The organism is Nocardia sp. NRRL WC-3656 (assembly GCF_000720265.1).
Lineage (GTDB): Bacteria > Actinomycetota > Actinomycetes > Mycobacteriales > Mycobacteriaceae > Nocardia > Nocardia nova.
The window spans coordinates 57,672-173,014 of the sequence record NZ_JOJF01000018.1 but is presented as its reverse complement, the minus strand read 5'-3'; the positions used below and the strand labels follow the sequence as shown (position 1 = coordinate 173,014).

General features: G+C 69.5%; 87 protein-coding genes and 3 pseudogenes (2 of these 90 cut by a window edge). 52 read left to right on the top strand and 38 right to left on the bottom strand.

Translation table 11 applies throughout. From position 1 onward, the window contains the following. The 7 genes from IG65_RS0122995 to IG65_RS0122965 all read left to right on the top strand — a co-directional run. Nucleotides 1-577, top strand: partial view of a response regulator transcription factor gene (locus IG65_RS0122995; RefSeq protein ID WP_030517025.1) — the 3' portion only. Its footprint begins 83 nt before the window's first position; the window shows 577 of its 660 coding nt (coding positions 84-660); the start codon falls outside the window, past its left edge; the stop codon is at nucleotides 575-577. An 85-nt stretch (nucleotides 578-662) separates the two neighbouring features. Next, entirely contained in the window at nucleotides 663-1,145 is a 483-nt protein-coding gene (locus tag IG65_RS0122990; RefSeq protein ID WP_030517024.1) for an FxsA family protein, read from the top strand. Between the two features lie 50 nt (nucleotides 1,146-1,195). After that, nucleotides 1,196-2,791, top strand: a complete 1,596-nt coding sequence (locus IG65_RS0122985; RefSeq protein ID WP_030517023.1) for an amidohydrolase — start codon at nucleotides 1,196-1,198, stop codon at nucleotides 2,789-2,791. Nucleotides 2,792-2,898: 107 nt separating this feature from the next. Then, on the top strand, nucleotides 2,899-4,488 hold the full coding sequence (gene lnt, locus IG65_RS0122980) for an apolipoprotein N-acyltransferase (protein WP_081879700.1): 1,590 nt from the start codon (nucleotides 2,899-2,901) through the stop codon (nucleotides 4,486-4,488). A 370-nt stretch (nucleotides 4,489-4,858) separates the two neighbouring features. Continuing rightward, on the top strand, nucleotides 4,859-18,502 hold the full coding sequence (locus IG65_RS0122975) for a non-ribosomal peptide synthetase (RefSeq protein ID WP_081879688.1): 13,644 nt from the start codon (nucleotides 4,859-4,861) through the stop codon (nucleotides 18,500-18,502). Beyond that, on the top strand, nucleotides 18,499-19,488 hold the full coding sequence (locus tag IG65_RS0122970) for a daunorubicin resistance protein DrrA family ABC transporter ATP-binding protein (RefSeq protein WP_030517020.1): 990 nt from the start codon (nucleotides 18,499-18,501) through the stop codon (nucleotides 19,486-19,488). Before IG65_RS0122975 ends, IG65_RS0122970 begins: the two co-directional genes overlap by 4 nt. A 119-nt stretch (nucleotides 19,489-19,607) precedes the next feature. Further along, nucleotides 19,608-20,390, top strand: a complete 783-nt coding sequence (locus tag IG65_RS0122965) for an ABC transporter permease (protein WP_030517019.1) — start codon at nucleotides 19,608-19,610, stop codon at nucleotides 20,388-20,390. A gap of 64 nt (nucleotides 20,391-20,454) precedes the next feature. Here the strand turns inward: IG65_RS0122965 and IG65_RS0122960 are convergent, their stop codons facing one another. Continuing rightward, on the bottom strand, nucleotides 20,455-20,790 hold the full coding sequence (locus IG65_RS0122960) for an RNA polymerase-binding protein RbpA (protein WP_030517018.1): 336 nt from the start codon (nucleotides 20,788-20,790) through the stop codon (nucleotides 20,455-20,457). A 205-nt stretch (nucleotides 20,791-20,995) separates the two neighbouring features. On the opposite strand from IG65_RS0122960, the gene IG65_RS39240 reads away from it, so the two are divergent. The 3 genes from IG65_RS39240 to IG65_RS0122945 all read left to right on the top strand — a co-directional run bounded on the left by IG65_RS39240 (nucleotide 20,996) and on the right by IG65_RS0122945 (nucleotide 24,901). Beyond that, on the top strand, nucleotides 20,996-21,322 hold the full coding sequence (locus IG65_RS39240) for a hypothetical protein (RefSeq protein WP_081879687.1): 327 nt from the start codon (nucleotides 20,996-20,998) through the stop codon (nucleotides 21,320-21,322). 1,403 nt (nucleotides 21,323-22,725) lie between these two features. After that, nucleotides 22,726-24,039: a hypothetical protein gene (locus tag IG65_RS0122950; RefSeq protein WP_030517016.1), complete on the top strand. Its 1,314-nt coding sequence runs from the start codon at nucleotides 22,726-22,728 to the stop codon at nucleotides 24,037-24,039. A gap of 4 nt (nucleotides 24,040-24,043) precedes the next feature. Beyond that, nucleotides 24,044-24,901: a DMT family transporter gene (locus IG65_RS0122945; protein WP_030517015.1), complete on the top strand. Its 858-nt coding sequence runs from the start codon at nucleotides 24,044-24,046 to the stop codon at nucleotides 24,899-24,901. Here IG65_RS0122945 and IG65_RS0122940 read toward each other — a convergent pair. Together IG65_RS0122940 and IG65_RS0122935 are read right to left on the bottom strand one after the other, a co-directional pair. Continuing rightward, nucleotides 24,840-25,538, bottom strand: coding sequence for a phosphoribosylanthranilate isomerase (locus IG65_RS0122940; protein ID WP_036525461.1), 699 nt, complete (start codon nucleotides 25,536-25,538; stop codon nucleotides 24,840-24,842). The genes IG65_RS0122945 and IG65_RS0122940 overlap by 62 nt on opposite strands. A gap of 80 nt (nucleotides 25,539-25,618) precedes the next feature. Beyond that, complete coding sequence (locus IG65_RS0122935; RefSeq protein ID WP_030517013.1) at nucleotides 25,619-26,599, bottom strand: glycosyltransferase family 9 protein; 981 nt, start codon at nucleotides 26,597-26,599, stop codon at nucleotides 25,619-25,621. Nucleotides 26,600-26,820: 221 nt separating this feature from the next. Between IG65_RS0122935 and IG65_RS0122930 the strand changes: the two genes are divergently transcribed. Together IG65_RS0122930 and IG65_RS0122925 are read left to right on the top strand one after the other, a co-directional pair. Continuing rightward, nucleotides 26,821-27,111, top strand: a complete 291-nt coding sequence (locus tag IG65_RS0122930; RefSeq protein ID WP_030517012.1) for a hypothetical protein — start codon at nucleotides 26,821-26,823, stop codon at nucleotides 27,109-27,111. Between the two features lie 193 nt (nucleotides 27,112-27,304). Continuing rightward, nucleotides 27,305-27,655, top strand: coding sequence for a hypothetical protein (locus tag IG65_RS0122925; RefSeq protein WP_030517011.1), 351 nt, complete (start codon nucleotides 27,305-27,307; stop codon nucleotides 27,653-27,655). Between the two features lie 58 nt (nucleotides 27,656-27,713). On the opposite strand, the gene IG65_RS0122920 is transcribed toward IG65_RS0122925, so the two are convergent. From IG65_RS0122920 to IG65_RS0122905, 4 genes are all read right to left on the bottom strand, one after another. After that, nucleotides 27,714-28,907, bottom strand: a complete 1,194-nt coding sequence (locus IG65_RS0122920; protein ID WP_030517010.1) for a Dyp-type peroxidase — start codon at nucleotides 28,905-28,907, stop codon at nucleotides 27,714-27,716. Continuing rightward, complete coding sequence (locus tag IG65_RS0122915) at nucleotides 28,900-29,388, bottom strand: copper chaperone PCu(A)C (protein WP_030517009.1); 489 nt, start codon at nucleotides 29,386-29,388, stop codon at nucleotides 28,900-28,902. Before IG65_RS0122915 ends, IG65_RS0122920 begins: the two co-directional genes overlap by 8 nt. Before the next feature lie 878 nt (nucleotides 29,389-30,266). Next, complete coding sequence (locus IG65_RS0122910; RefSeq protein ID WP_063833726.1) at nucleotides 30,267-30,824, bottom strand: hypothetical protein; 558 nt, start codon at nucleotides 30,822-30,824, stop codon at nucleotides 30,267-30,269. A gap of 111 nt (nucleotides 30,825-30,935) precedes the next feature. Beyond that, nucleotides 30,936-31,445 (bottom strand): GtrA family protein, encoded by a 510-nt coding sequence (locus IG65_RS0122905; protein WP_030517007.1) that lies wholly within the window; start codon nucleotides 31,443-31,445, stop codon nucleotides 30,936-30,938. A gap of 101 nt (nucleotides 31,446-31,546) precedes the next feature. On the opposite strand from IG65_RS0122905, the gene IG65_RS0122900 reads away from it, so the two are divergent. Then, nucleotides 31,547-32,347, top strand: a complete 801-nt coding sequence (locus tag IG65_RS0122900; RefSeq protein WP_030517006.1) for a helix-turn-helix domain-containing protein — start codon at nucleotides 31,547-31,549, stop codon at nucleotides 32,345-32,347. Here the strand turns inward: IG65_RS0122900 and IG65_RS0122895 are convergent. Together IG65_RS0122895 and IG65_RS35005 are read right to left on the bottom strand one after the other, a co-directional pair. Beyond that, the gene (locus tag IG65_RS0122895) at nucleotides 32,333-34,105 is read right to left on the bottom strand and encodes an FAD-dependent oxidoreductase (RefSeq protein ID WP_030517005.1); all 1,773 of its coding nucleotides are present in this window, start codon (nucleotides 34,103-34,105) and stop codon (nucleotides 32,333-32,335) included. The genes IG65_RS0122900 and IG65_RS0122895 overlap by 15 nt on opposite strands. Before the next feature lie 124 nt (nucleotides 34,106-34,229). Beyond that, nucleotides 34,230-35,690 (bottom strand): NAD(P)/FAD-dependent oxidoreductase, encoded by a 1,461-nt coding sequence (locus IG65_RS35005; RefSeq protein ID WP_081879684.1) that lies wholly within the window; start codon nucleotides 35,688-35,690, stop codon nucleotides 34,230-34,232. Nucleotides 35,691-35,925: 235 nt separating this feature from the next. Here IG65_RS35005 and IG65_RS0122885 point away from each other — a divergent pair, with 235 nt between their 5' ends. Then, nucleotides 35,926-37,278 (top strand): wax ester/triacylglycerol synthase family O-acyltransferase, encoded by a 1,353-nt coding sequence (locus IG65_RS0122885; RefSeq protein WP_030517003.1) that lies wholly within the window; start codon nucleotides 35,926-35,928, stop codon nucleotides 37,276-37,278. A 68-nt stretch (nucleotides 37,279-37,346) separates the two neighbouring features. On the opposite strand, the gene IG65_RS0122880 is transcribed toward IG65_RS0122885, so the two are convergent. The 4 genes from IG65_RS0122880 to IG65_RS0122865 form a co-directional block, all read right to left on the bottom strand. After that, nucleotides 37,347-38,414, bottom strand: a complete 1,068-nt coding sequence (locus tag IG65_RS0122880; protein ID WP_030517002.1) for a B12-binding domain-containing protein — start codon at nucleotides 38,412-38,414, stop codon at nucleotides 37,347-37,349. A gap of 26 nt (nucleotides 38,415-38,440) precedes the next feature. Beyond that, entirely contained in the window at nucleotides 38,441-40,048 is a 1,608-nt protein-coding gene (locus tag IG65_RS0122875) for a PP2C family protein-serine/threonine phosphatase (protein WP_030517001.1), read from the bottom strand. A gap of 61 nt (nucleotides 40,049-40,109) precedes the next feature. Beyond that, the gene (locus tag IG65_RS0122870) at nucleotides 40,110-40,625 is read right to left on the bottom strand and encodes an ATP-binding protein (RefSeq protein WP_030517000.1); all 516 of its coding nucleotides are present in this window, start codon (nucleotides 40,623-40,625) and stop codon (nucleotides 40,110-40,112) included. A gap of 24 nt (nucleotides 40,626-40,649) precedes the next feature. Beyond that, nucleotides 40,650-41,009 carry an STAS domain-containing protein gene (locus IG65_RS0122865; RefSeq protein WP_030516999.1) on the bottom strand — a complete coding sequence of 120 codons (360 nt, stop codon included), beginning with the start codon at nucleotides 41,007-41,009 and terminating at the stop codon, nucleotides 40,650-40,652. Between the two features lie 434 nt (nucleotides 41,010-41,443). On the opposite strand from IG65_RS0122865, the gene IG65_RS0122860 reads away from it, so the two are divergent. Next, nucleotides 41,444-41,830 carry a DUF1304 domain-containing protein gene (locus tag IG65_RS0122860; RefSeq protein WP_030516998.1) on the top strand — a complete coding sequence of 129 codons (387 nt, stop codon included), beginning with the start codon at nucleotides 41,444-41,446 and terminating at the stop codon, nucleotides 41,828-41,830. Between the two features lie 18 nt (nucleotides 41,831-41,848). Here the strand turns inward: IG65_RS0122860 and IG65_RS0122855 are convergent, their stop codons facing one another. Beyond that, on the bottom strand, nucleotides 41,849-42,685 hold the full coding sequence (locus IG65_RS0122855) for a glycosyltransferase family 2 protein (RefSeq protein WP_030516997.1): 837 nt from the start codon (nucleotides 42,683-42,685) through the stop codon (nucleotides 41,849-41,851). 410 nt (nucleotides 42,686-43,095) lie between these two features. Here IG65_RS0122855 and IG65_RS0122850 point away from each other — a divergent pair, with 410 nt between their 5' ends. Next, nucleotides 43,096-43,596, top strand: coding sequence for a TspO/MBR family protein (locus IG65_RS0122850; protein ID WP_051756677.1), 501 nt, complete (start codon nucleotides 43,096-43,098; stop codon nucleotides 43,594-43,596). A gap of 22 nt (nucleotides 43,597-43,618) precedes the next feature. Here the strand turns inward: IG65_RS0122850 and IG65_RS0122845 are convergent, their stop codons facing one another. Beyond that, on the bottom strand, nucleotides 43,619-45,172 hold the full coding sequence (locus IG65_RS0122845; protein ID WP_051756715.1) for an AMP-binding protein: 1,554 nt from the start codon (nucleotides 45,170-45,172) through the stop codon (nucleotides 43,619-43,621). 163 nt (nucleotides 45,173-45,335) lie between these two features. Here IG65_RS0122845 and IG65_RS0122840 point away from each other — a divergent pair, with 163 nt between their 5' ends. After that, the gene (locus IG65_RS0122840; protein ID WP_081879681.1) at nucleotides 45,336-45,974 is read left to right on the top strand and encodes a TetR/AcrR family transcriptional regulator; all 639 of its coding nucleotides are present in this window, start codon (nucleotides 45,336-45,338) and stop codon (nucleotides 45,972-45,974) included. 77 nt (nucleotides 45,975-46,051) lie between these two features. Here the strand turns inward: IG65_RS0122840 and IG65_RS0122835 are convergent, their stop codons facing one another. From IG65_RS0122835 to IG65_RS39815, 3 genes and pseudogenes are all read right to left on the bottom strand, one after another. Further along, nucleotides 46,052-46,972: an SDR family oxidoreductase gene (locus IG65_RS0122835; RefSeq protein WP_197039890.1), complete on the bottom strand. Its 921-nt coding sequence runs from the start codon at nucleotides 46,970-46,972 to the stop codon at nucleotides 46,052-46,054. A 158-nt stretch (nucleotides 46,973-47,130) separates the two neighbouring features. Beyond that, nucleotides 47,131-49,791 (bottom strand): excinuclease ABC subunit UvrA, encoded by a 2,661-nt coding sequence (locus tag IG65_RS0122830; protein ID WP_197039889.1) that lies wholly within the window; start codon nucleotides 49,789-49,791, stop codon nucleotides 47,131-47,133. Between the two features lie 209 nt (nucleotides 49,792-50,000). Next, nucleotides 50,001-50,366: pseudogene (locus tag IG65_RS39815) on the bottom strand (hypothetical protein); the annotation flags it as partial. Between the two features lie 425 nt (nucleotides 50,367-50,791). On the opposite strand from IG65_RS39815, the gene IG65_RS0122820 reads away from it, so the two are divergent. From IG65_RS0122820 to IG65_RS0122805, 4 genes are all read left to right on the top strand, one after another. Next, nucleotides 50,792-51,421, top strand: a complete 630-nt coding sequence (locus IG65_RS0122820; protein WP_030516990.1) for a TetR/AcrR family transcriptional regulator — start codon at nucleotides 50,792-50,794, stop codon at nucleotides 51,419-51,421. After that, nucleotides 51,418-52,287, top strand: coding sequence for a fructosamine kinase family protein (locus IG65_RS0122815; protein WP_036525458.1), 870 nt, complete (start codon nucleotides 51,418-51,420; stop codon nucleotides 52,285-52,287). The genes IG65_RS0122820 and IG65_RS0122815 overlap by 4 nt, the downstream gene beginning before the upstream one ends. 156 nt (nucleotides 52,288-52,443) lie before the next feature. Next, the gene (locus tag IG65_RS0122810) at nucleotides 52,444-52,872 is read left to right on the top strand and encodes a VOC family protein (RefSeq protein ID WP_231509360.1); all 429 of its coding nucleotides are present in this window, start codon (nucleotides 52,444-52,446) and stop codon (nucleotides 52,870-52,872) included. Between the two features lie 249 nt (nucleotides 52,873-53,121). Then, nucleotides 53,122-53,613 (top strand): peptidylprolyl isomerase, encoded by a 492-nt coding sequence (locus IG65_RS0122805; RefSeq protein ID WP_030516987.1) that lies wholly within the window; start codon nucleotides 53,122-53,124, stop codon nucleotides 53,611-53,613. Nucleotides 53,614-53,712: 99 nt separating this feature from the next. Here the strand turns inward: IG65_RS0122805 and IG65_RS0122800 are convergent, their stop codons facing one another. Then, on the bottom strand, nucleotides 53,713-54,432 hold the full coding sequence (locus IG65_RS0122800) for an SDR family oxidoreductase (RefSeq protein ID WP_030516986.1): 720 nt from the start codon (nucleotides 54,430-54,432) through the stop codon (nucleotides 53,713-53,715). A 101-nt stretch (nucleotides 54,433-54,533) separates the two neighbouring features. On the opposite strand from IG65_RS0122800, the gene IG65_RS0122795 reads away from it, so the two are divergent. Then, nucleotides 54,534-55,406, top strand: coding sequence for a helix-turn-helix domain-containing protein (locus tag IG65_RS0122795; protein ID WP_030516985.1), 873 nt, complete (start codon nucleotides 54,534-54,536; stop codon nucleotides 55,404-55,406). On the opposite strand, the gene IG65_RS0122790 is transcribed toward IG65_RS0122795, so the two are convergent. Further along, nucleotides 55,344-56,054 carry a metal-dependent hydrolase gene (locus tag IG65_RS0122790; RefSeq protein ID WP_030516984.1) on the bottom strand — a complete coding sequence of 237 codons (711 nt, stop codon included), beginning with the start codon at nucleotides 56,052-56,054 and terminating at the stop codon, nucleotides 55,344-55,346. The two genes, IG65_RS0122795 and IG65_RS0122790, sit on opposite strands and share 63 nt — an antisense overlap. Before the next feature lie 42 nt (nucleotides 56,055-56,096). Further along, a complete protein-coding gene (locus tag IG65_RS0122785) occupies nucleotides 56,097-58,367 on the bottom strand; it encodes a serine/threonine-protein kinase (protein ID WP_051756673.1) in 2,271 nt (756 codons plus the stop codon). Between the two features lie 384 nt (nucleotides 58,368-58,751). Between IG65_RS0122785 and IG65_RS0122780 the strand changes: the two genes are divergently transcribed. From IG65_RS0122780 to IG65_RS0122765, 4 genes are read left to right on the top strand one after another with little or no spacing between them, the layout of a single operon-like run. Beyond that, on the top strand, nucleotides 58,752-59,498 hold the full coding sequence (locus tag IG65_RS0122780) for a hypothetical protein (protein ID WP_030516982.1): 747 nt from the start codon (nucleotides 58,752-58,754) through the stop codon (nucleotides 59,496-59,498). A gap of 40 nt (nucleotides 59,499-59,538) precedes the next feature. Next, a complete protein-coding gene (locus tag IG65_RS0122775) occupies nucleotides 59,539-59,811 on the top strand; it encodes a hypothetical protein (protein ID WP_030516981.1) in 273 nt (90 codons plus the stop codon). Nucleotides 59,812-59,831: 20 nt separating this feature from the next. Next, nucleotides 59,832-60,215, top strand: a complete 384-nt coding sequence (locus tag IG65_RS0122770; RefSeq protein WP_156055729.1) for a hypothetical protein — start codon at nucleotides 59,832-59,834, stop codon at nucleotides 60,213-60,215. Between the two features lie 49 nt (nucleotides 60,216-60,264). After that, the gene (locus IG65_RS0122765) at nucleotides 60,265-60,807 is read left to right on the top strand and encodes a hypothetical protein (RefSeq protein WP_030516979.1); all 543 of its coding nucleotides are present in this window, start codon (nucleotides 60,265-60,267) and stop codon (nucleotides 60,805-60,807) included. 4 nt (nucleotides 60,808-60,811) lie between these two features. On the opposite strand, the gene IG65_RS0122760 is transcribed toward IG65_RS0122765, so the two are convergent. Further along, complete coding sequence (locus IG65_RS0122760) at nucleotides 60,812-61,753, bottom strand: LysR family transcriptional regulator (protein ID WP_036525455.1); 942 nt, start codon at nucleotides 61,751-61,753, stop codon at nucleotides 60,812-60,814. Nucleotides 61,754-61,853: 100 nt separating this feature from the next. On the opposite strand from IG65_RS0122760, the gene IG65_RS0122755 reads away from it, so the two are divergent. The 3 genes from IG65_RS0122755 to IG65_RS0122745 are packed head-to-tail and all read left to right on the top strand — an operon-like array spanning nucleotide 61,854 to nucleotide 63,598. After that, nucleotides 61,854-62,957, top strand: coding sequence for a zinc-binding alcohol dehydrogenase family protein (locus IG65_RS0122755; RefSeq protein WP_030516977.1), 1,104 nt, complete (start codon nucleotides 61,854-61,856; stop codon nucleotides 62,955-62,957). Between the two features lie 27 nt (nucleotides 62,958-62,984). Continuing rightward, a complete protein-coding gene (locus IG65_RS0122750; protein WP_051043657.1) occupies nucleotides 62,985-63,278 on the top strand; it encodes a hypothetical protein in 294 nt (97 codons plus the stop codon). Continuing rightward, nucleotides 63,275-63,598, top strand: a complete 324-nt coding sequence (locus IG65_RS0122745) for a CopG family transcriptional regulator (protein WP_104363836.1) — start codon at nucleotides 63,275-63,277, stop codon at nucleotides 63,596-63,598. The genes IG65_RS0122750 and IG65_RS0122745 overlap by 4 nt, the downstream gene beginning before the upstream one ends. 6 nt (nucleotides 63,599-63,604) lie before the next feature. Here IG65_RS0122745 and IG65_RS0122740 read toward each other — a convergent pair whose 3' ends face one another. Next, nucleotides 63,605-65,068, bottom strand: a complete 1,464-nt coding sequence (locus IG65_RS0122740) for a hypothetical protein (RefSeq protein WP_051756672.1) — start codon at nucleotides 65,066-65,068, stop codon at nucleotides 63,605-63,607. Further along, a complete protein-coding gene (locus tag IG65_RS0122735) occupies nucleotides 65,065-66,585 on the bottom strand; it encodes a hypothetical protein (protein ID WP_030516973.1) in 1,521 nt (506 codons plus the stop codon). The genes IG65_RS0122740 and IG65_RS0122735 overlap by 4 nt, the downstream gene beginning before the upstream one ends. A 178-nt stretch (nucleotides 66,586-66,763) precedes the next feature. On the opposite strand from IG65_RS0122735, the gene IG65_RS0122730 reads away from it, so the two are divergent. The 3 genes from IG65_RS0122730 (at nucleotide 66,764) to IG65_RS0122720 (ending at nucleotide 69,287) form a co-directional block, all read left to right on the top strand. After that, nucleotides 66,764-67,216: a MarR family winged helix-turn-helix transcriptional regulator gene (locus tag IG65_RS0122730; protein WP_030516972.1), complete on the top strand. Its 453-nt coding sequence runs from the start codon at nucleotides 66,764-66,766 to the stop codon at nucleotides 67,214-67,216. Between the two features lie 107 nt (nucleotides 67,217-67,323). Continuing rightward, on the top strand, nucleotides 67,324-67,887 hold the full coding sequence (locus IG65_RS0122725; RefSeq protein ID WP_030516971.1) for an isochorismatase family protein: 564 nt from the start codon (nucleotides 67,324-67,326) through the stop codon (nucleotides 67,885-67,887). Then, nucleotides 67,884-69,287: an MFS transporter gene (locus IG65_RS0122720; protein WP_030516970.1), complete on the top strand. Its 1,404-nt coding sequence runs from the start codon at nucleotides 67,884-67,886 to the stop codon at nucleotides 69,285-69,287. The genes IG65_RS0122725 and IG65_RS0122720 overlap by 4 nt, the downstream gene beginning before the upstream one ends. 1 nt (nucleotide 69,288) lies before the next feature. Here the strand turns inward: IG65_RS0122720 and IG65_RS0122715 are convergent, their stop codons facing one another. The 5 genes from IG65_RS0122715 to IG65_RS0122695 form a co-directional block, all read right to left on the bottom strand. Continuing rightward, complete coding sequence (locus IG65_RS0122715; RefSeq protein WP_030516969.1) at nucleotides 69,289-70,245, bottom strand: SRPBCC family protein; 957 nt, start codon at nucleotides 70,243-70,245, stop codon at nucleotides 69,289-69,291. Then, nucleotides 70,238-70,603, bottom strand: coding sequence for a helix-turn-helix transcriptional regulator (locus tag IG65_RS0122710; RefSeq protein WP_036525452.1), 366 nt, complete (start codon nucleotides 70,601-70,603; stop codon nucleotides 70,238-70,240). Before IG65_RS0122710 ends, IG65_RS0122715 begins: the two co-directional genes overlap by 8 nt. Before the next feature lie 47 nt (nucleotides 70,604-70,650). Further along, nucleotides 70,651-71,862 carry a TerC/Alx family metal homeostasis membrane protein gene (locus IG65_RS0122705; protein ID WP_030516967.1) on the bottom strand — a complete coding sequence of 404 codons (1,212 nt, stop codon included), beginning with the start codon at nucleotides 71,860-71,862 and terminating at the stop codon, nucleotides 70,651-70,653. A gap of 138 nt (nucleotides 71,863-72,000) precedes the next feature. Beyond that, complete coding sequence (gene katG / locus IG65_RS0122700) at nucleotides 72,001-74,226, bottom strand: catalase/peroxidase HPI (protein ID WP_030516966.1); 2,226 nt, start codon at nucleotides 74,224-74,226, stop codon at nucleotides 72,001-72,003. A 36-nt stretch (nucleotides 74,227-74,262) separates the two neighbouring features. Further along, on the bottom strand, nucleotides 74,263-74,676 hold the full coding sequence (locus IG65_RS0122695; RefSeq protein WP_036525450.1) for a Fur family transcriptional regulator: 414 nt from the start codon (nucleotides 74,674-74,676) through the stop codon (nucleotides 74,263-74,265). A gap of 488 nt (nucleotides 74,677-75,164) precedes the next feature. On the opposite strand from IG65_RS0122695, the gene IG65_RS0122685 reads away from it, so the two are divergent. The 3 genes from IG65_RS0122685 to IG65_RS0122675 all read left to right on the top strand — a co-directional run bounded on the left by IG65_RS0122685 (nucleotide 75,165) and on the right by IG65_RS0122675 (nucleotide 96,064). Beyond that, entirely contained in the window at nucleotides 75,165-75,347 is a 183-nt protein-coding gene (locus IG65_RS0122685) for a hypothetical protein (protein ID WP_156055728.1), read from the top strand. A gap of 246 nt (nucleotides 75,348-75,593) precedes the next feature. Next, a complete protein-coding gene (locus tag IG65_RS0122680) occupies nucleotides 75,594-93,833 on the top strand; it encodes an amino acid adenylation domain-containing protein (protein ID WP_051756670.1) in 18,240 nt (6,079 codons plus the stop codon). Between the two features lie 500 nt (nucleotides 93,834-94,333). Further along, nucleotides 94,334-96,064 carry an FAD-dependent oxidoreductase gene (locus IG65_RS0122675; protein ID WP_030516962.1) on the top strand — a complete coding sequence of 577 codons (1,731 nt, stop codon included), beginning with the start codon at nucleotides 94,334-94,336 and terminating at the stop codon, nucleotides 96,062-96,064. Between the two features lie 25 nt (nucleotides 96,065-96,089). Here IG65_RS0122675 and IG65_RS37005 read toward each other — a convergent pair whose 3' ends face one another. The 3 genes and pseudogenes from IG65_RS37005 to IG65_RS39810 form a co-directional block, all read right to left on the bottom strand. Continuing rightward, nucleotides 96,090-96,851, bottom strand: a complete 762-nt coding sequence (locus tag IG65_RS37005) for an ABC transporter permease (RefSeq protein ID WP_036525483.1) — start codon at nucleotides 96,849-96,851, stop codon at nucleotides 96,090-96,092. 20 nt (nucleotides 96,852-96,871) lie between these two features. Further along, a pseudogene (locus IG65_RS39235) lies at nucleotides 96,872-97,123 on the bottom strand (ATP-binding cassette domain-containing protein); the annotation flags it as partial. 250 nt (nucleotides 97,124-97,373) lie between these two features. Beyond that, a pseudogene (locus IG65_RS39810) lies at nucleotides 97,374-97,436 on the bottom strand (hypothetical protein); the annotation flags it as partial. Nucleotides 97,437-97,659: 223 nt separating this feature from the next. On the opposite strand from IG65_RS39810, the gene IG65_RS0122660 reads away from it, so the two are divergent. The 4 genes from IG65_RS0122660 (at nucleotide 97,660) to IG65_RS0122645 (ending at nucleotide 99,928) form a co-directional block, all read left to right on the top strand. Beyond that, nucleotides 97,660-98,361 (top strand): type 1 glutamine amidotransferase domain-containing protein, encoded by a 702-nt coding sequence (locus IG65_RS0122660; protein WP_197039888.1) that lies wholly within the window; start codon nucleotides 97,660-97,662, stop codon nucleotides 98,359-98,361. Next, complete coding sequence (locus IG65_RS0122655; protein ID WP_030516958.1) at nucleotides 98,358-98,708, top strand: UBP-type zinc finger domain-containing protein; 351 nt, start codon at nucleotides 98,358-98,360, stop codon at nucleotides 98,706-98,708. The genes IG65_RS0122660 and IG65_RS0122655 overlap by 4 nt, the downstream gene beginning before the upstream one ends. A gap of 119 nt (nucleotides 98,709-98,827) precedes the next feature. Beyond that, the gene (locus IG65_RS0122650) at nucleotides 98,828-99,382 is read left to right on the top strand and encodes a flavodoxin domain-containing protein (RefSeq protein WP_030516957.1); all 555 of its coding nucleotides are present in this window, start codon (nucleotides 98,828-98,830) and stop codon (nucleotides 99,380-99,382) included. A 33-nt stretch (nucleotides 99,383-99,415) separates the two neighbouring features. Beyond that, the gene (locus IG65_RS0122645; RefSeq protein ID WP_030516956.1) at nucleotides 99,416-99,928 is read left to right on the top strand and encodes a flavodoxin domain-containing protein; all 513 of its coding nucleotides are present in this window, start codon (nucleotides 99,416-99,418) and stop codon (nucleotides 99,926-99,928) included. Between the two features lie 31 nt (nucleotides 99,929-99,959). Here IG65_RS0122645 and IG65_RS0122640 read toward each other — a convergent pair whose 3' ends face one another. Then, nucleotides 99,960-100,361, bottom strand: a complete 402-nt coding sequence (locus IG65_RS0122640; protein ID WP_231509358.1) for a cupin domain-containing protein — start codon at nucleotides 100,359-100,361, stop codon at nucleotides 99,960-99,962. Nucleotides 100,362-100,495: 134 nt separating this feature from the next. Between IG65_RS0122640 and IG65_RS0122635 the strand changes: the two genes are divergently transcribed. Then, the gene (locus tag IG65_RS0122635; protein WP_030516954.1) at nucleotides 100,496-101,074 is read left to right on the top strand and encodes a TetR/AcrR family transcriptional regulator; all 579 of its coding nucleotides are present in this window, start codon (nucleotides 100,496-100,498) and stop codon (nucleotides 101,072-101,074) included. A 10-nt stretch (nucleotides 101,075-101,084) separates the two neighbouring features. Here the strand turns inward: IG65_RS0122635 and IG65_RS0122630 are convergent, their stop codons facing one another. Beyond that, on the bottom strand, nucleotides 101,085-101,987 hold the full coding sequence (locus IG65_RS0122630) for a LysR family transcriptional regulator (RefSeq protein ID WP_030516953.1): 903 nt from the start codon (nucleotides 101,985-101,987) through the stop codon (nucleotides 101,085-101,087). 79 nt (nucleotides 101,988-102,066) lie between these two features. Between IG65_RS0122630 and IG65_RS0122625 the strand changes: the two genes are divergently transcribed. From IG65_RS0122625 to IG65_RS0122610, 4 genes are all read left to right on the top strand, one after another. Continuing rightward, on the top strand, nucleotides 102,067-102,723 hold the full coding sequence (locus IG65_RS0122625) for an SDR family oxidoreductase (RefSeq protein WP_030516952.1): 657 nt from the start codon (nucleotides 102,067-102,069) through the stop codon (nucleotides 102,721-102,723). After that, nucleotides 102,720-103,277, top strand: coding sequence for an ester cyclase (locus IG65_RS0122620; protein WP_030516951.1), 558 nt, complete (start codon nucleotides 102,720-102,722; stop codon nucleotides 103,275-103,277). The genes IG65_RS0122625 and IG65_RS0122620 overlap by 4 nt, the downstream gene beginning before the upstream one ends. 169 nt (nucleotides 103,278-103,446) lie before the next feature. Continuing rightward, the gene (locus IG65_RS0122615; RefSeq protein WP_030516950.1) at nucleotides 103,447-104,673 is read left to right on the top strand and encodes a cytochrome P450; all 1,227 of its coding nucleotides are present in this window, start codon (nucleotides 103,447-103,449) and stop codon (nucleotides 104,671-104,673) included. Nucleotides 104,674-104,721: 48 nt separating this feature from the next. Further along, entirely contained in the window at nucleotides 104,722-105,858 is a 1,137-nt protein-coding gene (locus IG65_RS0122610; protein ID WP_030516949.1) for a phosphotransferase family protein, read from the top strand. A gap of 9 nt (nucleotides 105,859-105,867) precedes the next feature. Here the strand turns inward: IG65_RS0122610 and IG65_RS0122605 are convergent, their stop codons facing one another. Next, the gene (locus tag IG65_RS0122605; protein ID WP_051756668.1) at nucleotides 105,868-106,770 is read right to left on the bottom strand and encodes an alpha/beta fold hydrolase; all 903 of its coding nucleotides are present in this window, start codon (nucleotides 106,768-106,770) and stop codon (nucleotides 105,868-105,870) included. Between the two features lie 81 nt (nucleotides 106,771-106,851). On the opposite strand from IG65_RS0122605, the gene IG65_RS0122600 reads away from it, so the two are divergent. The 5 genes from IG65_RS0122600 to IG65_RS0122580 all read left to right on the top strand — a co-directional run bounded on the left by IG65_RS0122600 (nucleotide 106,852) and on the right by IG65_RS0122580 (nucleotide 110,814). After that, on the top strand, nucleotides 106,852-107,439 hold the full coding sequence (locus IG65_RS0122600) for a TetR/AcrR family transcriptional regulator (protein ID WP_030516947.1): 588 nt from the start codon (nucleotides 106,852-106,854) through the stop codon (nucleotides 107,437-107,439). A 223-nt stretch (nucleotides 107,440-107,662) separates the two neighbouring features. Further along, complete coding sequence (locus IG65_RS36045) at nucleotides 107,663-108,763, top strand: diguanylate cyclase (RefSeq protein ID WP_051756666.1); 1,101 nt, start codon at nucleotides 107,663-107,665, stop codon at nucleotides 108,761-108,763. Between the two features lie 81 nt (nucleotides 108,764-108,844). Then, the gene (gene sigJ / locus IG65_RS0122590; protein WP_030516945.1) at nucleotides 108,845-109,750 is read left to right on the top strand and encodes an RNA polymerase sigma factor SigJ; all 906 of its coding nucleotides are present in this window, start codon (nucleotides 108,845-108,847) and stop codon (nucleotides 109,748-109,750) included. An 81-nt stretch (nucleotides 109,751-109,831) separates the two neighbouring features. Then, complete coding sequence (locus IG65_RS0122585) at nucleotides 109,832-110,401, top strand: cupin domain-containing protein (protein ID WP_231509357.1); 570 nt, start codon at nucleotides 109,832-109,834, stop codon at nucleotides 110,399-110,401. Between the two features lie 113 nt (nucleotides 110,402-110,514). Beyond that, complete coding sequence (locus tag IG65_RS0122580) at nucleotides 110,515-110,814, top strand: hypothetical protein (protein ID WP_030516943.1); 300 nt, start codon at nucleotides 110,515-110,517, stop codon at nucleotides 110,812-110,814. Nucleotides 110,815-110,867: 53 nt separating this feature from the next. Here the strand turns inward: IG65_RS0122580 and IG65_RS0122575 are convergent, their stop codons facing one another. Further along, nucleotides 110,868-111,695, bottom strand: coding sequence for a bifunctional 2-polyprenyl-6-hydroxyphenol methylase/3-demethylubiquinol 3-O-methyltransferase UbiG (locus tag IG65_RS0122575; RefSeq protein ID WP_231509356.1), 828 nt, complete (start codon nucleotides 111,693-111,695; stop codon nucleotides 110,868-110,870). 55 nt (nucleotides 111,696-111,750) lie between these two features. Continuing rightward, entirely contained in the window at nucleotides 111,751-113,280 is a 1,530-nt protein-coding gene (locus IG65_RS0122570; RefSeq protein WP_030516941.1) for a CdaR family transcriptional regulator, read from the bottom strand. 199 nt (nucleotides 113,281-113,479) lie between these two features. Here IG65_RS0122570 and IG65_RS0122565 point away from each other — a divergent pair, with 199 nt between their 5' ends. Beyond that, the gene (locus tag IG65_RS0122565) at nucleotides 113,480-113,926 is read left to right on the top strand and encodes a GreA/GreB family elongation factor (protein WP_030516940.1); all 447 of its coding nucleotides are present in this window, start codon (nucleotides 113,480-113,482) and stop codon (nucleotides 113,924-113,926) included. A 45-nt stretch (nucleotides 113,927-113,971) separates the two neighbouring features. After that, nucleotides 113,972-114,223, top strand: coding sequence for a hypothetical protein (locus tag IG65_RS0122560; protein WP_030516939.1), 252 nt, complete (start codon nucleotides 113,972-113,974; stop codon nucleotides 114,221-114,223). A gap of 6 nt (nucleotides 114,224-114,229) precedes the next feature. On the opposite strand, the gene IG65_RS0122555 is transcribed toward IG65_RS0122560, so the two are convergent. Continuing rightward, nucleotides 114,230-114,472, bottom strand: a complete 243-nt coding sequence (locus IG65_RS0122555; protein WP_231509355.1) for a hypothetical protein — start codon at nucleotides 114,470-114,472, stop codon at nucleotides 114,230-114,232. A 238-nt stretch (nucleotides 114,473-114,710) separates the two neighbouring features. Here IG65_RS0122555 and IG65_RS0122550 point away from each other — a divergent pair, with 238 nt between their 5' ends. Continuing rightward, nucleotides 114,711-115,343, top strand: partial view of a class II glutamine amidotransferase gene (locus IG65_RS0122550; protein WP_030516937.1) — the 5' portion only. It continues 237 nt past the right edge of the window; the window shows 633 of its 870 coding nt (coding positions 1-633); the start codon lies at nucleotides 114,711-114,713; its stop codon lies beyond the right edge, outside the window.

Below are 115,343 nucleotides of genomic sequence, written 5' to 3'. Positions count from 1 at the left end.
CGACGTCGTCGCCGAGGCCGACAACGGCGCGACCGCCGTGCGCCTGGCCGGTGAGCTGGCCCCCGACGTGGTGCTGATGGATGTGCGGATGCCGGTGGTCGACGGCGTCGCCGCCACCGCTCAGATCCTCGAATCCGGGTGTGGCAGCCGGGTTCTGGTGATGACCACCTTCGATCTCGACGAACACGCGCTCGGCGCCCTGCGGGCCGGCGCCAGTGGTTTCTTGCTCAAGGACACCCCGCCGGAGGATCTGATCTCCGCCATCCGCAGCGTCGCGGCCGGTGACGCCGTGGTCTCGCCGAAGGTGACCAAGCGGCTGCTGCACCGGCTGATCGCCGCCGACCCCGCCCGCGTGCGCGACCCATCGGTGCTCGACGTGCTCACCGCGCGCGAACGCGAGGTGCTCGAACAGATCGCCGCCGGACGCTCCAACGCCGAGATCGCCGCCGAGCTGTATCTCTCGGAAGCCACGGTCAAGACTCACGTCGGCCGGGTGCTGACCAAACTGGGACTGCGCGACCGGGTGCAGGCGGTCGTGCTGGCTTATGAAACAGGGCTGGTCACGCCGGGTACCTGACCGGGATGAGCGGTGATATGCCCGAATCGGGAGAAAATCGGGATCGTCGCGCGTTGGGCAGGGTAGATCGTGGAAAGGATCGCCGATGCCCGCCCTGTTGTTCGCCCTCTATCTCGTCGTCGAGATCGCGGCGCTGGTCGTGGTCGGCCACCTCATCGGTGCCGTGCCGACCATTCTGCTGCTCATCGCCGGGTCCGCGCTCGGGCTGATCCTGGTGCGGTCCCAGGGCCGCCGGGTCTTCCAGCAGTTCCGTCGTGCCCGCCGCGGCGAGATCGCCCCGGGAACCGCCGTCGCCGACGGCGCGCTGGTCGGGGTGGGCGCGCTGCTGATGTTCGTTCCCGGCCTGGTCACCTCGGTATTCGGACTGCTACTGCTTCTTCCCACCCGCGCGCTGGTGCGACCGCTGGTCTCGGCCGCGGCGCTGCGGCGCATCGACCGGCTGACCATGGCCACCGGCTATCGCGGCGTGGTGGTGGAACCCTCCGGAGAGGTCGTGGACGGGGTGGTCGTCGAGCAGTTCTACGACGACGGGCAGGGGCACGCGCGGCGCATGATCGACCCCCGCTGACCGACCCGCACTGATCGCGGGCCGCCGGCCGTGCGGCACACTGGTCACCCGTGAGTACCCAGTTGCTGGTCGGCGGCCGAATCTACAGTTCCAGTTCCCCCGATGCCACCACGATGGCGGTCACCGACGGCACCGTGGTCTGGCTGGGCGCCGAACGCCCCGGCCGCGCTTTGCACCCCGACGCCGAAATCGTCGATCTGGACGGCGCTTTCGTCGCCCCGGCCTTCGTCGATCCGCACGTGCACGTCACCGCGCTCGGTCTGCAACTGACGGGTTTGGACCTGTCCCAGGCGAATTCGCTCGCGCGATGCCTGGAGCTGGTGCGCGAGTACGCCGCCACCCATACCGGGACGATCATCGGCGACGGCTGGGACGAAACCCGTTGGCCCGAGGGTCGCCCGCCCACCGTCGACGAGATCGATGCCGCCGCCGGGCCCGGCCGTCCGGCCTATCTGGCCCGCGTGGACGCCCATTCCGCGGTCGCCTCGACCGCGCTGCTCGACACGGTGAGCGGCGTTCGCGCGGCCGCGGGTTACACCGCCGGCGCACCGCTTCGCGCCGACGCGCATCACCTCGTTCGCGAGGCCGCACTCGACGGTCTCGACCGCGCTCAGCGCGACCGGGCTCGGACCACCGCACTCGATTACGCGGCCGCGCACGGTGTGGTCGCCGTCCACGAATGTGCGGGCCCCCAGATCGCCGGCCGCACCGATGTGTGCGAATTGCTGGAATTCGAGCACGGTGTGCAGGTGCGCGCGTACTGGGGTGAGGCCGTCACCTCGGCCGACGAGGCGCGGGCGCTGCTCGGCGAACTCGGTGTACACGGGCTGGCCGGCGACCTGTTCGTCGACGGCTCGTTCGGTTCCCACACCGCCTGGCTGCGCGAACCCTATGCCGACCGCGACACCACCGGTGTCTCCTACCTCGACGCCGCGGCGATCGCCGCCCATGTCCGGGCCTGCACCGAGGCCGGGATTCAGGCCGGATTCCACGCCATCGGCGACGCCGCCATCGATGCGGTGGTCGAGGGCTTCGCCCGGGTCGCCGGCGAACTCGGCGCACCGGCGGTGGCCACCCGCGGCCACCGGCTCGAACATGCCGAACTGCTCGATGCCGGGCAGATCGCGAAACTGGCCGAATTCGGCGTGATCGCCAGCGTGCAACCGGGATTCGACGCCGCGTGGGGTGGCGCCGAGGGGATGTACGCCACCCGGCTGGGCGCCGAACGCGCCGCGGCCACCAACCCGTTCGCGGCGATGGCCGCCGCCGGCATCTCGCTGGCGATCAGCTCCGATGCCCCGGTGACGGCGCTGAACCCGTGGGAGGCCATCCGCGCGGCCGCGAACCACCGCACCCCGGGCCACCACATCTCCCCGCGCGCCGCCTTCGCCGCCGCCACCCGCGGCGCATGGCGGGCCGGCGGTGTGCGCGACGGTGTCGCCGGAACCCTGGTTCCGGGCGCTCCCGCCAACTATGCGGTTTGGGACGCCGCGGAACTCGTCGTCGCCGCGGCATCGGACACGGTCCAGCGCTGGTCCACCGATCCGCGCTCCCGCGTCCCCGGCCTACCGTCCCTGGAAGAGGGCGCCGAACTCCCGCGCTGCCTGCGCACCGTCCGCGACGGAGTGACCATCTATACAGCCTGAGGAAACAACGCGACGGAGACCGACCGCGCTTTCCTCGAAAGTGTCGCCGCCGCCGCGGAGCCCCGGCCGGCGGGAACCGCGCACTATCCCAGTAGGCTGGCGCGGTGCTGGGCGTGACGTGGCGGGTATGGGGGAGGATCGGGGCCGCTGTCGTCGCCGGGCTGTTGGTGTTCGCGAGCTTTCCGCCGCGTACCTGCTGGTATCTCGCGCCGATCGGGATCGCGATCCTGACGCTGACGGTGCGGGACGCGGCGAGGTTGCGCGGTGGCTTCGGCTACGGACTGCTGGCGGGGCTCGCGTTCTTCCTGCCGTTGCTGCCGTGGACCGGCATCTACGTCGGCCCGGTGCCGTGGCTGGCGCTCTCGACAGCATGCGCGGTGTATGTCGGCTTGTTCGGGCTGCTGTCGCGGCTGGTGTGCCCCCTGCCGGGCTGGCCGGTGTGGGTCGCGCTGATGTGGACTCTCACCGAATGGGGACGCTCCAGCTTTCCGTTCGGCGGATTTCCGTGGGGCCGACTCGCTTTCGGGCAGGCCGACGGCTGGTACCTGCCGCTGGCCTGGCTCGGTGGGGCGCCGGTGGTGAGCTTCGCGGTGGCCCTGACCGGAACCGTTCTGGCGGCGCTTCTGCTTCGGTTGCGCCCGCAGGCATACCAACCGCGTGCGGTCGTAATTATCACTCTCGCAACGGTTGTGGCTATTATCCCGATTACCGGAGTGATCCTCCGGACCGCGCTGCCCGCCCCGGACGACGGAGACCGGTCGATCACGGTCGCCGCTATCCAGGGCAGCGTGCCGCGGCTGGGCCTGGACTTCAACGCCCAGCGCCGGGCCGTGCTGGACAATCACATTCGCCGTACCGAGGAGCTGGCCCGCGCGGTCGCCGCCGGGACCGCCGCCCAGCCGGACGTGGTGATCTGGCCGGAGAATTCCTCCGATATCGACCCGCTGCGCAATTCCGACGCCTACGACGAGATCACCGCCGCCTCCCGCGACATCCACGCCCCGATCCTGGTGGGCGCCGTCCTCGTCAACGACGACCGCACCACAACCAATTCGGTGATCGTGTGGGACGCCGACGGGCCGGGGGAGCGCCACGACAAGAAGATCATCCAGCCTTTCGGCGAATACCTGCCCTACCGTGGCTTCTTCCGACACTTCTCCGACTACGCCGACCGCGCCGGCTACTTCGTCCCGGGCCACGGCGACGGGGTCGTGCACGCCCGCCCGGCCGGCGGTGGGCCGATGGTCGCGATCGGCGTGGCGACCTGCTACGAGGTCGCCTTCGACCGGGCGTTCGAGGATTCGCTGCGCGCCGGCGCGCAGTTGCTCACCGTGCCGACGAACAACGCCACCTTCGGCGACAGCGATATGACCTATCAGCAGCTGGCCATGTCACGGGTGCGGGCAGTCGAACACGGCCGGGCGCTCGTGGTCGCCGCGACCACCGGTGTCAGCGCGGTCGTCACCGCCGACGGCGTGGTGCGGCAGCACACCCAGAAATTCGTGCCCGCCGCACTCGAGGCGACGCTGCCGTTGCGCAGCGAAACGACACCCGCGACCGCGATGGGACCCCTTCCGGAACGGATGTTGTGTATTCTTGCTGCGGCCGTCGCCCTGGTCGCGGCTACTCGGTGGCGAACGACGCGTTCGACTCGTCGTGCCGATGAGGACGTCACCGGCGATCCGGCATTCGATTGACGGCCGCCGCAGCTGTTCCGGACAATCACACATCGCGGGTACCCGCGAATCGGCATTTCTCACAACCTCGATTCCGCGGGCCGTCCAATCGCATTCGCCGGCCGGTTGCGTCACCGGAAACGGCGCCCCGTCGCTCCGGCCGTTGACGGGCACGCTGAGCTGCTAGGCCGTTGTTTGCGGTGAAATAGCTGTCCAATTGCTTTATCTGCCTGTGGTGTTCGCGGCCGAAGATCACGACATCGTTACCAGTCCGGCCGCAACAGGGCTCCGAATCATAGGGCGTGGATCACGTCCTCCCGCTGGCGCGCGCTTTTCCGCTCGCGGACGGGGACCGGGGAGTTGCGTATACAGCGGCAGAACGGAGTGATTGATGGGTTCATTGGCCACCGATCGTGTCGACCAATGTGCTTCCGGCGAATTTTCAGCACAACCCTTCGCTCTGTCACCGGCGCAAACCGCCCTGTGGTACGCGCAGCGGATTCGACCCGATGTGCCACTGACCATCGCGCAATACGTGGAAATTCACGGTGATCTCGACGTGGGCCGGCTGCTCTACTCCATCGAGCGGTTCGGCGCGGAATCCCAGGTGGGCCAGCTGCGCGTCGTGGAAATCGACGGCGTGCCGCAGCAGGTGGTGGATTCGGCGCATCGGCCCGGGTGGGCCCGGATAGACCTGCGCCAGGAACCCGATCCGCGCGCGGCGGCGCTGCGGTGGATGAACGAGCACGCCAGCAGCCCGATCGATATCGAACACGAGCCGTTGACCATCAACGTCGTCCTTCGCCTCGGCGACCAGGACTACATCTGGTACTGCCGCGCTCACCACATCGTCATCGACGGCTATGGCGCCATGAACGCGCTCACCCGCACCGCCGAGATCTACACCGCCCTGGAGAAACATACCGAGCCCTCGGTCTCGCGGGCCGCTTCGCTGGCCGAGATCTACGCCGGGGAGTCGCAGTACCGGGAGTCGAGCCGCTACCGCGCCGACCGGGAGTACTGGCGGGAGCAGCTCGCAGGGGTGGGCGAGCCGCTGACACTGTCGTCGTCGGGGATCGCCTCGTCCACGCCGGATGCCGGCCGGCGCATCGCCGCGGCCGTGCTCGACGCCGAGACCGAAGCCGAACTCGATACCGCCGCAACCACTTTCGCTACGCAGAACTCCGCACTGGTGGTCGCGGCGCTGGCCGGGTACGTGCGCGCGGTGACCGGCACCTCCGATGTGGTGCTGAGCCTGCCGATGTCCGCGCGGACCACGGTCGCGCTGCGCCGCTCCGCGGGTGTGGTGTCGAACGTGGTGCCCATCCGGGTGCGATTCGATGCCGGCACCACGGTCGCCGACGTGGTCAAGGCCACCGAACTGCAGATCACCGGCGCCCTGCGGCACCAGCGTTACCGCCACGACGACATCAGACGTGACTGCGGTTATTCGCGCGATGCCCGCGGCTTCTTCGGGCCGATGGTCAACATCATGCTGTTCCACAGCGAACTGAACTTCGGCAGCTTCGTCGGCTCGTTGAACGTGCTGTCGACCGGACCGGTCGAGGATCTGTCGATCAACCTCTACAACGGCGAGGGTGGGCGCATCCACGTCGATTTCGAGGCCAACCCGCAGCTCTACGGCACGGCCGAACTGGCGCGCCACCACGAGCGGTTTCTCGGCTACCTGAACCGATTTCTGACCGCCGATCCGGCCGATCCGGTCGCGGCGGTGCCGGTGATCACCGACGCCGAACGCGACGAGGTGCTGCGGCAGTGGAACGCGACCGCGGTGCCGGAGCAGCCGGGCACGCTCGCCGACCTGTTCGGCACGCAGGCGCGGGCCACGCCGGATGCGATCGCACTCGAATTCGACGGCGACACACTGACTTACGAACAACTACGGCAGCGTGCGGACCGGCTGGCCCGCATGCTGATCGCCCGCGGCGCCGGACCCGACACGGTCGTGGGCCTGGCCATGCGGCGCAGCCTCGACCTGGCGGTCGGCATGTACGCGATCGTGCGCGCGGGGGCGGCCTATCTGCCGATCGATCCCGATCATCCGGCCGAGCGCACCGCGCACATCCTCGAACAGGCCGCGCCCTTGTGCGTGCTGACCGCGGCCCGGGACGAGGTCGACTTCCCCGCAGAGGTCGCGGTGATCGACGTCCAGGAACTCGGCACCGACGAGTCCGGCGCCGAACCGCCGATCACCGACGCCGACCGGCGCGCACCGCTGCGCCGCGACCACCTGGCCTACGTGATCTTCACCTCCGGCTCCACCGGTAAACCCAAGGGCGTCGGCATCACCCACGCCGCCATCGTGAACCGCCTGGCGTGGATGCAGCACCGGTATCCACTCGACGACAGCGACACCGTCCTGCAGAAGACTCCCGCGACCTTCGATGTGTCGGTGTGGGAGTTCTTCTGGCCGTTGCAGATCGGCGCGCGGCTGGTGATCGCCGCGCCGGACGGCCACCGCGATCCCGCCTATCTCGCGCGGATCATCGCCGAAAAGAACGTGACCACAGCCCATTTCGTGCCGTCGATGCTGTCGGTCTTCGTCACCGATACCGATGTGCGCGGCTGCGGCGGACTGCGCCGGGTGTTCTGCAGCGGTGAGGCATTGCCGGCGGCGACCGTCCGCGATTTCCACGCCGTGGTTCCCGGTGCGCGACGGTCCGGATCGGCGGCATCGGCCGGTGGGGCGCAGCTGCACAACCTGTACGGGCCCACCGAGGCGGCCGTCGACGTCACGTACTGGGCGTGCGCGCCGGAGAACGACGTCATCCCGATCGGCGCGCCGGTCTGGAACACCCAGGTCTACGTCCTCGACGAGACCTTGCGGCCGGTCGCGCCCGGTGTGGTCGGCGAACTGTATCTGGCCGGCGTGCAGCTGGCCCGCGGCTATCTGGGCCGGCCCGGCCTGACCGCGGATCGCTTCGTGGCCAATCCGTTCACCCCCGGCACGCGCATGTATCGCACCGGCGACCTGGTGCGCTGGCGGATGGATCCGATCCCGCCCGCCAGCGGTGCCGACCGGTTGCCCGCGGCCCTGGAATACTTGGGGCGCAGTGACTTTCAGGTGAAGATCCGCGGGCAGCGGATCGAGCTGGGCGAGGTCGAGGCGGCGCTGCTGGCCGACGAGCGGATCGCCCGCGCGGTCTGCGTCGCCCACACCACCCCGGCCGGTGACGAGCTGGTCGGCTACGTGGTGGCCGCACCGGGACATACCGTCGACAGCGCTGCGCTGATCGCCGACCTGCGCGGCGTCCTGCCCGGGTACATGGTGCCGACGGTGGTCGTCGTGCTCGACGAATTGCCGTTGAGCGCCAACGGAAAGATCGACCGCAAGGCGCTGCCCGCACCGGAGGCGCCCGCGCGCCGCGGCGGCGACGGCATCGTCGAGCCGCGCACGGCCACCGAACGTCAGCTGGCCGCCCTCGTCACCGAGGTCCTCGGCTGTGAGAGTCTCGGCGTCGAGGACAGCTTCTTCGACCTCGGGGGCAATTCGCTGTCGGCCGCCCGGGCTGTGGCCCGGATCAACGCCGCCTTCGGTTCCGGACTGACCATCCGGGATCTGTTCGAGTCGCCGACGGTCGCCCAGCTCGCCGAACGGATCGGCGCGCACGGCGTCGACCGGTCCTCTCCGAAACTGGTGGCCGGCCCACGGCCGCAACGCATTCCGCTCTCGCTCGCTCAGCAGCGGCTGTGGATCCTCAACCGCTTCGCCGAACACGCCGGCGCCTACAACATGCCGCTGGCCGTCGAGCTGAGCGGACCGCTCGAGGTCGAGGTGCTGCGCGCCGCGCTGCTCGATGTGCTCGACCGGCACGAGAGCCTGCGCACCACCTTCCCCGATTCGCCGACCGGCCCGGTCCAGGTGATCCACCCGGCCGCCGAGATCCCGCTGAACCTCGAGCCGATCGACACCACCGGTGCCGACCCGCTGGCCCTGGCCACCGAATACGCCGGATACGGCTTCGATCTGCGCAGTCAGGCGCCGATCCGGGTGGCGCTGTATGCCACCGGACCCGACGAACACATCTTCCTGGTGGTCCTGCACCACATCTGCGGTGACGGCTGGTCGGTGGCGCCGCTGGCCCGCGACCTGATGGGTGCAGTCGCCGCGCGGACCACGGGGCGGGCCCCGCAGTGGGCGCCGCTGCCGGTGCAGTACGCCGATTTCGCCCTGTGGCAGCGCGAACTGCTGGGGGACGAGACCGACCCCACCAGCGCGCTGGCGCGGCAGCTGGCCTACTGGCGCACCGCCCTGGCCGACCTCCCCGATCAGCTGGACCTTCCGCTCGATCGCCCGCGCCCGCGGCAGCGCGACACCGCTGGTGGCCGAGTCGAATTCACGATTCCGGCCGAAACCCGCCGCGCGGTGGCCGCAGTGGCGGTCGAGCGCGGCGTCAGCACGTTCATGATCATGCATGCCGCCCTGGCGAGCCTGCTCTCACGCCTGTGCGGCACCGCCGATATCGCCATCGGCACCCCGATCGCGGGCCGCTCCGATCCCGCGCTCGACGACCTGGTCGGCATGTTCGTCAACACCCTGGTGCTGCGCACCGAGGTGGACCCCGCCACCGGATTCGATCGCATGCTCGACCGCGTCCGCGAAACCGACCTCGACGCCTTCGCCAACGCCGATGTGCCGTTCGAGCGGCTGGTCGAGGTCGTCAACCCGTCTCGCGACGCAGGCCGGCACCCGCTGTTCCAGGTGATGCTGTCCTACGAGAACAACCCCGAACTGCGGGTCGACCTGCCCGGTCTCAGCGCGCGGGTGCTGCCGATGGATGTCGGCGTCGCGAAATTCGATCTGCAACTGATCGTCCACGACAGCGATGCCGCCGACGCCGAGGACGGCCCGCTGACCGCCGAATTCGGTTACGCCGCCGACGTTTTCGACCACTCCACGGTCGAGTCGGTGGCGCGGCGTTTCGTCCGGCTGCTCGATGCCGCGGTCGGCGCGCCGGAGACCCCGGTCGGTGATCTGCCGATTCTCGACGCGCGGGAGGTCGGCAAACTGGTGCCGATCGCGGGCGCGCCCGGTGTGCCGCCGCTGAGCCTGGCGCGGCTGCTGCACGAAACCGCGGAACGGGTGCCGGAGCTGGTGGCGGTCCGATACCGGGGCCGCGACACCACCTACCGGGAGCTCGACGAGGCCTCCAACCGGCTGGCCCGGGTGCTGATCGAACACGGCGCCGGTCCCGAGGTGGTGGTCGCGATCGCGCTGCCGCGCAGCCTGGCCTCGATCACCGCGATCTGGGCGGTCGCCAAGACCGGTGCCGCCTATGTGCCGGTCGACCCCGGCTACCCCGCCGAACGCATCGAGCACATGCTCGCCGATTCCGGCGCGATGCTCGGCGTGACCGACGCCCGCAGCCACGCCGCCATGCCGGAGCGGCCGATGCACCGCGGGCGCCACCGCAAACAGGGCGCCGACTGGCTGCTGATGGATTCGGGCGTCCTCACCGACGCCCTCGCGCGGGTCTCGTCCGCGCCGATCACCGACCGGGATCGTCCACTGCCGCTGCGTATTTCGCATCCGGCGTATCTGATCTACACCTCCGGCTCGACCGGCCGGCCCAAGGCGGTCGTGGTCACCCACGGTGGTATCGCCTCGCTCGCGCACGAGCAGATGCACCTGTTCCGGGTCAACGACACGGCGCGCACGCTGCACTTCTCCTCGCCCTCGTTCGACGCCTCGGTGCTCGAACTGCTGCTGGGCTTCGCCGCGGGCGCCACCATCGTGGTCGCGCCGGCCGGACTCTACGGCGGCGCCGAGCTCGCGCGGCTGCTGCGCGACGAGCGGATCACCCACGCGTTCATCACCCCGGCCGCGCTGGCGACCGTATCCCCGGACGGCCTCGACGATCTCGAGGCCGTCATCGTCGGCGGTGACGCATGCCCCGAGGATCTGGTCCGCACCTGGACCGCCGGGCGGCGCATGCACAACATGTACGGCCCCTCCGAGGCCACCGTCGCCGCCACCGCCAGCGATCCGATGGTCGCGGGCCGTCCCGTCCCCATCGGCAAGCCGGTGCGTGGGATGCGATTGTTCATCCTGGACAACCGGTTGCGTCCGGTTCCGCCCGGCGTCGCGGGGGAGTTGTACATCTCCGGGCCCGGCCTGGCGCGCGGCTATCTGGGCCGCCACGGCCTGACCGCCGCCCGGTTCCCGGCGAATCCGCACGGGCGCCGCGGCGAGCGCATGTACCGCACCGGCGATCTGGTGACGACCGACGGCAACGGTGTGCTGCGCTTCCTGGGCCGCGCCGACGATCAGGTGAAGATCCGCGGCTTCCGCATCGAACTGCGCGAAATCGACCATGTGCTGCGCGCGCATCCGGGTGTGCGGTTCGCGATGACCGTCGTGCACACCGGTGAGCACGGTGCCGCCCGGCTGGCCTCCTATCTGGCCGCCGACACCGAGATCGATCCGGCCGAGGTGCTCGAGACCGCGCGCCGCCACCTGCCCGCCTATATGGTTCCGGCGGCGATCACGGTGCTGGACCGGGTGCCGGTGACTCCGGCGGGCAAGGTCGACCGTAAGGCGCTGCCCGCGCCGGTCTTCACCACCGCCGGACCGTCCCGGGCGCCGGAATCGGAACTGGAACAGCGGGTCGCGCAGGTCTTCGCCACGGTGCTCGGCCACGCCGTACCGGGCGCCGAGGACAGCTTCTTCGACGCCGGCGGCAACTCGCTGCTGGCGACGCGGCTCACCGCCGCACTGCACACCGAATTCGGCGTCGAACTGCCGGTCCGGGCCATTTTCGAAACGCCCACCGTAGCCGGTGTCGCGGCGCACCTGGAACACGCGCCGCGCACGAACCGGGTGGCGCTGACGCGGTACGACCCGCGCCCCGGCCGGATTCCGCTGTCGCTGCCGCAGCAGCGGATGTGGTTCCTGAACCGCTTCGACCCCGAATCCAGCGCCTACAACATCGCTTTCGCGTTGCGCATCGACGGCGATCCGGATCTGCCCGCCCTGCGCGCCGCGGTAGCCGATCTGGTCGACCGGCACGAGGTGCTGCGCACGATCTTCCCCGAGGATCAGGCCGGTCCGTACCAGTTGGTCCTCGACTCCGACCGCTGCCTGCCGGTGCTGGAACCCGAGGTGACCGACGACCACGGCGCCCGGCTGGCGCTGCGCGGCCTCGCCCAGCGCGGATTCGATCTCACCCGGGAGATTCCGTTGCGAATGACGGTGCTGCGCACCGGGATTCGCACCTATCAGCTGGGCATCGTGGTCCATCATATCGCCGCGGACGGCTGGTCGCTGGGACCGCTCACCACCGATCTGATGGTCGCCTACACCGCGCGCCGCGACGGGGCGGCTCCCGCCTGGGCGCCGCTGCCGGTGCAGTATGCCGATTTCAGTCTGTGGCAACGCGAATGCCTCGGCGACGAATCCGATCCGGCCAGCGCCGCGGCGGTGCAGCTGCGGTTCTGGCGCGAGACCCTCGAGGGCCTGCCGGAGGAGCTGCCGCTGCCCTACGACCGGCCGCGCCCGGCCCAGCCGACCAACAGCGCCGGCACCGTGCGGATCCGGATGCCGGAAGAGCTGCGGGAGCGGCTCGAGGAGCTGGCCCGCGCGCAGGGCGTGAGTCTGTTCATGGTGTTGCGCTCGGCGCTGGCGGTGGTGCTGCGCGTCGTCACCGGCGGCCGCGACATCGTCATCGGCACGCCGGTGGCCGGGCGGGGCGACACCCGCCTCGACGACCTGGTCGGCATGTTCGTCAACACCCTGATGCTGCGTTCGGATGTCGACCCCGACCACACCTTCGCCGATCAGCTGCGCGCCGACCGCGACGGTGAACTCTCCGCCATGTCGCATGCGGAACTGCCGTTCGAGCGCATCGTCGAGGAACTCGGCCGCGGCAACGGCGGGCGGCGGCCGCTGCTGCAGGTCGCGCTCACCGTGCAGGACACCACGCCGCCGGCCCTGGAATTGCCCGGCCTGCGGTTGCGCGCGGAAGAACTCGACATCGCGGTGGCCAAGTTCGATCTGGAACTGCGGGTGCCCGCCGATACCCGGGACCTCGAAATGGTCTACGCCGCGGAACTTTTCGACGAGGACACGGTGCGCACGCTGGCCGAGCGGCTGCTGCTGGTGCTGGAGTCCGTCAGCGCCGATGCGCGGATTCCGGTGCGCGACATCGACGCCCGCACCGACGTCGAACGCACGGACTTCACCCCGCGCCGCGGCCCGGCCGCCACCCCGCAGTGCAGCCTGGCGAACTACTTCACCGCCACCGCGCACCTGCATCCGCACCGCACCGCGATCCGCAGCGGCGACGACGAGCTCAGCTACGCCGAGTTGGAGCGCTGTTCGAATCGGCTCGCCCGCGCCCTCATCGCCCGCGGCGTCGGCAGCGGCGACCGGGTGGCCATCGGGCTGACCCGCTCGATCGAATCGGTGGCCGCCGCCCTGGCCGTCACCAAATCGGGTGCCGCGTTCGTCCCCGTCGATCCGAATTATCCGGCCGACCGCGTCCGGCACATGCTCACCGATTCCGGATGTGCGATCGGACTGTCGGTGACCGTCCACCGGGATCGGCTGACCCGCGCCACCGAGGGCAACGGCTCGGGGCCGGCCACCGAGTGGTTGCTACTCGACGACCCGGTGCTGTGCGCCGAACTCGACGCCCAGGACGAGCGCACGATCACCGGCGGCGAACGGCTGCGCACGGCGTGGACGACCGATCTGGCCTACCTGATCTACACCTCCGGTTCGACCGGAAAGCCCAAGGGCGTGGCCGTCACCCACGCCGGGCTGTCGAATTTCGCCGACGAGATCCGCGAACGGATGTGCGTCGACCGTGACGCCCGCACCCTGCACTTCGCGAGCCCGAGTTTCGATGCGGCGATGCTGGATCTGCTGCTGACGATCGGCGCGGGCGCCACCATGGTGATCTGCCCGCCCGATATCTACGGCGGCGACGAGCTGGCCGCCCTGATGGATCGCGAACGCATCAGCCACACCTTCATGACCACCTCCGCACTGGCCACCATCGACCACCGGCGCTGGCCGCTGCCACATCTGCGCTCGATCATGGTCGGCGGCGAGGCGCTCGGCACGGATCTGATCGAGCGGTGGGCGCCGGGCCGGATGCTGTTCAACGGGTACGGACCGACCGAGACGACCATCGTGGTCACGATCTCCGACCCGATCGCGGTCGGTGACCAGGTGACCATCGGCTCACTGGTGCGCGGGGTGCACGCGGTCGTACTCGACGAGCGGCTGCGGCCCGTCCCGGTCGGCGTCCCGGGCGAGTTGTATCTCGGTGGCCAGTCGGTCGCGCGCGGCTACTTCGAGCGCCCCGACCTCAGCGCGGCGCGATTCCTCGCCGACCCGTACGGACCCGACGGCGCGCGCATGTACCGCACCGGCGATGTGGTGCGCTGGCGCGCCGACGGCGAGATCGTCTACCTCGGCCGCAGCGATCACCAGGTGAAACTGCGTGGTTTCCGCATCGAACTCGGCGAGATCACCGAGGTGCTGGCCGCGCACCCGGCGCTGCGTTTCGCCCACACCGAGGTGCGCACGATCGCCGGCACACCGCGGATCGTGTCCTATGTGCAGCCCGCCGAGCCCGGCGCCGAACTCGATGTCGAGGCGTTGCGAGACCATGTGGCCGCGCACCTGCCGGCGCATATGGTGCCCAGCAGCGTCACCGTGCTGGAACGGATTCCGCTGACCCCGGTCGGCAAACTCGACCGGGACGCGCTGCCGGAACCGCAGCAGATCACCACCGCGGCGCGGGAACCGGGCACCGACACCGAACGCCTGGTCGCGCGGGTGATGGCCGAGCTGATCGGCGCCGAATCCGTCGGCGCCGACGACAACTTCTTCGAGATCGGCGGAAACTCGCTGCTGGCAACGCAATTGGTGGCCCGGCTCAGCGATGCCACCGGGGTGCGGGTGCAGGTGCGTTCGGTCTTCGGCGCCCCGACCGTCGCCGAACTCGCCGCCCTGCTCGACTGCGGCGCCCGCGACGGCGACCACGGCCCCGCTCTGACGCGGCGCGATCGCCCCGCCCGGGTGCCGCTCTCGGCGGCGCAGCGGCGGCTGTGGTTCCTCAACCGCTTCAACGCCACCTCGGCCGACGATCTGTCCGGCGTCTACAACGTGCCGGTCGCTTTGCGCATGCATGGCGCGTTGGATGTGGCGGCATTGCACGCGGCCCTGCATGCGGTGCAGCGACGTCACGAAACGCTGCGCACGGTCTTTCCGGAGGTCGACGGCGAGCCCCATCAGCGGGTGCTCGCACCCGGCGAGGCCGCGGTGGCGCTGCCGGTCGTCGACGTCGACGAGGGCGAAATCAGCGGTGCCGTACGGACTTTCGCGGCGGCCGGATTCGACCTCGCCTCCACCGCACCGCTGCGCGCGCAGCTGCTGCGGATCGCCGCCGACGATCACGTACTGGTGCTGGTGGTCCACCACATCGCGATGGACGGCTGGTCGCTGGAGCCGCTGGCCGCCGATATCGCCGGTGCGTACCGGTCGTACGCGTCCCGGTCGGCGCCGGAATGGGCCGAGTTGCCCGTCCAGTACGCCGATTACACGCTGTGGCTGCAGGACACGCTGGGCGCCGAGGACGATCCCGAATCGCCGATCAGCCGCCAGCTCGACTACTGGCGCGAGGCGCTGGACGGCATTCCCGAACTCCTGCCGCTGCCCACCGACCGGCGCCGCCCGGCGACGCCGAGCTATCGCGGTGGCACGGTGGACTGCGTCCTCGATGCCGTCACCCACAGCGAACTGCAGGCGGTCGCCGCCCGCCACGGCGTCACCATGTTCATGGTCCTGCATGCCGCGCTGGCCTCGCTTCTGCACCGGATCAGCGCCGAGCACGACATCACCGTCGGCACTCCGATCGCCGGACGCGGGCAGCAGGCCCTCGACGCGATGGTAGGCATGTTCGTCGGCACCCTGGTGCTGCGCACGCCGGTCAGCGGCGCGCAGACCTTCGCGGATCTGCTGCGCGCGGTTCGCGATACCGACCTCGAGGCGTTCGCGCATGCGGATGTGCCGTTCGAGCGGCTGGTCGAGGTGCTCAATCCGGCGCGCTCGCAGGCGCACCACCCGATGTTCCAGGTGATGCTGTCGGTGCGGAATCAGCCGGTGCGCAGCCTGGAGTTGCCGGAGCTGACGATCGAGGCGTGCGACGCCGATCCGGGGATCGCAAAATTCGATCTGCAGTTCACCCTCACCGAATCGTGGACCGAGCAGCGGGAACCGGCCGGGATCACCGTCTCGGTGAATTTCGCCCGCGACCTGTTCGACGACACCAGCGCCGCTCGCCTCGGCGCCCGCTTCGCCCGGCTGCTGCAGGCGGCGGCTGCGAATCCGGAACTGCCGGTGGGCGATCTGGAGCTGCTCGACCCCACCGAGTGGTCGACGCTGGCGCCCGTGCGAGGTGCGCTCGCCGGCCGTCCGGGGACGCTGCCCGAGGTCTTCGCCGCCGCGGTGGCCGCCGATCCGCGGGCGATCGCCCTGCGCACCGAAGACGCCGAGATCAGCTACGGTGCGCTGGACCGGTGGACCAACCGCCTGGCCCGGGTGCTGATCGCCCTCGGGGTCGGACCGGAAATGCTTGTCGCCGTGGGTATTCCGCGGTCGATGGAGTCGGTGGCGGCGACCCTGGCGGTGGCCAAGGCCGGTGCGGCGTTCGTGCCGGTGGACCCGAACTATCCCGAACACCGCATCGCCCACATGCTCACCGATTCAGGTGCCACCCTGGGCATTACGCTCGCCGCCCACCGCGAGCGGATGCCCGCGGGCGCCGAATGGATGGACCTGGACGGACCGGACCTGCAGGAGCACGTGCTGCGCGCCTCCGAGGCGCCGATCGCCCCGGCGGAGCGGCGGGGCCGGTTGCGGATCGAGAACCCGGCCTACGTCATCTACACCTCCGGTTCGACCGGCACCCCCAAGGGCGTGGTGGTCACCCACGGCGGTCTGTCGAACTTCGCCGCCGAAACCGCCGAACGGTTCGGCGTGCGGCCCGACAGCCGGGTGCTGCACTTCGCCACCCCGAGCTTCGACGCGGCGATGCTCGATCTGCTGTTCGCCCTGGGCGGGGCGGCGACACTGGTCATCGCCCCGACCGGGATCTACGGCGGTGCGGAGCTCGCACGACTGCTGGCCGAAGAGGACATCACCCACGCGTTCATCACCACCGCCGCTCTCGGCACGGTGGACCCGGCCGGACTCGACTCGTTCCGGCACGTGCTCGTCGGTGGCGAGGCGCTGCCGCCGGAGCTGGTGGCGCGGTGGGCGCCCGGCCGGAACCTGCACAACGTGTACGGCCCGACCGAAACGACCATCGTGACGCTGATGGCCCCGCCGATCACGCCGGGTGCGCCGATCACCATCGGCGAACCGATTCGCGGTGTGCACGCGGCGGTCCTGGATCAGCGGCTGCACCCGACCCCGGCCGGCGTCGTCGGCGAGCTGTACTTGTCGGGTCCGGCGCTGGCGCGCGGGTATCACAACCGCAGCGGGCTCAGCGCCGGGCGGTTCGTGGCCAATCCGTTCGGCAAGCCCGGCGAACGCATGTACCGCACCGGCGATCTGGTGCGCTGGGTGCAGCGCGGTGGCCGCTTCGAACTCGAATACGTGGGCCGCACCGACCACCAGGTCAAGATTCGCGGCTTCCGCATCGAACTCGGCGAGATCGACGCCGCACTGCACCGCCACGCACAGGTCGAATGGTCCACCACGATCGGTCACCGGACCGCCGCGGGCGCCACCGCGCTGGTGTCGTATGTGAAGCCGCGTACCGGCGCCGATCCGACGCCGGCGCAGTTGCGCGCCCATGTGGCCGGCCTGGTGCCGAGTTATATGGTGCCGCAATCGATCATGCTGCTGGAGTCGGTGCCGCTGAGCCCGGTGGGCAAGCTGGATCGCAAGGCGCTGCCCGAACCGGTCTTCGCCACCGAGCACGGCTACCGCGCGCCGTCGGGACCGATGGAAACGGCGGTCTGCGACGCGTTCGCCGAGGTGCTGGGAGTCGACAAGGTCGGCGCCGACGACGGATTCTTCGATCTGGGCGGCAACTCGCTGCTGGCGACGAAGGTGGTGGCGCACCTGCGTTCCGCGGGGATCGAGATGCCGGTGCAGCTGATGTTCGCCGAATCCACCCCGGCCGGCATCGCCCGGCAGCTGGCGGCCTCCGGCAAGGATGTGCTGGCGGTCGCGATGCAGCCGCTGCTGCCGATCCGCCCCGCCGCCGAGGCCACACTGCCGCCGCTGTTCTGCGTGCACCCGGCGATCGGCCTGTCGTGGTGCTACGCGGGCCTGCTGGCGCATCTGCCCGGCGACCGCCCGGTCTACGGGCTGCAGGCGCCGCACATCACCGGCGAGCAAGAGCACGACTCGATCCGGGCGGCCGCGAAAGACTATGTCGCGCATATGCGTTCGGTGCAGCCGGACGGGCCGTACCATCTGCTCGGCTGGTCGCTGGGTGGTTTGATCGCCCACGAGATCGCAGTGCAGCTGCAGGAGGCGGGCCAGCAGGTGGCGCTGCTGGCGATGATGGACAGCTACCAGCTCGGCGACCGCTGGCTCGACCAGGCGATGCCGGGCGTGGCCGACATCATCGGCGAATTCGGCAGCGATCTGCTCGGCGGCGACAACGGCGTGGATCCGGGGCTGACCCTGGAGGAGGCGGCCGAGTTGCTGCGCGGCCGCCCCGGCCCGTTCGCGGCGCTGACGATGGACCACCTGCAGCGGCTCTACACCGGATACGCCAACGGCACGGTGCAGGCCAACGGATTCCGGCCGCGCGTCTTCGACGGTGATCTGCTGTTCTTCACCGCCGCCGACGACGAGGTCAACCTCGCCGATCCGGAGCGCTGCGCCGCGGCCTGGGAACCGTTCGTGACGGGTGTGATCGACGACCGCAAACTGCGCTGCCGGCATTCCGGCATGACGACACCGGAAGCGCTGGCCGTCATCGGTCCGGTGCTGCGGCAACAACTCGAGGCCGCCGCCGGCGGCGACACGGAGGAGACGCTGTGAGTTTGGCAGTGGAAGTGACCGATCTGGTCAAGACCTACGGTAACGCGCGGGTACTCGACGGCATCGACCTGGAGATCCCATCGGGGACCGTGATGGGTCTGCTGGGTCCCAACGGCGCCGGTAAGACGACGACGGTCCGAATAGTCACCACCCTGTTGAAACCGACCTCCGGCAATGTCCGGGTCGCCGGGGTCGACGTGGTGCATCATCCGGCGCGGGTGCGCACCCGGATCGGCCTCTCGGGGCAGTACGCCGCGGTCGACGAGAACCTGTCCGGATTCGAGAACCTGCGCATGGTGGCCCGGCTGTACGGCATGGACCACAAGAAGTCCGCCGAGCGCGCGACCGAACTGCTCTCGGCGCTGGGGTTGGAATATGCGGCCGGGCGGCGCGCGGGTACCTACTCCGGTGGTATGGCCCGTCGCCTGGACCTCGCGGGGGCGCTGGTGGCCCGGCCCACGGTGGTGGTGCTCGACGAGCCGACCACCGGCCTGGACCCGCGCGGCCGGCTCGACATGTGGAAGGTGATCGGCGATCTGGTCGACGACGGCACCACCGTGTTGCTGACCACCCAGTATCTGGCGGAGGCCGATCAGCTGGCCGACCGGATCACGGTGATCGACAAGGGCCGCGTTATCGCGCGCGGCTCCGCCGACGAACTGAAGACCTCGATCGGTGGCGACCGGCTCACCGTGACTCTGGCCGAGGGGCAGGATCCGGGCCCAGCGAAGTCGGTGCTGGGCGAGGTCGGCCTCGGCGAGCCGATCCACGAACCGGGCGCCGATCACGTCTCGATCGTGGTCGGCGACGGCACCAGGACCATGGTCGAGGCCCTGCGCCGGCTCGACGACGCGGGAGTGTGTGTGGTGGATGCGGAGGTGACCCGGCCGAGCCTCGACGATGTGTTCCTGTCGCTGACCGGCACGCCCGCAGAGCCGATCGAGGAATCCGAAACCGAAGACGTAGCAGAGGAGATCATGTCGTGAGTACCGTCGAAGCGGCGGTCGCCGAATCGGAGACGGCGGCAGAGCCCACACAGACCGACGCGGCGGTGACGCGGCCCGATACCGACAGCGACGTCCATACCATCGCGGCGCCGGTGCGGGTGTTCCGCGACAGCGCGATCATCGCCTACCGCAACCTGCTGACCATCCTGCGGGTGCCGACCCTGCTGGTGACCGCCACGGTCCAGCCGTTGATGTTCGTCTTCCTGTTCGCCTACATCTTCGGGGCGTCGCTGGGCGGCGGCCACTATCGCGAATTCCTGCTGGCCGGCATCTTCACCCAGACGGTCGCGTTCAACGCGGCGTTCACGACGGTGGGCCTGGCCAACGACCTGCAGAAGGGCATCATCGACCGGATGCGCACGCTCCCGATGTCGCGGATGGCGGTGCTGATGGGCCGCACCCTGTCCGACACGATGGTCAACGTGGTGGCGCTGGCCGTCATGGTGGCCTGCGGCTATCTGGTCGGATGGCGGATCAACGGGTCGGTGGCCGATGCGGCGCTGGGGTTCGCGATCATTCTGCTGTTCGCGTTCGCGATGTCGTGGGTGGGCGCGCTGACCGGGCTGATCGCGCCGAATGTCGAGGTCGCGCAGAGCGCGGGACTGATCTGGCTGTTCCCGGTCACGTTCATCTCCTCGGCCTTCATCTCCGCCGAAACGCTGCCCGGCCCGCTGCGCTCGATCGCGGAGTGGAATCCGATCACCGCGGTCTCGGCGTCCGGGCGGAAACTGTTCGCCAACAGCTCACCGCCGACCTTCGCCGCCCCGCACGGCTGGCCGGTCGACCACTGCGTGGAATACGCGGTGGCCTGTTCGGTGGCGATTCTGGCCGTCGCGGTGCCGCTGGCGTTGCTGCAGTACCGCAAGGTGGCCAGTCACTGACGGTCCCGATACGCGAAAGTCCCCTCGCACCGACCGGTGCGAGGGGACTTTCGCTGTACTCGATCTACCGGCCGCGCCGGGTCTTGAGCAGTTCGAGGCGCTCCTGCAGCAGTTCCTCGAGCTCCTCCTTGGAGCGGCGTTCCAGCAGCATGTCCCAGTGGGTGCGCGGGGGCTTGACCTTCTTGGGTTCCTGGGTGGTGCCCTCGATCAGGATGCCCTCCTGGCCGTTACGGCACAGCCAGGTCGGCGGGATTTCGGCGTCGTCGGCGAACGGGACGTCGAACTCCTCGCCGTTGTCGGTCCGGTACCGCGCCACTCGACGTGGTGCCAGGTCGTGGTCGCGGTCCGTCTCGTAGCTCACCGCTCCGAGCCGGCTACCTCGGAGTACGCGATCTGCCATGGTGTGCGGTCCTCTCTGGCCTGTCGGCAACGTTCTACTTGAATATCAACGCGCCGGCGGCCCGATCGGTTCCCGCGACGGTCAACCGGTGTATTTTACGGTCTCGGCCGGGCCCGGCCGAGACCGGCCCGGGCGGTAGCGGCGATTCGCCGGTTGCGGCGTGGCCCGGGCGCGAGTGCCGGGCGGACCGCTAAGGTGTCGGGTCATGTCGCGCCGTGTGCTGTCTTCGTGTCTGTGGTGCGGTCGGGAAATCGCCGATTCCGAAATCGGCCGTCGCCGCCGATACTGCCGGCAATCCTGTCGCCAGCGCGCCTACGAACATCGCAAGGGTCTGGAGGGCACCGGCATTCCGGAGGATTCGGTGGTGCTGAGCGCTCAGGAGGCCGCCGATCTCGCCGACCGCTGGTTTGCCGCCCGCTGCGCGGCCGAGGATGTCGCCACCGCCGTCGCCGAGGGCGCCGGCCCGTCGGAGCTGGCCGCGTTGACCGCCGATCTGGTCGAACTCGCCAAGGACGCCGAGCGGCTGCGCTGAGCGTGCCGCACGACGGCCGCGCCCGCGCCCAGTGTCACCACACTCAGTGCGAGGAATGCGAGCACGGTGGCGCGGTCAGGGTGGATCAACGGCTGCGCTCGCAGCGCCTGCCACAACAGCAGCGCTACCAGCCCGGCGTAGCCGAGGCCCACGACACCGATCAACCGGGCGCGCACCCGTTCGTCCAGCCAAGGCCGCCGCCGCGCGAGCCAGGCCGTGATCGCGACCGCCGCGAGCAGGAATTGGATGCCGTGCAGCCCGGCGAAATGCGGGATCCGCAGATCGCCGCCGATCGTGCTCCAGTGCGTGATCGGCATATCGCCCACGCCGTCGCGCACGGGCAGGGCGGTATCGGTCACCGTGTGGCCGGCGGCCAGCCGCACCGGACGGCCGTGGGCGTCACGCGCCGTCTGCTCGCCGGTGAAGCCCATCAGATATCCGAGCGCCATCCCGGCGACGGCGATGGCGAGCCCGGCGTGCACGGCCCGGCTCGTGGGACGGTCCAGGACGCGCTGCCGGCACAGGATCACCGCGACGACGAGATTCGCGACGAACAGGCCCGGTACGCCGGAGGCGAACACCATCTGGCCGATCGAATTGACCGCATCGGTTTCGGTGTCGAAGTGGCTGAAGGTGCCGCGTGCCGCCTGCACCACGATGAAACCCACGTCCACGACGCCGGTGAGGGCGAAAACGGTTCCCGCCCACCAGGTCACGCGGGCACCGCGGTGCGGCACCGACAGCAGCCACGCGAGGGTCAGCGTGTACAGGCAGAACGCGATGCCGAACTTGCCGGGTTTGAGCCATACCGACTCACCGAGGATGCGGCGGTCGTCGAACGGCGCGGCGCACAGACAGCACAGCGCGAGTGCCGCCATCGCCGCCGCGGTCCACAACAACGGCCGGTGCCATCGTCGGGCGGGGGAGCTGATCGTGGTCATGACGCGAAGTGTGCGGGCGCTGCTACCCGTCGCGCGTCCCCCGGCCGTACTGTTCGGCACTCATACTCCGGTACCGGTTCGCCGTCGGCGGAAGGCGATCTCTGTCACGGGATTTGCGCAGCGCGGGTCGGTAGCGCAGGGTACCGGCGCGTCGTGGGTTGCAATTCGAAGTCGGGCCGGAAGCGTTCCGGCAACGGGTCGACTGCCCCGAGATAACGGGCCCCTCCGGGACGGTGAACACCCGCATCGCCGTCCCGCGAAACCTGCTCGCGGCCTTGGCCGTTGGTGAAAAACCTCGCGGAAACCGCCGGCGGCGGGGCTCGAGATGGAACCGAAATATGTTCGCTACCAGGCAATTCGGGCGCCGAATGGCGGCGCGGCTTGTCGGACCATCCGAGTAACTTGGCGGTTATCAGCCTCAACGAAAATCTACGGGGCTTCGTATCAAGGGGGCGGAGGGCCATGTCGAACATCGACGAGCGAATCCGGATGGCAGTGGAATGGCTGCGCGGCAGTCAGTTACCGCATCTCGACGGGGGTGCGGGGTGGGGCTGGATCCCCGATGTGCCGCCCAATCCGCAGAACACCGCCGAGGTGGTCTGCATCCTGCATCGGGCCGGGTGCGAAATCCCGCGCGCCGCAAAGGTCGCCATGCTGGTGCGGGCAACGGTCGTGCAACGGCCGATCGGCGACGAATGGTACTTCCGCACGCCGATCGACGTCGCGTGGCGGATCCGGGCCCTGCGCTGCCTCGAGATCGAGGAGTCCGACCCCGGACTGGCCGGTGCCGTGCGAAATCTGCTGGACCAGCAGGACTCCGAAACGGGCGGCTGGCGGATGTCGGGTTTCCTTGGCCCGGTGTCGATTACCGCGACCGCTGCCGCGGTCGAGGCGCTGATCGGCGGCGGGGCCTTCGACGGTGAACGCCACCAGGCCATCTCGCGTGGCATCGCCTATCTGGTGTCGTCGATGTATCAGGAGCCCCGGACGTTGCCGATGTACGCGGCGGCGCACATCGCGGCCGTGCTCGCCCGGCCGGAGATCGTCCGGATCGGTGACAAGCGCGCCGAGCGCGCGTGCGAGCTGGCGGTCAAGCGCCTGCTGACCGGACTGCGCCGCGGTGAGTGCGATATCGAGACCGAGATCTTCCGCCGTGACGATCTCGTCGACACCTGGCGTCACCTCACCTTGCACCTGGCGGTCGGGGCCGTGATCGCGGCCGACAGCCGCACCATCTTCGACCCGGCCGTGCGGGCGGCGATCGTCGCGCTGCTGGATATGCAGGAGATGGACGCACTGGCCATCTACCGGGGTGGATTCCGCATCTCCGACGAGGGACCGGTCACCTCCTATGCCACCACGCAGGCGCTGGAGGCGCTGTTGCAGGTGCGTCCGGCGATCAACGAGCGGGTGAATCCGGCCAAGGTGTACGACGAGATCTGCCGGGTCGACGGCGCCCATCGCACCGACCCGCAGGCGATCGCCACGCTGGGCCGTCATCGCATGTTGATGAATTCGACTGCCGGACAGGCGTTGCTGGTGCTGGCGGCCTCCGCCGGTGCGACGGTGTTCGCGCTGGCGGTGGGTTTCGACACCGTATTCGGCACGGTCGGCAGCCGCGCGCTGGTGGTCTGGGGAACGGCACTCGTCGCGGTGGGTACGTATTGCGGTCTGGCGACGCGCTTTCCGCGACTACCCAAGCGGCACGTGGCGAGCGCGGTCTTCGCCGCGTTCACCGCGTTGGTCATGCCGGTGGTCACCTATCTGCTCGCCTGAGCCGATGAACGGGCCGCTGGTCCTCATGGTCGCGGTGACCTGTCTGTGGGGTACCTCCAGTGCCCTGCTGGCAACGCTGGCCGCTCCCACCACCGCGGGCCTGGTGGCCCTCGGTGGCGCGGTGCCGCTGCTGGTGTGGGCGCGGCTGCGCGGGCAGCACCCGTGGACGACGCTGACCGCCCATCCGGCGCTGTACTTCCGGCTGGGCGGGCTCGAGGCCGCCAATCTGGCGCTGTACGTGGCGGCGCTGCGGATGGGGCCGTTGCCGGTGGTGGTCGCCCTGCACCTGACCGCGCCGGTCCTCATCATCGCCGCCGCACTGGTCCGCGGGCGGCGGGCGCCCACGCTGCCGGTACTGGTCGAACTGCTGCTGGTCGGGGCGGCGATCTGGCTGGTCGCCTGGCGGCACCCGGGCGGCGACGCGCAGATCGCCGCCCTGACCGGATGCGCCCTGGCGCTGGGCAGTGCGGCCTGCGTGGCGATGCTGGTCAGTGTGGTCGCCCGGCACTCGGGACCGGACCACACGGCCACCTCGGCGGCGTTGCAGTTGCTGCTCGGCGGCATCGCGAGCAGCCCGCTGCTGGTGCTCGATCCACCGTCCGGGCGGGTGGCGGCCGAGCTGGCCGCGATCGGCGCCACCCTCCTCGGACCCGGATTCGCGCTCTACTGGCTGGCGCTGCGGCGATTGAGCGCGGCCACGGCCAGCGTCATCGGGCTCAACGAGGCCGTCGTGGCCACGCTGGTGGGAGCGGTGGCCACCCGGAGCCTGCCCACCGCGGCGACCGCCGCGGCGGGGTTGCTCATTCTGATCGCGGCCGGGCTAGAGCAGCGATCGGCGCCGCGACATCGCGTGCCGCCCTGACGAATTCGGTACAGGTCGCGGGGTCCTTGTCGCCCCGGCCGTCGTCGACGCCGGAGTTGACATCGACCCAGGCCGGCCGCACGGCGTCGATCGCGGCCGTGACGTTGTGCGGGTTGAGTCCACCGGCGAGCATCACCGGAAATGCCGAGTCGTCCAACAGTTCGACGATGCGAGCGCTGATCGACCAGTCGTGGGTGCGCCCGGTGCCGCCCAGCCGGTCGGTGGAGCGCGAATCCAGCACGAGCCCATCGCAATCGGGGGCAGCGCGCTCGGCGGCGGCGACCGCCTCCGGGCCGGTGACGTGGACCGCGCGGATCACCCGCCGCCGGCCCGCACCACGCCGGACCGCGCGCGCGGTGTCGTGGGAGATCAGGCCGTGCAGCTGAATGCAGTCGACGCCGATCCGGTCGGCGAGGCGCAACACCTCGCCCGCGTCGGTGAGATGGGTGACCAGTACGCGCTCCATCGAGGAGGGCACCAGCCGTGACAACCGGTGGGCCGATTCCGGGTCGAGCTCGTCTTCGCTGAAATGCGTCGTGCCCGAAATGAATCCGGCCGCGTCCGCATCAGCGGCGACGACGGCCCGGAGATCGGACTCGCTACGGATACCGCAGATTTTCGTTCGGACGGTGATCATCGGCACACGATACTGCCCGAACGTGTCCGGCCCGGCGGTTCGTGTCGATTGCCACGCTGCCCGCCGCCGCGGCGGGGCGCTCAGCCGACGCGGCGATAGGCGGTTCCGCGCCGGTCGGCCTCGGCCCACCGGCGGCGGTCCAGTTGCGTGTCGACGGCCTCCACGACGTCCGGAACGGTGATCTGCAGCAGACCTGGATCGGGGGTGTCGCCGTCGCGCTCGCCGGTGTGGCCCGCCCACAGCGCGATGTGGCGGCCGGACAGATGCGGCGGCGGCCCGCTGCGGCCGGGGGCGGTGGGGCCGAACAGCGCGACGGTACGGGTGCCGAATGCCGTCGCCAGATGTGCGACACCGGTATCGCCACACACCACCAGCGCCGCCTCGGCGACGGTGGCCGCCAGTTCGATGAGGTTCTGCTGCCCGGCCAGTACCTGGTCGTGCGACAGCCCCGCGCGTGCGGCGATGCCGAGGGCGAGGTCGCGTTCGAATTCGTCGCCGGTCACCACGACCTCGCGACCCTGTACGAGCAGATGCCGGATCACCGCGGCGAATCGTTCACCGGGCCAGCGGCGGGCGGGCGCTCCGGCGCCCACGTGCACGACCACGCAGTCGCGGTGACTGGTGGTGGCCACCGGCGGCACCAAGCCGAGATTGCGGCGGTCGGCGTTGATTCCGGCCGATTCCAGCAGATGACACCAGCGGTCGATGTCGTGCATATCCGCTTGCCATTCGGGGCCGTCGAGATCGGGAAAGGCGGCATTGCGGTAGCTGAGCAGCCGGGCGGGTTCGGTGCGGGAGAGTTCGACGATGCCGTCGGCGCCGGGGCCCTGCAGATTGACCGCCAGGGCGGGGGCCGCGCCGTCCCACCGCATGGTGTGCGGGTCGGCGGCGGCGACCATCTCGTCGACCGAGGTGATCAGGTCGACGATGGGTTTGAGCCGGTGCGGTGCGGCCAGCACGATGTGATCGCGCGGCCTCGCCCGGCGTAGCGCGCGAAGAGCGGGGACCGCGGTGAGAAGATCACCCAGTCCACGTGCGCGCAGCACGAGTACAACCGCCACCCTCTTCTCCTAGCCATCACCAAGCGACCCAGCAGTCCCGACCCACTCGATTCCGCGCCGTTGCCGCGGCACGACCGAAGAGAGCCACCTGAGGATGACTACCCGACGCGATCCGGCGTGAAACGCGCGTATTTCCGCCGGGTCCGCGTCGGTGCTGTAGCCGGGGGCGGCGGAACCGGTAACCTGAGCGACGGTCGGGCCGAAACAAACTGGAGGATTTCATGATTCGCACCGCTGGACTCATCACCGCCGTCGCGGCGGCGGGCGCGTTCGCAGTGCTCGGCGCCGGTGCCGCGCAGGCCGCGCAGGGCACTGTCACCGTCAACGGGCAGATCTACAACAACCCGACCGGTTGCATCGAACCGCACGCCTACCAGCTCACCGTCGGCAACAGCACCGACAAGGTGATCGAGGTCCACGCCGGGCGGGGATGCACCGGACCGGTGATCGGCAAGGTCGACCCCGCCGGCATCACCATGGTGCCGCGCGGCAGCCTGCTGATCGTCGAATAATTCTCCCCGTTCCGCCCCGCGTCCGAGGATCGGCGCGGGGCGGAGCCGTGCCTGCGCACGGCAGGACAACGGCACCGTGCAGAGCGAGCCCGCGAGAATGCCTGCGGCGGTGCGGATATCCGGGTCCCGGCGGGGATGTAAGCCCTACTACGCCGTGTCGTTGAATCGGCGCCGATGATCTACGCTGTGAGCCATGACAGTGGTCTACAACCTGGTGGTCGTCACCCACCTGCTCGGACTCGCCGCGGTGATCGGCGGATACGCCGCCGGCCGGCCGGCGGTGTCGCAGGTGATGCTCTGGGGTGCGCGGGCGCAGATCGTCACGGGTCTGATTCTGGTCGGCATGGCCGACGGCATCGATTCGCTCGACAAGAATCTCGACATGGCCAAGATCGTGGTGAAACTGGTCATCGCGGTCGCCGTGGCCGGGCTGGCCGAGATCGCGCACGCGGATGCCAAGCGTGGCAAGACCATTGCCTGGATGGTCGACGCCGCCGGACTGCTGGCCATCGCCAACGTGTTCGTGGCCGTGCTGTGGCACTGACATCCGATGCGGTTCGGCACCGGCTGCCGAACCGCATCGAGTGCCTGCGGTGGCCGGTTCAGCCCTCCAGCAGGGTCTGGCCGATATAGCCCTGCGCGTCGGTGATTCCCGGTGGAATCACGAACACCGCGGACCCGACGGGACTGGTCCAGGTGTTGAGGGCGTCGAATTCGGCGAGACGACGCTGCACCGGCAGATACTGCGCCGCGATATCGCGCTGGTAGGCGGCGAACAACAGCCCTGAATTCGAGGTGGTCCCGGGTGCGGGGGCATCGTCGTAGTTGTAGCCGCGGCGCAGGAAACGCTCGCCGTCGCTGGTGTGATGCGCCCGTGCTATATGCGCCGAGGGCGGAATGACCGGGATGCCGTGGGCGTCCACGGCCGCGAAATCCGGATTGTCGCTTTCCCGGGTTCCGGTCAACGGCGCCCCGCTCGCGATGCGCCGGCCCACGGTCAGTTCTCGCCCCTCGGGGTCGAGTTCGTCCCAGGTGTCCAGATTCATCGCGATCCGGCGCAGCACCATCGACGTTCCACCCCGCAGCCACGGCAGGGTCGCGCCGTCGTCCCACACGAGCCGATCGAAATCGGCCCCGGGGGCGATGTTGACCGTGCCGTCGACCTGACCCATCAGGTTGCGCATCGTCTGCCCGGCAGCGGCGTTGCGGAATCCGCGCTGGGTCCAGCGCACGGTCACCAGCGAGGTCACGCTGCGCGAGAGCGCCCGCACCGCATGCGCCACCGTCGTCGCCTCGTCCGCGCAGACCTGCAGCAGCAGATCCCCGTCACAGAATGCGGAGTCGAGCCGGTCGATGGTGAAGCCGGGCAGTTGCGTGAGCCAGTGCGGCCGCGCGGATTCCAGTCCCGCCACGGTGAACAGCCGCGGGCCGAATCCGATGGTCACGGTCAACCGCGCCGGCCGGTGAGCCAGCTCCGGCTCGGTATCGGCCAGCGTCGGCTCACCGGCCGCGAGCCGCGCCGCGTCCCCGGACCAGATGCGCAGCAATCCCACGAGGTCGGCGCGGGCGGTGCCGGGCCGCAGATCGAAGGCCACGAACGCCGCGTGCTGCTGCGGCGCGGTCGCGACCCCGCCCTGGTGCGGTCCGTAGAACGGTTCGCGTGCGGTGCCCGGATCGGCGGTCTCGGTATGGCGGGTCCAGCGTTCGGCGCCGAGGGTGAGCCCCGCGACCCCCGCCGCACCCGCCGCGGCAGCACTGCCGCCGAGCAACCGGCGCCGCGACAGCCGCTCAGCCACCGTGGGCGGCCGTAGTCGGTGCGTAATTCTCCTGGTTGCCCGCGAAGTCCCGCACCTGAGCCGTGAACGTGATGCTGGTGCCGTCGGCGAACTTCACCGTGATCGGCGTCTGCGTTCCGGTGCGCAGCGGGGCCTTCAGGTCGATGAACATCAGATGGTCGCCACCCGGCGCCAGTTTCGCGCTGCCGTGGGCGGGAATCGCCAGCCCGCCGGCCTTGGGACGCATCATGGACGCGCCGTTCGACTGGACCACCTCGTGAATCTCCACGCGCGCCGACGCCGGGCTGGTCGCATCGACGATGCGGATCTCGTGGTCGCCGGTGTTGGTGAAATTCGCGAACGCCGCCGACATCCCCGCGTTGGCGGCCTTGATCCACTGATCACCCACGGTGACCGAATCGGCGTCTGCGGCGGTGGATGTGTTGCCGGACGAACAGCCGGCCAGCAGCAGTGGGATCGAGGCCGCGGCGGTGATCAGCAGGCCCGCCGACCGACGCCGGCGGGTGGAACCTGCCGTGTGGCGGGACGGCCGTGTCGCACTGTGGTGCCGGGCCTGAGTGGATGCCGCACGGCGAGGGCCGCGGTCGCTCGAGGGGAGGGGGGAACGCCCGGTGTGTGGGAGAGAGGACATTGGTGAACTCCATTGCATGAGAAGGGGTTTCATCGAGCAGGCGGCACGTCGTTGCGGATTCTCACCGCGCCCGGGCGCTCGTCACACCGTCGAACCACGCGTTGCGCGGCGTAGGGGTGAGTGCGCGGCCTATACCGCCACCGGTGTTCGTTCGTTGCTGCGTGCCCAGCGGCGAGCGATGCGACCTCGGCGGTCACACGCGAATCAGCCACCCGCAAGCCCGTCCGGCGTATCCGATCGACCAGGTCGTCGTCGGAAACCGACGACGACCGACAGAACAGCCCCGCGTGCGATCAGCGGTCACGGCCGACCGCCACAGCGATGCGATGACCCGTGACCGAGCATGCAGGCGCCGACGTCGACTGATACGCCGACAGCTCGAGCGACCGCTTCGGAAAAGCGTCGGTAGCCGTCCAGGTGTCGTGCGATAACGGTCGATTCGGGTTAGCCGCAGCCTCGATTGCCGATTGCCGATTGCCGATTGCCGATTGCCGATTGCCGATTGCCGATTGCCGATTGCCGATTGCCGATTGCCGGCTGCCGCTCGGCAGTGTGCCGTCACTGGCTCACGGACATTGCCTCACGGGCGCGGCTAGCGCGTGCTGTGCGATCCGATGTGACGCTCTCGAGAGCTATCCGTACATCGGGTGGCTCAGCCGTTGGTCGTCATCCGTGGTCCGGCCGCACTGCGGCACGCCAGTGGACGCGTCCACCGATGTGCCGGTAAATCACGCCCACGCGGGTACGCGGTGCAAGGCAGCGAACGAACCGGTGAGCCTCGGCGGCCCGCGCCGCCCGGTGCCGGAGGCCAGCACGAGCCGCCGCGGCGCGGTCACCGTATGCGGTACCGAGACGACGACCGGAGCGCCGGAGATGCCGAGGTTGTGCGCGACCGCGCCGACCACGCGGCGAATCAGCGAAACGGCGCGTCGCAGTGTGGTTTCCGCGCCGCGGACGAGGACCGCCCCGACCACTGTCGCCGCGATGTGCGCCATCAGCATGGGCGCGGTGATCAGAACCTCATGGCAGTGCGGGGACGTCGACAGCGCCAGATGGCCGATCGCCTGGCCGACCGCGAGCAGGCCCATCAGCCGGAACAATCCGGTGCGGGTGTGTGCGGCGAGGCAGCCGATCGCGGTGCTGGCGGCGATCAGCATCATGATCGCCGTGGAGCCGGGTGCCACCGCGCCACCACCGAGGGCGTGGGCGGCGATACTCACCGTGCCCGCGGCGGCGCCGACGCATCCACCACGCAGCTGCGTGGAAGGGTCGGCCGTTGCTCGCACGAGACCATGGTATCGGGGCTCGCCGGCGGGCCGGGCCGCCAGGTCCACCTGTCCGTGCCGGCCGTGATGCCCGTCACCACCTGCGGTTTCGGCGCCTCGCGGTTGCGGCGGTCAGAGGATCTCCAGTTCGGCCTCGCGCAGATCCTGGGGGAAGACGAATCGCCGCAACGCCCAGAATCGGAAGGCCATCGCCAGCAGGACACCGAGAATCTGGCCGGTGATGAAGTTGGAGACCGCCTGGGTGAACGCGCTCACGTGCGGCACCCGGATATCGAAGACGTACAGCGCGACCGCCTGCGGAATGACGGTCACGCCGACGGCGAGCGCGCTGACGGCGAAGAACAGCGCCGCCTCGTGACTGCGCTGGCGCCCGCCGCGGGTGTTGAACGACCATTCCCGGTTCAGGATGTAGGAGGCGATCGTCGCGATCAGCACGCCGAACGCGCGCGCGGTCAGCGGCTTGTCCGGCAATACGGTCAGCTTGAGCGCGTACACCACTCCGGTGTCCACGAACCAGGTGATCGCGCCGACGACGGCGAATTTCATCAGCTCCCGATGGGCGAGCAACAGTGCGCGCCAGCGTTCGGGCAGCCGGTCCAGTCCAGCCTGCACCAACGACACGCAATCCACCCTAACCGTGAGCCGCGCACCGGGCATCCGGACAGCGATCATGACCCGCGAGGTAATCGTCACGCCCACCCGTGCCGCATACGATCGAGCAGGTGCCGACCCATACTGCCGGGGATCTGCTGCGCCACTGGCGTCGCACCCGCCGCCTCAGCCAGCTGGAACTGGCCGGGCGCGCCGAAACCTCGACCCGTCACCTCAGCTTCGTCGAAACCGGCCGGTCCACGCCGAGCCGCCAGCTGATCCTGCACCTCAGCGAGGAGCTCGACATCCCACTGCGCGAACGCAATCGGATGTTGCTGGCCGCCGGTTACGCCCCGGTCTACGCCGAACCCGGATTGGATACTCCCACCATGGCCCCCGTCCGCACCGCGATGCGGCAGATCCTCACCGGCTACGAGCCGTATCCGGCATTGGCCGTGGACGCGCAGTGGAATATGGTCGACGCCAATTCCGGTGTCGCCCTGTTCCTCGACGGCGTTCGCGCCGATCTGCTGACTCCGCCGGTCAACGCGCTGCGGCTGAGCCTGCACCCCGAGGGTCTGGCGCCGCGCATCCTGAATCTCGCGCAGTGGCGCGGACATCTGTTCGAACGCGTCGATCGCCAGATCGAGGCCACCGGCTCGGCCGATCTGGCCGCGCTGCGCGCCGAATTGCTCGAATATCCCGGTGGCCGCGACGATCCCGGCCTGCCCGAACCGGATCAGGCCGTCGTCCCGCTGCGGCTGCGCCACCACGACGCCGAACGCGGGGATATCGACCTGGATTTCATCAGCACCATGACCATCTTCGGCAGTCCGATGAATGTCACGGTCGCCGAACTCGCGATCGAGTCGTTCCTGCCCGCGAGCCCGGCGACCGCCGAATTCCTGCGCAGCCGTTCACATATCGAGTAGATGCGGCAGCCCGGCCCGATAGCGGTCGGCGTCGATGCGTTTGAACGGTTCGAGCTCGGGCGGCGCGTACATCGGGAACACCGCCGCCCGCGGCGCCGCGTCACCGGCCGCGTCGAGCACCGCGTTGGCCGCCTTGCGTCCCGCCTGGCACGCACCCTCCATGGTCGCCAGGTCGATACCGGTCCGCACGTGGTCGCCGCAGAAGAACACGTTGCCGATCGCCGAATGCGCCTCCGGCCGGTGGTCCCACGAGCCGACGGTGTTCACCAGCAGCGGGGTGTCGTTGCGGTTGCCACCCTCCTCGAAATGCACGCCGGGATCGACGAACCACGAGTGCAGGTCGTCGTCGCGCAACCAGCCGGTGCCGGTGTTGAGCCAGCGTTTCAGCTGTGCCCAGACTTCCTGCACCACTTCGTCTTTCGAGCACTGCTTGGCCGGTTTGCCGAACAGGATGCCGGGCGAGTCCCAGTCCGACACGTCCACGGACAGGCATTCCACCACCGTCCCGTCGCCGTAGCGGGCCGCGAAATCGCCGCGCCACATGGGCGCCTGCCGCAGTGCGGTGATCGCCCACGGCGAGCCGAGTGCCGCGATATGTCCTTCCGGCACGCCGGTGGGCCGGCGCAGATAGAACTGCACCCCGACCATCCAGTCCAGCACCAGCTCCCGCATCCCGGCCAGTGCTGGGTCCGCGGCCAGAATGTCGTCGTCGAGGATCGTGGCCGCGCGGTCGGCAGGCATCGCGCACACGTACCAATCCGCCTGCACCGGACGTCCGCCCACGTTCGCACCGCTGATCCGGTCACCGGACAGGCGCAGGCTCGTCAGTCCCGCGCCGGCGACGAACCGGACTCCCTGTCCGGACAGATGCGCCACCCACGGATCGATCCATGCCTCGTTGGTGGGGCCGTTCAGGATCCGGTCCACCCCACCGCGATACTGCGGCGCGATGCCGGCGCCCGCGAAAACCAATGCCTCTCCGATGGTTCCGATGGTGCGCGCGGAGCTGGTCTCCGACTTGGCCGCCACCGTGATCCGGGTCAGCGCCCGCGCCAGATAGTCCCGATAGGCCTGCGACTTCCCGTTCGCCCCGACCGCGTCCACCCATGATCGGTACTCCCATTCGCCGAAGCGGCGTTCGGGGGAGCTGGTGAACCACATCATCATCCGATCGCCGAAGAACGCCAGCTCCTGCGGCGGCAGCTGCGGCACGAAGCCGAATCCGGCGACGAGCGAGTTGCGGATGCGCTCGGGGTTCAGCTCGCGCAGCCCCGCGATCTCGGTCGGCACCGTCACCGGCGGCAGATCCGGAAATCCGGCCACCGTCGATTCCACCCGGATCAGATTTCCGGCCACACCGTTCGCGTTGCCCGGGAACGGAATTCGAGCCATCGTGTCCGGCACGTGCTGGTAGCAACCCGGGAAGAAGCGGAAGCCGTGTTCGCCCGGCAGATCGGCGCGACCGCCCGCCCCGGTGCCGGGCACGCTCATACTGCGCGCCTTCCCGCCCAGCGCGGTCGGCTCGTACACCGTGACCGCGTAGCCGCGTTCGGCCAGTTCGTGCGCCGCGGTCAACCCGGAGACCCCACCACCGAACACCGCCACCGCCCGTCCCGGGCCGACCTGGCGGCGGCCCGGATTCGTCCGCGCTGCCGCCGTGGCCCAGGTGCCGCTCGTCGCCAGAGCCGCGCCCGCGACCGCCGCGCCTCGCAGCAACTGCCGCCTGCCGAATCCACCCGCATTGTCCCGACCGATCATGTCCACTCCTCGAATCAGCGAGCGGGACCGGCCCTGCGTCGATCCCGAAGCCCGAATATCTGCGCCTGCGAAGCCTTTTCACCGAGGTCCGGCAGTATCGAGGGCCCGCCGGCCGGCCCGTCCCTCACTTCGGCGCCGCCGCGGGCCACCGCGACCACGCCGAACCCCACCGCGCCGCCTGACGTTCCCGCCAGTCCTGCGCGTTGTCGCACACCTCGCGAATCACGGTGTCCACCACCGCGGCCGCCGGCGCGTGCGCCAATGCCTGTATCGCGAACTTCGCCGCCCGCGCCGGGGTCAGCAGTTCGTCGGGGGTTCGCGCCCGGGTCATCACATCCAGCGCGAGGCCGGCCAGGTGCGGGTCGGCCGCGCCGGCGCGGTACAGCTGCACTTCGAGCGGTGTCATCTCGGTGCCGCGGGCGAGCCGGTTGGTCCACTGGTACATGGGCAGGCAGTCCTGTTCGCGCTGGTGCTCCCATCGGGTCAGTGCCCGGTCCAGCGCGGCCGCGTCGTCGAGTACCGGGGCCGCGTATTCGCCGAGCAGCCGCCCGTAGCGCATCGCATCGCGCATGCCTTGCGCGGTGACCGGATCCTTGAAGTGGCCGGCGTCGCCGGGCAGCGCCCAGCCGGGACCGCTGGAGCGGCGGAAGTAGGAGACGATGTCGGTGGCCGAGCGCACCCGCCCGAGCGGTTCGCAATCGGCCAGTCGCGCAGCGAGTTCCGGGATCGCGGCCACCATGTCCCGGTAACGCTGCTCGGTCTGCCCGGCGGTGCGCGGCCCGTGCGTAACCGGCGGCTGGATCAGTGACAGCACCGCGCCGTCCTCGCACGGGAAGGCGGTTCCCAGCAGCTGCCCCGCCCGCCACTGCGCCGCCGTCGACCGCCATTCCGGGCGGTTGTCGTGCCAGTAGGCGAAGTAGCACGCCCGCCCACTGGGTTTGCTGCGGTATGGGTCCAGCGCTCCGGTCAGCCGCGCGACGGTGGAGCGCCGCCCGTCCGCGCCGACCACCAGGCGCGCCCGGATCTCGTGGGTGGTCCCCGTGCGATCGACCGCGCGCACGCCGGCGACCCGGCCGCCGTCGCGGATCAGTTCGGTGACCCGCATCGATTCGTGGATCGTGGCGCCGGCCGCGCGGGCGGTGGCGACCAGAGCGGCGTCGAATCCGGTGCGCCGCACGCACATCGCGTAGTCGATGCCGTTCACGGCGGTGAACGGCGCCCGCACCACCTGGCCCGCGCCGCCGGCGTAGGCGACCCGCAGTTGTGGCGCGCCGAGCGCCAGCACCTTCTCCAGCGCGCCCAGCGCCGCCACCTCGGCGATGCCGGCGGGCCAGAGCAGATGGGTCGAGAGCGTGTCGGAGGGAAATCGGGCCGCGTCCACGACGACGACGCGCCGCCCCGCACGGGCGAAGGCGATCGCCGCGGCCGAACCCGCGCAGCGCGCTCCGACAACCACTACGTCCGCGAATTCGCCTTCCGGGCAATCGTTTTCGTCAAGCCCTCGATCGCGTACCGGAAGGTCTCGGACGGTCGCGGCGGTACCCGAATCGGTCGGCGAGGAGTCGGCAGTTTCGTCGGTAGGCATCGGCGCCGCCTTCCGGGTCACTATGTTCGGACACTGTGTCCTAATGAGAGAATGAAGTGACTCCTCTCACATTGTCAATATGTTTGATTCGATCGTTCCCGGCAATTACCGACGCCTGAGCCGCCCGGGCACGGTGAGACTCCGGATCACGCACCTGATCCGACCGCGTCCGCGATGATCACCGGAAGGTGTGGCCACCCGGCCCGATCGGAAACGACCGTGATGAGGTACCGCGATGGCGTTGATGTCACCCCTGGACTCGGCATTCCTGCTGCTGGAATCCCGCGAACATCCCATGCACGTCGGCGGGCTCTCCCTGTTCCGTCCCTCGGGCACCGAGCCGCGATCGGCGCGGCAATTGCACGAGGAATTGGTCTCGGGCACTAACCAACTCACGTCCTTGTTCCGGCGCCGCCCCGCCCGGTCGCTGGCGAGTTTCTCCGCGCTCCAGTGGGATCTCGACGACGACGTCGATATCGACTATCACGTGCGGTTGCTTTCGCTGCCCACGCCCGGACGGGTGCGTGAACTACTGGAACTGGTGTCGATGCTGCACGGATCGCTGCTGGACCGGCATCGCCCGCTGTGGGAGGTCTACGTCATCGACGGTCTCGCCGACGGCCGAATGGCTCTCTACACCAAGACGCATCACGCGCTGATGGACGGTGTCTCGGCAGTGCGTACCTGGCAGCGGGTCCTCTCGGCCGACCCCGATGCCCGCGACTGCGTGCCGCCGTGGCGCTCGCCCCGCCGTCGTCCGGACGCCGGCCCGACTACGTTGTTGCGCCGCTCGGCCGAGGCGGTGCGCATGGCCGGGCGGATCGGCACCGCCGTCCCCGAATTGCTTTCCGGCGCTTACGAGATCGCGCGGGACTATCCCGAACCGCGCCCGTTCCGGGCCCCGCGCACGATGTTCAATGTCGCCATCACCGGTGCCCGGCGATTCGCCGCGCAGTCGTGGCCGTTGCCGCGGTTGCGCGCGGTCGGCGCGCGCACGGGGGCGACCGTGAACGACGTGGTGCTGGCGATGTGCGCGGGCGCGCTGCGCCGGTATCTGCTCGCCGAACAGGCGCTGCCGGACGAGCCGTTGATCGCGATGGTGCCGGTCTCGCTGCGCGGCACCTCCGAAACCGCTGTGGGAGAGGGCAATTCGGTGGGTGCGGCGCTGTGTGATCTGGCCACCGACGAACCGGATCCGGCCGAGCGACTCGCGCGCATCCACTCGTCGATGGCGCGGACCAAGAACACCATGTCGCGGCTGACGCCATTACAGATCCTGGGGCTGTCGGCGGTGAATGTGGCGGGGCTGGCTTCGGCGGCGCTACCGGTCCGGTTGCCGGCCGCCGCGCCGCCGTTCAACATCGTCATCTCCAACGTCCCCGGCGCCACCGAACCCCGCTACTGGAACGGCCTGCGCCTGGAAGCCGCCTATCCGGCCTCGATTCCCCTCGACGGCCAAGCGGTCAACATCACGACGATCAGTTCCGGTGGCGCCATGCATTTCGGCATCGTCGGCTGTCGCCGCAGTGTTCCGCATCTGCAGCGGCTGCTGACCGGACTCGACGAATCCCTCGCCGAACTGGAGTAACCGGACTCCGCGGCCGGAAGGCGGCGAGGATTCGGGCGCGCCGCGCGGTCGTCGGCCGGCGTCGATGGTCAGGCGATTCGCGCGGTGTCGGTGAGGGCGTCGGTGGCGGCGGTGAGAATCCGTCGCGCCCGCGGGAAGTCCTGCAGCTGCCCGCTCAGCAGGTCGAGCACGGGAAACAGCGATTGCGCGGGGACCGCACGCGCGCTGAGCACACCCGCGGTCCACGTGACGAACGTGGTGAACAACTCGTCGTCGTCCAGATACAGTGCGGTGGCGAGGAATTCGAGAATCTGCGCAATATCTTCGGCGGTGCGTTCCAGCTGGGATTCGGAGTACTCCCGCATCGCGGGGAAGCGATGCTCCAGCTCCGCCATGGTGGTCGCCAGCAACTGCGGTGTGCTGCGGGCGATCATGGTGAATTCCTGATCGGTCAGATGCGGCAGCGTCCGGTGCGGTCGGTCCGGCTGCTGCTCCCGCCGCAGCCCCCGGGCGAGCAACTCGGCCGCGGTAGCGGCGTCCGGCGCCCAGGCGTCCGCACCGAGCAGGTTCGCGTAGCGGCCGTCCGGCCCGAATGCCGCCCCGCCGACGAGCACCGGCACTCCGGCCGCCTGGCATGCGGTGATGGTGCCGTGCGCCGACGGCAGGCGGGTCGGCAGCGACGACGACAGCAACACGGCGTCGGGGCCGGTGTTGTGCAGGTGCGCGATCAGGTGGCGGGTGGGCACCTGGGCACCCAGGAAATCGACCTGCCAGCCGCGCAGCCGCAGCACTTCGGTCACCAGCCGCGCGGGAAGGGCGTGCCATTCGCCGTCCACGCATGCGACGGTGACCCGCCCGGCAGAGGCGGGGTGCGAGGCGGCCGCATGCAGTGCCAGCGCCGTCACGGCCCGGTCGTTGATCGCGGTGGCGGTGTGCTCGTCGGCGACACTGAGGGTGTTGGCGGCCCATTCCGCACCCACCCGGCGCTGGACCGCGGCGATGACGTCGAGCAGAACCGCTTCCGGTTCGAGCCCCGAATCCACCGCCGCGAGCACGATGCCGATCGCCGCCCGTTCGTCGCGGCCGGTGACCGCCGTCCACAATTGCTCGCGAAAATCCGGCGCGTCCCGGGAGTTTCGGCGATGCGGCTCGGACATGAACGGCGGCTCCTTGACGGTAGCGGTCAGCGGAGGACGGTATCCGAGGTTCGCGCCGCGGTGATCGCGACGACCGCGATGTCGTCGTGCTCGTTGCGGCCGACCCACTGGGTGGTGAGCATGTGAGTACGCTCGACCACCGCCTCCGCGGGCATATTCGCGCACTGTGCCAGCGCGGCGGTCAGACGCTCCTCACCGAACATGCGCCGGCCCAGCGGTCCGCCGCGAGCCTCGGTCACACCGTCGGTGTAGAGCAGGCAGGTTTCCCCAGGCGCGAGCGAGGTCCGGAACGTCGTGGCGCTGATCTCGGGCAGCGCGCCGACCAACTGTCCCCGCGTCTCGGCCATGTCGACGCTCCCGTCGGCCCGGACGATCAACGGCGGCGGATGCCCGGCGGAGGTCAGCCGCAGCTGCACCCGTCCTTCCCGATGCACCGCCGATGCCAGCACCAGCGTGGCGAACCGGTCGTGCCGCGAGGACATCAGCGCATTGTTCAGCAGGGTGAGCATGCGCTGGTGATCGTCGGCCATCGGCACCAGTGCGTGCACCGTGTTGCGGATCTTGCCGGTCAGGACGGCGGCCTCGAGACCCTTCCCGCAGACGTCGCCGAGGACGACGAGGGTTTCCCCGTCCGGTGCCGCCGCGCGATGTACGTCGTAGAAGTCGCCGCCGATGATTTCGTGATTCTCCGAAGCCCGGTAGGCGCCGGCCAGTTCGATGCCGTGGACGCGGTGCAGTTGCGGTGGCAGCAGCTCGCGCATCAGGATCGCGGTGATGCTGGTCTGCTCGGCATACAGCCGTGCCGCCGACAACGCGATTCCGGCGCGACCGGCGAACAACTGGGCGAAGATCTCGTCGCGCTCGTCGAAGGTCCGCTCGCCGGAACGCCGCAACAGGACCAGCGCACCCGCCGAAACCCCGTGGCCGGGAAGCGGAGTCACGATCACCGAGCCCGTGCGGCGCTCGAAACCGGGCGGCAGCAACCACACCGGCACCGCCGCGGGGTCCAGCCACTGCGAGGGAATGGGCGGGAAGCCGCGCAGCGCCTCGCTCAGCCCGGCCACCGCGTCGGGGTCCTCCTCGACGACGTTCACCCGCACCACACCGTGCTCGTCACAGGAGACGACCGACAGCGCCCGCCCGGCCGGGGGAGTGACGACCACCGCGCCGTCGGCGAGGTGGCGGGCGGCCAGCCGGACGGTCGTCTCCAGGCATCGGTCCACGTTCAGCGAGGCCAGCAGCCGCTCGGAGGCCTGCGACAGGAATGCGGTGCGTTCGCGTTCCTGCTCCAGTTCCGAGCGGCTCTCCTGCAGCGAGCGCGCGGTGTCGCCGAGCAGCCACCAGACGACAGTCCCGTCGGCGCCGGGGGAGGCGACCGCGTGCAGTTCGCACCCGCCCACGCGCCCGGACACCGAGGCGGGCGACGGCGCGATGCCCGAGGCGGCCGTCTCCTCGTGTGCGGTGGACAACCAGGGCGGCACGGCACGGTGCAGCGGTTCGCCCACGACCGCGTCGGGAAACAGGGCGGCCGCTTGCCCGGTCAGCGCGACCACCGTGCCCGCGCCATCGACCACCACGGCCGGATGCGGTACCGCCGACCATCGGTCGACGTCACTCACCACAGATTCGGGCACGGCGAGCTCCTCACATCCGATCGGGCGAGTGAAACCCGCTGCGCCGCAGCCGAAACCGATGTCACGGCTGGTCCGCGGAGCTGCGCCGGGGCCATTGCCCGGTGTCGGAGTCCGAACGGGATTCGGCGGCGGGCGAGACCACGAATTCCACCGTCGTCCCGTCGGCGCCCGAGACGACGCGGGTGCCGGGCATGAGGGCGTTCATCATCGGCAGGCCGCGACCGCGATCGATTTCCTCGTCCGCCCGCGGCGCGCGCCAGGTCCCGCTGTCGGAGACGGCGATGCGGATCGAATGGGCGGCCGACGCGTGCAGCACGACGGTCCGGCCGTCACCGCGATGCCCGTGCTCGACCGAATTCGAACAGGCCTCGTTGACGGCCAGCAGAAGGTCGTAGGCGCGATCCGGTCCGAGGCTCGTCCCCGCGAGCCAGGCGCGCAGCAGGGCCCGCACCCGCTGCAGTTCCTCGGACCGGGCCCGGAATTCGATGTGCAGGTCCTCGAGCGACCGCTGTCCGCCGGCGGTCGCGGCCTTGCGAGCTGCGCCTTCGGGACGACGTGGGCTTTCGGGGTGACGCATACCTTCGGGGTGACGCATGGGATATCAGCCGTTCGTGTGGGAGACAGCGCTCGCGACGGCGGCATCGACGTCGTCGAAGAGTGCGAATACCGTCGACAGGCCGGTGACCTCCACGACGCGCCGCACCGGCCGCGGCGCCACCACCAGCACCCGGCCCGCCTGTCGCAGCGCGCGTACCAGCACATTCATCCCGGAGGAGTCGAAGAACTCGACCGCGGACAGATCGACGATCAGCTGTTCCGGTTGACGAGTCACGGCCTCCTGAACGGCGGTGTCCAGCCGCGGCGCGGTATGCGAATCGACCTCACCGGCGGCGACCACCACCCAGAGGCCGCCGACCGAGATCACCTCGGCGGTGCAGCCGCTGTGGCCTTCGTATCCCACGTGTTCACCCTTCCCTACACTCGCGGCATCCGGGTCCGCCCCTACGAGTATGAATCGTGACGGCGCAGCGGATATGTGCAGGCACATTCGCGCATGACGAACACCGCGATACTCGGCGTAGTTCGCGGTGCCGCGCGCGGCTGTGGTCTCAACCTCGCAAGGTCACCGAGTGTAACGGCCGCTGCGACTCGCCGGGACACGCGTCGGCCGGGCGCACCGGGCTCCCGCTACGGCGCCGCCGCGGCACCCGTCGTCCGGTGCGCGAAATCGCATGCGCTGAGCGGTGTTCGTCAGGTGAGGGCACGTCGAGGTCGGCGTTGCGGCGCATTCGCAGGTCGGGCCCGGGGGTGTCCACCGCAACATTCCGACGTGTCGCCGACACGTTCCGTCCGCCGCGTGGTTATATCGCGCGACGACGTTCACGGAGGTGTTCGGTGACGACAGCAGGTCTCATCCTCGCGTGCCTCGCGGCCGTGATTCACATCTACATCTTCTATCTCGAATCGGTGGCGTGGACGAGTCCGAAGACACGAGCCATCTTCGGAGTCTCCTCGGCGGCCGAGGCGGAGACGACCAGAATGCTGGCGTTCAATCAGGGCTTCTACAACCTGTTCCTGGCCGTCTGCGTGATCGCCGGCACCGTCTTCTTCGCGGTGGGCGAGAAGACGATCGGCGCCACCCTGGTGTTCACCGGCGCCGGTTCGATGACCGCCGCCGGCCTGGTCCTGCTTCTGTCCAGCCCCGACAAGGCGAGTGCGGCCCTCAAACAACTCGTGCCGCCGCTGCTCGCCGTGATCGTTCTGGCGATCGGCCTGGTGTAACGCGACACCCGGCCCGGATCAGTCGGTGGCTCCCGTGGCGGAGATGCGCGCGGCGCCCGGACGCAGAGTGAACCGGCGGGCGTGGAAATCCCAGAAGCGGTAGATCGGCCACTGCAGGGTGTGAGAGATGCAGGCGCCCACGATGATGAGGCGATGCCGCAGTGGGACGCGCAGGCCGTGGTGTTCGAGGGTGCGAACCCCGATGTGGTGGAACTTCCAGTGGTGGTGCGGAGTGGTGCGCCGTCGGCGCGACGATGTCCGGGCACGCATGGTGGGCAGCTGGTGGATGCGCAGACCGTGCGTCATCAGGCACAGCGCCAGGTCGAGATCCTCGGCGATATCCGCGCGGGTCTGCACATCGGGCCGGATCCGGAGCCACGCCGTACGCCGCAGGGCCATGTTCGGTCCGTACATGTTCGCCACCTGCCCGCCGACCTTGCCCAGCCGCAGCAGCAGTCGCTGCCCGAATTCGAGGAAGAAGCCGATCGGGGAGTCGTGGTAGGTGCACAGGCCGGTCAGCGCCGCGGTATCCGGATGGGCGGCGAGGTGGTCGCGAATGGTGGCCGCCCAGTCGTCGGCGACGAGCGTGTCGGCGTCGGTGCGGGCGATGACATCGCCGCGCGCCTTGTCGAATCCGGCGTTGCGAGCCGCCGGTATGCCGCGGGCCGGTTCGTGGATCAGGTGCACCTTCGGGTGGGTGGCGGCGAATTGTTCGACGATGTGCGGGGTGCCGTCGTCGCTGCCGTTGTCCACGACGATCACTTCGTCGACCGCGTCCTGGGCGACGAGTCGCGACAGCGTTTCCTCGATGACAGGGGCTTCGTTGAGAGCGGGAACTACAACCGACAAGATCATCAATCATCTCCGTGCTGTGAGGGATGTTGAAAGAACCTGCGAGAAGTGCGCTAGCGTCGGGCAAACCCTAAGGGATAAGACGTTGGCCCACTTGCTTTTCGGTCGTCCAGCGCGGGAATGCCGGATAGGTGCGGTTTCACCTCGAAAGGTCCGATCGCCGAGAGAAGAATCGGCGCGCTCCGGTGGCGCGATTCGGCTCGTGTCGAATCGGTACCCGATATATGGGCGAATCTTCCGTCAACGCCGGTTTTCCGTTATCGGCAGCGAAGTATGGGTAGGCCGAGCACAGGACCGACCGCGCTGCCGGCTCGCCGTGGGCGCGGAGCCCTCGCGTGACAGTTCTCCAGGCCTTGCCGGCCGATCGCTGCCCGGCCCGCAGCACCCGGCACCCGCGACGAAAGGAGTCTCCCGTGATCGGAACGCGCACGCGGCGTACGGATTCGAGCCGGTGGAAACAATCGTGGTGGACGTTCCCGGCCACCGCCGCCGCCGCGACGGCCGGCGCGGCGGCGACCACGACCGGCTCGCAGTGGTATCAGCGCCTGGAGAAGCCGCCCTTCCAGCCGCCGCCCGCGGTCTTCCCGGTCGCGTGGACAACCCTCTACGTCGATATCGCCGCCACGACGGCCCGAGCGCTCACCCGCGCCGATCCGGCCCAGCAGCGACGCCTCCGCACCGCCCTGCTGCTCAACCTGACCCTCAATGCGAGCTGGAGCTGGGTGTTCTTCCGCGCACACCGTCTCGGCGCGGCCACGGCCGTGGCGGCCGCCCTGACGCTGAGCAGTGCCGATCTCACCCGCCGCACGGCCGAGGTGGACCGCGTCGGCCTCCTGCTGGCCGCCTATCCGGCGTGGTGCGGCTTCGCCACCGTGCTGAGCGGTGCCCTCTGGCGCCGCAACCGCGCCGGGTGAGACGCGGCGAGAGCTCAGGGCCTCAGATCTTTCGATCGTGATCGGCCCAGTAGGGCGCTCGCAGTTCGCGTTTGAGGATTTTGCCGCTGGCATTGCGAGGCAGCGCGTCGACGAAACGGAATTGCTTGGGGCATTTGTATCCGGCCAGATGTTCGCGGCAGAACCGCTGGATATCGTCGGCGTCGCCGTCGGAGACGAGGATCGCGAGCACCGATTCGCCCCAGACCTCGTCGGGTACCCCGATGATCGCCGCGTCGGTGACGGAGGGATGTGCCAGCAGGACCCGCTCGACCTCGGGTCCGTACACGTTCTCGCCGCCGGTGATGATCATGTCCTTGAGCCGGTCCTCCACGTAGAGGTAGCCGTCGGCGTCGACCCGGCCGATATCGCCGGTGCGGATCCAGCCGTCCACGATCGTCTCCGCGGTGGCGTCGGGGCGGTTCAGATATCCGGTCATGCGCTGGTCGGTGTGCAACCAGATTTCACCCTCCTCGCCGACGGGAACCTCGGCGCCGGTAGTGATGTCGGCGATGCGGACAGTGACGCCGGGTACCGGCCGTCCTGCCGACAGCAGCCGCCGGTCCGCATTCGGCCCGCGATGGTCGCCGGGGTCCAGCGTGGTGGCCACGCCGGACACCTCGGTTTGTCCGTAGACCTGGACGAAGCGCACATCGGGGAGGGCGTCGAGGGCTCGGCGCAGGAGGGGGAGCGGCATGGGCGCGGCGCCGTAGCCGAGGTAGCGCAGCTGCGACAACGCGTCGACGGCCGCATCGCCAGCGGCGAGGAATCCGGCGATCACCGGCGGCACGAAGAACGTGTGCGTCGCCCCGGCCTGCAGTGCGGTGATCAGCGCGGCGGGCGTGGGTTCGCGCGTCATGATGCTGTGTACGCCCGCGCGGATGCCGAACAGTGCGTAGCAGACACCGCCGACGTGGAACATCGGCATCGCGACCAGATTCCGGTCGCCGTCGGTGAACGGGAACTTGGTTCCGACGCAGACGGTATGGGCGACGAGTGCGCGCTGGCTCAGCAGGACGCCTTTGGGCCGGCCGGTGGTGCCGGAACTGTAGATCACCAGCGCGACATCCGATTCCGTTGCCGCCGTGCCGAGTTCGGCATCACCGGTCGCGGCGGCGAGGAAGTCCTCGTACTCGTCGTCGATGGTGATGATGCGTTCCAGCCGGTGCGCCGCGCCACGTGCCTGCTCGGCAGTCGTGCGGAATTCGCTGCCCGAGAACAGAATTCGTGCCTCGCTGTCGTCGAGGACGTACGCCAGTTCGTCGCCCGCCAGGCGCCAGTTGAAGATGGCGAGCCCGGCGCCCAGTGTGGCCGCCGCGAACAGCAACTCGAGCCCGGCCGGATGGTTCTTGTCCAGGAAACCGATGCGCTCACCACGGCCGATTCCGGCGGCGGCCAGACTGCGGGCGGCGCGGTCGATGCGGTCGTTCCACTGTGCCCAGGTCCAGCGCTGGTCGCTGTAGTCGATCGCGATCCCTTCGGGCCGTTCGGCCGCCCATCCGGTGACGAAGTCTCGGAGCAATTCCGGTGTGCCGGTGCCGGTTCGGCTGATGTGCATATGCGCCTCGGTGCTGGTGGCCAACTGATCGCCCTTTCGCTTCCCGGGTCTCGTCACGTTGACGGAAGTAGCCCGTTCGACAGAACTAGTCCACTTGGACTAGTAGCATGATGGGTGATTCAGTTCACACCTGTCAATGCCCCGAATTCGATAGGAAGCGACCGTGCCGGACCGAACACGAGGAGAACGCGCTCGCGCGGCGGTGATCGACGCGGCGATCACGCTGCTGACGACCGGCGGATACACCGCCCTGACCACCCGTGCCGTGCAGGAGACCAGCGGGCTGTCTCGCGGATCGATGCTGCACCAGTTCCGGACCCGGGAGGATCTGCTGGCCGCGACGGTCGAGGAACTCGTCGCCCGGCGCGCCGCGCGGGCCGAGGAGATGATCGCGAAGTTTCGCGCCGAACCGCCCGGGGATCGCTTGACCGCCGCCATCGTCGCGGTGCGAGAACTGTTCTCGGGACCGGATTTTCTGGCCGAGATGGAGTTGTGGGCGGCGGCCCGCACCAATCCCACGCTGCACGAGACCCTGGTTCCGGTCGTGGAGCGCATCGGCGGCCGGCTGCGTGAGCAACTGGCCGAATTGTTCGGCGCGGAATTGGCCGCCCATCCCGACTATCCCAAGGTGTCGATGCTGACGGTCGAGGTCGCCCGCGGCCTGGCCTTCAGCGCCCCGATTCGCCGCGGCCACGGCGACCCGATACTGCTCGAGTACTGGTGCGCCGCTGCCGCCACCATGCTCGGCCGCCCCGCTCCCGGCACCCCGCATCGCGATCACGAATACCGGGTTGTCGTCTGAAATGTGCGGCGCCCGAAGTGGCCGGCGGGGTCGAACCTATTGTGCCGCCGTATGTTTCGAGATTCGCTGGCGAGCAGTTATCCGAAGAGCCGGCGATGGTCGCGAACGAACTGCTCGAAGGTTCTCGGCGCGTCACCGGTCAGGTCGGTGACGGTCGACAGCACCGAATCGGCTCCGCCGTCGCCGTAGACGGTGCTCACCCGGACCAAGGCTTCTGCCATGAATGCCGGAACGCCGGCGGCGAGCAGGCCGTCACGTGCTTCCGTCGCGGTCTGTGCGTGGTAGCGCACGGCCTTGCGCAGAACATCCGAGAAGACGTCGGCCACCTCGTCGTAGGTGAGAGCGCGGGGACCGGTGAGGGCATAGATCCGGCCGTCGTGGCCGCCGGTGGTGAGGACATGTGCGGCGACACCGGCAACGTCACGGGCGTCGACGTAGCTGATGGGCGCCGAACCTTCCGGGCGTGCGATCACTCCGTGCTCGGCGATCGACGCCGCCATCTGCGCGAAGTTCTGCATGAAGAAGTTCGGCCGCAAGAAGGTCCACCGCAATCCGGAGCGTTCGATGGCCTCCTCCACCGGCCGATGCAGGTCGGCGAGGGGAGTGAGGCGTTCGTCGGCCCGCCACAAAGACACCTTGACGACCCGTTCGACGCCGGCTCTGTACGCCTCCTCGACCAGGGCGAGTTCGTCCCGAGTCTGCGTCGCGGTAGTGGCGGTGACCAGGAAGAGGGTGCCGACGCCCGCCATCGCGGCGGGCAGGGTGGCAGGCCGCGTGTAGTCGACGGTGACCGCGTCGTGGCCGGATTCCCTCATCGCGGCGGTGCGTGCGGGATCCCGGTAGGCCGCGCGAACGGGTGCACCCGCCGCGAGCAACGCGGCCACCACGCCCGAGCCGATTCTGCCCGATGCGCCCGTGATCAGCACCGGATGGCCGGATTGCGGCGACAAGGCCGAAGACGGCGCCGAAGGATCTGTTCCGGTGCGGGGTTTAGTCACATGTCGGACGTTACCGGGAGCCACCGACAGGAATCCGAACGCAGACAGTGACTTTCACCTGGTTCGGCCACGACCGGAGTCACGCTCCGAGGAACAGCCGTTCGGTCGGCAGGCGAGGCAGTGGAGCTGATCGGCTCGCCCGCGGTCCCGACGTGGTGTCATCGCAGCGCAGCGGCGAGGTAGGGAGCGGTGGCGCTGCGGGTATCAGCGGCCGCCTCGGCCGGGGTGCCGGTGGTGACGACGCGACCGCCCTCGTTGCCGGCGCCGGGGCCGAGGTCGATGACATGGTCGGCCTGGACCACCACACGCATGTCCAGTTCGGCGACCACGACGGTATTGCCCGCGTCCACCAGTTTCTGCAGGTGCAGCATCAGCCGGTCGGTATCGGCCGGATGTAATCCCGAGGTGGGTTCGTCGAGGAGGTACAGGGCGTCGCCGCGATGTGCGCGCTGCAGTTCGGTGGCGAGTTTGACCCGTTGGGCCTCGCCACCGGACAGTTCGGTCGCCGGCTGCCCCAGCCGGAGGTAGCCGAGCCCGACGTCGTCCAACACGGTCAGTGAGCGGAAGATGTCGGTGTCACCCTCGAAGAAGGCCCGCGCCTCGTCGACGCTCATCTCGAGAACCTCGGCGATATTGCGGCCGTGCCAAGTGATTTCGAGTGTGCTCGCTTGATAGCGGGTGCCGTGGCAGTCCGGGCACGGAGTGTAAACGCTGGGCAGGAAGAGCAACTCGACCATCACCCAGCCTTCGCCCTCACAGGTGGGGCACCGCCCGGAGGCGACGTTGAACGAGAATCGGCCCGCGTTGTAGCGCCGGCGCCGCGCCTTCGGTGTGGCGGCGAAACGGCGGCGGATGTGGTCGAACATTCCGGTGTAGGTGGCGACGTTCGACCGGGGAGTGCGCCCGATCGGTTTCTGATCGATGCACACCACCCGGCGAAGATCGCCGACTCCGCCGACGATCGTGCCGTCGACGGCCTGCGAGTCGTCCGACAACAGCAGATCGTCTCCGGTGTCGTCGGCGGGCGTGCCGACCGGGTGCCCCAGATACTCACCGATGAGAGCCGGTAGCGCCTGACTGACCAGGCTCGACTTCCCGGAGCCGGACACGCCTGTGACAGCGGTCAGGCACTGCAGCGGAAACGACACCGACACGTCGCGTAAATTGTTGCGGCGCACCTTCTTCAGTCGCACCCATTCCTCCGGGCGCCGCAGCGGCCGGGGCGCGGGCCGGTCGTGACCGAACAGGTAGCGACGGGTCGCCGACTCGCCAACCTTTGCCAAGCCTTCGGGCGGTCCGCTGTGCAGAATCCGGCCGCCGTTCTCTCCGGCGCCGGGCCCGAGATCGATCAGCCAGTCGGCGGCGCGAACGATGTCGAGTGAATGCTCGACGACGAAAACGCTGTTACCGCGCCGCTTCAGACCCTCCAGGATGACCAGCAGGGCGTCGCGGTCGCGCGGGTGCAGCCCTGCCGACGGTTCGTCGAGGACGTACACGACACCGAAGAGCTGCGAGGACAGTTGCGTCGCCAGCCGCACGCGCTGCAACTCGCCGGACGACAGGGTCGGTGTGCTGCGATCCAGAGACAGATAGCCCAGGCCCAGGTCGGTGACCGGCCGCAGCCGTTCCAGCAGTTCGGAGACCAAACGCTGTGCGGCAGCGCGTTTTTCGACCGACATGTTCGGCGTGCTGCGCACGTCCGGGGCCGCATCGTGTGCCGAACCGCCGGCCGCGACACGCTTGTCGACCGCCGCTCGGCGGGTCGTCTCGTCGAGGACGGCGTCGGAGCCGGTTCCGGTCGGGTGCCAGTTCTCGGCGAGTACCGCCGACAACAGTTCGGCGAGGCGGCCCAAGGGAAGTGCGGAGAATTCGGCGATGTCGAGCCCTTCGAACGTCACCGACAGGGCTTCCGGTTTGAGAAGTTTGCCGTCGCAGGTGGGGCACACCGCGCTGCTGATGAACCGGGACACCCGCTTCTTCACCGAGGCGCTCTTGGTGTTCGCGAAGGTGTCGAGGACATACCGGCGCGCGCCGGTGAACGTGCCCTGGTAGCTGGGCTCCATCTGCTGTTTCAGCGCGCGCCGCGTCTGCGCCGGAGTGAAGCCCGCGTACACCGGCACCGTGGGATGCTCGTCGGTGTAGAGGATCCAGTCGCGGTCCTTCTTCGCCAGATCTCGCCACGGCCGGTCGACGTCGTAGCCGAGCGAGACCAGGATGTCGCGGAGGTTCTGACCGTGCCACGCCGGTGGCCAGGAGGCGATCGCCCGGTCCCGGATCGTCAGCGACGGATCGGGCACCATCAGCTTCTCGGGCACCTCGTACACCCGGCCGATTCCGTGACAGGTGGGACAGGCACCTTGAACGGTGTTCGGTGAGAAGTCCTCGGCGTAGAGCATCGCTTGCTTCGCGGGGTAGTTACCGGCTCGCGAATACAGCATGCGGACCAGGCTGGACAACGTCGTCACGCTGCCGACGGAGGAGCGGGCACTACCGCCCGCGCGGTGTTGCTGCAGAGCGACCGCCGGCGGCATCCCCTCGATCGAATCGACGTCGGGTACGCCCACCTGATCGATGAGCCGGCGCGCGTACGGGGCCACCGACTCCAGATATCGGCGCTGGGATTCCGCGAACAACGTGCCGAAAGCCAGCGACGATTTCCCCGACCCCGAGACGCCGGTGAACACGACCAGCGCGTCGCGGGGTATGTCGACATCGACGTCGGCGAGATTGTGCTCGCGCGCGCCGCGCACTTGGACACGGTCGGGAACGGCGATCGGCGGGTTCCCAACGGCCGTTCGCTTCGCGGGAGAACCTGCCATTACACCTGGCCTCACGTTGACGGGATCGATCCGGTGCCGAAAAAAAATGATGCTTCGAACTGTGCCGGATACCCGCGTCCGGCTGCCCTTATCCTGCAACTCGCCCGCATCGATGTGGAAATGGAAATACCGCCTCGGCAATGACGACGGTGCCCTCACAGCAAACGCTGTGAGGGCACCGTCGCATAGTCCGGCAGCGGATTAACTTGTTACTTGCTCGGTGCCGGCTTGAACGGGGCGTTGATGGTGGAGAAGTACTGGATCGCGGCGCCGATCGCGACCGGAGCGGTCACGAAGATCTGGCCGGCGAGCACACCCAGGAAGCCGACGGCGGCGGCGCCGGCGACACAGCCGCCCAGCGGGCCGGCGCCGAACAGGGCGAGCAGCGCACCGGTCGCGGCGAGACCGATAGCGGCGCCGGCGATGCAGCCGATGACCGCGCCGCCGAGACCACCGGCCAGCGTGCCGATGGTGGCACCGGTGGAGATGGTGTCCTTCAGGCGGTTGAACGCGGCGGTTTCACGGTCGTAGGGGGTCTTCCACGGGGCCGAGTCCTCGAAGGGGAGGGGCGGGGGCGGCGGGGTCGGCGTTCGCGGTACCGGCCGCGACGCCGACGGCGGCGACCAGCATGGCGGCGGTCGCGGCGAATTTCCTCATCATCATTTTTTGCGGAACCTCGAGACGGAGTGGTTCAGGGACGAGGCAATCACAGACCAGTCCAGCTAACGGATAGTGAACGCCCGGAGATCATTCATTCAGTTCCTGTTCACCACGTCCGCCCGGATGTCGGCAGGACAACTGAAACCTTCAGTGCGAGTGATGCTTTCTCGCGGGGCTCGCAATGGAGCGAAACTCGGCTGAACTGCCGTTTGTGGCTGTTATCACAGACTTTTCCCAGGATGACGCCCACATCTTCCGGCGATTTCCTCCGGTGGTCACCTGCGTTGTCTCGTGACTCGAGCGACAATGTGCCCATGGCCGTCCTCGACGAACCCACGACATGGCGTCGCTGACCCGCCCCGGCTCGCGGTCTCGTGAGCGCGACGAACGGCGCGATGCGGTGGAGCGGCGGGTGCTCTCCGCTGTGGACCGGCTGCTGGATACCGGTGTCACCTACACCGAACTTCCGGTGGCCCGGATCGCCGCCGAGGCCGACATCGCCCGCTCCACCTTCTATCGCTATTTCCCCGACAAGAGCCGGCTACTCATCCGGATGGCCGACCTCGCCACCGACGATCAGTTCCGCACGGCCGAACTGTGGTGGGCCGCAGACCATCTCGACGGAGAGGCGGGGGTCGTCACGGCCATGCGGCTGATGATCGCGGGCACCCGGGCACACCATCGCGTCCTGCGCGCGCTCACCGAGGTGGCAGGTTACGACCGCGATGTGGGCCGCTACTGGCAGGAGCGGGTCCAGCGCTTCACCGAACTCGTCCGCGGCCGGCTGGACCGGGAGCGCGCGGCGGGCCGGATTTCCGCCGATCTGGAGGTCGAGGCCACCGCCATCGCCCTGACCTGCATGGTCGAGCGTGCCATCGACTTCACCTTCGCGGCCGGGAATCCGGTGGACGACGAACAGTTGGCCCGAGCGCTGGGGCGGGCGATCTGGCAGACGGTCTACGGCTCGTGAGCGAGCTGTCGACACATCTGGGGTCCTTGCTGGGCGTACCGGTGGTGTCCGAGCGCACCGCGAGACGCGGGCATGCCTGGACCTTGTATCGCGTGCAGCTCGCCGACGGCCGCGATGCCTTCGTGAAAAGTGCTGTGGGCGAACCGGGTTCGACTGCGGACCATGCCTTGACCGCCGAGGCCGCGGGCCTGCGCTGGTTGCGCGATGCCGACGCCGCGGACCTGATCCCGCAGGTACTGGCCGCCGACGAGCGCACTCTGGTCTTGCCGTGGTTGAGTTCGGTGACGCCCAGCCGTGCTGCCGCAGAACAGTTCGGTGCGGCGCTTGCCGAACTGCACGCGCACACCGTCGACCGGTACGGCGCGCCGTGGGCGGGCTGTATCGCCACGGTCCCGCAAGACAACGCGATGGTCGCGGGGGAGTGGGGGCCCTGGTATGCCCGGTATCGACTGCAACCGCTGTTGCCCGCCGCCGCATCCGTTCTGGGACGCGACGGAACTCGGCTCGTCGAGCGGGTGATCGACGGGATCGGCGAACTGGCCGGCCCAGCGGAACCACCGTGCCGCATTCACGGCGATCTGTGGTCGGGCAATGTGCTGTGGACCGAGCGCGGCGTGCGGCTCATCGACCCGGCCGCCCACGGCGGTCATCGCGAGACGGACCTGGCCATGTTGCGGCTGTTCGGCGCGCCGCATCTCGGCCACATTCTGCGGGCATACCGGGAGCGCTTCCCCCTCGCGCCCGGCGCGGAACAGCGGAGCGCACTGCATCAGCTGTATCCGTTGCTGGTGCATGTCGTGCTGTTCGGTGGGGGATACCGGGAACAAGCCATCGCTGCCGCGAAAGAGGCGTTGTCCGCAGGGTGAAAGTGTCCGGGCGACAGACTGTTTCCTGATCAGGGCCGATGTGGTCGGCCAAGTACCGAGCGGAGGCCGCACGCAGTGAACATATCGATATGGATGTATGCGCATCTAGGCATGTGACATCGGAGTGTTCTCACGTGGTGAACGAACAGCTCCGCGGTGACAAACACAGCCATGACGGCTGGTGGCTACGGTCAGGTGATGGAGTTGCGGAGGATTCACCACGCGGCGATCATCGCGTCGGACTATCAGAGATCGAAAACGTTCTATACCGAGGTGCTCGGGCTGCGGGTGGTGGCGGAGCACTACCGGGCCGAACGGCGTTCGTGGAAGCTCGATCTCGCACTGCCGGACGGCGCCCAACTGGAGCTGTTCTCGTTCCCGGATCCGCCGACGCGGCCGTCGCGGCCCGAGGCGTGCGGGTTGCGCCATCTCGCCTTCGTCGTCGAAGACGTCGCCGCGGGCCTGGCGGAGCTGCGGGGGAGGGGAGTGGTCGTGGAGGAGGTCCGTGTCGACGAATTCACCGGTCGCCGTTTCGGTTTCTTCTTCGACCCGGACGACTTGCCGCTGGAGTTGTACGAGGCCTGAATCCGTGTCGCCGTCCTCGCGGTCGAATGCGCCGGCGCTCGAGGAGAGGGCGGCCGGCGTTGCGGCAACACAAAACAATATGTGATGGAGATATGCGCATCTAACTATGTGTACTCTGACTGCGCGCGCCGCAGACTTCCAGCTCACGCACGCAGAAACAAAAGACTGCACAAGACGACCGAGCCCTGTTCGTACGTCCGAGATGAGGGGTTGTCCGCCGGGTGCAGGCGGCTGCCATACGATGACCGGATGACCACAGTGTTGCTCAACACATCAGCCGGGGACATCACCCTCGAATTGGACGAGACGAAGGCGCCGCAAACGGTCGCGAACTTCGTGGACTACGTCAAGTCCGGCCACTACGACGGGACGATCTTCCACCGTGTGATTCCGGGTTTCATGGTGCAGGGCGGCGGTCTGACCGCCGATATGCAGCAGAAGCCGGCGCCCAACCGGGTGCAGAACGAGGCCAAGAACGGGCTGCGCAACGACAAGTACACCGTCGCGATGGCGCGTACGGCGGATCCGCATTCGGCCAGTGCCCAGTTCTTCATCAACACCGCCGACAACGACTTCCTGAACTACCCGGGTCAGGACGGCTGGGGTTACGCGGTCTTCGGGCGGGTCGTCGACGGTAACGCCGTCGTGGATTCGATCGAGGGTGTCCGCACGGGCTCCAAGGCCGGGCATCAGGATGTGCCGGTCGAGCCGATCACGATCGTTTCGGCTCAGCTGGCCTGATCGGCAGGGCGCGCGCCCCGCATATCCCGTCCGTTCAGCACCGCGGTAGCGGTGCCGATGGCCGGTGGTGCGGGGCGCCGCCATGTGCGGGGCGGTTCGTCAGACCAGCCGGTGTCCGCCTTCGACGTGCAGAACTTCGCCGGTCATGAAGTCGTTGTCGAGGACGGCATGGAACGCGGCCGCGATATCGGCGGGACGGCCGACGCGGCCGGCGGGCAGTCGGGCGGCCATCGCGGTGAGCCGGGCGTGTTTGTCGGGGCCGGCGAAGTCGTCCCAGATCGGGGTGTCGACCCAGCCGGGGGAGACGGCGTTGACTCGGATCGGCGCCAATTCCAGGGCCAGCGCTCGGACCAGGCCCTCCAGGGCGGCGTTGGCGGTGGCGACGACCGAGCCGCCGGGTGCGGGTCGGTAGGCCGCGATTCCGGAGGTGACGGTGATGGAGTTACGGACCCGGTCTGCCGCGTATTTGGCGACCAGCCACGGCCCGAGCACTTTGATGTCGAGGACGGTCCGCGCGTCGCGCGCGGGCAGCTCGGTGAGCGGGCCGTATCCGTGGCGCATGTCGGCGGCGGTGACGACGATGTGATCGACCGCGCCTACGGTGTCGAAAAGTGCTGCGATGGAAGCTTCTTCGGCGATGTCGACGCGCTGCGAGCGGAGCTGGTCGGGATAGCCGAGCTGTGCGGTCGCGGCGGTCAGGCGGTCGGTGTCGCGGGCGGCGATGGTGACTCGATGTCCGGCTTCCAGGAGTCGTTCGGCCAGGGCGAGGCCCATGCCGGAGCTGCCGCCGATGACGAGGGTGCGGGTGGTGTCGGTCATGTATCCACCGTGCGGCGTGGCGAGTGCGGCGGGGAGACCGGCTGTGGCCTGGTCCTGGCGGGGCTACCCCGGCGTGGCTGGGAAGCGGGCACACTGGATGAGTGAGTGATCGTCGTGCCCTGGGAGAGTTCCTGCGTGCGCGCCGCGCGCGGGTGCAGCCGTCGGAGGTGGGTCTGCCGCCGGGGACGCGGCGGCGGCAGACGGCGGGCCTACGCCGCGAGGAGGTCGCTGCGCTGGCGGGGCTGAGCGTGGACTACTACATCCGGCTGGAACAGGGCCGCGACCGCAATCCGAGCCCGGAAGTGCTGGCGGCGCTGGCCTCGGCGTTGCTGCTGAATGCCGACGAGGCGGCTCATCTGCACCGGGTGGCGCGGCTGGCGGGGGCGCGCTCGGCCGCCGCCGCGGCGCCGGTGGAGGTGGCCGGGCGGGGCATGGTGTTGCTGCTCGAATCGGTGCGTCCCACACCGGCTTTCGTCCTGGATCAGGTGAGCAACCTGCTGGCGGCGAATCCGGAGGGGCTGCGGTTGCTGTGGGGTATCGAGCAGTGGGAGCCGAGACGCCGCAATCTGATTCGGTACGTGTTCACGCATCCGGTGGCGCGGACGGTGTTCGAGGATTGGACGGGGATGGCGCGCGATTGTGTGGCGCATCTGCGGGTGGTGCAGGGCGCGGGATCGCATCCGGTGGAGCTGGCGGCGCTGACGGCCGAATTGTGCGCGGCGACCGCGGATTTCGAGGCGTTGTGGGCGCACTACGATGTGCGGGCCAAGCGCGGTACGCGGCGGATGTTCCGGCATCCGGCGGTGGGCCGGATGGAGTTGACCTCGGAGATTCTGACCGCGGCGGACGGGCAGCGGTTCGTCGCGTTCCAGGCCGAGCCGGGCAGCCCGGACCGCGACGCGGTGACGCTGTTAGGGCTGGTGGGTGATGACGTACCAGAGCGCGGCGAGGGTGCCGAGCACGAACAGTGGTGAGATCAACCAGGTTTCGACCTTGTTGCCGGTGCGGTCGATGATCGGGATGCGGGTGCGGATGTCGAGTGGCCAGAACAGCCGGCAGCCGCGGTCGGTCAGGCAGTCGCCGATGAGGTGGGCGAGGGCGCCGAGGCCGACGGAGAAGGGTAGCCAGGCGGGTTTGTCGGAGATCCACTGGTCCATGGCGAAGGTGCCGGCGACGGCGAGGACGGCGATGGTGGCGTAGGAACGCAGTCCTTCGCCGGGCGGGCAGAGGTTCAGGGCGCGGACGGCGAGGGCGAGCAGGAAGAAGACCAGGCCGAGGGTGAACCAGCGGCCGATCCAGTGTTCGCCGGCCCAGGTGCCGTAGGTGACGGCCGCGACGAAGGCCAGGGAGTGGGTGGCGTGGCGGTGTCCGCCGGAGACGGTGGAGATGATCTTGCAGGCGGTGTGCGTGATCGGTCCGAGCGCATGCGAGATGGTGCCGCTGGGGTGGTCGGCGTCGGGCAGCAGGGCGGCGCCGGCGGTGAGGAACGTTCCCATGAGCAGGTCGACGGTGCCGAGGTGGCCGATCTGCGCGGCGGGGAAGGTGAGAATCGAAAGTGGTAGCGCGGCAGCGGCTCCCGCCCACGCCAGCGCACCACTGGTCGCATGTGAATGTCCTAGCACCGACTCGAGATTAGACGATCTTGGTCGGGTGACCGCAGCCGGTCAGGAGTGGGGGTGGGGGTCGAGGATGCGGTCGAGGGCGTTGAGGTCGGATTCGAGTAGGTAGAAGGTGCGCAGAGTGATGAGGAAGGCGAAAAGTCCTCCGACACAGAGCCCGACGATGGGGCCGATGACGGTCTGCTGTTGGTCGGGGGTGAGGAAGACGAGGCCGGCGGGGACGCCGATGAGTGGGACGCAGGCGGCGACACCGAGGTAGATGCGGCTGCGGTGCACCATGCGGCGCAGCATGGCGGCGTCGGCGGGGGTGGTGCCGCCGGCGGCGACCAGGCCCGGGTAGTACCAGCGCAGGACGAAGTAGGTGACGGGGAAGTAGGTGTAGACGACGGCGACGCAGGCGGCGACGAGGTTGCAGGCGATGAGGCTGGTGGTGATGCCGGCGGACACGTCGCCGAGGGTGTGCAGTTTGACGAGGAAGACGCCCAGTGCGGCAAGCCATCCCGCGAAGGTGGCCACGGCGATGCGGTCGCCGCAGGCGAGGGTGGCGGCGCGGGCGCGGGCGAGGGTGGCGGCGTCGAATTGTCTGCCGCGGCGTAATCCGTTGGGTACCACGAACACCGAGCGGCACCAGTACATGAGGGCGGCGATGGCGATCGGGTAGGCGATGGCGATTATGACGATGCCCAGGCGCACCATCTGGTGGGCGGCGTCGGCGCCGAGGGCGTCGCGGATGAGTCGCAGGTTGTGGGAGCCGAGGTAGAGCCCGGCGAGCAGGTGGCCGAGCAGGCTGGAGAGGGTGACGACGGGCATGGGGCGCATGCGCAGGCGGGCGCGCAGGCTGTGGGTGGGCGGGTCGACGAGGTCGCGGGCGGCGCGGTCCTGGCTGAGGTCGAGTTGCTGGGCGAGGTCGGCGCCGGTGGCGTAGCGGTCCGCGGGGTCGGGTGCGAGGCAGGTGAGCAGGGCGTGGCGCAGCAGGGCGGGGGTGTCGGGTGGGAGGTCGGCTTCGAAGTGGTCGGCGACGGGTGTGCGGCGCCGGTCGATCATGGCTTGCAGGGATTCTTCGGTTTCGCCGGCGTCGTGGCCGTCGTCGAAGGGGAGGCGGCCGGTGAGCAGTTCCCACAGGACGACGGCGAGGGCGTAGAGGTCGGCGCGGGTGTCCAGGTCGGCGGCGGTGGTGTCGAGGTTGGGGTGGCAGGCCTCGAGTTGTTCGGGGGCCATGTAGGGCAGGGAGCCGCCGAAGTAGGCGACGGGGTTGGCGCCGGGCAGGTGGCGGCTGAAGCTGATGTTGAAGTCGGCGAGTTTGGGTTGGCCGTCGGCGGTGAGGAGCACGTTGGCGGGTTTGAGGTCGCGGTGCAGGATGCCGCGGTGGTTGGCGTAGTCGAGGGCGGCGGCGAGGCGGCTGCCGAGCCAGGCGACGGTTTCGGGCCAGCTGAGCCGGGCGAGTTCGGATCGGGTGGGCGAGGGCTGGGGTTCGAGGACGCCGCCGGTGGTGGTGGCGGCGTCGATGGCTTCGAGCAGGAGTTTGCCGTCGCGCTGGGCGGGTGGGGTGCGGCGCAGCATGCGCAGGACGCCGAGCAGGGTGCCGCCGGGCACGTACTGCATGTACATGAGTTTGAGGCGCTGGTCGGTGATCTGGCGCTGGTCGAAGACGCGCACGATGTGGTCGTGGTCGAGTTGGGCGAGGGTTTGTGGTTCGCTGCCGCGGTCGTGGGAGATTTTGACGGCGACGAGGCGGCCCATGGAGCGTTGGCGGGCGAGGAAGACGCGGGCGAACGCGCCTTGGCCGAGGGGGAGCAGCAGGTCGAAGTCGTCGACGGTGGCGCCGGGGTTGATGGTGTCGAGTGCGTCGAGGGCGGTGGGGTCGGCGAGCATGGTGGTGCGCAGTCCGGGTGCCGAGGGGGGTAGGTCCTCGAATCCTTCGGTGATGCGGGCCATCTGGATGGGGTAGTCCTGTTCGTATTCGCCGAGGTCGACGGCGTGGTGGTCGCGGCGGCTGCGGGCGTTGATCTCTTCGTAGACCAGGTCGGGGGGCAGGGGCGCGGCGGCGAGTTCGGGGAATTGTTCGCGGTAGTCGGCCAGTCGCGGTGCGTCGGTGTCGCGTTGCCAGCGTTCGTGCAGGTCGACCTTGATGAGTTCGATGAGTGCGGAGCGGCGCAGCGCGGGTTCGGCGGGCAGGTGGGCCGACAGATCGGGGGGTTCGCCGGAGGTTTGCCATTGCTGGGCGAAGCGGGCGACGAGCGACGTCAGCGCGGTCTGCGTTGCGGTGGCGCGGTCGGCACCGGGGTCGGGTGCGGTCGCGCCGAGGTTGTCGGTCATCCCTCGCTCGCTTCGAAATCGGTGGTACCCGGGCCCGGACCCGAGAATAGGTGAATCCTCCCATGAATTCTGGGGAACGTGCCGATGCCGTTACGTTATACGGGATTTCGTGCCTACCGTGCGGTGCTGGGAAGCCGGTCGGCTGCGGCGGGGGAATATCGCCGGGGCCGGGTCGGCGGGCTCGCCGGCCGGGGTGGTCGCGGCGTCGTCGCGTGGGCGGGCGGGGTCCGGCGGTGCGATGGTGGATTAGCTCGGGGGTTGTTCGCGGGGGCGGTGGATTGCGGCCCGGCGCTGGCATTAGTGGATTGAAGCGAGATAGGCTCCGGGGGATTGTCGAAGGAGCCGAGTGGCCGGATCGGTCGCTCTCGTCGAAAGGGGTCCGCCGTGTCGGTGCCGGCCGCGGTGAAATCCGAGATCCAGACCATCGGGGGCGCGTTCATGTTCTCCCGCGAGGCCAAGGCATTCGGTGCCACCACCGGCGTGGACGGCTTCATCGGCCCGTATACGCGCGGCCGCGGCGGGGTGCTCGGCGAGGTGGATGCCGATGTGGTGACCGCGGCGTTCGGGTTCTTCGAGCCGGAAACCGTTCGGGCAGCCTGGGATTCGGTGGCGATGGCGCCCGCGCAGGCCGCGGCCGGATATCTGGCGGCGTGCCAGGGTTTCGGTCGCCGCAAACTCGCCGGATTCGACGGCTGCGACCGGTTGGCCGAATTGCTGCGGGTGGTGACCGATGCCGCCGATGTGGCGGGGGTGAGCCTGTTCGCGGGCTGGCGGGCGTTGCCGCTCGCCGACGATGCCGCCGGTCGGGTGTTGCAGTTGATCCATTGTCTGCGTGAGCTGCGGGGCGGCCTGCATCTGATGGCGGTGCGGGCCAGTGGGCTGTCGCCGTTCGAGGCGGTGCTGATCGGTGGCTCGCCGCGTACCGACGGGCCCACCCAGGCGCGGCTGTTCGGGTGGGGTGAAAGGGTCGACACCACCGAGGTGAGCTCGGCGATGCGGCAGCGCTGGGATGCGGCCGAGGCGCTGACCGACGACCTGATCGCCCCGGCCTTCGCGGCGCTGGACGACACCGCGGGCAAGGAGCTGGTCGAGCTGCTGCGCGGAGCGCAGGCCACGGTCTTCGCGCGGTAGTCGCTGCCGTCCGGGCGCCATACTGCCGTAAGCTGTTGGTATGGCGGAGACGAAGAAGGTGACGATCTCGGTCCCCAAGGATGATGTGTCCACCTTGGAGCGCTGGAAGGCGTCGGGGCGGATCGACAATCTGTCCGCCTACGTGTCGGCCGCGTTGCGGGATCGGATGGACCGCGATATCTCGCTGGATGCCATCGAGTCCAGTTTCGGTGGCGTGCCGCCGCTCGAGCTGGTGAATCAGGCCCGGCGTGTGCAGGGCCTGCCGCCGCTGTCGGCGGAGGATCTGGATCGGCGAAGCGCCGGCGCCGCGTGAGCCCGGCCACACTGGGCGGCGTGGTGTTCGACACCGCCGCCGTGGTGGGCTGGACGCGGCGGCTGCCGTATGTGCACGCGGTGGCGTGGGCGACGGCCGAGGCCGGTCATACCATCGTGGTGCCCGCGGCGGTGGCGGCGGCGGGGCAGGCGCTGATTCGGCCGGATCGGCTCGATATTCTCGCGGTGTTGCTGGAGCTGCCGCACACCGTGGTGACCGGACTGGACACCGGCGCGGCTTCCCGGGTGGCGGCGTTGCTGGCCGGACGTTCCGATGCCGATGGGCTGGTGGCCGCCGGACACGCCGCCAGTGAGGCGGTCTCTCGCAATTGGCCGTGTTTGACCGCTCGGCCGGATATGTTGCGACGCATCGACCATCAGGTGCTGGTCGATCCGCTGCCCTGACCGACCGCGGCCGCGGCTGCCGTGCGACGACGAGGAGAGGACCGCGACCATGTCAACGGCCCTGAGCCCCCGGATTTCCCGGCTGCGCCAGCTGATCGATCATCCCGCGACCGGTGCCGCCGAACGCGAGGCCGCCCAGCGCATGCTCGACCGCATCCTGGCCAAGCATCCGCAGGCGGCGGGACCGCGGGGCGATCGTGATTACGGTCCCCGCTATCACCGGGTCGGCCGGCACGCCACGTTGGCGAGTATTGCCGAAATGATCAGCCAGGACATCGTTTTCGCGCAGATCTTCAGCATGCCGCAGCATCGTGCGGAGCTCGCCGAACGTTCGCCGATCCGGGACGCTCCCATCGAGATCTCCTACTCGGTCGCCACTCCGTACGTCGGCAAGATCATCGTCACCATCGAGGGTGTGCCGCGGGAGTGGGGTTGGGTCAGCGACTGCGGCATCGACAACCCGAGCCCGGCGCTGCAGGAGCTGGCCGACGAGCTGGCCGAGATCATGAACGCCTACAACCACGACGGCAGCGATATCGGCAAACGCTTCTTCGCGTGTGTGCGGGTGCCCGAGCGGACCCTGATCTGGTGATCCGCTAGCCCGGCGCCCGGGCGGTCCCGTGTGCGAAAGGTGTTGCGGCGCTGCGTAATTCCTCGATCACGGCCGCGATCGGCGGGGTGAGCGGGGCCGGTGTGCGGACCAGCGACAGGCGGCGCAGTTCGGTGACGGCGCGGTCGTGGGAGCCGGTGACGACGCGCAGCGTGATCACCTCCGGCGGCAGCGCCGGGAACAGGCCCGAGGGGACGGTGGTCACGCCGCAGCCGGCGGCGACGAGGGCGAGTTTGGCGAGCCAGTCGCGGGCGCGGTGTGTGATGTGGGGGCGGCCGGGCAACCCCGGCCACACTCCCAGCAGCGGTTCGCTGGTGGCGGCGGGGCTCGCGATCCACGGAGCGTCGACGAGTTCGTCGACGGTGACGGTGGCGCGCCCGGCGAAGCGGCCGGTGGCGGGGGCGGCGACGAGCAGTTCTACCTCGCCGAGTTGTTCGACGATCAGCCGCGGTAGTTCGGTGTCGGGTGGCCGGTGCGGCGGCCGCGAGGTGATCACGGCGAGATCGAGGCTGCCGGCGCGGATGGCGCGGACCAGCGCCGGCGTGGTGCCCTCGCGGGTGGACACCTCGAGTGCGGGGTGGGTGCGTCGCAGCGCGGCCAGCGCGGTGGGTACGAGAACCGCGCCCGCGCTGATGAGGCTGCCCAGTCGCACCCGCTGCATGAAATCGCGGTCGTCGAGGTCGCGTCGCGCCGCCTCCAGCGCGTCCAGCACGACCCGTGCGTGGCGCAGCAGCGTCAGCCCGGCCGGGGTGAGGTGGACGCCGGTGCGGTGGCGTTCGAACAGGGGTTTTCCGGCCTCGCGTTCGAGGGTCGCGGCTTGGCGTGAGATGCCGGATTGGGTGTAGCCGAGGGCGGCGGCCGCGGCGGTGAACGATCCGCGTTCGGCGACCTCGGCCAGCACCCGCAGGCCGGCCGGTGACAGGTCCATGACTGTCCGGCATACCAGATATGCCGGACTTTCGCTGGTGGCATGGCCGGATCGCGTCCTACGTTGGCGAAGAAGAGATTCGGAACCGGAGGAGTGGGCGATGCGTGCGGCGATGTTGGAACAGTTCGGGCAGCCGTTGACGGTGACGACTGTGCCCGATCCGGTGGCCGGGCCGGGTGAGGTCCTGGTGGATGTGCTCGCTACCTGTGTCTTGCCGTATGCGGCAGAGGTTTTCGGCGGTGCGCGCAACTATCCGCTGGAGCCGCCGGTGATTCCGGGAATGGGCGGGGTCGGGCGGGTGGTGTCGGCCGGTCCGGATGCGACCCGGCTGCGGCCCGGGGACCTGGTGTGGTGTGATCCGACGGTGCGCTCCCGCGACGACGCGCGCACCCCCGACATCACGTTGCAGGGCTGGAGTTCGCGTGGTCCGGGCGGGCTGCGATTGTCGCGGTACTTTCATCACGGTTCGTTCGCGGAGCGCATGGTCGTGCCGACGGAGAACGCCGTGCCGCTCGGTGATGTCGACGGCGAGGACGTGGCCGGCTGGGCGTCGCTGGCGGTGCCGCTGGTTCCGTACGGGGGTCTGCTGGCGGCGGATCTGCGTGCCGGGGAAACGTTGCTGGTGAGCGGCGCGACCGGCAATTTCGGGGGTGCGGCGGTGGCGGTGGGGCTGGCCATGGGCGCGAGCCGGGTGGTGGCCCCCGGCCGCAACCGCGCGGCTGCGACGCGGTTGCGGGACCTGTTCGGGGACCGTGTGCGCCCGGTCGAGCTGACCGGCGACGCGGAGGTGGATCGGCAGGCGATGGTGGACGCGGGCGGGGGACCGGTGGATGTGGTACTCGATATTCTGCCGCCCGCGGCGGACACGCACGTGGTGCGAACCGCGGCGATGACGGTGCGCGAGTTCGGGCGCGTCGTGCTCATGGGCGGAGTGGGGATGCTCGGCGGTTCCGATCTGGCGCTACCGTATCCGTGGCTGATGCGCAACAGTGTGACGGTGCGGGGTCAGTGGATGTGCCCGCGCACCGCGGTTGCGGGGTTGATCGAGCTGGTGCGGTGCGGGCTGCTCGATCTGTCGGCGGAAACGGTCACCACGTTCGGATTGGACGACATCGCGGCGGCGGTCGAGCACGCCGCGGCCCATCCCGCGGCGTTCGATCGCACGGTGCTGCTGCCGCAGCGGCGCTCACCACTGCCGAGGTAGGTAATACGCGGGTATTATGGTGACTGCGTGGAGTACGCATGGTGGATCGGAATCCACTCGTTCCTGGCTCGTGCCGAGGTGGCGCCCTGGGAGGTGATGGAGGTGCTGTATTCGTCGCGGCGCTGGCCGCGCCCGGCCCGCACCCCGGAAGGGTTGCCCGTCACGACCGTGTGGGGCCGCACCGACGCTGGCCGTCCACTGGTGGTGATGCTGCGGATGCGGCCGTCGCCGGAGTCGGCCGGCACCTGGGAGATCGTGATGGCCGCGCAGATGCGCCCGCAGCAGCTCGAGGAATACACCGCATGGGAGGCGAACCGATGACCGACAAGCACATCTTCGAACCGAAGCCCGGCGCCGACCCGCAGGCGGTCGTGGACGGTTTGGTGTTCGACGACTCCGCCGCGGCGCCCGCGCTGCCGCCGACCGGCGAGGAGATCGAACGCGGCATGGTCACCACCTCCCTGAAACTGCCGAAGGATCTGCGCGACCGGATCCGGGAGGCGGCCGCCGAACACTGCATCACCCCCTCGATGCTGATTCGCCAGTACATCGAGATGGGATTGCTCGCCGAACAACCCGGCCGGATGATCCCGCTGTCGGATGCGATCCGGGTGCTGAGCAGTCTGCGTCCCTCGGCCTGAGCCCGGTTACCCGAGTTCGGTGGCGGCCCACAGGTCGTAGCCGTGACCGCCGGGCTCGGGCGGGCCCGCCACGATGCGGTGGGTGCGTGTGCCGTCGGGTCCGCGTTCGGCGCGCAGGAACAGGTCGCCGGGGTGCGCCTCGGCGTGGCGGTTGCGGGCGTAGTCGTAGAGGTGGGTGACGAACACGACCTTCACTCCGGCCTCGGTGAGCGCCCGCAGCAGGGGCCCGGCGATACGGCCGGCGTCGCGTTCGCCGGTGGAGGCGAACGCCTCGTTGCACAGCAGCAGCCCGCGCGGCCCGATCCGGTCGATCACCGCGTTCATCCGGACCAGTTCGTCGGCGAGTCTGCCGTAGGACAGGGTGTGGTCCTCGTCGCCGACGAAATGGGTGAACACTCCGTCGCGGACGTCGGCGGCGAATTCCTCGGCGAGGACGAACATTCCGGCCTGCATCATCAGCTGCGCGGCGCCGAGGCTGCGCAGGAACGTGGATTTGCCGCCGTTGTTGGCGCCGGTGACGATCAGCAGCGATCGCCCGTCGGCGGCGAGGTCGCTGCCCGCCACGCTCGCGGGTGCCGGGCCCAGCGCCAGGGTGATGTCGCGCAGCCCGCGGCAGCGCAGCCGCGTCGTGTCGGACGGGTGCGGGTGCGGCAGGCAGTAGGGGATCGCGATACGGTCGAGGCGCTCTCGCAGGATCAGGCAGCCGAGGTAGAAGGCGGTTTCCTCCCGTAACCGCAGGAAGAAGGCGTGCATCCGGTCGGCGGTAGCGGCGACCACGTCCGCGAGCTCTGCCAGCGCGTGATCCTTCAGCTGCATCACCGGATCGGCCTCGGCCTCGCCGTCGGCGATCGCTTCGAAAACGCTTGTGCTGCGGGGGAATCCGAAACGTGGCCGGCGTGCGGGTGGCCGGTGGACCACGACATCGGTGATCTTGTTGCCGGCGCCCAGGCCCGCCTCGATGTCGACGCCGTGGTCGAAGCGCAGCACGCTCAGCTCGTCGCGCACCGCCCGCAGGTAGGTGTCGTCGAACTGTTTCGTCGTCGCGATCAGGTCGGTCCAGCCCGCGGCGGTGAGGCGGTCGCCGTCGCGTTCGAGCAGGGTGCGCAGCCGTCGCAGCTGCTCGAGCTGTGCGGTGAACGGTGGCAGGGTCAGAACCAGTGTGCCGTTGGCGCGCCGGCGCGCGGCCGATGTCCAGCGCCGCACCGACGTCGCGGCGGCGGCGATGTCGTGGACGGCGCGCACGAGCTGGGGGTGCGCGCAGCAGTCGGTGAGCACGGCGTGGCGGTGTGTGATCACGGCCGGATCCGCCGGGGTCGCGGTGATCACTGCCCGGACCGTGTCGGCGATCGCCGGGTCGCGCTCGGCGATCGTGTCGAGCAGTGCGGATATGCCCAGATCCGCGACAGCGGTGTCGCCGAGCGCGGCCGGGGCGGGTGCGGTGTCGACGGGGAACAGCAGCCGGACCCTCATCGCGCCAGCCTCGCGGCCACCGCGTGGTAGCCGAGTCCGTAGCGTTGGGCGAGTTCGGTGGCGTAGGCGTTGCCGTCGGCGGGGCGGCGCACGATGCGGTAGGTGCGATGTGCGCGGTCGGCCGGGTCGGTCGATGCCACCATCGACACCACCTCGGGTCCGGCGTCGGCGAGGTCGTCGAAGAAGCTCACCCACACCCCCCAGGCGCCGAGCCGTACGATGTGCGCCAGGACCTCGCCGGCGATGCGCGCGCCGTCGTGTGTGGTGGTCGTGGAGAAACTCTCGTTGAGCACGACCAGGGTGTCCGCGCTCGTGGTCCGCAGGATTTCGCGCATGGAGCGCAGGTCCGCCAGCAGCCTTCCGTCCGGGTCGCCGGCATGTTCGGCGCGTTCGAAGTGGGTGTGGATGCGATCGGGCAACGGCAGCCGCGCCGCCTGCGCGGGGACCGGGCCGCCGAGCGCGGCGAAGTACACCAGTTGCCCGATCGCGCGCGCGAAGGTCGTCTTCCCGCCCTGGTTGGGGCCGGTCACCACCGTCATTCGTTCCGGGGGTTCGAGGTGGAAATCGTTGCACACCAGCGGGTTCGGTGAGCGGGTAGCGAGGGCGAGGTCGTAGGCGCACTCGGCGTGGATCGGTTCGCCGGGTGCGGCGATCTCGGGCAGGCACAGACTGCGGCCGGTGCCGGCGGCGCGGTGGGCGAACCGGCGGTAGCGCAGATAGAACTGCATGCCTCGATCGAATTCGGTCACCTCGGGGGCGATGAAATCTCGATGGCGGGTGGCGAATTCGGCCAGTCGCTCGAACGGCGCCGGGTACAGGTCGGCGACCCGGTCGAGGATCTGTTCCTCGGTCTGGTTCATGTCCGGCCACTCCGGTTGCGGGTGCGGGTCGCGGCGGTGTGGTGCGCCGAAGCGGGCGAGCAGTCGCGTCACGGCGGCGGTGTAGTCGGGTGCGGGGCGTGCGGGGCTCACCTCGAGGGTGCGGTCGACGATCCGCAGCCGGTACCGCACGCGGGCCAGCGCGGCTCGTACGGTGTCGATGTCGTGGGCCAGTGTGCGCAGATCCGCACCGGCGCAATAGGTGTCGAGGTAGGTGCGCCACCGTAGCAGCGCCCGCGATCGCAGTGGCAGCCGTGCGGCCGCCGCGTGCAGTGCGGTCACCGCGGCCACGTAGCCGGCGGCGGCGTCGAGATGGGCGCGGTGGCGTTGATGCCGGTGATACAGCTCGCCGGCGATGAGCAGCCGGCGACGTACCCGCCACATGGCGATCACGAATTCCTCTGCCGCGGCGTATGTTTCGTGGTCGTCGAGGTCGGTGAACACCTCGTGGCGGAATCGGACGGTGTCGGGGTCGCGGACGGGGCGGCGCAGCAGGGCGGTGAGGTCGTGGTCGTCGGTATCGCCGACGATCGCGGCGAGCAACGGTTCGATTTCCAGGTCGGTCAGCGCGTCCTCGCCGACTTCGACGGTCGCGACGCGCTCGGCCGGCACCGGCCACAACACACTGACGGTTTCCATCCCCACCCACTTCCCGCGCCGGCCGGATCGAGTAAACGACCCGGTAGGGGGCTTTTCGGTCAGGCTAGCGACATTACTTACCGGCCGTCAAGTAATCACACCTACGACGAAGGTCGAGTCACATCCGAATTTATACAGCCAGCTGTACAGTTAGCTTAGTAAATGATACCGTGGAGTCATGTCCGGAAAGCCTGCGCCCACAGCCGCCTCGGTGGCGACCGATCTGCGTGTCGCCATCAGCCGGCTGCTGCGGCAGCTGCGCGCTCAGGCCGAGGGCAGCGACCTCACCAAATCCCAGAGCTCGGTCCTCATCCGCCTCGAACAGGGCGGGCCCGCCACGGCCACCCAACTGGCCCACGCGGCGGGAATGCGCCCGCAATCGATGGCGAAAATCGTTCGCGCGCTGGAAGAGCTGGAAGAGGCGGGTCTCATCGCGGGCACACCCGATCCGGCCGACGGCCGCAAAACCGTCCTGGACCTGACCGAGGCCGCCCGCGACGAATTCCGCACCGGCCGCCGCGCGAAAGAGGACTGGCTCACCCGCGTCATCGAGGCCGAATTCACCGACGCCGAAATCCGGCAACTCGCCGATGCGGTCGGGCTGCTCGACCGCATCGGCCGCGCCGGCTGATCGAAGCGCCCACAACCGAAATCCGCGACCCGGCCACCGGGTTCGCGCGATCCGGCGCGCGCCGGCCCCGGTGCGTCCGAAACCTCACGCCAGCAAAGGAATTCGTCATGCCCGTCACCACCCTGGACCCGGCCACCGCCCTCATCGTGATCGATCTGCAGCAGGGCATCGTCGGGCGGCCGCTGGCGCATCCGGTCGAACCCGTGATCACGCGCGCGGCCACACTCGCGCACGCCTTCCGCGACCGGGACCTGCCGGTCGTGCTCGTCAACGTCGCCGGCACCCCGCCGGGGCGCACCGACGCCGGCGCGATGACCATGACCGATCTGCCGCCGGACTGGACCGCCCTCATCCCCGAGATGACGCCGCAGCCCGGCGACATCCAGGTCACCAAGCACGCCCGCAGCGCCTTCGCCGGCACCGGGCTCGCCGACCGGTTGCGTGCCGACCGCGTCACGCAGGTGGTGGTCGTGGGCATCGCCACCGGCGCCGGCGTCGAATCGACCGCCCGCGCCGCCCACGAACAGGGTTTCCACGTCACGCTGCCCGTCGATGCGATGACCGATTCCGACGCCGAACGCCACGATCACAGCATCGCCCACATCTTCGGCCGCATCGCCGAAACCGGAACCACCGATGACGTACTACGGACATTGGCGGCCCGCTCGTGACAGCCGCCCCCGCCGACACCGCGCCCGCCCGCAGCGACCCGTTCACCGTCCGCTTCGTCGGTCCGCTGCTGCTGGGCTCGACCCTCAATCCGATCAACACCTCCACCATCGCCACCGCCCTCGTCGGCATCGGCGTCGACTTCCACCGGGGCCCCGGCACCACCGCCGTGCTCATCTCGGTGCTGTATCTGTGCAGCGCCGTCGCCCAGCCCACCATGGGCAAACTCGCCACGCTGTTCGGGCCGCGCCGGGTGTTCACCGGCGGGTTGATCATCCTCATCGCCGCCGGCGTGATCGGCGCCGCCGCAACGGCATTCGGGTTCCTGGTGGTGTCGCGCGCGCTCATCGGGATCGGCACCTCGGCGGCGTTTCCCACCGCGATGGCGCTGGTGCGGCGGCGCGCCGACGACGCCGGGACGGGGGTGCCGGCGCGAGTGCTGGGCAACTTCTCGATCGCCGCGCAGGTCACCTCCGTGGTGGGGCTGCCGCTGGGTGGTCTGGTGGCGGGTGTGTTCGGTTGGCGCGCAATATTTTTCGTCAACATTCCGCTCGCGCTGGTCGCGCTGGTGGCGACGGTGACCGGTGTGCCGAAGGATGCACCGCGCGACCGCGATCAGGGGTCGCTGCCGGCCGCGGTCGACCTCGTCGGCATCGGCCTGTTCGCCGTCGCCGTGATCGGCATGCTGAGGTTTCTGTCTGATCTGCGCTCACCGCTGTGGTGGTTGCTGCCGGTGACGCTGGGACTGGTCGCCGCCCTGGTGGCGTGGGAGTTGCGGGCCAGCAGTCCGCTCATCGATGTGCGGATGCTGACTCGCAACGGCGGCCTGTTGCGCACGTATCTGCGGCAGGCGGTGGTGTCGCTGGGCACCTACACCGCCCTCTACGGGACCAGTCAGTGGATGGAACAGGCCGCCCACTACAGCGCCTCCCAGGTGGGGTTGATCCTGCTGCCGCTGTCGGCGATCAGCATCGTCATCGCGCGGCTGGTGTCCAATCGCGGCTGGGTGCGGGTGCCGCTGACCGCGAGCGGTGTGGCGTTGGTCGCGACCGGGCTGGTCATGGTCGTGATCACGCACAACTCGCCGGTGATCGTGCTGATCGCGATGTCGCTGCTGTTCGGAGTGGCCAGCGGCGCCAGCGGGTTCGCCAACCAGGCCGCGCTGTATGTGCAGGCGCCCGCCCGGCAGGTCGCGGTGGCGTCGGGGTTGTATCGCACCTTCGCCTATGTGGGGGCGATCTTCTCCTCCAGCCTGATCGCGCTGACCTTCGGTTCGGCGACCACCGATGCCGGGCTGCACGCCATCGCCTGGGTGATCGTCGGCCTCGGTGTCCTCGTCGCGCTGATGACGTTGCTGGACACCACGATTCCGGCCCGTACCGGCCGGGCGCCCGCGCAGTGACTCAGCTGTAGGTGGCGGTCAGTTCGGTGACCCGCTGCTCGGGCCACGGGCATCGGATCTCGCCCTGGGTGGCGGCGAAGAACAGTTCGATATGCACCTGCCAGGCGGCCAGCAGTCCGGCGCGGTGCGCGGCGAGCCGCTGGGGCAGGGTGTGGGTGAACTCGACCCGGGTGCCCAGTCGCGGATCGGCGATGATCTCCCACCGCGCCCGTCCCGCCGGCTGCCCGTCCACCGACACCTCGTATTCCAGCAGCCGCGGCGGATCGAATGCGGTGACCGGTCCCGGCTCGATCGCCGGGTTGGTCGCGCGTGCCGGGGGCAGCGCGCCGACGCGCAGGGGGTGGTCCTCGACCAGGATCGCCCAGATCGTGTCCGCGGGCCGCCACACCAGGTCGCGCGAAAATCGCAGCAGCACATCGGATTCGGGGCCCGCGCCGGGTTCGGCGCTGCCGCGGGCCAGCCCGAACTTCTCGGCGTAGGCTTCGGCTCGGGCCAGCCATCCGGCTCTCGGGTCCTCACCTTCGGCGCGGTCGTCGAGTGTGGCGGCCAGGCTCGTCAGGCAGCCGTCCCATCCGGCGGCGGTGCGGGCGGCGCCCAGGCGGCCGGTCGGGCCGTCGCCGAGCGCGTGGGTGAACACCAGCCGGCAGCCGTCGCCGTCGGCGATCAGCTCGAATCGCAGCACATCCCGGTTCCAGCGGAACATGAACACCTTCGGCGGATCGACCTCGAGGACCTCCCCGTCCCAGGTGTCCTCGACCGTGGCTTCGTCGTCGAAGACGAATCGCATCGGCGCGCCGGGGCGCAGGTCGGTCTGCACCGCGGCCGGAAACCACGCCTTCATCTGCTCGGGATCGCTGATCGCCCGCCACACTCGTTCCCGGGGGTGGGCGAAGCGGCGCTCGAACCGCAACGTGGGCGTGCCGTCGATCGTGGTCAGTTCGGCGGACGGGTCACTCATCGTCATCACTCCTTGCGGTCTCGGCTTCGGTGGGCGTGGTGCTGTCGTCGGCGGCGGCCAGGACGTCGAGGTGGCGGGCCAGCGCGTCGAGGCTGGTGTCCCACAGCTGCCGGTAGGGGGCCAGCCACAGGTCGATCTCGGTGAGCGGCTGGGGTCGCAGCCGGTACCAGCGCCGTTGCGCGTCCTGGCGGACCTCGACCAGGCCGGCGCCGCGCAGGATCTTCAGGTGTTTCGACACCGTCGGTTGTGCCAGGCGCAGTTCGGTGACCAGCTCGCCGACCAGGTGTTCGCGCCGGCGCAGCAGGTCGAGGATTTCGCGGCGCCGCGGTTCGGCCAGCGCCTCGAACGTAGATGCCATATCGGCAATATAGCCGAAACGGAATATAAAGGGGAGGGGTTCGACGGTTACATCCGCAGGGGCAGGCCGGCGCGGATGCGTTCCATGCGGTCCTCGTGCACGACGTGCGCGCGGTCGAGCAACGTGGTCAGGTCGTCGGCGCGGAACCGGTGCACATATTTGTCCGGCAGCCCGGCCATGGTCCGTTCCGCTGCCAGCATCCGCCCGTAGGTGTGTTCGCGCACGGCCTGATCGGCCTCGTAGCCCAGATCGAGGTACCGGGTGGCGTAGCGGCGCGCCCCGGCGACCGCGGTCTGCGCGCGCCCGGCCGGGCTCCACAGCGAAACCACCACCGTCACAACGAGTATCGCGACGATCACGACCAGCGACCACACGGTGGGAATCTCGGCCACCGGCACCGGGTCGCCGTCGTTGACGAACGGCACGCTGTTGTGATGCAGCGCGTGCAGAATCAGCTTCACGCCGATGAAGCCGAGTACGGCGGCCAGCCCGAAACCCAGGTAGATCAACCGGTCCAGCAGGCCTTCGAGAAGGAAGAACAACTGCCGCAACCCCAGCAGCGAGAACGCGGTGGCGGTGAACACCAGGAATACGTTCTCGGTGAGGCCGAAGATCGCGGGAATCGAATCGAGGGCGAACAGCACGTCGGTGCCACCGATCGCGATCATCGCCGACACCATCGGCGTCAACCGGCGCCCACCGTCCACGATCGTGGTCATCGCGTCACCGTCGTAGGAGTCGGTGGTGCGCAACAGTTTCCGGGTCGCGCGCACCACGAGCCCGTCGCCGGAGTGGGTGTCCTCGCTCTCGGGACGCAGCATATTGCCCGCGGTCACCAGCAGCACCCCGCCGAACAGGTAGAACACCCACGCGAAACGGTTGATCAGCGTCGCTCCGAGGAAGATGAATCCGGTGCGCGCCAGCAGCGAGATCACGATCCCCACCAGCAGCACCTTCTGCTGGGCGGCCGCGGGCACCCGGAAGGCGGTGAAGATCACCAGGAAGATGAACAGGTTGTCCACCGACAACGCCTTCTCGGTGATGTAGCCGGCGAAGTACTCGACCCCCATCTCGGATCCCCCCAGACCCCACACCACGAATCCGAACGCCACCGCCACACCGATATAGGCCGCCGACCACGCCGCCGACTCGCCCAGGGTCGGCGAATGCGCGCGACGCACGTGGAAGACGAAGTCGAACACCAGTAAGACGACGATCAGCGCCAGCGCACCGGCCCATGCCAGCAGCGGTACGGTCACGGCGGCCTCCTGTGCCCGAGTGGTCTCGGGTGACTGTAGCGTCCGCGGCCGAACGCCCGCCCGAACCGGCATGCTCCCCGGACGTGCGGATGCCCCGCGCACCGGCGGTGGTGCGCGGGGCATCCGGGCAACGGCGGATCAGGCCAGGTCGAACCGATCCAGGTTCATCACCTTGTCCCAGGCGGCGATGAAATCGTCGACGAACTTGGCCTTGGCCTCGTCGGTGGCATACACCTCGGCCAGCGCCCGCAGCTGCGAGTTCGAGCCGAAGACCAGATCGACGCGGCTGCCGGTCCAGCGCTGCTCGCCGGTGGCCCGGTCCGAGCCGACGTAGGTGCCGTCGTCGGCGGGAGAGGGCTTCCACTCGGTGCTCATGTCGAGCAGATTCACGAAGAAGTCGTTGCTCAGCACTCCGGGGTTGTCGGTGAGCACACCCAGCGGCGACTGCTTGTAGTTGGCGCCGAGCACCCGCAGACCGCCCACGAGCACGGTCATCTCCGGCGCGGTCAACCGCAGCAGGTTCGCCTTGTCGACCAGCAGATACTCCGCCGACAGCCGGGTGCCCTTGCCGAGGTAGTTGCGGAAACCGTCGGCCTTGGGTTCGAGCGCGGAGAACGACTCCACATCGGTCTGTTCCTGGGTGGCGTCGGTGCGACCCGGGGTGAACGGGACACTCACCCCGAAACCGGCGTCGCGGGCGGCCTTCTCGATCGCCGCGACACCGCCGAGCACCACCACGTCGGCGAACGAGACACGCACGTTGCCGGACTGTTCGGTGTTGAACGCCTCCTGGATCGCTTCCAGGGTGCGGATCACCTGGGCCAGCTCGTCGGGGTCGTTGACCTCCCAGCCGTTCTGCGGTTGCAGCCGCAACCGGCCGCCGTTGGCGCCGCCGCGTTTGTCGCTGCCGCGGAACGAGGCCGCCGCCGCCCAGGCCGTCGACACCAGCTGCGGCACCGTCAGGCCCGAATCCAGGATCCGCGCCTTGAGGGTGGTGATCTCGGCGTCCCCGATCAGGTCGTGATCGACGGCCGGGATCGGGTCCTGCCACAGCAGGGTCTCCTCCGGCACCAGCGGACCCAGATACCGGGACTTGGGTCCCATATCGCGGTGGATCAGCTTGTACCAGGCCTTGGCGAACTCGTCGGCCAGTTCCTCGGGATGGTCGAGCCAGCGCCGCGTGATCGGCCCGTAGATGGGGTCGAATCGCAGCGACAGGTCGGTGGTCAGCATCGCCGGGGCCTGGGTCTTGGACGAATCGTGGGCGTCGGGCACCGTGCCCGCGCCCGCGCCGTCCTTCGGCACCCACTGCCACGCCCCGGCGGGACTCTTGGTCTGCTCCCATTCGTAGCCGTAGAGGGTTTCGAGGAAGCTGTTGTCCCACCGGGTCGGGGTCGGGGTCCACGTCACCTCGATGCCGCTGGTGATCGCGTCCTTGCCGACACCGGTGCCGAACGAGCTCTTCCAGCCCAGGCCCATCTGCTCGAGCGGCGCGGCTTCCGGTTCGGGGCCGACGTTGTCGGCGGGGCCGGCGCCGTGGGTCTTGCCGAAGGTGTGCCCGCCGACGATCAGCGCCGCGGTTTCCACATCGTTCATCGCCATCCGGCGGAACGTCTCGCGGATGTCGATCGCGGCCGCCAGCGGATCCGGGTTACCGTTGGGCCCTTCGGGATTGACGTAGATCAGGCCCATCTGCACGGCCGCGAGCGGGTTCTCCAGATCGCGCCGCCCGGAGTAGCGGGCATCGCCGAGCCATTCCATCTCCGGACCCCAGTACACCTCCTCGGGTTCCCACTCGTCGACGCGGCCGCCGCCGAAGCCGAAGGTCTGGAAACCCATGTGCTCGAGGGCGACGTTGCCGGTGTAGACGATGAGATCGGCCCACGACAGTTTGCTGCCGTACTTCTGTTTCACCGGCCACAGCAGCCGGCGCGCCTTGTCCAGGCTGGCGTTGTCGGGCCAGCTGTTGAGCGGGGCGAAGCGCTGCATCCCGGATCCGGCGCCGCCGCGGCCGTCCTCGATGCGGTAGGTGCCGGCCGCATGCCAGGCCATGCGGATGAACAGCGGCCCGTAGTGGCCGAAATCGGCCGGCCACCAGTCCTGCGAGGTCGTCATCACCTCGATGATGTCGGCCTTGACCGCGGCCAGATCCAGGGTCGCGAATTCGGCGGCATAGTCGTAGTTCGCGCCGAAGGGATTGATTTCGGCCGGATTGTGCTGCAGCACTTTGAGATTGAGCTGTTCCGGCCACCAGTCGCGGTTGCCGCCACCTTCGACGGGTCGCTTCATGCGGCCGACGACGGGGCATCCGCTCTCGGGCGGTTCGGTATTGGCCTCGGCGATAGGTGGATGTTCCTCAGGCACGGTCTTTCCTTTCCGAGTAAGTGAAACGGGCTGTGATCACGGGGTCGATCGAGCAGTCGGCAGGGAACAGGAGGGGCACAGGCCCCAGTAGATGACCTCGGCCTCGTCGAGGACGAAGCCGTTGTCGTCGGCGGCGGTCAGACACGGTGCGTCGCCGACCGAACAGTCGACATCGGCGATGACGCCGCAGGAGCGGCACACCAGATGGTGGTGGTTGTCGCCGACGCGGGTCTCGTAGCGGGCGACCGAGCCCATCGGCTGGATCCGGCGCAGCAGACCCGCCTCGGTCAATGCCCGCAGCACGTCGTAGACGGCCTGATGGGAGACCGTGCCCAGGGTGCCGCGGACGAGGCCGAGGATGGTGTCGGTGTCGGAGTGCGGGTGGTCGGCCACAGCGGTCAGCACCGCGATCCGCGGGGCCGTCACCCGCAGCGCGGCCCGGCGCAGCATGCGCTCGAAATCCGCCGTAGTGGACACGGTCCGAAGTATGACTCATTCAAGTAACCGGTAGGTGCGGTTTTGAGAACCAAACTTTCCGAACACTTCGAATCCGGCCGTCGTCCGAGGGTCGCTCCGGCGCTCGCGCGGCCGCCCGGTGCCCGCGCCGCGCGGGACGCACCGGTGCCGGCCGTCGGTCACATCCGTGTGGTGCCCCGCATTCTGTGATTGTTGTGATTTCTGTGGTTTCTGATGCCGGTGACCACACCGAAATTCAGAGCTCCTCGGGGCTCGATTTCATAACGACCGTCACGAAAACTGCGGGCGGCAACCGGAAGCGTCCCGTTCTTCCTGCGCTCGAGCGGGCGAAAGTCCGGCTATCTGGTACCGAGGAAACTGCGTAGTTATCAAAAAATTACTTTTTATCCGGGCGCGCCCGCCCACCGAATCTACCTACGACACACTGCCGTGAGGTGCTTCACGTGCCAGAAGGTGATCCGGTGAACGCGATGAATTCCAACGATGTGGGTGACCCGCCCGGCCCGGACACGGGCCGCGCCGCCCCGCACGCGATGTGCGGCGGCGGGCACGGCGACGGTGACGGCTCCGAACCCCGGGGTGGCCTCGTATCCGCGGACCGGCGGTCGCGCGATCACCGGCTCCGCTACAAACGCAAGGACTGACCTGGGCCGACGGCCCACGCGGACGGTCGCCGCGGCGTGTCGGGGCGTCGTGACCACCGCCTTTGCGTCGTCGGCCGCACCACCGGACGAATATCCCGCCCAGGGCGACGAGGGCGCTGTTCGTCGCGCTCGAGAAATCGCGGCGCACATTTCGACGTGCTTCACGCATTACGGCGAACGTCGTTTCGAGGAAACGGTCCGGCGTTGTGTTACTGCGTCGAAGTAAAGAGATCCGATGGAGGACCGGTGACCCAATTCAAAAGCAACTTCGGCGGCGATTCACAGGCACCGAAGTCACCGCGGATCGGCACGGCGCCACTCGGCGGTCACCAGGCACCCGGCAACGGAACACGGGCACGCACTTCGGGGCACGGATTCCCGCGCCCGGCGCCCGACGGCGTATTCAAGCTCACCGCGGCGCAGCGCGGAATATGGTTCGCCCAGCACCTCGCGGGCGAATCCCCGATTTCGGTGGCGCAATACGTGGAAATCATCGGGGAATTGGATACCGATCTGCTCATGGAGGCCTGCCGCACCGCGAGCCTCGAATTCGGATCCGGACATCTGCATCTGATCGAGGTCGACGGCGAACCCTGCCAGTTCGTCGACCACTTCCGCGGCGGCCCGATCTCGGTGGTGGATCTGCGCCGTCACACCGACCCGGTGGCCACCGCGCACCGGATGATGACCGAGGACTACGCCGCCCCGCTGGATCTGCTGCACGACCACCTCATGGTGTGCGTCATCTACCTGGTCGGCGACAACCACTACCTGTGGTACCAGCGCGCCCACCACATCGCCCTCGACGGATTCGCCGCGGTGACGATGCTGCAGCGCATCACCGAGCTGTACAACGCGTGGCTGCGCGGTACCGAACCCTCCCCGGCCGCGGCGAAGGATCTGGCCGAGATCACCGAACAGGACCTGGCCTATCGCGGGTCGACGCGATTCGACAACGACCGCAAATACTGGACCGAACATCTGGCGGACGCACCGCCCGTGGTCAGCCTGGCCGGACGTGTCGGAAAACCCACCATCCATCCGGCACTGGTCAGCGACTCGCTCGCACCCGAGACCGCCGCACTGCTGGATGCCGTGGTCGCCGAACGCAGCACCAGCGTGACACCGATCGTCGTCGCCGCCTTCGCCGCCTACCTGGCCCGCATGACCGGAAGCACCGAGGTGCTGCTGAGCCTTCCGGTGTCGGGCCGCCACTCCGCGATACTGCGCCGCTCCGGCGGCATGGTCGCCAACGTGGTGCCGCTGCGCGTGCGGGTCGGCTCCCGCAGCGTCGGTGAACTGATCGACGCGGTGCAGGGCGAGCTGACCAGCGCGCTGCGCCGCCAGCGCTACCGGCAGGAAGACATCTTCCGCGATATGGGCATCGCCCGCGACGAGACCGCCTCCTTCGGTCCCGCCGTGAACCTGATGATGATCGACAACGACGTCGTCCTCGGCGACACCACCGGCCGGTTGCACGTGCTCACCTCCGGGCCCACCGCCGACCTGTTCGTCAACATCTATCCCGGCGCCGGCCGCGACAGCACTCACATCGACTTCCAGGGCAATCCGAACATCTACCGGCCCGACGAACTCACCGCCCACCACGGCCGCTTCCTGATGTTCCTGCACGAATTCCTCGACCGCGGAACGCGATACCGCATCGACCGGCTGCCGCTGCTCGCACCGTCCGAACAGCAGCGGCTGCTGCCCGTGCACGGCGACGACGCGCTCGCGCCCCGGCTGCTGCCCGACATCCTGGCCGACAGCGCCGGCCGCCACCCCGCCTCCGACGCGATCTCCACACCCGCCACCACCGTGACCTACGGTGAACTCGACGCCCGGTCCTCACAGCTGGCCCGGCAACTGATCGCCCGCGGCTGCGGCCCCGACACCACCGTCGCGATCATGCTGCGCCGCTCGGTCGAATCGATCGTCGCCGCCTGGGCGGTCGCCAAATCCGGCGCCGCGATCGTGCAGGTGGATCCCGACTATCCGGCCAAACGTATCGAGCACATGATCGCCGACAGCGGCGCCCGGGTCGGCATCACCGTCGACGCCTACCGGGGACGGCTGCCGCACACGGTCACGCCGGTGGTGCTCGACGATCCGGACACCGCGGCCGCCTGCCGCGACACCACCGGCGCCCCGATCGGCGACAGCGAACGCCTGCGCCCGCTGCGCCCCGACGACCTCGCCTACATCACCTACACCTCCGGATCCACCGGCATCCCGAAAGGGGTGCAGGTGACCCATGCGGGGCTGGCCAACCTCATCGCCGACCGCAGCGAGGTCTGCGGTGTGGACGCCACCGCGCGGGTGTCGTATGCGCTCTCGCCCAGTTTCGACGCCTCACTCGAGCAGTTCCTGGTGTGCTTCGCCAACGGCGCGACCCTGCTGGTCGTCCCGCCCGAGTTGATCGGCGGCGACGAACTGACCGACCTGCTGGCCGCCCAGCACGTCACCCACCTCACCCTCACCCCTGCGATGCTGGCGACGGTGGATCCGCGGCGCCTGAGTGAGCTGCGGGTGGTCGTGGTCGGCGGTGACGTGTGCCCGCCGCACGTGATCGAACGGTGGACGCGCTCGGCGGCGATGTTCAACGAGTACGGGCCCACCGAAACCACCGTCACCGCCGCCAGCGCCGCGGTCACCCCGGGCGGGGACCTGACCGTCGGCGGCCCGATCCGCGGGGTCTCGGCGATGGTGCTCGACCGCTGCCTGCAAGCGGTGCCGACCGGCACCGCGGGTGAGCTGTATCTGGCCGGGCCCGGGGTGGCGCGCGGCTACAGTCACCGGTTCGCCGAAACCGCGGCCCGCTTCGTCGCCGACCCGCACGGCGGGCCCGGGGCGCGCATGTACCGCACCGGCGATATGGCTCGCTGGGTCGGTGACGGACCCGTCCCCGAGCTGGAGTTGCTGGGGCGCACCGACTTTCAGGTCAAGATCCGTGGCTACCGCATCGAACCCGGCGAAATCGACGCCGCGCTCACCGCCCACGACGATGTCGATATCTCCGTCACCGTGCCGGTGCGCAACAACGCCGACGCCACCGTGCTGGCCTCCTATGTGGTGCCGGTGCGCGGGCGCCACATCGACCCGCTGGACCTGCAACGCTTCGCCCGCGACACGCTGCCGCCGCATCTGGTGCCCGCGGTGATCATGGCGTTGGACGCCCTGCCGGTCAACGCGTTCGGCAAACTCGACCGCGCCGCCCTGCCCGCACCCGCCTTCGGCACCGCGGCCGCGGGGCGGGCGCCGTCCACCCCACGTGAACAGCGGGTGGCGCAACTGTTCGGCGAAATCCTCGACGTGGCCACGGTCGGCGCCGACGACAGCTTCTTCGCCCTCGGCGGCGACAGCATCCTGTCCATTCAGCTGGTGGCGCGCGCCAAGGCCGAGGGGTTGAGTTTCTCCACCCAGGACGTGTTCGAACACAAGACCGTCGCCGCTCTGGCCGCGGTCGCCACCGACGCCGGCGGCGGCCCGCAGCTGCCCGAACTGCCCGGCGGCGCGGTCGGGCCGATGCCGCTGACCCCGATCATGTACGCGATGCTCGCGCGCGGCCGCTTCGACCGCTTCGCGCAGGCCACCCTGATCGAACTGCCGCCACACGTCGACGACGCCGACCTGGTGGCCGCGCTGGCGGCGGTGCTGGACCGCCACGACATGTTGCGCGCGGTGTTGCGTGGCGCCCACTCCGCCGACCGTTACATCGACGTGGCCGCCCCTGGCACGGTCGACGCCGCGGCCGCATACGAATCGGTGCGGCTGCCGCGCCGCGACGCCACCGAGATCGACGCCCGGTTGCAGGCGGCCGCCGACCGGCTCGATCCCGCCGACGGTGTGCTGGTGCACCTGGTGCGGATGAGCGACGACACCACCGGGCCCGACCTGATGTGGGTGGTTATCCACCACCTCGCCGTCGACGCGGTGTCGTGGCGCATCCTGCTCACCGATCTGGCCGGGGCATGGCAGCAGATCAGCGCCGGCGCCGAACCCGCTTTCGGCCCCGCAACCACCTCGGTGCGGCGCTGGAGCCACGGACTCACCGAGCACGCCGCCGGCCGCCGCGCCGGCGAACTGGAGCTGTGGAAGACCATCCTCGCGCCGGGGGAGAAGCTGCTCGGCACACGACCTCTCGATCCCGCCCTCGACACCGCGGCCACCGCGGGCCGCGTCGAGGTGCACGTACCCGCCGACGTGTCCGAAGCGATCCTCACCACCGTCCCCGCCCGCTTCCACGGCACACCCAACGACCCGCTGCTGGCGGCGCTGGCGCTCGCATTGGGGGAGTGGCGTCGCCGCCGCGGCGGCGACCCGGACACCGAACTGATCTCCCTCGAGGGACACGGCCGCGAGGAACACGCCGTACCGGGCGCCGACCTCAGCGCCACTGTCGGCTGGTTCACCACCCGTTTCCCGGTGCGCCTGGACCTGCGTGGCGTCGACGCCGACGACGCGTTCGCCGGCGGCCTCGCCGCGGGCACGGCGATCGTGGCAGCCAAGGAACAGTTGCGCGCGATCCCCGGCAACGGCATCGGCTACGGGATGCTGCGCTGCCTCGACGCCGAGGCCGGCGCCGAACTGGCCGGCGCGCCCGAACCGCAGATCGCGTTCAACTACCTCGGTCGCGTCGGCGTCCACGAACAGTCCGGGCCGTGGACACCGACCACGGAATTCACCTCCCTCACCGCGACCGGCGACCCGGCGATGGCGCTGCCCGCCGTCCTGGACGTCAACGCGATCGCCGAACCGGGACCCGACGGCCTCGAACTCGACGCCACCTGGGAATTCGCCACCGACGTGCTGAACAGCGCGGACGTGGAGGAACTGGCCGGACTGTGGGTGCGGGCGCTGCGCGGGCTCGCCGGCCACGCCCGCAGCGAAAACGCCGGCGGCTTCACCCCGTCGGATTTCCCGCTCGTGGACCTCACCCAGGACGAGATCGACCGCTGGCAGCTGGAATATCCGACCATGACCGACGTGTGGCCGCTGACCGCACTGCAGTCCGGTCTGCTGTTCCACGCCGTCTACGACACCGACCGCGCCGACGGCTACACCGTGCAGGCGACACTGACCCTCGCCGGGCAGGTCGACACCGCCCGCATGCGGGCCGCGGCACAGGCGGTGATCGACCGGCACGACAGCCTGCGCACCGCGTTCGTCGAAAGCGCCGCCGGGCCCCGCCAGATCGTGATGAGCGGCGTGCGCGCCGACTGGCACGACAGCGACCTCACCGAGATCGCCGACGCCGGGGAACGCGACCGCGAACGCCGCCGCATCCTCGACGCCGCGTCGGCCCCCTTCGATCCGGCCCGGCCGCCGCTGCTGCGTTTCCACCTGATCCGCACCGGCGCAACCGAATTCGAGCTGCTGCTCACCAACCATCACATCGTGCTCGACGGCTGGTCGATGCCGCTGCTGATCCACGAACTGCTCACGGTGTACGCCGCGGACGGCGATCCGGCCGCACTGGCGCCCGCCGGCACCTACCGTGACTACCTGCACTGGCTGCACAGCCAGGACCGCGACGCCGCGATCACCGCCTGGCAGAACGTGCTCGCCGGAATGGAGAACCCGACCCTGGTGACCGGGCGCCCGGACCGGACCGTGCCCGCCGACAACGCCGAAGTCAGCCGCAACCTTTCCGCCGAGACGACCGCCGCGATCACCGACCTGTCGCGCGCCTACGGTGTCACCGCCAACACCACCGTGCAGGTGGCGTGGGCGCTGCTGCTGACCACCTTGACCGGCCGCTCCGACATCGTGTTCGGCAACACCGTCTCCGACCGCCCACCCCAGCTGCCGGGAGTCGAACGCATGGTGGGGCTGTTCATCAACACCCTGCCCGTGCGGGTCCGGCTCGAACCCGCCGAAACCGTCGCCGACCTGCTGGACCGGGTGCAGTCCGAACAGGCCGCCACCCTCGATCACCGCCATCTCGGGCTGGCCGAACTGCAACGCGCCACCGGATTCGCCGACATGTTCGACACGGTGACCGTGCTCGAGTCCTATCCGCTCGACCGCGAACAGCTGACCCACAATCTGCGCGAGGCCGGACTGCGGCTCGTCGACGTCGACGCCCACGACGCCACCCCGTATCCGCTGAGCCTGCAGGTGACCCCGCCGCGGCCCGGCCGCGCCGGCGACCCGGATTCGGCCACCTCCGCCACCCACACCGTGATGTTGCGCTTCTCCTGCGACCGGCTCGACATCGACACCGCCCGCACCCTGCTCGACCGCTACGAACGGATCCTCGACCAGATCGCCGCCGACCCCACCGCCACCGTCGCCACCATCAGCCCCTGCGCGAATGCCGAACTCGCCGAACTGATTCCGGCGCCACGCAGCGCACCGGCCGGACGCACCCTGCGCGACATCCTCACCGACACCGCCCGCACCCACCCGGACGCGGTGGCCGTGCGGTCGGGAACCACCACGCTCACCTATCGGGCACTCGCCGCGCAGGCGCACCGGCTCGCGCACCGGCTGCTCACCCGCGGCGCCCGCCCGGAAACCGTTGTCGCCGTGGTCGTTCCGCGTTCGATCGAGCTGGCCGTCGCGATCTGGGCGGTCGCCGAAACCGGCGCGGCGTTCCTGCCGCTGGATCCGGCCAACCCCGGCGAACGCCTCGCCGAACTGCTCGCCGATTCGGGCACCGCCCTCGGCGTCACCACCCGCGCCCTCGCACAGGGGCTTCCCGCCACCGTCGACTGGACCCTCGCCGACACCGACCTGCCCGCCGAACCCGACACCACCACCACCGCGGTGGAAGAGCTGCGGCTCGACCACGCCGCCTACCTGATCTACACCTCCGGATCGACCGGAACCCCCAAAGCCGTGCACCTGACCCACCGCGGCCTCGCCGGCCTGGCCGCCGCCCACGCCGACGCGTTCGGCGTGAACACCGCCTCGGCCGTCTTGCAGGTCGCCTCACCGGGATTCGACGCCTGCCTGTCGGAACTGCTGCTCGCCCACGGCCACGGCGCCTGCCTGGTGATCGCACCACCCGACGTCTACGGCGGCGCCGCACTCGAGGAACTGCTGCGCGCCCAGCGGGTGACCCATGCCATCATCACCCCGTCGGTGCTCAACACGATGGATCCCGCGCAGCTGCCCGCACTGACGACTATCGCGGTCGTCGGGGAGGCCACCGCCGCCGACCTCGTCAACCGCTGGGCGCCCGGGCGGCGGCTGATGAACCACTACGGCCCCACCGAATGCACCGTGTGGGCCACCGGATCCGCCGCCCTCACACCCGGGCAACCCGTCACCATCGGCACCCCGATCCCCGGACTGTCGGTGACCGTGCGCGACATGTGGCTGCGGCCGGTCCCCGCCGGCGTCGCCGGCGAACTGTACGTGCGCGGCCCCGCACTGGCCCGAGGCTACCTCGACCGACCCGCCACCACCGCGGCCCGCTTCGTCGCCGACCCGGAATCGCCTCGCGGAGAACGGATCTACCGCACCGGCGACAGCGTGCGCTGGCTACACACCTCCCGCGGACCGCAACTGGAATACCTGGGCCGCAGCGACCAGCAGGTCAAGATCCACGGCCTGCGCATCGAACCGGGGGAGATCGACGCCCGCCTGGCCCGCCACGACACCGTGGCCGTCGCCGCCACCGTCGACTGCCCCGGACCCGCCGGCGAACCCGTGCTGGTGTCCTACGTCGTCGCCGCACCGGGGACCACCCTCGACCCGGCCGCCCTGCACGCCGACCTGGAACGCGAACTGGCCCACTACATGAACCCCGCCGCCATCGTGGAACTGGCGGACATGCCCCGCACCCCGGTCGGCAAGATCGACCGGAAAGCGTTGCGCGAACTCGACTTCCGATCCGACGAGGCCGCCGGACGGGCACCGGCCACCCCCGACGAACAGCTCATGGCGAAACTGTTCGCCGAAGTCCTGCACCTGGACACCGTGTACGCCGACAGCAACTTCTTCACCCTCGGCGGCGACAGCATCGTATCCATGCGGCTGGTGGCGTTGGCCCGCTCGGCCGGGCTCACCCTCACCCCGCGCGACGTCTTCGAAGCCAAAACCGTTGCCGCCCTGGCGGAACTGGTCGGCGGCACCGTCGCCGTCGACCCGTCGCCGACCCGTGAACCGGCCCACCGCGCCGAAGGCCGCCCCCCGCGCCCGTCGGACTTCCCGCTGGTCGAGCTGACCGCCGCCGACGTCGAACGGCTCGACCACCGCTACCCGGACCTGGCCGACGTGTGGCCGCTGTCGCCGATGCAAGCCGGAATCCGATTCCACTCCACCTACAACCCCGGCGCCGGCGACAACTACACCGTGCAAACCGCCATCGGCTTCACCGGCACCATCGACGCCGAACGCCTGCGCCGCGCCGCCCAAGCCCTCGTCGACCGCCACGACACCCTGCGCGCCGCCTTCACCGACACCAGCGCCGGACCCTGCCAGATCGTGCTCGGCAACGCCCCCGTCCACTTCCGGCACATCGACCTCACCTCCGGCGCCGACAACGCCGGCCTCGATCAGGTGGCCGCCGACGACGCCGCCGAAGGGTTCGACCTGTCGGCGCCGCCGCTGATCCGATTCACCCTCATCACCGTGCGCCCCGACCGCTACCGGCTGCTCGTCACCAACCACCACGTGATCCTCGACGGCTGGTCCATGCCGCTGCTGATGAGCGAACTGCTCGCCGACTACAGCACCCCCGCCCACATCGACACCGCCGAACCCGCACCCAGCTACCGCGACTACCTGGCCTGGCTGCACCGCCAAGACCTCGCCGCCTCCACCGCCGCCTGGGCCGACGAATACGCCGACGTCGAATCACCCACCCGCGTCGCCCGCGCAGACGCCGCCCACCGCGACACCTCCGCCGGCGAAATCGACACCCTGCTGCCCGGCCACCAGGCAGCGGACCTGCGCCGCGCCGCCGCCGACGCGGCCGTCACCGTCAACACCGCCGTCGCCGCGGCATGGGCGCTGACCCTGCGCGAACTGACCGGCGACACCGACGTGATCTTCGGATCCGCCGTCTCCGGCCGGCCCCCCGAACTCCCGCAGGTCGACCGCACCCTCGGCATGTTCCTCAACACCGTCCCCGTGCGCGTGCCCCTCGACCCCACCCACACCGTCGAGCAGCTGCTGACCCGCATCCAGCAACACCAGGCCCGCATGCTCGACCACCACCACATCGGACTGGCAGACATCCACCGCGCCCTCGGAATGACCGCCCTGTTCGACACCGCCGTCGCCTTCCAGTCCTTCCCCGTCGACCGGCCCGCCCTGCAGCACCTCGTCGACGCCGCGGGCCTGCACATCGACGACATCACCGGCGTCGACGCCACCCCTTACCCGCTCAGCCTCGTCGTCACCCCCGAATCCGACGACACCGAACACACCGGCACCGACCCGGCCGCGGCACCGGGACTGCGCATCACCCTGCGCTACCTCGACGACGAATTCGACACCCACCGCGCACAGTGGATCCTCGACCGGTTCGTCGCACTCCTGCACCACATCGCCGACGACCCGGCCACCCCGCTGGCACGGCTCACCGCCGCCGACGACACCGAACCCGTCCACCCGGCCCGCGCGCACCGCCGGCCGCGAACCTTCGACGACATCCTCACCGCCACCGCCGCCACCCACCCCGACGCCGTCGCCGCCACCTGCGGCACCGACACCCTCACCTACCGCGACCTCGACCAGCGATCCAACCGGCTGGCCCGTCTGCTGCTGCGCCGCGGCCTCACCCCGGACACCGTGCTCGCCAGCGCCCTGCCACGCTCACTCGACGCCGTCGTCACCGTGTGGGCAGCCGCGAAAACCGGCGCCGCGTTCGTGCCCATCGACCCCCGCCTGCCCGCCGACCGCATCGCCTTCCTGCTCGACGACTCCGGCGCCACCCTCGGCATCACCCACACCGGCAACGCCGACACCGGCACCATCCACCCGCACCGGCACATCGACCGGCTCGTCCTCGACGACCCCGACACCGTCCACGCCCTCGACACCGAATCCGCCGCACCGATCACCGACACCGAACGCGGCGCGACGCTCACCCCCGACCGCACCGCCTACCTCATCTACACCTCCGGATCCACCGGAACACCCAAAGGCGTGCTGGTCACCCACCGCGGCCTCACCGACCTCGTCGCCGCCCAGCACCGCATCCTCGACGTCACCGCCGACTCCGCGGTGCTGCAGGTCGCCTCACCCAGCTTCGACGCCTCGATCTTCGAACTTCTCATGGCCCACAGCGCGGGCGGCCGGCTCGTCATCTCCCCACCCGACGTGTACGGCGGGCCGGAACTGGCGAAACTGATTCAGCGCGAACACATCTCGCATGCCGTGCTGACACCGTCGGCGCTGGCGACCATCCCCGGCGACCACGTCGACACCCTGCGCGTACTGGCCACCGCCGGCGAACCCGTCGGCCCCGAACTGGTCGACCGGTGGGCACCCGGACGCACCATGGTCAACCTCTACGGACCCACCGAATCCACCATCTGGGCCACCGCGAGCGCACCGCTGATCCCGGGCGCACCGATCACCATCGGCGCCCCCGCCGGCCCCGTCACCACCGCCGTCCTCGACACCTGGCTGCGGCCCGTCCCGCACGGCGTCGCGGGGGAGCTGTACCTGCTCGGCCCCGGACTCGCCGACGGGTACAAAGACCGCACCGCACTGACCGCGACCCGATTCGTCGCCTGCCCCTTCGGCGCACCCGGCACCCGCATGTACCGCACCGGCGACATCGTGCGCCGCACCACCGGCGGCGACCTGGAATTCGTGGGACGCAACGACTTCCAGGTCAAAGTGCGCGGCAACCGCATCGAACTCGCCGAAATCGACGCCGCTCTCGCCGCCCACCCCGGCGTCGCCTTCGCCGTCACCGTCCCACGCACCGACGACGGCCGCCCCACTACCCTCGTGTCCTACGTGACCCCTGCCGCCGGCGCCACTCTCTCCGACGTCGACTTGAAAACCGCACTCGCCCAGGCGCTTCCGCCCTACATGGTGCCCGCCGCCGTCATGATCCTCGACGAGGTGCCGCTCACGCCGACCGGCAAACTCGACCGCGACCGACTACCCCGGCCGCCCGCCACCGCCCGCGCCTTCCGCGCACCCACCACCTGGCAGGAAGACGTCGTCGCCCGCGCCTACGAACAGGTCCTCGACGCCGAACACGTCGGCGCCGACGACGACTTCTTCGCCCTCGGCGGCGACTCGCTCAGCGCCGCCCTCGTCGCCGCCCGCATCGGCGCCGCCCTCGACGTGCGCATCCCCGTGCGCACCATCTTCGAAGAACCCACCGTCGCCGCCCTCGCCCGCCGCGCCCGCACCCTGCACGGCACCGCCCGCCTCCCACTCACCGCAGGGGAGCGCCCCGAACCGCTGCCGCTGTCGCTGGCCCAGCAACGCATGTGGTTCCTCAACCGGTTCGAACCCGAATCGGCCGCCTACAACATCCCCGTCATGCTGCACCTGTCCGGACGCCTCGACACCACCGCACTGAGCGCCGCCCTCGACGACGTCATCGCCCGCCACGAAGTACTGCGCACCATCTACCCCGAAACCGACGGCGAACCACACCAGCTCATCCTCGGCCGGGCACCGATCGCCCTCGAAACCGGCCACCCCGCCCGCGACACCCTCCCGCAGCTGCTCACCGAATTCGTGCGCCGCGGCTTCGACGTCGCCACCCAGGTACCGATCCGCGTCGCCCTGCTCGACATCACCACCGACACCGACGACACCGGCCAGTACATGCTCGTCCTGGTCGTGCACCACATCGCCGGCGACGGACAATCCATGGGCCCGCTGGCCCGCGACGTCATGACCGCCTACGCCGCCCGCCACACCGGACAACCCCCGCAGTGGCAGCCCCTGCCGGTGCAGTACGCCGACTTCACGCTGTGGCAACGCCGCATCCTCGGCGCCGCCGAAGACCCCACCTCGCTGATGTCCACCCAGCTCGACTACTGGCGCACCACCCTCGACCGGGTACCCGACCTGCTCGACCTGCCCACCGACCGGCCCCGCCCCACCGTCGCCACCCTCACCGGCGGCCGCGTCCCCCTCGACATCCCCGCACCCCTGCACCGGCAACTGCAGACACTGGCCCGCGACCACGGCACCTCCCTGTTCATGGTCGTCCACGCCGCACTCGCAGTGCTGCTCGGGCGGCTCGCCGACACCGACGACATCGTCATCGGCACCCCCGTCGCCGGCCGCGGCGAACCCGGCCTCGACGACCTCGTCGGCATGTTCGTCAACACCCTCGCCCTGCGCACACCCATCGACCGCAGCGAACCGTTCACCCAACTGCTGGCCCGCACCCGCGACACCGACCTGCACGCCCTCGACCACGCCGACGTCCCCTTCGAACGCATCGTCGAAGAACTCAACCCGCACCGCAGCACCGCCGCACACCCCCTGTTCCAAGTGGTGCTCGCCTTCCAGAACACCGGCGCCATCGACATCGCTCTCCCCGACGTCGCCGTCTCCCGCGCCGACGTCGACACCGGCACAAGCCAATTCGACCTCCAGCTCGTCATCTCCGACACCAGCACCGAAACCGGTGCCGCCCAAGGCCTGTCCGGCATGGTGATGTACGCCCGCGACCTGTTCGACCCCGACACCGTCACCGGCTTCGTCCAGCGACTGCTGCGGATCCTCGACACCGTCGCCACCAGCCCCGACACACCCGTCGGCGATATCGACTGGCTGCACCCCCGCGAACACCACGCCTTGCTCACCAGCATCGGCCCACGCACCGCACCCACGCCCGAATCACCGCTGCTGCCCGACGTATTCGCCGACGCCGTGCGCCGCAACCCCGACGGCCTCGCCGTCCGCACCGGCGACACCGGCCTCACCTACACCGAACTCGACCGGCGCTCCAACCGCCTGGCCCGGCTGCTCATCGAGCACGGCGCCGGACCCGAAATCCCCGTCCTGGCCGCCACGCCCCGCTCCGCCGAATCCGTGCTCATCTGGTGGGCCGTGGTGAAAACCGGCGCCACCTATGTCCCCGTCGACCCCGCCTACCCGGCCCACCGCATCGACCACATGATCACCGATTCGGCTGCCGCACTGGGCATCACCGTCACCACCGCACGCCCCGCACTACCCGACACCGCCGACTGGATCATCCTCGACGCACCCGAAACCACCGCACACCTGCACACCCGCCCCGACAGCCCCCTCGACGACCACGACCGGCTGCGGCCGCTGCGCGCCACCGACACCGCCTACGTGGTCTTCACCTCCGGATCCACCGGACGCCCCAAAGGCGTCGCCGTCACCCACACCGGCATCGCCGACCTCATCGCCACCCAACGCGCCGACTACCACATCGAACCCGGCTCCCGATTCCTGCACTTCGCCTCACCGTCCTTCGACGCCTCACTGATGGAGATCCTGTTCGCCACCGGCGGCGCCGCCACCCTCGTCATCGCACCCACCGCAACCTACGGCGGCGAGGACCTCGCCGACCTGCTGCGCACCCAGCACGTCACCCACGCCTTCGTCACCCCCGCCGCCCTCGCCTCCGTCGACCCCACCGGACTCGACGACCTGCAACTGGTGCTGTCCGGCGGCGAAGAAGTCCCCGCCGAACTCGTCAAACGCTGGGCAGGCACCGACCGCCGCGGGACCCGCGAATTCCGCATCCTCTACGGACCCACCGAAACCACCATCCTCGCCACCGCCACCCGGGCCCTGCACGCGGGGGACCGGCCCACCATCGGCACCCCACTACCCGGCATGCAAGCCTTGATCCTCGACACCCGCCTGCATCCCGTCCCCGCCGGCGTGGTCGGCGAGCTCTACCTCGCCGGCCCCGCACCGGCCCGCGGCTACCTCAACCGGCTCGCCACCACCGCCGCCCGATTCGTGCCCTGCCCGGCCGGCGACCCCGGCACCCGCATGTACCGCACCGGCGACCTCGTCCGCTGGAACACCCACGGCGACATCGAATTCGTCGGACGCAACGACTTCCAGGTCAAAGTCCGCGGCTACCGCATCGAACTCGGCGAAATCGACGCCGTCCTCGACGCCCGCGCCGACACCGCCTTCGCCGTCACCATCGCCCACCGGCAAGGCAACGCCCCCGCCATGCTGGTCACCTACGTCGTGCCCGCACCCGGCGCCACACCCACCGCCGCCGAACTCACCACCGCACTCGCCGACGCGCTCCCGCCCTACATGGTGCCCGCCGCCGTGATGATCCTCGACGCGATCCCACTGTCGCCCAACGGCAAACTCGACCGCAACGCACTACCCGAACCCATCCTGCACACCGAAACATTCCGCGCACCCGCCTCACCGGTCGAAGAAATCGTCGCCGGCATCTTCGCCGACCTCCTCGGCCTCGACACCACCATCGGCGCCGACGACAACTTCTTCGACCTCGGCGGCAACAGCCTCGTCGCCACCCGCGCCGCCGCCCGCATCGGCGCCGCCCTCGACACCCGCGTCCCCGTGTCGATGATCTTCGACGCACCCACCGTCGCCAAACTCGCCGCCCGCGCCGAATCACACGCCGACACCCGCCGCATCGCCCTCACCGAACAACCCCGCCCACAACACATCCCACTGTCCTACGCACAACAGCGGATGTGGTTCCTCAACCGCTTCGAACCCGACACCCCCGCCTACAGCATCCCCATCGTCATCCGGCTCACCGGACGCCTCGACACCCACGCCCTGCACGCCGCCATCGGCGACGTCATCACCCGCCACGAAGTACTGCGCACCATCTACCCGGCCGTCGACGGCGAACCAACCCAGAAAATCCTCCCACCCGCCGAAGCCGTCCCCCCCCTCACCATCACCCGCATCCCCGAAACCGAACTCCCACACACCCTCTCGGCGCTACTGGCCACCGTCTTCGACGTCACCACCACCGTGCCGCTGCGCATCCGGCTCTACGAGATCGCCGACGACACCTGGATCCTCGCCCTCGTCGTCCACCACATCGCAGGCGACGGATCCTCTCTGGCACCACTGGCCCGCGACCTCACCCTCGCCTACATCGCACGACTCGACGGCGACGCCCCCGCCTGGCCGCCGCTGCCCGTCCAATACGCCGACTACGCTCTCTGGCAACGCACCGTCCTCGGCGCAGACGACGACCCCGACTCGCTGCTGCGCGCTCAAATCGACTACTGGACAACCCAACTCGCCGACGTGCCCGCGCTGCTCGCCCTGCCGACCGACCGGCCGCGACCGCCCGTGCAAACCTATGCCGGCGCCACCGTCCCCCTCACCGTCGACCCCGAACTCCACGCCCGGCTGCAACACATCGCCCGCGCCCACAACACCACCTTGTTCATGGTGTTCCACGCCGCACTCGCCGCCGTCCTCGCCCGCCTCGCCGGCACCGACGACATCACCATCGGGACCCCCTACGCCGGACGCGGCGAACCCGAACTCGACGAACTCGTCGGCATGTTCGTCAACACCCTCGTCCTGCGCAGCCACCTGCGCACCGACATGACGTTCACCGACCTGCTCGACCAGGTCCGCGACACCGACCTCGCCGCCTTCGGACACGCCGACGTCCCCTTCGAACGACTCGTGCAAGAACTCAACCCCGCCCGCTCCCACGCCCACCACCCGCTGTTCCAGGTGATGCTCGCCTTCCAAAACCTCACCGGCACCGAATTCGAACTCCCCGAACTCACCCTCTCCGCCGTCGAAGCCGACATCGACACCTCACTGTTCGACCTGCAGATCACCGTCTCCGACAGCTACGACGACCACGGCGGCCCCGCCGGCATCACCGGCGGCATCACCTACGCCCGCGACCTGTTCGACCCCGACACCGTCACCGGCATCGCCGCCCGCCTCGACCGGCTGCTGCGCGCCCTCGTCGCCGACCCCACCGGCCTCGTCTACGAGGTCGACCTGCTCGACGCCGACGAACGCCACAACGTCGTGGACCGCTGGAACACCACCCACTACACCCTGCCCGCCGACGAAACACTGACCGCCATGTTCGCCGACGCGGTACCGGCATACCGCGACCGCACCGCCGTCACCTACGGCGATCAGTCGCTGACCTACGCGCAGTTCTCCGCCCGCGTCAACCGGCTCGCCCGCTGGCTCATCACCCGCGGCGTCGGCCCGGAAAAGCTGGTCGCCGTGCGGATGCGCCGCTCGCTCGACCAGGTCACCGCCCTCTACGCCGTGCTAGCCGCCGGCGGCGGCTACGTCCCCGTCGACCCCGACCTGCCCGCCGACCGCATCGACTACATGCTGGCCACCGCCACACCCGTCGTCGTCCTGTCCACCCTCGACGACATCGACCTGTCCGCATTCGACGACACACCCGTCACCGACCACGACCGCCACGCCCCACTGCGAGCGACCAATGTCGCCTACGTGCTGTTCACCTCCGGATCCACCGGCCGCCCCAAAGGCGTCGCCGTCCCGCACGGCGCCGCCGTCAACCAGATCCGCTGGCTCAGCGACGAATACGGCCTCGACGCGGACGATGTGGTCCTGCAGAAGACACCGGCCACCTTCGACGTCTCGGTGTGGGAACTGTTCGCCACCCTCGGCGTGGGCGCCCACCTCGTCATCGCCCGCTCCGACGGCCACACCGACCCCGCCTACCTCGCCGAAACCATTGCCGCACAACAGATCACGATCACCTCGTTCGTGCCGTCCATGCTCGCCGTCTTCGCCGAGGCCGCACCCGTCCGCACCCTGACCTCGCTGCGCGCACTGCTCATCGGGGGAGAGGCATTCGGGTCCGACACCGTGGCCGCCGTCCGGCGCGTGCTGCCCGACGTCGAACTGCACAACCTGTACGGGCCCACCGAATTCACCGTGCACGTCACCTCCCACCACGTCACCGACACCGACCAGGGCAGCGTGCCGATGGGTATGCCCGTCTGGAACGCGCGCGCCTACGTCCTCGACGCCCGGCTCAACCCGGTACCGCCCGGAGTGGCGGGGGAGCTGTACCTCGCGGGCACCCAGATCGCCCGCGGTTACCACGCCCGCCCCGTCCTCACCGCCGAACGGTTCGTGCCCGACCCCTACAACAACGGCGGACGCATGTACCGCACCGGCGACCTCGTGCGGCGCCGCCGCCACGACGGCGAACTGGAATACCTGGGCCGCACCGACTTCCAGGTCAAACTGCGCGGACTGCGCATCGAACTCGGCGAAATCGAAACCGTGCTCGCCGAATACCCCGGCGTCGCCCGCGCCATCGCCGTCGTCCACTCCAGCGAGATCGCCGCCCAGCTCGTCGGCTATCTCGTGCCCGCCGCCGGCGCCACCGTCGACACCGCCGCGGTGCTCGCGCACGCCGCCGCCGAACTGCCCAACTACATGGTGCCCAGCACCCTCATGGTGCTCGACACCGTGCCGCTCACCGCCTCCGGCAAACTCGACCGCGCCCGGCTGCCCGAACCGGTGGCCGCGGTAGGGGAGTTCCGCGAACCCTCGACCTGGCTCGAAGGAGAGGTCGCGCGCGCCTTCGAACACGTCCTCGGCCTCACCCACGTCGGCGCCGACGACGATTTCTACGCCCTCGGCGGCAACTCGCTGCGCTCGGTGCAGGTCGCCAGCGAACTCACCAAGGAACTCCACTTCGACATCCCGCTGGGGTGGATGCTGTCGGATCCGAATCCGGCCGACCTCGCCAAGCGCATCGAAACCGGAATGAGCAACGGCCACCACGAATCCGGGCCGGCGGCATTCGGTCTGGACGTCGTGCTGCCGATCCGGACCGCCGGCAGCCGGCCACCGCTGTTCTGTATCCATCCCGCGTCGGGCCTGTCGTGGTGCTACTACACCTTCGGCGACCACCTCGCCGGCGACCGCCCGATCTACGGTCTGCAGGCGCCGCAGATCGGTGGGGAAGTTCCGGGCCCGCAAACGTTCGAGGAGATCGCGCGCCGCTACTTCCAGGAGATCCGGGCCATCCAGCCGCACGGGCCCTACCATCTGCTCGGCTGGTCGCTCGGTGGGCAGATCGCACACGCCGTCGCCGCCGAAATGCGTTCGGCCGGTGAGGACGTCGCACTGCTGGCGCTGCTGGATGCCGAGGCCGAAGGGATCGACGCCACGGAGGTCACCGAGGCCACGCCAGGGGAGCTGATCAGCAATCTCGGCCCGGTCATGGGCATCGATGTCGTCGGCGCCGACGCGACCGCCGAAGAGGCCGCCGAACTGATCCGGCAGCAGCTGGGGGACAGCTTCGCCATCGACGCGGCGACCATCGAACGCATGACCGACGCCTACAACCTGTCCATCCGCGCCGCGAGTGCCTGGCGGCCACCGGTCATCGATGCCGACATGCTGTATTTCACCGCCACGAAGGACCGGCGTGCCGACGCCGCGGGCCACGAGGGTTGGGCCCGGTTCGTCACCGGCCAGATCTCCAACGTCGACATCGCGGCCGAACATCTGGCGATGACCGAACCCGCGGTGGTCGCCGAGATCGCGAAGATTCTCAACCGCCGGCTGGATCGGTGAGGGGACCGGGCGAGATCGCCATTACTTGACATAATGTAGATTATCGGCGCAATGGAACGGGTGCCGGAGGCTGCATTTACCCTTGCGTGTCAGCATATTTCGGCATCCGCCTTCCGTGCCTCGGCCGCGCTGCTCGGCTGTCCCGCATTCCGCCCGCATCGGTGTTCGGCGCCGCCGTCTCACGTAAATCTGCCGAATCCCTCCTGATGAACTTTTTCGCCTCCGGTCCGATTTGCCGGAAAATTTACTGAGGCGTCCGTCGGGTTGATCTCCATTCCTATGCTCCACTTCCCCAGCTTCCCGGATTCCCGTCGCGAAACGTCACAGTGACGTATTGGGGGCGCTTGGGCGGGTCTGCCGTCGACGGTTCCGATACACATCACCGCGCCTCCCGCACGTCTTTGTGATTCGAAGGCAGTGCGCACCGCCCGGTTTGGTAGCCGCCACGAGACCGTCGCGGCCGCGGTGGTGACTTGTTAGCGTCCTCGGTAGGAGGTGTCATGAGGGCAGCGCGGCCTTTCGATGTCGATGTGGTGATCGTCGGATCCGGATTCGGCGGCAGTGTGACGGCATTGCGATTGGTGGAGAAGGGATATTCGGTCGCGGTACTCGAGGCCGGGCGACGCTACGAAGACGCCGACTTCGCCACCAGTAGCTGGGATCTGCGGCGATATCTGTGGGCGCCGGCACTGGGCTGCTACGGCATCCAGCGGATCCACCGGCTGCGCGACTGCTTCATCCTCGCCGGCGCCGGAGTCGGCGGCGGCTCGCTCAACTACGCCAACACCCTCTACAAACCGGGACACGCGTTCTTCGAGGACCGGCAGTGGGCCGAGATCACGGACTGGGACGCCGAACTCACCCCGCACTACGACCAGGCCCGGCGCATGCTCGGTGTCGTGGAGAATCCGCACACCACCCCGGCCGACGAGATCATCCGTTCGGTGGCCGAAGATATGGGCGTCGCCGACACTTACGTCCCGACGCCGGTCGGCGTGTACTTCGGCGAGCCCGGAGTCGTGAGCCCCGACCCCTATTTCGGTGGTGTGGGACCGGAGCGCACGGGGTGTATCGAATGCGGCGAGTGTATGACCGGTTGCCGGCACGGCGCGAAGAACACACTGGTCAAGAACTATCTCGGTTTGGCCGAAAGCGCTGGGGCGCAAATACATCCGATGACGACGGTGACCGCGCTGCGACCGCAGGCCGACGGCAGCTGGCGCGTCGAGACGCGCCGGACGGGCCGATTACGGGGTGGCAAGCGCAGCTTCTCGGCGCGGTACGTGGTGCTGGCGGCGGGGACCTGGGGTACGCAGCGGTTGCTGTTCCGGATGCGTGATACGGGGGTGCTGCCGGCGCTCTCGCCGCAGCTGGGCGTGCTGACCCGCACGAATTCGGAGGCCATTCTGGGGGCGGGCCGCACCCGGGTGGACACCGGCCTGGATCTGACGGCGGGTGTGGCGATCACCTCGTCGTTCCATCCGACCGCCGATACCCATATCGAGCCGGTGCGCTACGGCAAGGGCTCGAACACGATGGGGTTGTTGCAGACCTATCTGGTCGACGGCGGGAAGGCCGTGCCGCGGTGGGTGCGGGTGCTGGCGATCGCGGCCACCCATCCGGTGCGGACGGTGCGGTTGCTGCGGACGCGGCGCTGGAGTGAGCGGACGTTGATTCTGCTGGTGATGCAGAGTCTGGACAATTCGATCACCACGTTCACCCGGCGCGGGCTGTTCGGTCGCCGCTACACCAGCAGACAGGGCTACGGCGAGCCGAATCCGTCGTGGATTCCGGCCGGACACGAGGTGACGCGGCGGGTGGCCGGCAAACTCGGCGCCACCGCGGGCAGTACCTGGCCCGATATTTTCGGTGTGCCGATGACGGCGCATTTCATCGGTGGGTGCGTGATCGGCGGCGACCGCGAGCACGGTGTGATCGATCCGTATCACCGTGTGCACGGCTATCCGACGTTGAGCATCGTGGACGGGTCGGCGATCTCGGCGAATCTCGGTGTGAATCCGTCGTTGACGATCGCCGCTCAGGCCGAGCGGGCGGCGTCGATGTGGCCGAACAAGAACGAGCGGGATTCGCGTCCGCCGATGGATCTGCCCTACCGGCGCATCGATCCGGTCCCGCCGGCGGCGCCGGTGGTTCCGCCCTCCTCCCCTGCCGCGTTGCGGCTGCCGATCGTGGAGGTCCGCCACACGGCCGCGGATGGTCGCCCGGCCTGAACCGGCGCGGCCGCGGTTCTGGGCGTCAATGTGTGAGGCGCCCCAGCAGTGCTGAGGCACAGGCGATTCCGAGGAGGCCGGCCAGGACGAGGACGCCGAAGTCGGTCCACAGGTCGGCGGTGCCGCCGACGAGCAGGCCGCGCAGGGCGTCGACCTCGTAGCTGAGCGGGTTGACGTGGCTGACGGCGTGCAGCCAGCCGGGCATGAGTGCCAGCGGGTAGAGGGCGTTGGAGGCGAAGAACAGCGGCATGGTGATGGTTTGGCCGATGCCCATGAGGCGGTCGCGCTTGGTGACCAGCCCGGCGATGGTCATCGACAGGCAGGCGAAGAAGGCGGCACCGAGGACGACGACGGCGAGGGCGCCGAGCAGTTTCAGCGGGTTCATCGTCATGTGGACGCCCATGATCAGGGCGAGCACGACGATGATCAGCACCTGGGCGATGGCGCGCACTCCGGCGGCGAAGCATTTGCCGGTGATCAGCGCCGCGCGGGGTGTGGGGGTGACCATGAGTTTGTTGAGGATGCCGGCGTCGCGGTCCCAGATCAGTTGGATGCCGTAGAAGATCGCGATGAACAGTGCCGATTGGGCGATGATGCCGGGTGCGAGGAAGTCCAGGTAGGGCATGTCGCCGGTGGGGATGGTGTGCAGGCGGGCGAAGGTGGTGCCGAAGATCAGCATCCACAGCGCGGGTTGCACTGCGCGGGTGACCAATTCGGTGCGGTCGTGGCGCAGTTTCTGCAGTTCGACGATCGCGAAGGTGAGGATGCGGGAGCCCAGGGTGGCGATGCGGGCGGCGCCGTGCGGGGCGTGGTGCCGAAGCGGGTGCGCAGGTCGTGGACGCGTTCCCAGACGCTGTCGCGGGCGATGGGGTCGAGGCCGACGGTGGGTTCGTCGAGGATGAGCAGGGCGGGCCGGTTGACGAGGGCTTGGGCGAGTTCGAGGCGGCGGATCATGCCGCCGGAGTAGCCGGCGGCGAGGCGGTCGGCGACGTCGAGCAGGTTCATGGACGGCGCCGGCAAAACCACCACCATCCGCCTGGGTGTTCGGGTGGGGCGTGGGGGGTCGTCGTCGTCCTTGTTCGTGGTCGTGCAGGAGTTCGGTGATCTTGTCGACGACGGCGAGGCCGCGGAGGAGGTCGTCGCGTTCGGCCGGTGTGAGGGCGTCGAGGGCGGTGGCGACGATGTCGTGGCGGCGTCTGCGGATGTCGTCGACGTCGCGCTGGACGTGGGCGGGCAGGCTCAGGCGCATGACGCGGCGGTCGGCGGGGTCGGGTTCGCGGACGAGGAGGTCGTCTTTGACGAGTGCGGTGTCGAAGGTGGAGACGCTGTTGGGGGCCAGGCCCATGTCGGCGGCGGCGGATTTGACGGAGATGTGGGGGTTGCGGCCGACGAGGCGCAGGAATTCGGCTTGGGAGGCGCTGACGCCGGGCCGGTCGAAGGATCGGCCGGCGATGCGGCCGACTTGGCGGCGGCTCCGGCGATCGGCTCCTGTGTTACGTTGTGATCGACATCACGCGGCCGGCGGTGTTCCCGGATTGGACGCCAGTGATCTCGGACGGCCGGTCGCCCATCGCACGGACCGGAAGGAGATCGCTGTGGCCACCGACCGGATTCTGGTCATCGTCACCAATGCCGGGGAGTACGAGAAGGTCGGCTATCGCACCGGGCTGTGGCTCGGCGAGCTGACCCATTTCTACGACTATGTCACCGAACAGGGCTATACCGTCGACATCGCCAGTCCCGCAGGCGGATTCGTGCCCATCGATCCGGAGAGCCTGGCGCACGACGTCCTGGCCGACCTCGGCACCGACCGCCGTTACCGCGACCGGGAATTCATGGATCTGCTCGACCGTACGCGCAGCATCGGCGAGATCGAGGTCGAGGATTACGACGCGATCTACTTCACCGGCGGGCACGGGGTCATGTTCGACTTCCGTGGCGACGATCTCGGCGCGCTGACCGCGGCGTTCCACGACAGCGGCCGCGTGGTGTCGGCGGTGTGCCACGGGCCGGTCGGGTTGCTGAACGTCCCCCTGGAAAGCGGGGCCGCGCTGATCGCCGGGCGGCGGGTGACCGGGTTCTCGTGGCCGGAGGAGGAAGCCGCCCAGCGTGCCGACGCGGTACCGTTCAACCTTCAGGACGAACTCGTGAAAGTGGGCGCCGACTACAGCATTGCCGACGAGCCGTTCGGGGTCCACGTCGTGACGGACGGGCGGCTGATCACCGGTCAGAATCCCGCCAGTGCCCGCGGCGTGGCCGAAGCTGTGGTCGCGACCCTGAGAGGAGATCAGCGGTGAGCGATTCCGGCAGCGATATCGATGTCGAGGTGCCCGCCAGCGGGACCGGTTGCGCGGAGTGTGTGGCCGTCGGCGGTTGGTGGGTGCATCTGCGTCGGTGCGCGCGCTGCGGGCACGTGGGTTGCTGCGACACCTCCCCCGCCCAGCACGCCACCGCCCACTTCCGCAGCACCGGCCATCCGATCATCCAGAGCTTCGAACCGGGTGAGGACTGGTTCTACGACTACCGCGACGGTGCGGTCGGTGAGGGGCCGCAATTGGCGCCGCCGACCAGCCGTCCGGAGACGCAGCCGGTGCCGGGGCCGGCGGGGAAGGTGCCCGCCGACTGGCAGGACCAGATCCACTGACGCATGCGCGGCGCCGGGCCCCGGCGGTGTGGCGAGGCCGCCCACTGGGGACGTTCGTCCTCATCGCATGAGGTACGCCGCCTCTGGGAGGGGTCGCGGGCCGGGCGCAGGCTCGACGTATGACTCACGAAACTGTTCGCATCGCAGTCGTTTTCGCCACCGCGCAGGGCTCGACCCGGGAGATCGCCGACTATATCGGGGCGGCGCTGGCCAACCGCGGAGCCGATGTGGAGGTCGCCGATGTGGCGCATGCGCCGGAGTTGTCGCGGTTCGACGCGGTGATCCTCGGCAGTGCCGTGCACAACATGGATGTGCTTCCCGAGATGTCGGGGTTCGTTCGGAGTCATCGTTACGAGCTGGCCGCGACGAATGTGTGGCTGTTCACCGTGGGGCTCGGGCCGGCGCTGCGGGGGCCGATCGGGCGGCGGATGGGCAGAATCGCGCCGCCGAAGATCGCCGCGTTGCGCGATTCGATCCATCCGGTCGGCTACCGCGCCTTCGCGGGCCATTTCGAGAACGTGGGAGTGTCGCTGAAGGCGCGGATCATCTACCGCCTGCTCGGCGGCGGTCGCTTCGGTGACCTGCGCGACTGGCCCGCGATCGGGGAATGGACGGCGACGATCGGCCGGATCCTGCTTCTGCCCCAGCCCGCCGCGAATATCGCCTACCCGTAGTTCGCCCCGCGGACGGTGAGAGGAAGGTGCGCCGTGACATCGAAACCTGTTCTCGTGGCGTACGGCTCCACACGGGGCGGTACTGCCGAAATGGCGGAGTGGATCGGCGAGTCGCTGCGCTCGGCCGGTGTCGACGCCGAGGTCCGCACTGCGCGTGAGGTTCGCTCCCTCGACGGATATGGGGCGGTGGTCCTCGGCGGTGCGCTCTACACCGGTCGCTGGCATCGTCACGCCCGCCGCTTCGCTCGTCGTTTCGCGCGGCAGTTGCGCACGCGGCCGGTCTGGCTGTTCGCCAGTGGGCCGCTGGACGACTCGCTCACCTCCGGCGGTCCCGAAAAGGTTCCGGGGCTCAAAGCCGTCGAGCGAGCCGCCCGTCGCGTGAATGCCCGGGATTACACGATTTTCGGTGGCCGCCTGCAGGCCGATGCCCGCGGTTTCCCGGCCGCGGCGATGGCCAAGACGATGGCGGGTGATTTCCGTGACCCCCAGCATGTTCGCGAGTGGGCGAGCGGTCTGGCCGCCGAGCTCGTTCCGGGCCCGCGTTGATCGCTGCGCCGGGCCCGTATCGGGCTGTCGTTCAGGACTCCTCGTAGCGGATGCTGTGGGCCGCGGCGATGGGGTTGATCTTGTGTGGGTCGAGCGCGCCGTCGGTGAGCACGGTGGGCCCCGCGTCGAACAGATCTTCCAGATAGCATTCCCATCCGCCCGGTGACGATATCTGGATCACCGCGGGCGGCGGGTTCGAGACCGCGCGCAGGGCGTGCGGGATGCCGTGCGGCAGCAGGACGAACGTTCCGGCGGGCGCGACGTACGACCGGTCGTCGAAGTCGACGCCGAGTTCACCGCTGAGCACATAGATGGCTTCGTCGGCCACCTCGTGGGTGTGTCGCGGGATATCGCGAGCCAGGGTCACCTCGAGTAAGGAGAACCGGCCCTCGGTGTCGGCGGTGGTGGCCTTGACCGCAAAGGCGGGTGGCATCGGAATCCGGCCCGGGCGTACCTCGCCCGGGGCCAATCGGAGAAATCTGTTGTGCGACATCGTGCTACCCTTCCGGCGACAAAACGGAATCGGAATCCGCTTCCGTCTAGATGGTAGCCGGAAAGGACGCACGGATGTCAACGCCCGCGACGCCACGAAAGACGCGCGCCGACGCGGCACGCAACCGCGACCGCCTCCTCGGGGCTGCTCGGGAATTGTTCGCCGAGAAGGGCTCTCAGGTGCAGTTGCCCGACGTGGCACGCGCGGCGGGTGTCGGGGTCGGCACGGTCTATCGCCACTTCCCCACCCTCGCGGAGCTGGTCGACGCGGCCGCCGAACAGCGCTTCGCGGAGATCGAGAACTACGCGCGCACAGAATGTCTCACGCGTGCCGGTGCCGGCGAGGGGCTGCGACGCTATCTGATGCATGTGGGTGAGCTGCTCAGCGCCGATCGCGGCCTGTCCGCGGCCGTCGAAGCGGCCCGCCGCTCGCCCGGTAGCGAGCCGCGCGGAATGTCTCGTGCCCGGCTGGAAGCCGTTGTCGGCGAGATCATCGCGGGCGATCGCGAGGCCGGTGCACTGCGGCAGGACTGCACCGCCGCGGACGCCTACCTGCTCGTCGGTGCGATCTCGGCGACGATCCGCACGGGCAGCGGGGACTGGCGGCGCCTGCTCGACCTGATGCTCGACGGCCTACGGCCGCGTACGTCGTAGCCGTCGCGGATCAGCCGAGTTGTCGTGCGGCCGAGGGGTGCACAGGGACACCGCGGTCGACGAGGTCGGAGGCGAAGCGGCGCAGCAGTGGATCGGCGGGGGTGGCGAGAAGACAGACGAGATCGCGGGAGACGCTGGGGTGCAAGCGTTTCAGGGTCGCCGGCAGGCCGGGGCCCAGAGCGGTGACGGGGACCAGGGCGATGCCGAGTCCGGCTGCGGCCAGTTGTGCCGCGGTGGCAGCCTGCCGGGTGCGCATGACCGGGCTGAGGGTGACGCCGTGGGCCGCGGCTCGGGCGTCGAGCCAGCCGGCGAGGCCGTTGTCGGGGTGGTAGTGCACCACCGGTTGGTCGTGGAGGTCGTCGAATCCGAGCCGATCCTGCCGGGCCAGGGCGTGATCGGCGGGGAGGACCGCGACGATCTCTTCGCTGCCGACGAGTTCGGATGCGCCGGTCCAGCGAGTCGGCCGGGGTCCCAAAGCCAGGTCGGCCGTTCCGGATTCGAGGTGGCGGACGAGGTCGTCGGCGCTCGTGGCCTCGGTGAGCGTCACGTGCACCGCGGGGTGGCGGCGCAACCAGGTGCGCAGTACGGGGGCGAGCAGACTCGCGGTCAGGCTCTCCGCGCAGGCCAGTCGCAACAGGCCGCCTTCGCCCCGGGCCGTGGCCCGCCCGCCGTCGACGACGCGAGCGGCCGCGGTCAGCGCCGCACGGGCGTCGGCCTCGATAACGCGGCCGATGGCGGTGGCGCGCACCCCGCGCGGGAGTCGTTGCAGCACCGGTGCCCCGATCTCGCGTTCGAGCGCCGCCAACTGGTGCGACAGCGCGGGTTGTGACATGTGCAGTGCGGTGGCGGCGTCGGTGATCGAGCCGGCATCGAGCACGGCGATGAGGCATTCCAGTGCCCGCAACGTTGGCATTCGTACATCCTATTGCAGCCATCGAAAACATTCATTCGGCGAAGGGATTATCCGGCGCTGTCGCGCTGCTGAACCGGGCATGACAACGCTGCAAGACAAGAAGATGGTCATCGTCGGCGCCGGATCGGGCATCGGCCGTCGTCTGGCCGCCGACGCCGAAGCGCAAGGGGCGCAGGTGATTTCGGTGGGCCGGCCCGAACTGGACCTGGCCGACGAGGCGACCGTGCGCGCCGTGGCCGAACGTATCGGCGAGGTGGACTACCTGGTGTCGCCGGCCGCCGACCACGCCAACGGCCCGGTCACCACACTCGACCACGACGCGGTGCGCCGCGCCTTCGACGCCAAGGTGATCGGGCCGATCCTGCTCGCCAAACACTTCGCTCCGCGATTCCGCGCCGGAGGTGCGATGCTGCTGTTCTCCGGTGTCGCGGCCTGGCGGCCGTCCCCGGGACGGTCGGTGATGGCCACCACCAACGCCGCGGCCGCCGCTCTGGCCGAGGCGCTGGCGGTCGAGCTGGCGCCGGTGCGCGTCACCGCGATCTCCCCCGGCATCGTCGACTCGGGCGTGTGGGACGGGCCCGGCAAGGAGGAGCTCTTCCGGACCGTCGCCGATCGCAATCCGGCTCGCCGGGTCGGGACACCGGCCGACATCTCCGCCGCGGCACTGCTGGCGCTGACCAACCCCTTCCTCACCGGCACCACCCTGCATGTCGACGGCGGCGGGAGACTGGCATGAGGATCGCGCTGTTCGTCTGCGCCGCACTGCTTCTGGGTGCCTGCTCGGCGCAGCCGCCGCACCCGGCCGACCCCGTCGACCGTTCCGGCGACCTGGTCGTACCGCGAGCCGTGCACATCGACGGCGGGCTCGGCGCCGACCGGGCCGCACGCGAAGTTCGTGCGGCACAACGGCTCTACACCTTCTGGAACACCGGCAACGTCGACTACCTGCGGCAGGCTGTCACACCGTCGTTCCGGGACAACACCCTGCCGCCGGGCCGGCCGCAGGGACCGGCCGGACCCGCCGCGGCGTCGAAGGCCTTCCGCGCCGCCGTCCCCGACCTCACCTGTGAGCTGTCGGATCTGTACGTCACCGGGGACACCCTCACGGCCCGGCTGGTCTTCCGCGGCCACTTCACCGGCACCTACAACGGGGCCGGCGGTTCCGGGCAGGCCGTCGAATTCGACGCCATCGACATCCAGCACCTCGGCGACGACCACGCCCGGATCATCGAGGATTGGCATATCGAGGACAACCTGGGGTTCCTGCGCCAGATCGGGCAGACACCGTGACCGCCGTCCCGATCGGCGGGGTGGGAACGAGCGCTCCCAATATCGCCTTACGGCCGGATTGACACCTGTAAGGTGCAGGCTGCCGGGGTCGTTCGACTACGCCCGGCAGCCGCCGACAGGCGATCTCGTGATGTGGGCAAGCGTGATGTGGGCAAGGAGGTGACACGTCGTGCACGAGGACATCGACCTCACCGACCTGGACCGGTTCACCAACGGCTTCCCGCATCGGATATTCGATCGGCTGCGGCGGGAAACGCCGGTCTGGTTCCATCCGCCCACCGCGCACAGCCCCGGCGGCGACGGTTTCTGGGTGCTCAGCCGCTACGCCGACATCGTCGCCGCGGCCAGCGACACCACGGTGTTCTCCTCCGAATCCGGCGGCGGACGCGACGGCGGCGGCACCACGCTCGAGGATATGCCGCTGGGTGTGCCGGTCGGGGCGCTGCTGAACATGATGGACGATCCCCGCCACGCGAAGATCCGTCGCCTGCTCGCCCCCAGCACCACTCCCCGAGCGCTGCGGCGGATCGAGAACGACCTGCGCCGGCGCGCGGCCGATATCGTCGACGCGGCCGTGGCGAAGGGTGACTGCGACTTCCTCACCGACGTGGCCGCGGAACTGCCGCTGCAGGCCGTCGCCGAACTGGCCGGTGTGCCGCAAGCCGATCGCCACGAACTGATGAACTGGGCGAACGTCACCCTGGACTACGACGGCCGCGAAGTCGGTGAGGTCGACGACCGTCTCGCTCGCGCGCAGGCTCGCATGTTCGCCTATGCCGCGGATCTGCTGCAGCGCAAACGCGTCGCGCCGGGTGAGGATCTGCTGTCGGTGATCACGCACGCACTCGTCGACGACGAGCCGCTGACCGATGCCGAACAACACCTGTTCCTGTCCCTCGTCGTGGCCGCGGGCAGCGAGACGACACGCAACTCCATCGCCGTCGGCATGGCCGCGCTCAGCGAATCGCCGCAGCTGTGGAAACAGTTGCAGCAGGACAGGTCTCGCCTTCCGGCGGCCGTGGAGGAGATGCTGCGCTGGGCGTCCTCGACGCCCTACAACCGGCGCACGGCCACCGCGGACGTGTGGATCGGCGGCCACCGCATCGCCGCCGGTGACAAGGTCACGCTGTGGTGGGCCTCGGCCAACCGCGACGACAGTGTGTTCACCGACCCGCACCGCTTCGACATCACCAGAAACCCCAACCCGCACGTGGCCTTCGGGCGCGGCGTGCACTTCTGCCTGGGCGCGTCGCTGGCGCGGATGGAAATGCGGGTCATGTTCGACGCGCTGCTGGATCGGGTCGAAACCCTCACTCCGCGTGGGCCCGTCGAGTACGTCCGCAGCAACAAACACACCGGTATCCGGCATATGCCGGTCACGATTGGCGCCCGATGAGAGCCGCGCGGCCCGTGGGTGACCCGCCCGAGTGAAAGGAGGCAGCCAGTGGCTACCGAACCGACCGTGGAGAACGTCAGCCGGCTGCAGAGCTCGAGCCGCGACGTCACCCAGTTGCCTTCGATCCTCGCCGACTGGCTGGCCACGGTCATGCCGAACGGGCAGCGGCCCGAGATCGCCGTGGTCGGCGGGATCGACGCCAACGGCATGTCCTCGGAGACGATCGTGCTCACCGCCCGCTGGGACGACGGCGCCGTGGTGGACCGGAAATGGGTGATGCGGGTGGCGCCCACCGAGGCCGACGTCCCGGTCTTCCCGGTCTACCGCCTGGATCATCAGGCCCAGGTGATCGAGGCCGCCGGTACGAGGGCCGGCATTCCGGTCCCACGGGTGCGGTTTCTGGAGAACACGGGAACGGTGCTGGGGGCGCCGTTCTTCATCATGGACTACGTCGAGGGAATCGTCCCGCCCGATGTGATGCCGTATACGTTCGGCGGCAACTGGTTCTTCGACGCGGCCCCCGAGCAGCAGCGCGAACTGCAGGACGCCACCATCGAGGTGCTCGCGAAGCTGCACTCGATTCCCGACGCGGGCAGCGCATTCGGGTTCCTCGTCGCCGACCGCGCCGGCGACACCGCGCTGGGCAAGAATCTGGCCTGGCTGCGGGCGTGGTACGAGTTCTCGGTACCCGACATCGGGGGTTCAGCGCTGGTCGAGCGTGCCTTCGACTGGCTCGACACCCACTGGCCCGAGCAGATCGCAACCGGTGAGACCGTGCTGCTGTGGGGCGACGCGCGGATTGGCAATGTGCTCTACCGCGACTTCCGTCCGGCCGCCGTCCTCGATTGGGAGATGACCACGGTGGGCCCCCGCGAACTCGACGTCGCGTGGTGTGTGTTCGCGCATATGGTGTTTCAGGAGTTGAGCGGGCTGGCCGAGCTGCCGGGGTTGCCGAACGTGCTGCGCGAGAACGATGTTCGCGACACGTATCGTCGCCTCACCGGTGTCGAACTCGGTGACCTGCGGTGGTTCTACGTCTACTCGGCCGTGGTCTGGGCGTGTGTGTTCCTGCGCACCGGCGCCCGCCGGGTGCACTTCGGGGAGATGCAGCGACCCGAGAATGTCGAGTCGCTGTTCTACCACGCGGCGTTGCTGCGCCGGCTGATCGGGGAAACGGCACAGTGAACCGCGCGGCTACCGGCCCGGTCCGAGGTAGTCGAGGATGATCCGGTCGACCTCCTCCGGCTTCTCCAGATGCAGGAAATGCCCCGCGTCCTCGATGCGGACGACGCGGCTTCCCGCGGGCAGGTGGCGCTCCAGATCGTGGAAGAAGCCGGGGCGCAAGCATCCGTCGGTGGCGCCGTAGAGCTGCAGTATCGGGTGGATCGGTGCGATCATCAGCAGTCGGTCGAGGTCGCGGGGGCGCGTCGGCCGCGGCCGGACCAGTTGCCGGTAGTAGCCGATGATCGCCGAGCGGTGTTGCGGCGGTGCGGCCGCGGCGAGGTGAGCGAGGTCGTCGGTGGCGTCGTAGCCGGGAGACCATCGCCGCCACAGGAATGCCGTCATCGGAGTGAACAACCGTTCGGGAACGGCGGGGAACTGGTTGGCGAGGATGTACCAGCTGTTCACCGACTGCGCCAGCGTCCGCCCGACCTGGCGGGCGAGGTCACCGCGGGTGATCCGCACGCTCGCCAGGGGCGGAACGGCCGCGGCGACGAAGGCCCGGAACGGTGATTCGGGCAGTGCGGCAATGGCATTCGCGGTGAAGGCGCCCCAGTCGTGGCCGATGACGACGGCCCGGTCGGCGCCGAGGCGTTCGGCGATGCCGAGAGCGTCGGCGACGCGCGAACCGGTCGACAGGTCACCGTCGGCCGGCACCGACGACGGAGCGTATCCGCGGCTGAACGGTGCGACGGCGTAGTACCCGTGCTCTGCCAGCGCGGGTCCGAGATGGCGCCACGTCCAGGCGGTGTCGGGGTAGCCGTGCAGGCACAGTGCGAGCGGCGCCGCGGGGTCGCCCCAGGTGAGAGCGTGCAGGGTGACCTGTCCCAGATCGAATTCGGTGCGCCCCGGCGCGGGAGTGGAAGTGGATGCCATCGTGCCTCGTCGGTCGTTCCGCACCCGCTGGGTCCGGCGTCGGCTTTGCTGTTTACAGGCGTATATCCTAGTGTCTGACCCATGGTGGAGGCCGCGATACACCCTCGCCCGGCCCGGCGCTCTCTGGCCGGGCGCTCCGCCGAGACCGTGGACCGCCTGCTCGACGCCGGTCTGGACGTACTGCGCGAACAGGGCTACGACCAGTTGTCGATGCGGGAGGTGTGCCGGCGCGCCGGGCTCACCCACGCCACGGCCTACGGCTACTTCTCGGCGAAACAGCATCTGGTGGCCGAGGCGTACTGGCGCCGGATCCGCACGTGGTGTGCGCGGCCGGTCACCGGAGATACGCCGTCGCAGCGGCTGGCGGCCGTGTTCACCGAGATGGGTGACGTCATGGCCGAGGAACCGGAACTGAGCCTGGCCGCCTCCGCCGCGATCCTCAGCCACGACCCCGACGTGTCGGCCCTGCGCACCCGCATCGGTGCCGCCATGAGCGAGCGCGTCCGCACCGCCCTGGGCGACGCGTGCACCGGCGAGCTTCTCGACGCCCTGAACATCGCCGTCAGCGGGGCGATGATCCAGGCCGGGATGGGCTACTACAGCTACCGGGAGATGGCGAACCGGCTGACCTCGGTGGCGCGTCTGCTGCTGGCGGCCGGCGATCGCTGAGCCGATGCGCGCGATCCCGGCGAGGCGGCACGCGCGGGACGCGCGGGGGCCGGTCGTTCGCGGCGGCCGTCGCGCAAGTGCCACATTTTTGCCCGATGGGCCCGAGTTGCCGGTCTAGACTGCTGCGGATCAGCTGGTGAGATTCCTGAGGTCCTCGCACAAGGATTCTCGCACCGGTAACGAGCGACGGCCGGGCAACCCGGCCGGGTGCGAGGGTGAGTCGATGAATGGCGGCAAGACACTGCGGGCCTGGTGGAACGATCCGGTCGACTACTGCTGGCTGGTACGCAGCCTGACGGCCCGATCGGCGCTGGGTCCGCTGAAAGTGCTGGTCGGTGTCGCCGGGGCGTTGATCGCGGCGATGGGAGCGGTGATCACCGGCTCACCGGTGGGACCGCCCGGCCATCCCGGCGTCGCGTCCGCGGTCGGGGTGTCGTGCGGGGTGCTGTGGGCACTGCGCTGGTGGCTGCTGCGGTGGCCCGGCAAAACCGAATCGCTGCTGCTGATCGGCGGCGCCGATGTGCTGTTCATCCTGGAATTCCTGCAGGTGCCGGATCGGGTGTTCGCGGCGATGGGCACGGTACTGCTCGTGGTCACCGGCAGCTACCTCGGCTTCTTCCACAATGCGCGGGTGTTGGCCGCGCATTCGGCGTGGTCGCTGCTGGCGGTGGTCGTGGTGTCGGTGCGCATCGCCACCGGCGGCGGGCAACTGCGCCTGGCGCTCGCGGTCGGGCTGCTGCTGTTCGTGTCGGTGGTCAGTGCCCTGCCCGCGTTGCAGATCCTCTATTGGCTGCTGCGCACCGAATCGCTGTCGGACCCGCTCACCGAACTGCTGAACCGCCGCGGCCTCGAGATCCGGCTCCCGATCCTGGTCGACCGGCACCCGGCGATCAGCGTCATGACCTTCGACCTCGACAAATTCAAAAGCGTCAACGACACCTGGGGTCACCGCGTCGGTGACACCGTGCTGGCGCGAACCGCCCGACGCCTGCACGAGGCCGCCGGACGCTCCGCGGTGGTGGCCCGCACGGGCGGAGAGGAATTCGTGGTCGCCGCGCCGATCGCCGCCGATCTCGCCCGCGCCGAGGCCGAGCGCCTGCGCCGCACGGTCGCCGAACCGTCGGACACCACGGTCGAGGTCACCGCGAGCGTCGGTGTCGCCGTCTACGACGCCAGAATCTGCCCGCAATGTCCGCGACCGACCCCGGACCGGCTGCTGCAATCCGCCGACGCCGCCATGTACCGGGCCAAACAGGCCGGGGGAAATCTGGTGGTGCTCGACGATCTCACCCCGCCGCCGGATCACCACCGGGCAACCGGGTAACCCCGTCGGCGGGTGATGTCACACCCGGGCGGTTCGGGGACTCTGTGGTGGCAGACGATCGAACGGCCGAGGAGGTTCACCATGGCGTCGACGCCGCAGCATGCCGCCGGCGACGAGCTCACCGATCGGTTTCTCGCCTACCGCGAGCTGCTGTTCTCGGTGGTTTACACCATGCTCGGCAGTGTCGCCGACACCGAGGACGTACTGCAGGACGTGTGGCTGGCGTGGGCCGGGCGGCATCACGATCCCGGCGCCGAGCCGGTCGAGAACCCTCGCGCCTACCTCGTCCGAGTCGCGGCCAACGCCGCGCTGGCCAAGCGGGCCGAGGTGAACCGACGCCGCGAGACCTACGTCGGCCAGTGGTTGCCCGAACCGCTGGTGTCCGACGAGGAGGCGAGCGCCGGCGTCGAACGAGCAGAGTCGCTGTCGATGGCGTTGCTGGTGGTGCTCGAGACGCTGTCACCGCTCGAGCGGGCGGTCTTCGTCCTGCACGACGTGTTCGGCTTCGGTCATCCCGAGATCGCGCGGATTCTGGATCGCAATCCGGCGGCCGTGCGCCAGCTTGCGGCCCGCGCTCGCCGCCACGTGCACGCCCGGCGTCCGCGCCATCGCGCCGCCCCCGCGGTGCACGCCGAGGTCACCGAACGATTCGCGCGCGCGGCACTCGGTGGTGACCTCCCCGCGCTGCTCCAGGTTCTCGCACCCGAGGTGACGCTGTGGACCGACGGCGGTGGCAAGGGACCGGCCACGAGCCTGCAACCGGTGCACGGCCGCGACGCGGTGGCCGCACTGTTCGTCTCCGTCGCCGCCACCGTGCCGGCCGGGCTGGATCTGCGCTACCGCCGCGCCGGGGCGGATCCGTGTGCCCTGGTGTTCACCGGTCCCAGCCCGCTCGCGGTGGTCGTGGTGGACCTCGAACCGGAAGGCGACCGGATCACCGCGATCTACTCGATCACCAACCCGGACAAGCTCAACGGCGTCCGGTGACCGCGATGTCACACACGCGACCCGCCACACCTCTTCGGTAGCGACCGGAGCGGTTCCGGGAAAATGAGTGAGGAGATCGCTGTGACCATCGCGAACAACACCAAGGCCCTGCTCGTCCGCCACGACGACGCCGAAACACTCGACACCATGGGAGTCCGGCTGTATGCCGATCACGACACGACCGGCGGGGTGCTCAGCGCGAACCGGGCGTTCCTGCCGGCCGGCGCCGACGGGCCACCGCCGCACTATCATTCGACCTCGGCCGAACTGTTCTACCTGCTCGACGGACGGCTGAGCGTGCTCGCCGGAGACGAGATCCACGAGATCGGCGCGGGAGATTTCCTGCTGATCCCGCCGCACACCACCCACGCCTGGGCGGCTCCCGCGACCTCGGCGGCGGATGTGCTGATCGTGTTCACCCCCGGGATCGAGCGGTTCGACTACTTCCGGCTCGGCGACCGCATCCGCCGGGGACTGGCCGATCCGGCCGAAATACTGGAGACCCAGGAGCGATTCGACAACCACTTCGTCGACAGCCCGATCTGGCGGCAGGCCACCCGCGGCGACGAACGCCCCGCACTCGATCACGACCAGCACCGCGGCGACTTCCTCACCGCCGACGTCTTCCACATACAGTCCGGCGGTGAGTGACCGGCCGGTGTGAAATCCGCGGCCTGCGGTGTGCGGGCAACCCCTTCGCAAATGCCTCGATGCCTGCGAGGATACGAAGTATCGAGGGAGCCGTAGCGAAGGGAGCAACGCTGATGACGAGCAGTGGGCACACCACCCATCCCGGACACGAGCACACCCACGGCGAGGGCTGCGGGCACGTCGCGGTGCCGCACGGCGACCACGTCGACTACCTGCACGACGGCCATATCCACCGGGTACACCGCGACCACGTCGACGAATGCGAACCGAGCGGCCACACCGAACACACCGGACACGAGCACGTGCACGGCGAAGGCTGCGGGCACGTCGCCATCCCGCACGGCGATCATGTCGACTATCTCCACGACGGGCATCGGCACGCGGCCCACGACGGCCACTACGACGAACACTGACAGCGACACCCGCTACCGGCTGTTCGGCGAAAGCCCTACGGCGCCGGCGTGTTTCAGCAGTCGTCCGGTTTCGATGCCCGTAGCGAGAACAGCAACGGAACCCGCGGCTGCTGCGGCGGCAGACGGTATCGGCCGCCGTCCCCGACCAGGTTGCGAAACCGCGGATACAGGGTGAAGTCGTGTTCGTGGAGGAACTCCAGGCGCAACCCGGCACCGGCGAGTGCGCTGACGATGTCACCGATGCCGTGCTGCCACTGCACCGTCACGTTCGCAGTGGTCGCCGCGTCCGGGTCGGTGTAGGTGCCGGGCTCGTCCAACACCTGCGGCGCGGGATCGAAATAGTCGTAGGCGACGGTGCGGCCGTCGTCCTCGGCGAGAATGTCGCCGAACGGGTGGAATTCGGTCAGGTAGACGAAGCCGCCCGGCGTGAGCAACTCGGCCACCACCGACGCCCAGCGCACCAGATCCGGCAACCAGACCAGGGCGCCGACACCGGTGTAGACGATGTCGTAGCGGTCGCGGTCCAGTGCCGTCACCGCGTCGTAGACGTTGGCGGTCACGAACCGCGCGCCGGTGATACCGATGCGGGCGGCCAGGTCGGTCGCGGTGCGGACAGCGGGCTCGGAGAAGTCCACGCCGGTGACGCTCGCACCGCGGCGCGCCCACGCCAAGGTATCGGTGCCGATATGACATTGCAGGTGCAGCAGGCGTTTTCCGCGCACGTCGCCGACCTCGTCGGGTTCGAAGTCGCGCAGCGCTTCGGCGCCGGAGACGAAACCGTCCAGATCGTAGAACTCGCTCGTGACATGAATCGGTACACGCTCGTCCCAATTGGCGCGGTTGAGTTCCACCCACTTGCCGGCTTGCGCGTCGATGCTCACGCCGCGCGACGTTAGCCCGGCTGAGGCACCGCCTCCACCGATTTTCCGCCCGAGCTCACCCGGTGTGGATCGACAAGGCGATGAGCATCGCCGTGCGTTTGGCCGGATCATCCGGGTCGAGGAACTCCAGCTCGCGCATGCGCCGCATGCGATGACGCACGGTATTGGGGTGCACGGCCAGGGTGCGGGCCGCGGTGGCGGGATCGCCGTGGGCTTCGAGCCAGGCCTTCAGCGTGGGCAGGTACTGGGTGCCGGCCCGCTCGTCGATCTCGGCCAGCTGGGCGACGGGATCTCGGGACGGGAGCCGGCCGGTGGAGGCCATCGAGCGCAGGCGCTGGATCAGGACTCGGTCCCAGGCGGTGTCGTAGCAGGCCGGTTCCTGGGTGGTGGTCGCCGGCAGTGCCATGCATTCGTCGGCCTCCTGGCGGCTCGCGGGCAGCTCCCGCGCGTCGGCGGTGCCGCCGATTCCGGCGACCACGGTCATGTGCGCGGGCAGGCTCGCGGCGATGTCGGCGATCCACCGATACGCCGGCGCCGGGTCCTCACCGGCCGGCAGCAGCGTGTAGACGGTATTGCCGAACAGCGTGCTGCGACCCACGCGCGACCAGCCGAAACCGGTGGTGGCGCGCTCGAACGCGAGCAGGATGCCGGCGTTGCGTTCTTGCTCGGCATGGGCCTGCAAGGCGATGACACGCAGATCGCGCGCCGGGATACCGAGCTTGCCGATCGCGGCCTCCGCGTCGGGACTGCCTTCGATCAGCTCGATGACCAGCTCCGATTCGACCTGCCGTTCCAAATCGGCACTGACGCGCGACCGCAGCAGATGCAGCGCGACGGTGTGCGCGCCCTCCTGCAGGATTCTGGCCCGATCCGCCGAGAGCGGCTCACGGCCGGACACCCACACCGAACCCAGCAGCTCCCGGCCCGCGCGCACCGCGGCCACGGTGCGCCCGTGCAACCCGTGCTCGGGCGCGGGCGGGATGTAGCGCGGCGCGTCGGAGCGCGCGAGATGGGCGAAAATGCCCTGCTCCTCGAAGAATCGGCGTACCCGATCGGGCATGCGGCGGCCCAGAATGGTGTCCGAGCGCACCGGGTCGGTGTCGTGGTGCGCGGTCGAGTAGGCCATCACGCGCGAGAGCTGATCCTCGATCGTGACCGGCCCGTCCAGGGACGCGGAGATGGTGTCGGCCAGGGCGAACAGGTCGCTGGGACCGCGCCCGGATTCGGTTTCGCGGCCCTCGAGCACGAGCCCGTAGACCACCGAGGCGATCTGGCTCCAGGACACGCTCGGATCGACGGTCATCAGAGCCGGGCCGCGATCGTCGAGCAGCTGCCGGATCCGGGCATCCGGTGTCTCGGACGTGCGGGCCACGATCACGCCGGCGCGGGCGTCGATGCCCAGGGCGAGCGCTTCGGCCAGGTCGGCCGCGCCGACGGCGAGGAACACGTCGCCGGTAGCCGCGTGCGGGCGAATCGGATCGTGGACCGCGACGCTGTGGATCTCGACGGCGCGGTCCACGACGGTGCCGTGCAGGCGGGCGCCGTAGCGGCTCACGATATTGATCAACCGATCCAATTTCACCATCGGCGCAGATCACCGCTCCTTCCGGGACACGGGGCGAGCGCCACGCTGTTCGCCACTGACAATCTGTGCGATCGAGATTGTTTCCTGCTGACAATGTAGCCGGTGTGCCGGCGGGTCACTCTGGAGGTGGACCTCGGTGCGGCGGATGTGGTGCCGTCCGGGGTCCGGGGTGTTGTCGGCAGTGGACGAAGAGAATGAGATGACCGGAACGGAAGGCGTCTGGCTGACGCAGGACGCGTACGAGCGGCTACGGCGGGAATTACTGGAGTTGCGGTCGGCGCAGCACGGTCCCGGGGACGAGGACGGACAGTCCGCGGCCGGGCGGCGGTTGCGCCGGCTGGAGTTGGAGGAGTTGCTGGATCGTGCCGTGGTCGGGCAGGCGCCCGCCGACGACGGCATCGCAGAACCCGGGATGGTGCTGACCGTCCGGTTCGACGACGAGCAGACCGAAACCTTCCTGCTGAGCCGGCGCGACGGCGCCGACACCGAGGAGTTGGAGGTCTATTCGCCCGAGTCGCCGCTGGGCAGCGCGCTCACCGGCGCCCGGCCCGGGCAGGTGTGCTCGTACCGGATTCCCAGCGGGGCGTCGGTGAACGTGACATTGCTCGAGGCGGTCCCCTACGGCATGCACCTGCGACGGCGTTGATCGCGGTCGGCCGCGGCGGACTGGGCCGGAAAGTGAGGTCGTGAAATGGATTGGCCACATCTGCTCAGGTTCGTCGGTGTCACCGTCGCGTTCTCGGCACTGGTGCTGCTGGTTCTGGTGCCGCGGAAGGTGACGCGCCGACTGTGCTCGCATTGCGGGCACTCCAATATCGTGCACGACCCGGTATCGGGCCGCTGCCGCAGCGCCGTGGACGCCGGAGTCCTGGTCTCGCGCGACGGCGGCGCCGGGCCGGCGGCCGAGCGCTGCCGATGCCAGGACTATCGCGGCGAACGGTGACCGGCCTCAGGGCAGGGTGCGGCCCGGTTGCCGGCGTCCGGCCAGGAAGTAGGCGATCGGCACCGTACCCGCCGAGTTGAGCAGTGTCACCGCGGTCGCCCACCGCAGTTTCGACCCCCGGATCTCCGCGGCCGGCCGGCGCGCGATATCGATCAGCGCCGCGATTTTCAAGATCCCTTCGACCACGGTCGCGGCCACGATCAGCCGCCGTGTCCGCTCGTCCAGCTCGCTCCACCGTTTCCTCGCCACGAGGACCCCTTTCCGGCTCCGCCACATTTTGATCACCTCATAGTGCAGGGCGGGCAACCGCCGATCCAGGGCCGAAGGGCCTCGCGTTTCGCCGCGGCCGGGTAGGGTCGGTCCGGCGGCCGTGGCCGCGTCATCGACGGGCAATCCCCGATGGCCGTGCACTGAATATCGAAGCGCGACAAGCATTTTCGTCCGAGGCGGATGTTCGGTCCGTGCCGGCGCGGCGAAAGGTGAATCGATGTGCCGATTGTTCGGGCTCAGCGCGGCACCGCAGCGGGTGCACGCGACGTTCTGGTTGCTGGAGGCCTCCGACAGCCTGGCGCGGCAGAGCCGCCGCGAACCCGACGGTACCGGGCTGGGCACCTTCGAACCCGACGGCCGGCCCCTGGTGCGCAAGCAGCCCATCGCCGCCTACGAGGACAAGCAGTTCGTGCGCGAGGCCATGGAGTGCGAATCGGCGACCTTCCTCGCCCACGTGCGCTACGCCTCCACCGGGGCGACGGTCGCGGCCAACACCCACCCGTTCGAGCAACACGGGCGGCTGTTCGCCCACAACGGTGTCGTCGGGGGCCTGCCGGAACTGGAACGCGCGCTGGGTGACTACCGCGATCTGGTCGCCGGGCAAACCGATTCCGAACGGGTCTTCGCGCTCGTCACCCGCTGCATCGACGAACACGACGGCGATGTCGTCGCCGGAATCGGCGCGGCGGTCGGGTGGATCGCCGACAACCTGCCGGTGTTCGCGCTGAACTTCGTGCTCACCACCGCCCAGGATCTGTGGGCGCTGCGCTATCCCGACACCCACGACCTGTTCGTCCTCGAACGTGCCGCGGGCGGACCCGGCGGCGGCAAACACCTCGACCACGCCGGC

Excerpts from the sequence above, each read along its gene's own strand:
- IG65_RS0122990 (WP_030517024.1), top strand. The coding sequence starts at position 663 with ATGCCCGCCCTGTTGTTCGCCCTCTATCTCGTCGTCGAGATCGCGGCG.
- IG65_RS0122975 (WP_081879688.1), top strand. The coding sequence starts at position 4,859 with ATGGGTTCATTGGCCACCGATCGTGTCGACCAATGTGCTTCCGGCGAA.
- IG65_RS0122960 (WP_030517018.1), bottom strand. The coding sequence starts at position 20,790 with ATGGCAGATCGCGTACTCCGAGGTAGCCGGCTCGGAGCGGTGAGCTAC.
- IG65_RS39240 (WP_081879687.1), top strand. The coding sequence starts at position 20,996 with ATGTCGCGCCGTGTGCTGTCTTCGTGTCTGTGGTGCGGTCGGGAAATC.
- IG65_RS0122950 (WP_030517016.1), top strand. The coding sequence starts at position 22,726 with ATGTCGAACATCGACGAGCGAATCCGGATGGCAGTGGAATGGCTGCGC.
- IG65_RS0122945 (WP_030517015.1), top strand. The coding sequence starts at position 24,044 with ATGAACGGGCCGCTGGTCCTCATGGTCGCGGTGACCTGTCTGTGGGGT.
- IG65_RS0122940 (WP_036525461.1), bottom strand. The coding sequence starts at position 25,538 with ATGATCACCGTCCGAACGAAAATCTGCGGTATCCGTAGCGAGTCCGAT.
- IG65_RS0122930 (WP_030517012.1), top strand. The coding sequence starts at position 26,821 with ATGATTCGCACCGCTGGACTCATCACCGCCGTCGCGGCGGCGGGCGCG.
- IG65_RS0122925 (WP_030517011.1), top strand. The coding sequence starts at position 27,305 with ATGACAGTGGTCTACAACCTGGTGGTCGTCACCCACCTGCTCGGACTC.
- IG65_RS0122895 (WP_030517005.1), bottom strand. The coding sequence starts at position 34,105 with ATGATCGGTCGGGACAATGCGGGTGGATTCGGCAGGCGGCAGTTGCTG.
- IG65_RS35005 (WP_081879684.1), bottom strand. The coding sequence starts at position 35,690 with ATGCCTACCGACGAAACTGCCGACTCCTCGCCGACCGATTCGGGTACC.
- IG65_RS0122885 (WP_030517003.1), top strand. The coding sequence starts at position 35,926 with ATGGCGTTGATGTCACCCCTGGACTCGGCATTCCTGCTGCTGGAATCC.
- IG65_RS0122880 (WP_030517002.1), bottom strand. The coding sequence starts at position 38,414 with ATGTCCGAGCCGCATCGCCGAAACTCCCGGGACGCGCCGGATTTTCGC.
- IG65_RS0122870 (WP_030517000.1), bottom strand. The coding sequence starts at position 40,625 with ATGCGTCACCCCGAAAGCCCACGTCGTCCCGAAGGCGCAGCTCGCAAG.
- IG65_RS0122855 (WP_030516997.1), bottom strand. The coding sequence starts at position 42,685 with ATGATCTTGTCGGTTGTAGTTCCCGCTCTCAACGAAGCCCCTGTCATC.
- IG65_RS0122845 (WP_051756715.1), bottom strand. The coding sequence starts at position 45,172 with ATGCACATCAGCCGAACCGGCACCGGCACACCGGAATTGCTCCGAGAC.
- IG65_RS0122830 (WP_197039889.1), bottom strand. The coding sequence starts at position 49,791 with ATGGCAGGTTCTCCCGCGAAGCGAACGGCCGTTGGGAACCCGCCGATC.
- IG65_RS0122820 (WP_030516990.1), top strand. The coding sequence starts at position 50,792 with ATGGCGTCGCTGACCCGCCCCGGCTCGCGGTCTCGTGAGCGCGACGAA.
- IG65_RS0122805 (WP_030516987.1), top strand. The coding sequence starts at position 53,122 with ATGACCACAGTGTTGCTCAACACATCAGCCGGGGACATCACCCTCGAA.
- IG65_RS0122800 (WP_030516986.1), bottom strand. The coding sequence starts at position 54,432 with ATGACCGACACCACCCGCACCCTCGTCATCGGCGGCAGCTCCGGCATG.
- IG65_RS0122785 (WP_051756673.1), bottom strand. The coding sequence starts at position 58,367 with ATGACCGACAACCTCGGCGCGACCGCACCCGACCCCGGTGCCGACCGC.
- IG65_RS0122775 (WP_030516981.1), top strand. The coding sequence starts at position 59,539 with ATGGCGGAGACGAAGAAGGTGACGATCTCGGTCCCCAAGGATGATGTG.
- IG65_RS0122765 (WP_030516979.1), top strand. The coding sequence starts at position 60,265 with ATGTCAACGGCCCTGAGCCCCCGGATTTCCCGGCTGCGCCAGCTGATC.
- IG65_RS0122760 (WP_036525455.1), bottom strand. The coding sequence starts at position 61,753 with ATGGACCTGTCACCGGCCGGCCTGCGGGTGCTGGCCGAGGTCGCCGAA.
- IG65_RS0122755 (WP_030516977.1), top strand. The coding sequence starts at position 61,854 with ATGCGTGCGGCGATGTTGGAACAGTTCGGGCAGCCGTTGACGGTGACG.
- IG65_RS0122745 (WP_104363836.1), top strand. The coding sequence starts at position 63,275 with ATGACCGACAAGCACATCTTCGAACCGAAGCCCGGCGCCGACCCGCAG.
- IG65_RS0122740 (WP_051756672.1), bottom strand. The coding sequence starts at position 65,068 with ATGAGGGTCCGGCTGCTGTTCCCCGTCGACACCGCACCCGCCCCGGCC.
- IG65_RS0122735 (WP_030516973.1), bottom strand. The coding sequence starts at position 66,585 with ATGGAAACCGTCAGTGTGTTGTGGCCGGTGCCGGCCGAGCGCGTCGCG.
- IG65_RS0122730 (WP_030516972.1), top strand. The coding sequence starts at position 66,764 with ATGTCCGGAAAGCCTGCGCCCACAGCCGCCTCGGTGGCGACCGATCTG.
- IG65_RS0122725 (WP_030516971.1), top strand. The coding sequence starts at position 67,324 with ATGCCCGTCACCACCCTGGACCCGGCCACCGCCCTCATCGTGATCGAT.
- IG65_RS0122715 (WP_030516969.1), bottom strand. The coding sequence starts at position 70,245 with ATGAGTGACCCGTCCGCCGAACTGACCACGATCGACGGCACGCCCACG.
- IG65_RS0122710 (WP_036525452.1), bottom strand. The coding sequence starts at position 70,603 with ATGGCATCTACGTTCGAGGCGCTGGCCGAACCGCGGCGCCGCGAAATC.
- IG65_RS0122695 (WP_036525450.1), bottom strand. The coding sequence starts at position 74,676 with ATGCTGCGCCGGGCCGCGCTGCGGGTGACGGCCCCGCGGATCGCGGTG.
- IG65_RS0122675 (WP_030516962.1), top strand. The coding sequence starts at position 94,334 with ATGAGGGCAGCGCGGCCTTTCGATGTCGATGTGGTGATCGTCGGATCC.
- IG65_RS0122650 (WP_030516957.1), top strand. The coding sequence starts at position 98,828 with ATGACTCACGAAACTGTTCGCATCGCAGTCGTTTTCGCCACCGCGCAG.
- IG65_RS0122640 (WP_231509358.1), bottom strand. The coding sequence starts at position 100,361 with ATGCCACCCGCCTTTGCGGTCAAGGCCACCACCGCCGACACCGAGGGC.
- IG65_RS0122635 (WP_030516954.1), top strand. The coding sequence starts at position 100,496 with ATGTCAACGCCCGCGACGCCACGAAAGACGCGCGCCGACGCGGCACGC.
- IG65_RS0122630 (WP_030516953.1), bottom strand. The coding sequence starts at position 101,987 with ATGCCAACGTTGCGGGCACTGGAATGCCTCATCGCCGTGCTCGATGCC.
- IG65_RS0122625 (WP_030516952.1), top strand. The coding sequence starts at position 102,067 with ATGACAACGCTGCAAGACAAGAAGATGGTCATCGTCGGCGCCGGATCG.
- IG65_RS0122620 (WP_030516951.1), top strand. The coding sequence starts at position 102,720 with ATGAGGATCGCGCTGTTCGTCTGCGCCGCACTGCTTCTGGGTGCCTGC.
- IG65_RS0122605 (WP_051756668.1), bottom strand. The coding sequence starts at position 106,770 with ATGGCATCCACTTCCACTCCCGCGCCGGGGCGCACCGAATTCGATCTG.
- IG65_RS0122600 (WP_030516947.1), top strand. The coding sequence starts at position 106,852 with ATGGTGGAGGCCGCGATACACCCTCGCCCGGCCCGGCGCTCTCTGGCC.
- IG65_RS36045 (WP_051756666.1), top strand. The coding sequence starts at position 107,663 with ATGAATGGCGGCAAGACACTGCGGGCCTGGTGGAACGATCCGGTCGAC.
- sigJ (WP_030516945.1), top strand. The coding sequence starts at position 108,845 with ATGGCGTCGACGCCGCAGCATGCCGCCGGCGACGAGCTCACCGATCGG.
- IG65_RS0122580 (WP_030516943.1), top strand. The coding sequence starts at position 110,515 with ATGACGAGCAGTGGGCACACCACCCATCCCGGACACGAGCACACCCAC.
- IG65_RS0122570 (WP_030516941.1), bottom strand. The coding sequence starts at position 113,280 with ATGGTGAAATTGGATCGGTTGATCAATATCGTGAGCCGCTACGGCGCC.
- IG65_RS0122565 (WP_030516940.1), top strand. The coding sequence starts at position 113,480 with ATGACCGGAACGGAAGGCGTCTGGCTGACGCAGGACGCGTACGAGCGG.
- IG65_RS0122560 (WP_030516939.1), top strand. The coding sequence starts at position 113,972 with ATGGATTGGCCACATCTGCTCAGGTTCGTCGGTGTCACCGTCGCGTTC.